Source organism: Actinoallomurus iriomotensis, assembly GCF_030269445.1.
Taxonomy (GTDB): Bacteria; Actinomycetota; Actinomycetes; order Streptosporangiales; family Streptosporangiaceae; genus Actinoallomurus; species Actinoallomurus iriomotensis.
In genome coordinates, this window is the sequence record NZ_BSTJ01000012.1 from 227,324 (window position 1) to 339,763 (window position 112,440).

General features: G+C 71.4%; 110 protein-coding genes, 7 tRNA genes and 3 pseudogenes (2 of these 120 only partly in view). 84 read left to right on the plus strand and 36 right to left on the minus strand.

What is annotated here, in order from left to right; translation table 11 throughout:
* Positions 1–299 carry the 3' end of a DMT family transporter gene (locus QSK37_RS39900; RefSeq protein ID WP_285631710.1) on the plus strand. It extends 634 nt beyond the left edge of the window, so the window shows 299 of its 933 coding nt (coding positions 635–933); its start codon lies beyond the left edge, outside the window; its stop codon occupies positions 297–299.
* Here QSK37_RS39900 and pdxR read toward each other — a convergent pair.
* Positions 294–1,715 (minus strand): MocR-like pyridoxine biosynthesis transcription factor PdxR, encoded by a 1,422-nt coding sequence (gene pdxR, locus QSK37_RS39905; protein WP_285631713.1) that lies wholly within the window; start codon positions 1,713–1,715, stop codon positions 294–296. The genes QSK37_RS39900 and pdxR overlap by 6 nt on opposite strands.
* Before the next feature lie 47 nt (positions 1,716–1,762).
* Between pdxR and QSK37_RS39910 the strand changes: the two genes are divergently transcribed.
* Positions 1,763–2,992, plus strand: coding sequence for an MFS transporter (locus QSK37_RS39910; RefSeq protein ID WP_285631715.1), 1,230 nt, complete (start codon positions 1,763–1,765; stop codon positions 2,990–2,992).
* Positions 2,993–3,089: 97 nt separating this feature from the next.
* Positions 3,090–4,112 carry a hypothetical protein gene (locus tag QSK37_RS39915; RefSeq protein ID WP_285631718.1) on the plus strand — a complete coding sequence of 341 codons (1,023 nt, stop codon included), beginning with the start codon at positions 3,090–3,092 and terminating at the stop codon, positions 4,110–4,112.
* A 46-nt stretch (positions 4,113–4,158) separates the two neighbouring features.
* Here the strand turns inward: QSK37_RS39915 and QSK37_RS39920 are convergent, their stop codons facing one another.
* Positions 4,159–4,836 carry a hypothetical protein gene (locus QSK37_RS39920; RefSeq protein WP_285631721.1) on the minus strand — a complete coding sequence of 226 codons (678 nt, stop codon included), beginning with the start codon at positions 4,834–4,836 and terminating at the stop codon, positions 4,159–4,161.
* 147 nt (positions 4,837–4,983) lie between these two features.
* On the opposite strand from QSK37_RS39920, the gene QSK37_RS39925 reads away from it, so the two are divergent.
* Together QSK37_RS39925 and QSK37_RS39930 are read left to right on the plus strand one after the other, a co-directional pair.
* Positions 4,984–5,610: a TetR/AcrR family transcriptional regulator gene (locus QSK37_RS39925; RefSeq protein ID WP_285631724.1), complete on the plus strand. Its 627-nt coding sequence runs from the start codon at positions 4,984–4,986 to the stop codon at positions 5,608–5,610.
* A gap of 240 nt (positions 5,611–5,850) precedes the next feature.
* Positions 5,851–6,630: a DUF6585 family protein gene (locus tag QSK37_RS39930; RefSeq protein WP_285631727.1), complete on the plus strand. Its 780-nt coding sequence runs from the start codon at positions 5,851–5,853 to the stop codon at positions 6,628–6,630.
* On the opposite strand, the gene QSK37_RS39935 is transcribed toward QSK37_RS39930, so the two are convergent.
* Positions 6,631–7,035 (minus strand): spore-associated protein A, encoded by a 405-nt coding sequence (locus tag QSK37_RS39935; protein WP_285631730.1) that lies wholly within the window; start codon positions 7,033–7,035, stop codon positions 6,631–6,633.
* 322 nt (positions 7,036–7,357) lie between these two features.
* Here QSK37_RS39935 and QSK37_RS39940 point away from each other — a divergent pair, with 322 nt between their 5' ends.
* Positions 7,358–8,056 (plus strand): suppressor of fused domain protein, encoded by a 699-nt coding sequence (locus tag QSK37_RS39940; protein ID WP_285631733.1) that lies wholly within the window; start codon positions 7,358–7,360, stop codon positions 8,054–8,056.
* Positions 8,057–8,066: 10 nt separating this feature from the next.
* On the opposite strand, the gene QSK37_RS39945 is transcribed toward QSK37_RS39940, so the two are convergent.
* Positions 8,067–8,945 (minus strand): alpha/beta fold hydrolase, encoded by an 879-nt coding sequence (locus QSK37_RS39945; RefSeq protein ID WP_285631736.1) that lies wholly within the window; start codon positions 8,943–8,945, stop codon positions 8,067–8,069.
* Positions 8,946–9,043: 98 nt separating this feature from the next.
* Here QSK37_RS39945 and QSK37_RS39950 point away from each other — a divergent pair.
* The 10 genes and pseudogenes from QSK37_RS39950 (at position 9,044) to QSK37_RS39995 (ending at position 13,294) form a co-directional block, all read left to right on the plus strand.
* Positions 9,044–10,968, plus strand: a pseudogene (locus QSK37_RS39950) (AfsR/SARP family transcriptional regulator).
* 320 nt (positions 10,969–11,288) lie between these two features.
* A tRNA-Ala gene (locus QSK37_RS39955) sits at positions 11,289–11,360 on the plus strand.
* 31 nt (positions 11,361–11,391) lie between these two features.
* Positions 11,392–11,465 (plus strand) — tRNA-Pro (locus QSK37_RS39960).
* Between the two features lie 14 nt (positions 11,466–11,479).
* Positions 11,480–11,551, plus strand: a tRNA-Gly gene (locus tag QSK37_RS39965).
* 4 nt (positions 11,552–11,555) lie between these two features.
* Positions 11,556–11,627: transfer RNA gene (locus tag QSK37_RS39970), tRNA-Lys, on the plus strand.
* 4 nt (positions 11,628–11,631) lie between these two features.
* Positions 11,632–11,720, plus strand: a tRNA-Ser gene (locus QSK37_RS39975).
* A 7-nt stretch (positions 11,721–11,727) separates the two neighbouring features.
* Positions 11,728–11,802, plus strand: a tRNA-Glu gene (locus tag QSK37_RS39980).
* A gap of 5 nt (positions 11,803–11,807) precedes the next feature.
* Positions 11,808–11,882 (plus strand) — tRNA-Glu (locus QSK37_RS39985).
* Positions 11,883–11,895: 13 nt separating this feature from the next.
* Positions 11,896–11,973 (plus strand): annotated as a pseudogene (locus tag QSK37_RS39990).
* 94 nt (positions 11,974–12,067) lie between these two features.
* Positions 12,068–13,294, plus strand: a complete 1,227-nt coding sequence (locus tag QSK37_RS39995; protein ID WP_285631739.1) for a cytochrome P450 family protein — start codon at positions 12,068–12,070, stop codon at positions 13,292–13,294.
* On the opposite strand, the gene QSK37_RS40000 is transcribed toward QSK37_RS39995, so the two are convergent.
* The 3 genes from QSK37_RS40000 to QSK37_RS40010 all read right to left on the minus strand — a co-directional run bounded on the left by QSK37_RS40000 (position 13,240) and on the right by QSK37_RS40010 (position 14,942).
* Complete coding sequence (locus QSK37_RS40000) at positions 13,240–14,043, minus strand: cytochrome c oxidase assembly protein (RefSeq protein WP_285631743.1); 804 nt, start codon at positions 14,041–14,043, stop codon at positions 13,240–13,242. The genes QSK37_RS39995 and QSK37_RS40000 overlap by 55 nt on opposite strands.
* Positions 14,040–14,492 carry a DUF2243 domain-containing protein gene (locus QSK37_RS40005; RefSeq protein ID WP_285578252.1) on the minus strand — a complete coding sequence of 151 codons (453 nt, stop codon included), beginning with the start codon at positions 14,490–14,492 and terminating at the stop codon, positions 14,040–14,042. The genes QSK37_RS40000 and QSK37_RS40005 overlap by 4 nt, the downstream gene beginning before the upstream one ends.
* Before the next feature lie 84 nt (positions 14,493–14,576).
* Positions 14,577–14,942, minus strand: a complete 366-nt coding sequence (locus QSK37_RS40010; RefSeq protein WP_349498027.1) for a winged helix-turn-helix transcriptional regulator — start codon at positions 14,940–14,942, stop codon at positions 14,577–14,579.
* An 84-nt stretch (positions 14,943–15,026) separates the two neighbouring features.
* On the opposite strand from QSK37_RS40010, the gene QSK37_RS40015 reads away from it, so the two are divergent.
* Positions 15,027–15,632: an NAD(P)-dependent oxidoreductase gene (locus QSK37_RS40015; RefSeq protein WP_285631746.1), complete on the plus strand. Its 606-nt coding sequence runs from the start codon at positions 15,027–15,029 to the stop codon at positions 15,630–15,632.
* Positions 15,633–15,682: 50 nt separating this feature from the next.
* Here the strand turns inward: QSK37_RS40015 and QSK37_RS40020 are convergent, their stop codons facing one another.
* Positions 15,683–17,065 (minus strand): serine hydrolase, encoded by a 1,383-nt coding sequence (locus tag QSK37_RS40020; RefSeq protein WP_285631749.1) that lies wholly within the window; start codon positions 17,063–17,065, stop codon positions 15,683–15,685.
* Between the two features lie 180 nt (positions 17,066–17,245).
* On the opposite strand from QSK37_RS40020, the gene QSK37_RS40025 reads away from it, so the two are divergent.
* Positions 17,246–18,166: a hypothetical protein gene (locus tag QSK37_RS40025; RefSeq protein ID WP_285631752.1), complete on the plus strand. Its 921-nt coding sequence runs from the start codon at positions 17,246–17,248 to the stop codon at positions 18,164–18,166.
* A 10-nt stretch (positions 18,167–18,176) separates the two neighbouring features.
* On the opposite strand, the gene QSK37_RS40030 is transcribed toward QSK37_RS40025, so the two are convergent.
* Together QSK37_RS40030 and QSK37_RS40035 are read right to left on the minus strand one after the other, a co-directional pair.
* The gene (locus QSK37_RS40030; RefSeq protein WP_285631755.1) at positions 18,177–18,620 is read right to left on the minus strand and encodes a MarR family winged helix-turn-helix transcriptional regulator; all 444 of its coding nucleotides are present in this window, start codon (positions 18,618–18,620) and stop codon (positions 18,177–18,179) included.
* Positions 18,621–18,915: 295 nt separating this feature from the next.
* Positions 18,916–19,689: an aminotransferase class IV family protein gene (locus QSK37_RS40035; protein WP_285631758.1), complete on the minus strand. Its 774-nt coding sequence runs from the start codon at positions 19,687–19,689 to the stop codon at positions 18,916–18,918.
* 179 nt (positions 19,690–19,868) lie between these two features.
* Here QSK37_RS40035 and QSK37_RS40040 point away from each other — a divergent pair, with 179 nt between their 5' ends.
* The 6 genes from QSK37_RS40040 to QSK37_RS40065 all read left to right on the plus strand — a co-directional run bounded on the left by QSK37_RS40040 (position 19,869) and on the right by QSK37_RS40065 (position 26,944).
* Positions 19,869–20,936, plus strand: a complete 1,068-nt coding sequence (locus QSK37_RS40040) for a quinone-dependent dihydroorotate dehydrogenase (RefSeq protein WP_285631761.1) — start codon at positions 19,869–19,871, stop codon at positions 20,934–20,936.
* A 157-nt stretch (positions 20,937–21,093) separates the two neighbouring features.
* The gene (locus QSK37_RS40045) at positions 21,094–21,852 is read left to right on the plus strand and encodes a nuclease-related domain-containing protein (RefSeq protein WP_285631765.1); all 759 of its coding nucleotides are present in this window, start codon (positions 21,094–21,096) and stop codon (positions 21,850–21,852) included.
* Between the two features lie 110 nt (positions 21,853–21,962).
* On the plus strand, positions 21,963–23,018 hold the full coding sequence (locus tag QSK37_RS40050; RefSeq protein ID WP_285631768.1) for a saccharopine dehydrogenase family protein: 1,056 nt from the start codon (positions 21,963–21,965) through the stop codon (positions 23,016–23,018).
* A gap of 213 nt (positions 23,019–23,231) precedes the next feature.
* A complete protein-coding gene (locus tag QSK37_RS40055; protein ID WP_285631771.1) occupies positions 23,232–24,953 on the plus strand; it encodes a sigma-70 family RNA polymerase sigma factor in 1,722 nt (573 codons plus the stop codon).
* Positions 24,953–25,621: a hypothetical protein gene (locus QSK37_RS40060; protein ID WP_285631774.1), complete on the plus strand. Its 669-nt coding sequence runs from the start codon at positions 24,953–24,955 to the stop codon at positions 25,619–25,621. The genes QSK37_RS40055 and QSK37_RS40060 overlap by 1 nt, the downstream gene beginning before the upstream one ends.
* A gap of 90 nt (positions 25,622–25,711) precedes the next feature.
* Positions 25,712–26,944: a C40 family peptidase gene (locus tag QSK37_RS40065; RefSeq protein WP_285631777.1), complete on the plus strand. Its 1,233-nt coding sequence runs from the start codon at positions 25,712–25,714 to the stop codon at positions 26,942–26,944.
* A 3-nt stretch (positions 26,945–26,947) separates the two neighbouring features.
* On the opposite strand, the gene QSK37_RS40070 is transcribed toward QSK37_RS40065, so the two are convergent.
* Positions 26,948–27,436: an inorganic diphosphatase gene (locus QSK37_RS40070; protein WP_285578266.1), complete on the minus strand. Its 489-nt coding sequence runs from the start codon at positions 27,434–27,436 to the stop codon at positions 26,948–26,950.
* A gap of 105 nt (positions 27,437–27,541) precedes the next feature.
* Between QSK37_RS40070 and dacB the strand changes: the two genes are divergently transcribed.
* Both dacB and QSK37_RS40080 read left to right on the plus strand, forming a co-directional pair.
* Positions 27,542–28,930 (plus strand): D-alanyl-D-alanine carboxypeptidase/D-alanyl-D-alanine endopeptidase, encoded by a 1,389-nt coding sequence (gene dacB, locus QSK37_RS40075; RefSeq protein ID WP_285631780.1) that lies wholly within the window; start codon positions 27,542–27,544, stop codon positions 28,928–28,930.
* A gap of 117 nt (positions 28,931–29,047) precedes the next feature.
* Positions 29,048–30,154, plus strand: a complete 1,107-nt coding sequence (locus QSK37_RS40080; RefSeq protein ID WP_285631783.1) for a zinc-dependent metalloprotease — start codon at positions 29,048–29,050, stop codon at positions 30,152–30,154.
* A 4-nt stretch (positions 30,155–30,158) separates the two neighbouring features.
* On the opposite strand, the gene QSK37_RS40085 is transcribed toward QSK37_RS40080, so the two are convergent.
* A complete protein-coding gene (locus tag QSK37_RS40085; RefSeq protein WP_285631786.1) occupies positions 30,159–30,854 on the minus strand; it encodes an ArsR/SmtB family transcription factor in 696 nt (231 codons plus the stop codon).
* Between the two features lie 323 nt (positions 30,855–31,177).
* Here QSK37_RS40085 and tilS point away from each other — a divergent pair, with 323 nt between their 5' ends.
* From tilS to QSK37_RS40145, 12 genes are all read left to right on the plus strand, one after another.
* A complete protein-coding gene (gene tilS, locus QSK37_RS40090; RefSeq protein ID WP_285631789.1) occupies positions 31,178–32,173 on the plus strand; it encodes a tRNA lysidine(34) synthetase TilS in 996 nt (331 codons plus the stop codon).
* 29 nt (positions 32,174–32,202) lie between these two features.
* Entirely contained in the window at positions 32,203–32,775 is a 573-nt protein-coding gene (hpt, locus tag QSK37_RS40095; protein ID WP_285578270.1) for a hypoxanthine phosphoribosyltransferase, read from the plus strand.
* A 191-nt stretch (positions 32,776–32,966) separates the two neighbouring features.
* Positions 32,967–34,976 carry an ATP-dependent zinc metalloprotease FtsH gene (gene ftsH / locus QSK37_RS40100; protein ID WP_285578271.1) on the plus strand — a complete coding sequence of 670 codons (2,010 nt, stop codon included), beginning with the start codon at positions 32,967–32,969 and terminating at the stop codon, positions 34,974–34,976.
* Complete coding sequence (gene folE, locus QSK37_RS40105) at positions 34,973–35,569, plus strand: GTP cyclohydrolase I FolE (RefSeq protein ID WP_285578272.1); 597 nt, start codon at positions 34,973–34,975, stop codon at positions 35,567–35,569. Before ftsH ends, folE begins: the two co-directional genes overlap by 4 nt.
* 169 nt (positions 35,570–35,738) lie before the next feature.
* Positions 35,739–37,496: a phosphatidylglycerol lysyltransferase domain-containing protein gene (locus QSK37_RS40110; protein WP_285631795.1), complete on the plus strand. Its 1,758-nt coding sequence runs from the start codon at positions 35,739–35,741 to the stop codon at positions 37,494–37,496.
* Positions 37,497–37,527: 31 nt separating this feature from the next.
* Positions 37,528–38,379, plus strand: coding sequence for a dihydropteroate synthase (gene folP, locus QSK37_RS40115; RefSeq protein ID WP_490246508.1), 852 nt, complete (start codon positions 37,528–37,530; stop codon positions 38,377–38,379).
* A 13-nt stretch (positions 38,380–38,392) separates the two neighbouring features.
* Entirely contained in the window at positions 38,393–38,836 is a 444-nt protein-coding gene (locus QSK37_RS40120) for a nuclear transport factor 2 family protein (RefSeq protein WP_285578273.1), read from the plus strand.
* The gene (folB, locus tag QSK37_RS40125) at positions 38,826–39,191 is read left to right on the plus strand and encodes a dihydroneopterin aldolase (RefSeq protein ID WP_285578274.1); all 366 of its coding nucleotides are present in this window, start codon (positions 38,826–38,828) and stop codon (positions 39,189–39,191) included. The genes QSK37_RS40120 and folB overlap by 11 nt, the downstream gene beginning before the upstream one ends.
* Positions 39,188–39,709 (plus strand): 2-amino-4-hydroxy-6-hydroxymethyldihydropteridine diphosphokinase, encoded by a 522-nt coding sequence (gene folK / locus QSK37_RS40130; RefSeq protein ID WP_285631798.1) that lies wholly within the window; start codon positions 39,188–39,190, stop codon positions 39,707–39,709. The genes folB and folK overlap by 4 nt, the downstream gene beginning before the upstream one ends.
* The gene (locus QSK37_RS40135; protein ID WP_285631801.1) at positions 39,706–40,179 is read left to right on the plus strand and encodes a DUF3180 domain-containing protein; all 474 of its coding nucleotides are present in this window, start codon (positions 39,706–39,708) and stop codon (positions 40,177–40,179) included. The genes folK and QSK37_RS40135 overlap by 4 nt, the downstream gene beginning before the upstream one ends.
* Positions 40,179–40,517 carry an MmcQ/YjbR family DNA-binding protein gene (locus QSK37_RS40140; RefSeq protein ID WP_285578277.1) on the plus strand — a complete coding sequence of 113 codons (339 nt, stop codon included), beginning with the start codon at positions 40,179–40,181 and terminating at the stop codon, positions 40,515–40,517. The genes QSK37_RS40135 and QSK37_RS40140 overlap by 1 nt, the downstream gene beginning before the upstream one ends.
* Before the next feature lie 79 nt (positions 40,518–40,596).
* Positions 40,597–40,998, plus strand: a complete 402-nt coding sequence (locus QSK37_RS40145) for an NUDIX hydrolase (protein ID WP_285631804.1) — start codon at positions 40,597–40,599, stop codon at positions 40,996–40,998.
* A gap of 17 nt (positions 40,999–41,015) precedes the next feature.
* Here QSK37_RS40145 and QSK37_RS40150 read toward each other — a convergent pair whose 3' ends face one another.
* Positions 41,016–42,227 (minus strand): serine hydrolase domain-containing protein, encoded by a 1,212-nt coding sequence (locus tag QSK37_RS40150; RefSeq protein ID WP_285631807.1) that lies wholly within the window; start codon positions 42,225–42,227, stop codon positions 41,016–41,018.
* 144 nt (positions 42,228–42,371) lie between these two features.
* Here QSK37_RS40150 and QSK37_RS40155 point away from each other — a divergent pair, with 144 nt between their 5' ends.
* Both QSK37_RS40155 and QSK37_RS40160 read left to right on the plus strand, forming a co-directional pair.
* Complete coding sequence (locus tag QSK37_RS40155) at positions 42,372–43,526, plus strand: sensor histidine kinase (protein ID WP_285631810.1); 1,155 nt, start codon at positions 42,372–42,374, stop codon at positions 43,524–43,526.
* The gene (locus tag QSK37_RS40160) at positions 43,523–44,182 is read left to right on the plus strand and encodes a response regulator (RefSeq protein ID WP_285631813.1); all 660 of its coding nucleotides are present in this window, start codon (positions 43,523–43,525) and stop codon (positions 44,180–44,182) included. The genes QSK37_RS40155 and QSK37_RS40160 overlap by 4 nt, the downstream gene beginning before the upstream one ends.
* On the opposite strand, the gene QSK37_RS40165 is transcribed toward QSK37_RS40160, so the two are convergent.
* A complete protein-coding gene (locus tag QSK37_RS40165; RefSeq protein WP_285631816.1) occupies positions 44,183–44,851 on the minus strand; it encodes an NAD(P)-dependent oxidoreductase in 669 nt (222 codons plus the stop codon).
* Positions 44,852–44,966: 115 nt separating this feature from the next.
* Here QSK37_RS40165 and QSK37_RS40170 point away from each other — a divergent pair, with 115 nt between their 5' ends.
* Entirely contained in the window at positions 44,967–45,329 is a 363-nt protein-coding gene (locus QSK37_RS40170) for a winged helix-turn-helix transcriptional regulator (protein WP_285631819.1), read from the plus strand.
* 5 nt (positions 45,330–45,334) lie between these two features.
* Here the strand turns inward: QSK37_RS40170 and QSK37_RS40175 are convergent, their stop codons facing one another.
* Complete coding sequence (locus QSK37_RS40175) at positions 45,335–46,489, minus strand: NADH-quinone oxidoreductase subunit D (protein WP_285578285.1); 1,155 nt, start codon at positions 46,487–46,489, stop codon at positions 45,335–45,337.
* A gap of 65 nt (positions 46,490–46,554) precedes the next feature.
* Here QSK37_RS40175 and QSK37_RS40180 point away from each other — a divergent pair, with 65 nt between their 5' ends.
* The 3 genes from QSK37_RS40180 (at position 46,555) to QSK37_RS40190 (ending at position 49,836) form a co-directional block, all read left to right on the plus strand.
* Positions 46,555–47,217, plus strand: a complete 663-nt coding sequence (locus QSK37_RS40180; protein ID WP_285631822.1) for a PH domain-containing protein — start codon at positions 46,555–46,557, stop codon at positions 47,215–47,217.
* Between the two features lie 155 nt (positions 47,218–47,372).
* On the plus strand, positions 47,373–48,656 hold the full coding sequence (locus QSK37_RS40185; protein ID WP_285578287.1) for a PH domain-containing protein: 1,284 nt from the start codon (positions 47,373–47,375) through the stop codon (positions 48,654–48,656).
* 1 nt (position 48,657) lies between these two features.
* Positions 48,658–49,836: a cytochrome P450 gene (locus QSK37_RS40190; protein WP_285631825.1), complete on the plus strand. Its 1,179-nt coding sequence runs from the start codon at positions 48,658–48,660 to the stop codon at positions 49,834–49,836.
* On the opposite strand, the gene QSK37_RS40195 is transcribed toward QSK37_RS40190, so the two are convergent.
* A complete protein-coding gene (locus QSK37_RS40195) occupies positions 49,796–50,824 on the minus strand; it encodes an SAM-dependent methyltransferase (RefSeq protein WP_349498028.1) in 1,029 nt (342 codons plus the stop codon). The two genes, QSK37_RS40190 and QSK37_RS40195, sit on opposite strands and share 41 nt — an antisense overlap.
* A gap of 90 nt (positions 50,825–50,914) precedes the next feature.
* On the opposite strand from QSK37_RS40195, the gene QSK37_RS40200 reads away from it, so the two are divergent.
* The 13 genes and pseudogenes from QSK37_RS40200 to QSK37_RS40260 all read left to right on the plus strand — a co-directional run bounded on the left by QSK37_RS40200 (position 50,915) and on the right by QSK37_RS40260 (position 65,343).
* Positions 50,915–52,153, plus strand: coding sequence for a sensor histidine kinase (locus QSK37_RS40200; protein WP_285631828.1), 1,239 nt, complete (start codon positions 50,915–50,917; stop codon positions 52,151–52,153).
* A gap of 39 nt (positions 52,154–52,192) precedes the next feature.
* Positions 52,193–52,855: a response regulator gene (locus tag QSK37_RS40205; protein WP_285631831.1), complete on the plus strand. Its 663-nt coding sequence runs from the start codon at positions 52,193–52,195 to the stop codon at positions 52,853–52,855.
* Positions 52,856–52,985: 130 nt separating this feature from the next.
* Positions 52,986–53,252, plus strand: a complete 267-nt coding sequence (locus tag QSK37_RS40210; RefSeq protein ID WP_285631834.1) for a chaplin family protein — start codon at positions 52,986–52,988, stop codon at positions 53,250–53,252.
* Positions 53,253–53,430: 178 nt separating this feature from the next.
* Positions 53,431–54,177, plus strand: a complete 747-nt coding sequence (locus QSK37_RS40215; protein ID WP_285631836.1) for an ABC transporter ATP-binding protein — start codon at positions 53,431–53,433, stop codon at positions 54,175–54,177.
* A gap of 1 nt (position 54,178) precedes the next feature.
* Positions 54,179–56,683, plus strand: coding sequence for an ABC transporter permease (locus QSK37_RS40220; RefSeq protein ID WP_285631839.1), 2,505 nt, complete (start codon positions 54,179–54,181; stop codon positions 56,681–56,683).
* Positions 56,684–56,829: 146 nt separating this feature from the next.
* Positions 56,830–57,738, plus strand: coding sequence for a Rossmann-like and DUF2520 domain-containing protein (locus QSK37_RS40225; RefSeq protein WP_285631841.1), 909 nt, complete (start codon positions 56,830–56,832; stop codon positions 57,736–57,738).
* The gene (gene panC / locus QSK37_RS40230; protein WP_285631844.1) at positions 57,735–58,613 is read left to right on the plus strand and encodes a pantoate--beta-alanine ligase; all 879 of its coding nucleotides are present in this window, start codon (positions 57,735–57,737) and stop codon (positions 58,611–58,613) included. Before QSK37_RS40225 ends, panC begins: the two co-directional genes overlap by 4 nt.
* A complete protein-coding gene (gene panD / locus QSK37_RS40235) occupies positions 58,613–59,035 on the plus strand; it encodes an aspartate 1-decarboxylase (RefSeq protein ID WP_285631847.1) in 423 nt (140 codons plus the stop codon). Before panC ends, panD begins: the two co-directional genes overlap by 1 nt.
* Before the next feature lie 29 nt (positions 59,036–59,064).
* A complete protein-coding gene (locus tag QSK37_RS40240) occupies positions 59,065–59,268 on the plus strand; it encodes a hypothetical protein (RefSeq protein ID WP_285631850.1) in 204 nt (67 codons plus the stop codon).
* Positions 59,269–59,523: 255 nt separating this feature from the next.
* Positions 59,524–62,003, plus strand: a pseudogene (locus QSK37_RS40245) (L-aspartate oxidase).
* Positions 62,004–62,089: 86 nt separating this feature from the next.
* Positions 62,090–62,890 (plus strand): type III pantothenate kinase, encoded by an 801-nt coding sequence (locus QSK37_RS40250; RefSeq protein ID WP_285578300.1) that lies wholly within the window; start codon positions 62,090–62,092, stop codon positions 62,888–62,890.
* A 50-nt stretch (positions 62,891–62,940) separates the two neighbouring features.
* The gene (gene lysX, locus QSK37_RS40255; protein ID WP_285578301.1) at positions 62,941–64,428 is read left to right on the plus strand and encodes a bifunctional lysylphosphatidylglycerol synthetase/lysine--tRNA ligase LysX; all 1,488 of its coding nucleotides are present in this window, start codon (positions 62,941–62,943) and stop codon (positions 64,426–64,428) included.
* Between the two features lie 105 nt (positions 64,429–64,533).
* The gene (locus QSK37_RS40260; RefSeq protein ID WP_285631853.1) at positions 64,534–65,343 is read left to right on the plus strand and encodes an ANTAR domain-containing protein; all 810 of its coding nucleotides are present in this window, start codon (positions 64,534–64,536) and stop codon (positions 65,341–65,343) included.
* A gap of 246 nt (positions 65,344–65,589) precedes the next feature.
* Here the strand turns inward: QSK37_RS40260 and QSK37_RS40265 are convergent, their stop codons facing one another.
* Positions 65,590–66,480: an intradiol ring-cleavage dioxygenase gene (locus QSK37_RS40265; RefSeq protein WP_285631856.1), complete on the minus strand. Its 891-nt coding sequence runs from the start codon at positions 66,478–66,480 to the stop codon at positions 65,590–65,592.
* Between the two features lie 250 nt (positions 66,481–66,730).
* On the opposite strand from QSK37_RS40265, the gene QSK37_RS40270 reads away from it, so the two are divergent.
* The gene (locus QSK37_RS40270) at positions 66,731–66,895 is read left to right on the plus strand and encodes a hypothetical protein (protein ID WP_285631858.1); all 165 of its coding nucleotides are present in this window, start codon (positions 66,731–66,733) and stop codon (positions 66,893–66,895) included.
* 580 nt (positions 66,896–67,475) lie between these two features.
* Here the strand turns inward: QSK37_RS40270 and QSK37_RS40275 are convergent.
* Together QSK37_RS40275 and QSK37_RS40285 are read right to left on the minus strand one after the other, a co-directional pair.
* Entirely contained in the window at positions 67,476–68,045 is a 570-nt protein-coding gene (locus QSK37_RS40275; protein ID WP_285631861.1) for a hypothetical protein, read from the minus strand.
* 811 nt (positions 68,046–68,856) lie between these two features.
* The gene (locus QSK37_RS40285) at positions 68,857–69,603 is read right to left on the minus strand and encodes an SDR family NAD(P)-dependent oxidoreductase (protein ID WP_285631864.1); all 747 of its coding nucleotides are present in this window, start codon (positions 69,601–69,603) and stop codon (positions 68,857–68,859) included.
* 67 nt (positions 69,604–69,670) lie between these two features.
* Here QSK37_RS40285 and QSK37_RS40290 point away from each other — a divergent pair, with 67 nt between their 5' ends.
* Positions 69,671–70,306, plus strand: coding sequence for a TetR/AcrR family transcriptional regulator (locus QSK37_RS40290; RefSeq protein ID WP_285631867.1), 636 nt, complete (start codon positions 69,671–69,673; stop codon positions 70,304–70,306).
* Positions 70,307–70,482: 176 nt separating this feature from the next.
* A complete protein-coding gene (locus QSK37_RS40295; RefSeq protein WP_285631870.1) occupies positions 70,483–70,986 on the plus strand; it encodes a transposase family protein in 504 nt (167 codons plus the stop codon).
* A gap of 300 nt (positions 70,987–71,286) precedes the next feature.
* Here QSK37_RS40295 and QSK37_RS40300 read toward each other — a convergent pair whose 3' ends face one another.
* The 3 genes from QSK37_RS40300 to QSK37_RS40310 form a co-directional block, all read right to left on the minus strand.
* Positions 71,287–71,724, minus strand: coding sequence for a DUF222 domain-containing protein (locus tag QSK37_RS40300; protein WP_349498032.1), 438 nt, complete (start codon positions 71,722–71,724; stop codon positions 71,287–71,289).
* Between the two features lie 671 nt (positions 71,725–72,395).
* Positions 72,396–73,562: a cytochrome P450 gene (locus tag QSK37_RS40305; RefSeq protein WP_285631872.1), complete on the minus strand. Its 1,167-nt coding sequence runs from the start codon at positions 73,560–73,562 to the stop codon at positions 72,396–72,398.
* Positions 73,563–73,576: 14 nt separating this feature from the next.
* Complete coding sequence (locus tag QSK37_RS40310; RefSeq protein ID WP_285631875.1) at positions 73,577–74,341, minus strand: IclR family transcriptional regulator; 765 nt, start codon at positions 74,339–74,341, stop codon at positions 73,577–73,579.
* A 172-nt stretch (positions 74,342–74,513) separates the two neighbouring features.
* Between QSK37_RS40310 and QSK37_RS40315 the strand changes: the two genes are divergently transcribed.
* Entirely contained in the window at positions 74,514–75,740 is a 1,227-nt protein-coding gene (locus QSK37_RS40315; RefSeq protein WP_285578310.1) for an ABC transporter ATP-binding protein, read from the plus strand.
* A gap of 58 nt (positions 75,741–75,798) precedes the next feature.
* Here the strand turns inward: QSK37_RS40315 and QSK37_RS40320 are convergent, their stop codons facing one another.
* Complete coding sequence (locus tag QSK37_RS40320) at positions 75,799–76,794, minus strand: LacI family DNA-binding transcriptional regulator (RefSeq protein ID WP_349498029.1); 996 nt, start codon at positions 76,792–76,794, stop codon at positions 75,799–75,801.
* Positions 76,795–77,259: 465 nt separating this feature from the next.
* On the opposite strand from QSK37_RS40320, the gene QSK37_RS40325 reads away from it, so the two are divergent.
* The 4 genes from QSK37_RS40325 to QSK37_RS40340 all read left to right on the plus strand — a co-directional run bounded on the left by QSK37_RS40325 (position 77,260) and on the right by QSK37_RS40340 (position 79,187).
* Positions 77,260–77,490, plus strand: a complete 231-nt coding sequence (locus QSK37_RS40325) for a LuxR C-terminal-related transcriptional regulator (protein WP_285578311.1) — start codon at positions 77,260–77,262, stop codon at positions 77,488–77,490.
* A 96-nt stretch (positions 77,491–77,586) separates the two neighbouring features.
* Positions 77,587–78,108, plus strand: coding sequence for an amino-acid N-acetyltransferase (locus tag QSK37_RS40330; RefSeq protein WP_285578420.1), 522 nt, complete (start codon positions 77,587–77,589; stop codon positions 78,106–78,108).
* The gene (locus tag QSK37_RS40335) at positions 78,105–78,662 is read left to right on the plus strand and encodes an RDD family protein (protein ID WP_285631881.1); all 558 of its coding nucleotides are present in this window, start codon (positions 78,105–78,107) and stop codon (positions 78,660–78,662) included. The genes QSK37_RS40330 and QSK37_RS40335 overlap by 4 nt, the downstream gene beginning before the upstream one ends.
* 6 nt (positions 78,663–78,668) lie before the next feature.
* Positions 78,669–79,187 carry an RDD family protein gene (locus QSK37_RS40340; protein ID WP_285578313.1) on the plus strand — a complete coding sequence of 173 codons (519 nt, stop codon included), beginning with the start codon at positions 78,669–78,671 and terminating at the stop codon, positions 79,185–79,187.
* Here the strand turns inward: QSK37_RS40340 and QSK37_RS40345 are convergent.
* A complete protein-coding gene (locus QSK37_RS40345; protein WP_285631884.1) occupies positions 79,180–82,311 on the minus strand; it encodes a UvrD-helicase domain-containing protein in 3,132 nt (1,043 codons plus the stop codon). The two genes, QSK37_RS40340 and QSK37_RS40345, sit on opposite strands and share 8 nt — an antisense overlap.
* Before the next feature lie 835 nt (positions 82,312–83,146).
* Here QSK37_RS40345 and QSK37_RS40350 point away from each other — a divergent pair.
* From QSK37_RS40350 to QSK37_RS40360, 3 genes are all read left to right on the plus strand, one after another.
* Positions 83,147–83,479, plus strand: coding sequence for a histone-like nucleoid-structuring protein Lsr2 (locus QSK37_RS40350; protein ID WP_285578315.1), 333 nt, complete (start codon positions 83,147–83,149; stop codon positions 83,477–83,479).
* A 242-nt stretch (positions 83,480–83,721) separates the two neighbouring features.
* The gene (locus QSK37_RS40355) at positions 83,722–86,229 is read left to right on the plus strand and encodes an ATP-dependent Clp protease ATP-binding subunit (RefSeq protein ID WP_285578316.1); all 2,508 of its coding nucleotides are present in this window, start codon (positions 83,722–83,724) and stop codon (positions 86,227–86,229) included.
* A 168-nt stretch (positions 86,230–86,397) separates the two neighbouring features.
* The gene (locus QSK37_RS40360) at positions 86,398–87,114 is read left to right on the plus strand and encodes a DUF2306 domain-containing protein (RefSeq protein ID WP_285631887.1); all 717 of its coding nucleotides are present in this window, start codon (positions 86,398–86,400) and stop codon (positions 87,112–87,114) included.
* Here the strand turns inward: QSK37_RS40360 and QSK37_RS40365 are convergent.
* Positions 87,107–87,982, minus strand: a complete 876-nt coding sequence (locus QSK37_RS40365; protein ID WP_285631890.1) for an HhH-GPD family protein — start codon at positions 87,980–87,982, stop codon at positions 87,107–87,109. The genes QSK37_RS40360 and QSK37_RS40365 overlap by 8 nt on opposite strands.
* Before the next feature lie 66 nt (positions 87,983–88,048).
* On the opposite strand from QSK37_RS40365, the gene QSK37_RS40370 reads away from it, so the two are divergent.
* The gene (locus QSK37_RS40370; protein WP_285631893.1) at positions 88,049–88,720 is read left to right on the plus strand and encodes a hypothetical protein; all 672 of its coding nucleotides are present in this window, start codon (positions 88,049–88,051) and stop codon (positions 88,718–88,720) included.
* A gap of 31 nt (positions 88,721–88,751) precedes the next feature.
* Here QSK37_RS40370 and QSK37_RS40375 read toward each other — a convergent pair whose 3' ends face one another.
* The 3 genes from QSK37_RS40375 to radA form a co-directional block, all read right to left on the minus strand.
* The gene (locus QSK37_RS40375) at positions 88,752–89,333 is read right to left on the minus strand and encodes a hemerythrin domain-containing protein (RefSeq protein WP_285631896.1); all 582 of its coding nucleotides are present in this window, start codon (positions 89,331–89,333) and stop codon (positions 88,752–88,754) included.
* A 185-nt stretch (positions 89,334–89,518) separates the two neighbouring features.
* Positions 89,519–90,601 carry a DNA integrity scanning diadenylate cyclase DisA gene (disA, locus tag QSK37_RS40380; protein WP_285631898.1) on the minus strand — a complete coding sequence of 361 codons (1,083 nt, stop codon included), beginning with the start codon at positions 90,599–90,601 and terminating at the stop codon, positions 89,519–89,521.
* 91 nt (positions 90,602–90,692) lie between these two features.
* Entirely contained in the window at positions 90,693–92,090 is a 1,398-nt protein-coding gene (gene radA / locus QSK37_RS40385; RefSeq protein ID WP_285631899.1) for a DNA repair protein RadA, read from the minus strand.
* Between the two features lie 107 nt (positions 92,091–92,197).
* Here radA and QSK37_RS40390 point away from each other — a divergent pair, with 107 nt between their 5' ends.
* Positions 92,198–93,091, plus strand: coding sequence for an SGNH/GDSL hydrolase family protein (locus tag QSK37_RS40390; RefSeq protein ID WP_285631900.1), 894 nt, complete (start codon positions 92,198–92,200; stop codon positions 93,089–93,091).
* Here QSK37_RS40390 and QSK37_RS40395 read toward each other — a convergent pair whose 3' ends face one another.
* Positions 93,092–93,571 carry a YbhB/YbcL family Raf kinase inhibitor-like protein gene (locus QSK37_RS40395; RefSeq protein ID WP_285631902.1) on the minus strand — a complete coding sequence of 160 codons (480 nt, stop codon included), beginning with the start codon at positions 93,569–93,571 and terminating at the stop codon, positions 93,092–93,094. It lies immediately after the preceding gene.
* Between the two features lie 72 nt (positions 93,572–93,643).
* Between QSK37_RS40395 and QSK37_RS40400 the strand changes: the two genes are divergently transcribed.
* The gene (locus QSK37_RS40400; protein ID WP_285631904.1) at positions 93,644–94,051 is read left to right on the plus strand and encodes a MarR family winged helix-turn-helix transcriptional regulator; all 408 of its coding nucleotides are present in this window, start codon (positions 93,644–93,646) and stop codon (positions 94,049–94,051) included.
* Between the two features lie 12 nt (positions 94,052–94,063).
* On the opposite strand, the gene QSK37_RS40405 is transcribed toward QSK37_RS40400, so the two are convergent.
* Positions 94,064–94,651, minus strand: a complete 588-nt coding sequence (locus tag QSK37_RS40405) for a class I SAM-dependent methyltransferase (RefSeq protein ID WP_432705647.1) — start codon at positions 94,649–94,651, stop codon at positions 94,064–94,066.
* Between the two features lie 173 nt (positions 94,652–94,824).
* Here QSK37_RS40405 and QSK37_RS40410 point away from each other — a divergent pair, with 173 nt between their 5' ends.
* Both QSK37_RS40410 and QSK37_RS40415 read left to right on the plus strand, forming a co-directional pair.
* A complete protein-coding gene (locus tag QSK37_RS40410; protein ID WP_285631909.1) occupies positions 94,825–95,682 on the plus strand; it encodes a sugar phosphate isomerase/epimerase family protein in 858 nt (285 codons plus the stop codon).
* Between the two features lie 77 nt (positions 95,683–95,759).
* Positions 95,760–96,686 carry a proline dehydrogenase family protein gene (locus QSK37_RS40415; RefSeq protein WP_285578329.1) on the plus strand — a complete coding sequence of 309 codons (927 nt, stop codon included), beginning with the start codon at positions 95,760–95,762 and terminating at the stop codon, positions 96,684–96,686.
* Positions 96,687–96,733: 47 nt separating this feature from the next.
* Here the strand turns inward: QSK37_RS40415 and QSK37_RS40420 are convergent, their stop codons facing one another.
* Positions 96,734–100,000 carry a S8 family peptidase gene (locus tag QSK37_RS40420; RefSeq protein WP_285631912.1) on the minus strand — a complete coding sequence of 1,089 codons (3,267 nt, stop codon included), beginning with the start codon at positions 99,998–100,000 and terminating at the stop codon, positions 96,734–96,736.
* Positions 100,001–100,164: 164 nt separating this feature from the next.
* On the opposite strand from QSK37_RS40420, the gene proC reads away from it, so the two are divergent.
* Together proC and QSK37_RS40430 are read left to right on the plus strand one after the other, a co-directional pair.
* The gene (proC, locus tag QSK37_RS40425) at positions 100,165–100,959 is read left to right on the plus strand and encodes a pyrroline-5-carboxylate reductase (protein ID WP_285631915.1); all 795 of its coding nucleotides are present in this window, start codon (positions 100,165–100,167) and stop codon (positions 100,957–100,959) included.
* Positions 100,960–101,028: 69 nt separating this feature from the next.
* The gene (locus QSK37_RS40430) at positions 101,029–101,451 is read left to right on the plus strand and encodes a hypothetical protein (RefSeq protein ID WP_285578332.1); all 423 of its coding nucleotides are present in this window, start codon (positions 101,029–101,031) and stop codon (positions 101,449–101,451) included.
* Between the two features lie 18 nt (positions 101,452–101,469).
* Here QSK37_RS40430 and trpS read toward each other — a convergent pair whose 3' ends face one another.
* A complete protein-coding gene (trpS, locus tag QSK37_RS40435; RefSeq protein ID WP_285631918.1) occupies positions 101,470–102,462 on the minus strand; it encodes a tryptophan--tRNA ligase in 993 nt (330 codons plus the stop codon).
* A gap of 156 nt (positions 102,463–102,618) precedes the next feature.
* Positions 102,619–103,608, minus strand: coding sequence for an alpha/beta hydrolase (locus QSK37_RS40440; protein WP_285578334.1), 990 nt, complete (start codon positions 103,606–103,608; stop codon positions 102,619–102,621).
* A gap of 152 nt (positions 103,609–103,760) precedes the next feature.
* On the opposite strand from QSK37_RS40440, the gene QSK37_RS40445 reads away from it, so the two are divergent.
* From QSK37_RS40445 to QSK37_RS40455, 3 genes are read left to right on the plus strand one after another with little or no spacing between them, the layout of a single operon-like run.
* Positions 103,761–104,438 carry a FadR/GntR family transcriptional regulator gene (locus tag QSK37_RS40445; RefSeq protein WP_285631922.1) on the plus strand — a complete coding sequence of 226 codons (678 nt, stop codon included), beginning with the start codon at positions 103,761–103,763 and terminating at the stop codon, positions 104,436–104,438.
* A 20-nt stretch (positions 104,439–104,458) separates the two neighbouring features.
* A complete protein-coding gene (locus QSK37_RS40450) occupies positions 104,459–105,628 on the plus strand; it encodes a CynX/NimT family MFS transporter (protein ID WP_285631925.1) in 1,170 nt (389 codons plus the stop codon).
* A gap of 40 nt (positions 105,629–105,668) precedes the next feature.
* Positions 105,669–106,190, plus strand: a complete 522-nt coding sequence (locus tag QSK37_RS40455; RefSeq protein WP_285631928.1) for a GNAT family N-acetyltransferase — start codon at positions 105,669–105,671, stop codon at positions 106,188–106,190.
* A gap of 51 nt (positions 106,191–106,241) precedes the next feature.
* On the opposite strand, the gene QSK37_RS40460 is transcribed toward QSK37_RS40455, so the two are convergent.
* The 3 genes from QSK37_RS40460 to QSK37_RS40470 form a co-directional block, all read right to left on the minus strand.
* A complete protein-coding gene (locus QSK37_RS40460; RefSeq protein ID WP_285631931.1) occupies positions 106,242–107,276 on the minus strand; it encodes a CU044_5270 family protein in 1,035 nt (344 codons plus the stop codon).
* Complete coding sequence (locus QSK37_RS40465; RefSeq protein ID WP_285578339.1) at positions 107,269–107,871, minus strand: RNA polymerase sigma factor; 603 nt, start codon at positions 107,869–107,871, stop codon at positions 107,269–107,271. Before QSK37_RS40465 ends, QSK37_RS40460 begins: the two co-directional genes overlap by 8 nt.
* Before the next feature lie 93 nt (positions 107,872–107,964).
* On the minus strand, positions 107,965–108,138 hold the full coding sequence (locus tag QSK37_RS40470) for a DUF1272 domain-containing protein (protein ID WP_285631934.1): 174 nt from the start codon (positions 108,136–108,138) through the stop codon (positions 107,965–107,967).
* A 31-nt stretch (positions 108,139–108,169) separates the two neighbouring features.
* Between QSK37_RS40470 and QSK37_RS40475 the strand changes: the two genes are divergently transcribed.
* The 6 genes from QSK37_RS40475 to QSK37_RS40500 all read left to right on the plus strand — a co-directional run.
* Positions 108,170–109,351 (plus strand): acetoin utilization protein AcuC, encoded by a 1,182-nt coding sequence (locus QSK37_RS40475; protein WP_432705645.1) that lies wholly within the window; start codon positions 108,170–108,172, stop codon positions 109,349–109,351.
* Positions 109,348–110,166 (plus strand): phosphatase, encoded by an 819-nt coding sequence (locus QSK37_RS40480; RefSeq protein ID WP_285631937.1) that lies wholly within the window; start codon positions 109,348–109,350, stop codon positions 110,164–110,166. Before QSK37_RS40475 ends, QSK37_RS40480 begins: the two co-directional genes overlap by 4 nt.
* 108 nt (positions 110,167–110,274) lie before the next feature.
* Positions 110,275–110,478 carry a helix-turn-helix domain-containing protein gene (locus tag QSK37_RS40485; protein WP_187233448.1) on the plus strand — a complete coding sequence of 68 codons (204 nt, stop codon included), beginning with the start codon at positions 110,275–110,277 and terminating at the stop codon, positions 110,476–110,478.
* Positions 110,479–110,609: 131 nt separating this feature from the next.
* Positions 110,610–110,708, plus strand: coding sequence for a 30S ribosomal protein bS22 (locus tag QSK37_RS40490; RefSeq protein WP_012854759.1), 99 nt, complete (start codon positions 110,610–110,612; stop codon positions 110,706–110,708).
* Positions 110,709–110,754: 46 nt separating this feature from the next.
* Positions 110,755–111,798, plus strand: coding sequence for an NAD-dependent epimerase/dehydratase family protein (locus QSK37_RS40495; RefSeq protein ID WP_285631940.1), 1,044 nt, complete (start codon positions 110,755–110,757; stop codon positions 111,796–111,798).
* A gap of 32 nt (positions 111,799–111,830) precedes the next feature.
* On the plus strand, positions 111,831–112,440 hold the 5' portion of the coding sequence (locus QSK37_RS40500) for a lysophospholipid acyltransferase family protein (RefSeq protein ID WP_285631943.1). The gene runs 302 nt beyond the window's last position; the window shows 610 of its 912 coding nt (coding positions 1–610); the start codon lies at positions 111,831–111,833; its stop codon lies off the right edge, out of view.

Sequence of the window (112,440 nt, forward strand, 5' to 3'; positions counted from 1 at the left end):
TCGCCTCGCTCGTCGGCGGGGCGTTCTGGCAGGGCGTGGACCTGGCGCCGGGCTGGGCGGCGTTCGGGTGGCTCCTGGTGGCCTCGCTGACCAGCCAGATCGTCGGCTGGTTGCTGGTGGCCCTGTGCTCGCCCCGGCTGCCGAGCCACGTCGGCGCGAGCATCCTGCTGCTCACCCCGGCGGGGGCCGTGGCGATGGCCGCCATCTTCCTGAACGAACGGCCATCGCCGCTCCAGCTCCTGGGATGCGTCCTCATCCTCATCGGGGCCTATGTGGTGAGCGCGCGTCGCCGCTCATGAGTCAGGCCCCAGCAGGTCGGCGACGGCGGCGATGCCCGCCTCGATGGCGCGCTTCCCGGTGTCGCCGAAGCCGAGGACGAGCTGCGGTGGGGCCGTACCACCGGAGTGCCGGAGCGCCGCCATGCCGTACAGCCCCACGCCGCGGCGGCGAGCCTCGTCGATCAGGGCGTTCTCGTCGGTGCCGGCGGGCAGGTGGAGCACGGCGTGGAAGCCGGCCGCGAGTCCGGTGACGCGCAGGCCGGGGGCGTGGCGGGAGAGGGCGTCGATGAGGGTCACGCGCCGCGTCGCGTACTCGGCGCGCATGCGTCGCAGGTGCCGGTCGTAGCGGCCCGACTCGATGAGGGTCGCCAGCGCCAGCTGGTCCAGGCCCGGGCTGCCGCGGTCGGCGAGGCGCTTGCCCTCGGCCAGTGCGCCGAGGAGCCTCGGAGGTGCGACGATCCAGCCCAGGCGCAGCGCCGGCGCGAGCGACTTGCTCACGGTTCCGAGGGAGATGACGCAGTCGGGCGCGAGCCCTTGGAGCGAGCCGACCGGGTCGCGGTCATAGCGGAACTCCGCGTCGTAGTCGTCCTCGATGATGACTCCGTCGCACCGGCGGGCCCATGCGATCATCTCCTGCCGGCGGTGCCCGGCGAGGACGACGCCGGTCGGCCACTGGTGGGCCGGCGTCACGAGTACCGCGCGTGCCCCGCTGCGTTCGAGCGCCGCGACGTCGATGCCGTCCTCGTCGACCGCGACCGGTACGGCGGTCATGCCGGCGGCGGCCGCCAGCCGTGGCGTCGACGTGCCGGGTCCGGGGTCCTCGAAGGCGACCGTGCCGATGCCGTCGGCGGCGAGAGCCTGGAGCACCAGCCCGAGCGCCTGCGCCATGCCCGCGCAGATGACGAGCCGATCGCCGGTGGCCGCGACGGCTCGTACCCGCCGCAGGTAGGCGGCGAGCACGTCCCGCAGGCTTTGTTCGCCGAGCGGGTCGCCGTAGTCGAAGGCGGAGTTCGGGCTCGTCCTGCAGACCTCGCGGATCGCCCACGCCCAGTCCTCCCGTGGCATCAGGCCGAGGTCGGGCACGCCGGACCGGAAGTCGGCGATCGCGTGCCGTGGCCGCGTCACCGGGGGAGACGGCGCGGGCGGGGCGTCCGTACGAGGCGCGGTGGCGGCGGCCACCCGTGTCGCCGAGCCGGCGCGGCTGGTGAGGTACCCCTCGGCCTGCAGCTGCGCGTAACAGTCCTGGACGAGCCCACGGGACAGCCGCAGGGTGCGGGCGAGCTCGCGGGAGGAGGGCAGCCGTTCGTCGCTCGCCAGCCGCCCGCCGCGGATGGCGTCGCGCAGCTGGTTCTCCAGCTGGGTGCGCAACCCGACGGCGCTGTCCCGGTCGATGGTGATCAGCAGTTCCGGGCCCGAACCGGCCCACTCCACGGCCATGGAACTGGACCTTACTAGTGACCCGGTTGCCCCGTAGCGTCCTGGGCATGGCAATCGACACCCTCCCCGCGGCGACCGCCCCGACCACGACCGTGGCTCCGCCGAAACTCGTCTCCCGCGCTCTTCTGCTCCGGTTCGTGTCCGTCATCGGCTCGTCGATCGGGTTCTATCTGCCGCTGTCGGTGATGCCGATGTTTGCCGACCAGTCCGGCTCCGGCGGTGGCGCCGGGCTGGCGACGGTCACCCTGTTGCTCGCCACCGTGGCCTGTGAACTGGTGACGCCACGTCTCGTCGGCCGCATCGGCTACCGCTGGGCGCTGGCCCTCGGCCTGATACTGCTCGGCGCGCCCACCGCCGTCCTGACGTTCTCCGCCGATCCGGGAGTGATCCTCGCCGTCAGCGCGGTACGCGGTGCGGGCTTCGCGATCAGCGTGGTGGCCGGCGGAGCCATCACGGCCGCGCTGATTCCGGCCGACCGGCGCGGTGAGGGGCTGGCCCTCGTCGGCATCGTCTCCGGGACACCCGGGCTGCTCGCGTTGCCGGCCGGCGTGTGGGCGGCGACCCGTTTCGGCTACACGCCGGTGTTCGTCGTCACGACCGTGGCGCCCCTGCTCGCGCTGTTGTCCGTACCGGGACTGCCCCGCCGTACGGCTTCGGCTCCCCGCCGCGCGGCCTCCGCGCCTCGCCGGGGTGTCCTCGGCGGCCTGCGCAACCCGGCGCTCGCGCTTCCGGCGACGATGTTCGCGGCCTCGACCGCCGCGGTCGGGGTGCTCGTCACCTTCCTCCCGCTCGCCACCCGCGGCCAGGCGACCTGGGTGGCCACGGCCGCGCTGTTCATCCAGCCCGCGTCATCCACCGTGAGCCGCTGGATCGCCGGCCGGATCGGCGACCGGCGCGGCCAGGCATGCCTTCTGGCGCCGGGCCTGATCCTGTCCGCCGCGGGCATGGCCGCCTTCGTCTGCACGAGCATCCCCGCGGCGGTCCTCGCCGGAGCGCTCGTGTTCGGCACCGGCTTCGGCGTGCTGCAGAACGCGACACTGACGCTGATGTACACGCGCGTCGCCGCCGGGGAAGAGGGCGCGGTGAGCGCGATCTGGAACGCCGCGTACGACCTCGGCATGGCCGCCGGCGCGTTCTGCGCGGGCCTGACCGTCACCCGGCTCGGCTACCCGGCCACCTTCGTCCTGACCGCGGCCGCGCTGCTCCCGGCGCTCGTCCTGGTACGACGCGACCGGAACGCCGCCGACCCGGCCACCGCGGCTCGACGGTTGGCCTGAACAGGCCACGGCCTCACATTTCGGGCGCCTGTGTCGTCTCACGTCATGGAACGGGGCCCGCCGGGCGGCCCTCGGAGAGGACACGATGTTGCGTCGAATGATGGTTGCACTGGCGATGGCCCTACCGGTGGCGGGATTCGCCTCCCCCGCCCACGCGGACGGCGTGACCTCGCTGCCGCTGGCGGGTTTCTCCTCCCTCGCCGTGGACGGCGGTCACCAGCACGTGTTCGCCTCCGGTGGCACGGCCGATGACGCGGTGGCGGTGCTGAGCCTGGAAGGACAGGTCTCGACGGTCCTGCACGACCTGCCCGGCGCGGCGGACATGGTGCTGAGCGGCGACGGTTCGACGCTGTACGTCGCCCTGTCCGAGGCGGACGCGGTGGCCGCGATCGACACCACCTCGCTGCGGGAGACCGCTCGCTACGCCACCGGAACGACGACCTGCCCCACTCACCTGGCCCGGGTCGGAGACGTCCTGTGGTTCGGCTACGGATGCCGGACCGGCGAGGGAGAACTCGGCAGCCTCACGGTGACGAACGGGGAGCCGGTCGTCGCACTCGGCCAGGAGGGGCCGTACGAGCTGGAGCAACCCCCGGTCCTGGCGGCTCGCCCGGACGCCCCCGACGGGCCGCTGATCACCGGCGAACCCGGGCTGAGCCCCGGCATCGTCCGCGAGTATCGGCTGGACGGGAACACGGCCGCGCTGGAGCATGTCACCGGTGCCGCCGGCTCGACCCTCGCCGACGTCGCGGTGACACCCGACGGGTCGCGCGCACTGGTCGCCGCCGGCTATCCGTACCACGTCACCGCGCTGTCCACCACGGATCTGTCCCAGGTGGCGACGTACGAGACGGGCGCCTTTCCGAACGCGGTCGAGATCTCTCCCGACGGCGCCTACGTCGCGACCGGGATCGACGACTCGAGCCACGCGAACGACGTCGCCGTCTTCCCCTCCGCCGGAACGACGCCGACGCACGGCTGGGACTTCGGGGTCGACCCGTCCTCGCCGCTCAAGCTCGTCCCGCAGGCGCTGGCGTGGGGCCCCGGCGGCCGCCTGTACGCGGTGTCGGAGAACGTCTACGGCGAATCCCCGGCCCTCCACGTGCTGAGCACGCGGTAGGCCGGGGCATGCCGGCCTCGCACGATGCGCGAGGCCGGATGGCCGGTCAGCGGGTGAAGACCTCGCGTGCGTGCGCGGGGGCGGTGGTGGTGGTGTCGGTTTTGGCGCGGAGGGTGGCGATGGCCGTGGCGAGGAGCCACAGCATGAACAGTCCGCCCATGGTGGCGGTGGTGCCCCAGCCGTTGGCGGCGTAGAAGTTGGCCGGGTCGTTGCCGAAGTAGATCGAGGGCACGAACGCCAGGTTGATCGCGGCGAGCAGCAGACCCGACCACGCCGTCCACCGGGGCAGGCTCCGGGCCCGGAGCACGGTGGCCGCGAACGCGATGAGGAACAGCGCCTCGATCAGGCGGGTGATGGTGCCGTAGAGCAGGTACGTTCCGCTGACGGCGATGGTCGGGTCGATCGGTTCGGCCGACTGGATGACAGCGCCGGTCTCCAGCCCGTTGGAGACGAACTCGACCGTCACCCACATGAGCCCCGCGGCCGCCGCCAGCGTGGCCATCGGCTCGACGCGGGGATCGCGGCGGGTGAGCATCGGGCGCAGGTAGACCATGAACACGGCGAGGAAGGTCAGCCCGACCAGCCCGAACAGGCTGCGGGTCAGGACGTTGGCGTCGGGCGGGGGTCCGTCGTAGACGAAGTAGAGCGGCACCTCGACCAGGGTCAGTAGGGCGGCGACAAGGCCGGCGCCGCCGGCGATGCGTCGTACGGTGCTGTCGTTCATCGCTGATCGCTTCCGTTTCGGGATGGGTGGGTGGACGAACCGGCGGCGCGGACCGCTGGCATGCGTCCGGACGGAATTAATGAAACGCTTGGAGCGTTAGCGGTCATGCTAGACGCATGTCGCCCACTAATGCAACGGGAGTTTTATTTGTCTGCGGAACGTCCAGCCCCCGGCACCCTCCGCCCGCGTGGCCGCACCGAACGGGTCCGGCAGGCGGTGATCGCGGCGACGCGCGCGGTGTTGGTCGAGGTCGGGTACGAGGGCCTGAGCATCGAACGGGTGGCCGACAAGGCCGGTGTCGCGAAGAGCACGGTGTACCGGCGATGGCGTGACACGGCCGGGCTGCTGATGGAACTGCTCAACGAGTTCGTCGCCGCCGAGATCCCCCTCGCCGACACCGGTACGGTCGACGAGGACCTCCGTCGGCTCGCCGTGCAGATCTCGCGGTTCTTCACCGACCACGTCGCGGGGTCGCTGGTGCTGGCGCTGATCGCCGAGTCGGTGCACAACGCGCCGGCCGCGGAAGGGCTGCGCGAGTTCTGGACCCGCCGCAACACGCAGGCCGCCGAGATCGTTCACCGCGCCATCGCTCGCGGCGAACTGCCCGAGGCAACCGATCCGGTCGAGGTCATCCGGATGATCGGAGCGCCGCTGTACTACCGGCTGCTGGTGACCCACGAGCCGTTCGACGAGATCGTCGCCGAACGCGCCGCGGCCGCGGCCCTGGCCGCCGCCCGTGCCGGCGCACTCGACCAGCCGTCGCGTACGGCGTGAAAAGGGGTTGGGTGGGGTGGCGGGCGGTTGGTGGCGTGCGCGAAGCCGTGAAAGCGCACCTCGGCCGGGCCGCCACATCATCCGCCTGACCTGAACCGGTGTCGGCGACCGGCCCCCCGCCGGTCGCCGACACCGAGCCGGAGTACGGCGGGTGTTCACCCGTGGCTTGCCCGGCTCAGGCATACAGACAATATTGTCTCGATGAACGGAACCGTGCGGTTTACCGAGTGAGAGCAGGCCATGGAAGCAGAAGACGTCTCCGCGAGGATCAGTGAGGCTGCTCATCGGGCGCGACTCGGTGGCCACCGGGCGACCTATCCGGCGACGCTGATGCCCAAGGGCCGGTTGACGGTGGGCGGCGTGGTGGCGGGTGTCGCACTGGTGCTGGCACTGATCGGCCTGGCCACGGGAGTCGTCTTCCTCACGATCCTGGGCCTGATCTTCGCGGTCGTCTTCGGCTTCCAGTTCGGGCGTATCGCACTGCTGAACCAGAAGAAGGAAGGCCAGCGACTCCTGCTCTTCGAGCATGGCCTGGTCTGCGTCGGCGTCGGAGGGCGGATCCACGTACGGCGGTGGGACTCGACCACCGTCTACCAGAACACGGTCCGGCACTACCGCAACGGCGGCTACGTCCGCACCACCTACTCGTACCGGCTCATCGACCCCGCCGGCGAAACTCTGGGGCTCGCCGGCGGGTTCCACCGGCCCGAAGAATGGGGCAAGGCCATCCAGCAGGCCGTGACCGACGCTCAGCTCCCGCGCGCGGTCGCCACGATCCAGTCCGGAGGCACACTGTCGTTCGGCGACATCTCCCTCAACCGGGAGACGGTGTCGGCCTCGGGGAAGTCCGTCCCGTGGCGGCGGATCCAGGAGATCAAGGTCAAGGACGGCCAGGTGTCCCTGCGCGTCGAGGGCAAGTGGCTGTCGCTGACCCGCACCATGGTGCGGTCGATCCCCAACTTCTTCGTCTTCTACGCCCTGGCCGAGCGCTTGCGCCTGTCCGCCGCCCGTACGAACTGATCAGCCGCAGTGCGACCAGCCCGAACCCCACTCGTAGGAGTTCCCGTAGCCTCCCATCCACCAGACGCACGTTCCGGCAGCGTTGAGCTTCACCGGACCGGCGTAGGTCGAGTAGTGACCTACGTCCTGGACCTCTTTTCCGTCGCTTTGCCGCTGGATGCTGGCGTACACGCTGGTGGTGTTCGGGCTGTCCTTCCAGGTGACCACGCAGTTGGTGGTGCCGTTGTAGAGCAGGTAAATGACGGCCGGGCCCAGATCATGCTTGTCGATGACGTGGTACGAGCCGCCACCGCATGCCGCGATCGGTGACGAGGCCGCCATTGCCGGATTGTTCACCGAGAGCGGTACGGCGAGCGCGACCGCTGCACTGACCGACAGCGCCACCTTCTTGACGACTTTATGCATTATTTCCTTTCTTGGTGCCCGGGGCCGCTGATGCCGGTGTTGTTGATCAGCACGTCGAGGTCCTCGGAGCTTTGTCTCCGACACCAAAGACGAGACAGCCCGGCCATCTGTGACATGTGGGCAGAGAAACGGCCAGAAAAGATCGTTTGGCCGCGTCATCTGGGACGAACCCCTCCCAGGCCAGGCCGGTGCAGACGGAGCCGCGCCACTCGGCGCTCGACGAGGCACGGTTCGCGGCTGTTCGGATAGGACAGGATCTCCATCGTCCCCCTCACGGCCCTGATCCTGCCACCGTCGGAGGGTTCCTCTAGGCTCGCCCGCCATGGAACCCTCCGAGGCGCCGACCGGCAGCGGGCTGTTCCGGTACGCGGCGCGGGAGCGTGAGTGGGAACCCGCCGCGCCCACCGACCCGGACACCGCGGAGGCCGTCAAGCGGCACATCCAGCGGCACTTCGGGGAGATCGCGTTCGTGTGGCACGAGTTCATCTCCGACCTCGTCCACATCGACGTGCACGTGGTGGAACCGAGCCCCGAGCGGCCGTACTACACCCTCGTCACCTCCGGGATGAGCGATCTGCCCATGACGGTCCCGGAGGGCGTCGGCCCGTACGCCGAGCTTCTCATCTGCCTGCCCCCGGACTGGCCGCTGAGCGCGGACGCCCTGAACGACGAGAAGGCGTACTGGCCCGTCCGGCTCCTGAAGACGGTCGCGCGCCTGCCGCACGAGTACGACACCTGGATCGGGGTCTGGCACTCGGTGCCCAACGGCGATCCGGCCGAACCGTACGCCGAGGGCACCCCGTTCGCCGGTGTCCTCGTCGCGCCGATGGTCGACCACCCCGAGGAGGCGCACACCGTCATCACCGCCGAGGGAAAGCAGATCTCGCTGCTCGCCCTCGTACCGCTGCATCCCGCCGAGATCGACCTGAAGGTGACCGAGGGCACCGGGGCGCTGCTCGACGCGTTCGACCGGATCACGGTGAACGAGGTGTTCGACCCGGCCCGGCCGAGCAGCGCGTGAGCACGGGCGTCTAAGCGGCGACCAGCGCGCGCAAGGCCCCGGCGACCTCGGCGGGGGCCTCCTCGGCCATGAAGTGGCCGTACTTCACCGACGAATGCCGCAGGTCGGTGGCCCAGGTGCGCCAGAGGACGGCCGCGTCGAAGCCCAGGGCCGCGCCCCAGTCCTGCTGGAGGACGGTGACCGGCATCTCCAGCCGCCGCCCGGCCTCGCGGTCGGCCGTGTCGTGCCGTACGTCGATGCCGGCGGAGGCGCGGTAGTCGGCGACGATCGAGACCACGGACTCACGGCAGGCGTCCAGGTACGCGGCGCGGACGTCGGCGGGGATCGCCGTACGGTCGAGGGCCCAGATGTCGAGGAAGTGGCCGAAGAACGCGTCCGCGCTCGCGGCGATCATCTGCTCCGGCAGGCCCGGCGGCTGGGCCATCAGGTACAGGTGGAAGCCCACCGCGGCCGTCGTGCCGTGCATGACCTCCCACATGTCCAGGGTCGGCAGGACGTCCAGGCAGGCCAGGTGGGAGACCGCGTCGGGGTGGTCCAGGCCGGCGCGGAACGCGACCAGGGCGCCCCGGTCGTGCCCGGCGAGCGCGAAGCGTTCGTGTCCGAGGGCCCGGGCCAGGGCGACGACGTCGGCGGCCATCGTGCGCTTCGCGTACGTGGTCTCGTCGTCTTCGGCCGGCTTGTCGCTCGCCCCGTACCCGCGCAGGTCGGGGCAGATCACCGTGTGGTCCGCGGCGAGGTCGGCGGCGACGTGCCGCCACATCAGGTGGGTCTGCGGAAAGCCGTGCAGCAGCACGATCGGGCTGCCGGTGCCGCCGACGGCCGTGTTCAGGGACACGCCGTCGGCGACGGGGACGCGCCGGTAGTCGAAGCCGGGGATGACAGGCGGCATGGTGCCGTCCTTTCCGTACGGTGGAGGAACGAGACACCAGGCAGCCTGCCGGGCGCGAATGAGCATCCGGTCAGCGCGACGGAAGAGGGGACGGGCGGGTGCGGTTCGGGGTGCTGGGGCCGGTGGCGGCGTGGGACGCCGACGGGACCGCGTCGACCTGAAGGGGCCGCGGCACCGCGCGGTACTGGCCCGGCTGATCATCGCTCGCCGCCGCGTCGTCCCGGTGTCCGGCCTGGTCGACGACCTGTGGATCGACCCGCCCGACGGTGCGGTGAGCGCCGTACGGACCTTCGTCGGGGCGCTGCGTCGCGCGCTGGAGCCGGGACGGCCGCCTCGGGCGCCGGCCCGGCTGCTCGTCACCGAGGGGCCCGGGTACGCGCTGCGGACCGACGACGTGGACGCCTGGCGCTTCGAGCGGGCCGTCGCCGCGAAGGGTCCGCCCGAGGAGGCGCTCGCCCGGCTGACCGAGGCCCTGACGTGGTGGCGCGGGCCCGCGTACGCCGAGTTCACCGACCAGGACTGGGCCCGGGCGGAGCGGACCCGGCTCACGGAACTGCGGCTGCACGCGGTCGAGCGTCAGGCGGAGGCGCGGCTCGCCCTCGGCGCAGCCGGCGAGGCGGTACCCGACCTGGACGCGCACGTGGCCGGGCATCCGTGGCGCGAGGAGGGCTGGCGGCTGCTCGCCCTCGCCCTGTACCGGACCGGCCGCCAGGCGGACGCGCTCGCGGTGCTGCGCCGGGCGCGCGCGACCCTGGCCGGCGGGCTCGGGCTGGACCCGGGCCCCGGCCTGCGTCGGCTCGAGGCCGAGATCCTCGCCCAGGATCCGCGCCTGGACGCGCCGGTGACCACGGCGGCCCGGCTGTGGACGGACGCGACCGCCGCCTACGACCGTACGGTCGGCGCGGGCGCCCGCGCCCGGATCGAGTCCACGGTCGGCCTGCTGCGGAACCTCGCGGTGACCGGAGGCGGCGGCCTGGAGGCGGCGCGGACGCACCGCATGACGGCGATCGCCGCGGCGGAGGAGTTCGGTGATCCGGAGCTGACCGCGCGGGTGATCGGCGCGTACGACGTCCCGGCGATCTGGACGCGCAGCGACGACCCGCGGCAGGCCGCGGAGATCGTCGCGGCGGCCGAACGTACGCTCGCCGCCCTGCCGGCGGACGCGCCGGCGGCGCGTGCCCGCCTGCTGGCCACAGTCGCGCTGGAGATGCGCGGCACCCGCTCCCCGCGTGGACCGGCGGCCGCGCGCGAGGCGGAGGACCTCGCCCGCCGCCTGGACGATCCGGCGCTGCTGGCGTTCGCGCTCAACGGCAGGTTCATGCAGTCCTGTACGCGGGCGGGGCTCGCCCGGAGGCGGGACGCGATCGGCGTCGAGCTGGTGGAACTGGCCGCGCGGCGCGGGCTGGTGACGTACGAGGTGCTCGGGCACCTGATCCGCATCCAGGCGCGCGCCGCGCTGGCCGACTTCGCGACGGCCGATGAGCACGCGTCCGCCGTGGACCGCCTGGCCGCGCGGCACGAGCTCCCGCTCGTCGGCGTGTTCACGCAGTGGTACGCGGCGCTGCGGCTGGCCGCCGAGGGCCGGCCGTCGGCCGAGGACGCCTACCGCGCCGCCGCCGTACGGCTGGACGGTGCGGGGATGCCCGGCGTCGAGCGGGGGCTGCTGCCGATGGCGCTGCTGTGCCTGCGGCTCGGTCCGGAGGCCGAGGTCGACCCCGACGCGGACTGGGGGCCGTACCGGCCGTGGGTCGAGCCCCTCGTCCTGCTGCGGTCGGGCCGCCGAGCCGAGGCCGGTACGGCGCTGCGCGCGCTCGCCGAACCTCCCGCGGACCTGACGTACGAGGCGCTGTGCTGCGTGGAGGCGGAGGCCGCGCTCGAACTCGGCGACCGGGTGGTGCTGGAGCGGGTTGAGGCGCGTCTCCGGCCGGCCGCCGGCGAACTCGCGGGCGCGGGCACGGGCCTGTTCACCGCCGGTCCCGTCGACCGCCGGCTCGACGCGATCTCGGCCGCGCTGCGCGACTGAGGGAAAACGTCGGGAAAATAAGGTTGCCTTTCCCGGGCGAGTCCTTACGATAGAGACCAGAAAGCGCGAACGAGAAAGGAGCACACGATGACGTACGAACCCGGCGCCGAGGCGGCCAAGTGTCCGTGTGCTTCTCCTAGTGGCTCCAGTGAGCCCGAACGAACCTCTGGATAGCGACGTTCAGTCCCTGATCCAGAGGCCGCCGGAGGAGACATCCCCAGCGGCCTTTTCTTATCGCTTCATGCCCTCATGCGGGTCCGGAAATTGACAACTCCACAGTGGAGAACATCGGCTCGTGAGACATCCGCTCACGAGCACTTGGGCCGATGGTGAAACGGAATCATGCCTCGCTTGCACCGAGGAGTTCCTGGGTTCGAATCCCGGTTGGTCCACGAGTCGCCGTCATCGCGCGGCGACACACCACGGGACGTGGCCCAGCTTGGCAGGGCGCCGCTTTCGGGTAGCGGAGATCGCAGGTTCGAATCCTGCCGTTCCGACGTGTCGATGACATGCCGTACAAGCCGAACGGGTGAGGCACCTGCCTTCCAAGCAGGGGAATCGGGTTCGAGTCCCGAGTACGGTTCTGGACGCCGTAAGCATAACGGGTGATGCACCGGGTTCTTACCCCGGGGAACAGAGTTCAATTCTCTGACGGCGTACTTCGGAGAGGTGCCAGAGCCAGGTTTATCGGGCACTCCTGCTAAGGGTGTGAGGACACCGTGCCTCCGTGGGTTCGAATCCCACCCTCTCCGCTTTCCTGCCCCGTTGGTCGACGCAGGTGAAGACGCCGGACTCTCAATCCGGAGATCGCGGGTTCGATTCCCGCACGGGGTACGCCTGGCGCAGTAGGCAAATCGGGTACAGCCGCCGGACCTTCATTCCGGTGCTTGCGGGTTCGAGTCCCGTCTGCGCTGCGCTGGACACCAGGGCGCGGTTCTCGCCGGCTGCGGGCGGCGGCTTGCAACACCGACCGATCTCCGGGTTCGACTCCCGGCCGCGTCTCCAGAGAAGGGCCGATGTTCTCCGCTGTGGAGCGGTCCCCACGAGTAGCCTCGACGGCAGCGGGGTCCACGGACCCGGTCGTGCCGAGGAGGGCATGGTGAACACCTCTTCCGTCCCGCCGTACCGGCTGAACCCGGCCGGCGGCAGTCCGCACGCCGACAACGCGCGGCTGCTCGCGCGCGGGGCCGTCGCACCGGTCGTGCTTCCCGGAGACGTCGAGGGCGTGGCGGTGCTCGGGCACGAGGCGCTGAAGGAGTTCCTCTCCCGCGCCGACGTCGCCAAGGACGCCCGGCACTTCGCGGCGCTGCGCGACGGGCGGATCCCGGCCGGCTGGCCCCTGCTGACCTTCGCCACGGTGCCGGGCATGACGACGGCCGACGGCGCCGACCACCGCCGGCTGCGCTCCCTGGTCAGCAAGGCGTTCACCGCCCGGCGGGTCGAGCTCCTGCGTCCACGGGTCGAGGAGATGACCGCCGGCCTGCTCGACGGGCTTGAGCGCGCCGCCGACGGCGGAGTCGTCGACCTGATCCGGCACTTCGCGCTGCCGCTGCCGATCGGGGTCATCGGCGAACTGCTCGGGATCGACGACGCCTACCGCGACACCCTGCACCGGCTGTCCGACCGGGTGGTGGCCACGAACGCCGGCCCGGAGGAGGTCTCAGCCGCCAACCGGGAGATGGTGGCCCTCCTGGGCACGGTCGCCGCGGCCCGCGCGGAGCGGCCCGGCGACGACCTCACCAGCGCGCTGATCGCCACCCGCGACGAGGACGGCGACCGGCTCAGCCAGGAGGAGCTCATCGGCACCCTGCTCCTGATGGTCGTCGCCGGGCACGAGACCACGCTGTCCCTGATCGCCAACGCGGTCCGCGCCCTGTGCGCCCACCGCGACCAGCTCGACCTGGTCCTGAACGGCGAGGTCGGCTGGGCGGACGCGGTCGAGGAGACCCTGCGCTGGGACGCGCCGGTCAGCTTCTTCCCCTTCCGCTATCCCGTCCGCGACCTGACGGTCGACGGCACGGTGATCCCGCAGGGCACCCCCGTACTGGCGGGCTACTCGGCCGCGGGACGCGACCCGGCGGCGCACGGGCCGGACGCCGACCGCTTCGACGTGACCCGGCCCCGCCGGTCCGACGCCGCGCGGCATCTCTCACTGGGACACGGCGCGCACTTCTGCCTCGGCGCGCCGCTGGCCCGCATGGAGGCCACCATCGCGCTGGAGCGGCTGTTCACCCGCTTCCCCGGCCTGGAGGTGGCCGCGACGGAGCTCTCCTACCGCTCCAGCTTCGTGGGCAACGGCGTGCGTGCCCTGCCCGTACGGCTGTGAGGCCTCCCGCCGGACGACCGGGCGGGGCGGCGCAGGGCCCGGCCGCCGGCCGCGTACCAGCGCAGGGCGAGCACCACGGCCAGCGCGATCTCGGCGACGTCGCCGCCGTAGTACATCACCTCCGCGCCGGTGTGCGGGTCGGGCGCGGAGAACCCCGGGGGCGGCGTCACCCAGAGGGACTTGGCCAGTACGGCGTGCGCGGCGCCCGCGAGCACGAGCGTCGCGCCGCGCAGCGCGATCGAGTACCGGTGCCGCAGCGGCTCGACCTGGCAGACGGCGACGGTGAAGAGCACTCCGGCGAGCAGGACGTGCAGGTGGACCAGGGCATGCGCCCACGGACGCTCGTGGGTGGCCGCGAACAGGGGCGTCCGGTACAGGATCCACAGGCCGCCCACGTCCAGCGCCGCCGCGACCGGCGGGAAGACCAGGAACGCGGCGGCCCGCGACCGCGCCGTCCCGAGCAGGCCACGGCGTACGCGGCCGGGTGGCAGGGCGCGCAGCGCGAGCGTGATCGGCCGGCCCAGCACCAGGAGCAGCGGCGCGTACATCCCCAGGATGAGGTGCTGCACCATGTGGGCGGTGAACGCCCCGCCCGGCAGCGGCGCGGCCACCGCGACGGCGGCTCCGCACGCGCCGACGCCGAAGGACAGGGCACGCCACGGCGACCAGGCGTCACCGCGACGCCGCAGGCGTAGCGCGCCGGCGATGTAGAGGGCGACGGCCGCGAGCGCCGCCGCGTACGCGGTCACCGGCGTCGCCCCTCCCGGCGGAGCACCCACGCGCCGACGAGCAGCAGGATCACCGCGATGACGTTCCAGGACCAGTCGTACGGCGCGATCTCGACGTGGTAGCGGATCTGGTGCAACCGCAGGATCTTGTGCTGGATCGTGCCGTCGTAGAGCTGGAAGGCGCCGGCGCCCAGCAGGACGCCTCCGGCGAGCGCCCGTCCCGACAGTCCCGAACGGCGCACGAGATCGGCCACCATGATCAGGCCGATCACCGTGGCGAACCAGCCGAACGCGTGGAAGAGCCCGTCGGAGACCAGCCCGACGGCAGGAGTGGACCGGTCGTAGAAGTGGTGCCAGTGCAGCAGCTGGTGGAAGACCGTCTCATCGAGGAACGCCGCGACTCCGACCCCGATCAGTACGCCCGCCCAGATCGAGCGGCCGGGCGAGAGGGCGGACTCCTCGGACGCCATCGACCTCACCTGCCTGTTCGCGTGGAAGGTGCGTCCCTGCGCGGCCCTACCCGTGTTCCACCGTGGCCATGCGCCGACGGATGATCAGGCCCGGAGAGACTCCTCGCGGGCGGCCATGACCTTGCCGACGTTCGCCTCGGCCCAGTCGGTGATGGCCTGGATGGGGGTCTGCAGGGACATGCCGAGCGCGGTCAGGGTGTACTCCACGCGCGGCGGGACCTCCGCGAACACCTCGCGGGTGACCAGGCCGTCGCGTTCCATCGCGCGCAGGGTCTGGGTGAGGACCTTCGGGGTCACGCCGTTGACCTTGCGGCGCAGCTCGGTGAACCGCCGCGGCCCGTCGCGCAGTGTCAGCAGGATCAGCACGGTCCACCGGTCGCCGATGCGGTCGAGCACCAGCCGCGTGGGGCAGTCGGGGTCGAAGGCGTCTCCCTGCTCAATGGTTTCCACTAGATATCAATAGCACGTTGAAGTAACCGATATCCAATGGATACCGTCACGTCCCTGACGAAGAACGTCCAGGGAGGCGACACCATGAGGATTCTGCTGATCGGCGCCACCGGCATGATCGGGAGCCGGATCGCGACCGAGGCGCGCGGACGGGGGCACACGGTCACGGGCGTCACGCGCAGCGGCGCCGACGGCACCACGGCCGGAGACGCCAGTGACGCTTCGGCGGTGGCCGCGCTCGCCGCGGGCCACGACGCGGTCGTGCTCGCGATCACGCCGGGCGAGGACGGGATGATCGGCACCGGACGCGCGGTGTTCGAGGCGCTGCGCACCGCGGGCGTTCGCCGGCTGGTCGTCGTCGGGGGAGCGGGCAGTCTGGAGGTCGCGCCGGGCGCACGGCTCGTGGACGCCCCCAACTTCCCGCCCGCCTGGAAGGAGGGGGCGCTGGCCCAGGCCGCGCTGCTGGACCTGCTGCGCGAGGAGGCCGGCGACCTCGACTGGACCTATGTCTCTCCGGCGGCCGAGATCGCGCCCGGCGAGCGTACGGGGAACCACCGCCGGGGCGGCGACGAGCTGCTCACCGACGCCGAGGGCCGGAGCCGGATCAGCGCCGAGGACTACGCGGACGGTCTCGTGACCGAGCTGGAGAAGGGCGAGGCGATCAGGCGCCGCATCACCTTCGCTTACTGAGGAGACGTACGGCGGTCCGGCGGCTCCGAGGTCGCCGGACCGCCGCTGTCTCAGTGACGCGTTGCTTCGAACTGATCGATGATCTTGCCGAGCTGGGCGAACTTCTCCGTGTAGGCGACCGGGTGCGCGCCCGGGGCCGTCGGCGGACGGTTCGGGTCCTGGTACTGGTCGCCGAGGTTGGAGAACATCGCGATGATGTAGGTCCGACCCCCCTTGCCCGGCAGGGCCTTCACGATGCCCGCGTCCGAGGCCGAGTTGCCCACCAGGCCGGTCTTGTGCGAGTACGTCACCTGGGCGGCCAGGTCGCACGGCCGCACGTCATGGGCGTACGCGTCGCCGCCGACCGTGGTCGTGCCGTCGGCCGCGATCCAGCGCGACGCGGTGAGCTGGGGGATGCCCGGCGCCGGGTAGTCCGCGCCGCACCAGCTCGTGGTGGACAGCACGTCGTTGTAGCCCTGCTGGAACAGCTCGCTCTTGAAGAACCGCCGCGAGGACGGGCTCAGGGCGGCGGCGGTGACCGGCGTGCCGTTCGGCGTGGTCCACAGCCGGCCCGGCGAGCCATTGATGATCATGAGGAGCTTGGCGGTGTCCAGCGAGGTCATGGTGACCGGGTTGGACCAGTGCCCGCCGTTCGCCGGGTTGGTCTCCTTCAGCTGCATCGTCTCCAGGCCCAGGTCCTGGAACGTCTGGTTGAGCCCGTCGACCGCGTTGTGGTCCCAGAGCAGCTTGACCAGTGCGCACGACGCGGCGTTGGAGGACCAGGTGATCGAGGCGTCGATGTAGTCGCGGATCGTGTCGCTCGTGGCGTCACCGCAGAGCGAGCTGAGCGACGTCGGCTGGTAGGCGTAGGTTTCGTCGAGCTTGACCGTGCCCTGGTCGACGAGCCGGAGGACGCCGAAGACGACCATCAGCTTCAGCACCGACGCGGGATAGGGCTCCATGAAGTCGAGCGGGGCGTTCTCCCGGCCGGGGACGATGTCGATGATGCCCTGGGCGTGGTTGGTGTACCACCCGGCGTCGTCCCATTGGCGCCAGCGAACGGCGTCGGAGTGGTAATTCCCGTCCACCGGAACGACGATTCCGTGCGGATACTGCGGGCTCATCAGCACGGTGCCGGAGGAAACGGGCCGGCCGTGCGCGTCCAGTTCGATGACGGTCGTGTCGATCTGCGGCTGCTGGACGATCGGCCGCGGATCCGACGCGAGTGCGGCGAAACGCTTCGCGCGCTGCTGGGGCGTTGTCGCGTCCTTGTCCACCGACTGTGCCGTCATGGCGCGGGCCTGCGCCGACGCGGTCGGCGGCGCCAGGTCGAGGACCTGCTCGAAGTGCAGCCGGTCCATGGTCTGCCGCAGTTTCTGGGCGATGCCGCCGCCGGAGTGGTCCGGTCGTTCGGCGGCCTGCGCCGGCTCGATGAGGGTACCCAGCAATGCCATCGCCGCCGCCATGCCGACGAAAGCGCGGGTACCGATTCCCCTGATTTTCACAGCGTGGATTCTCCATGGTCATCGCCGTCGCCGCCGAGCCGGAGTGATCCCGGCGGGCGGTCGCGGACGTGATACCGGTGCGGGCCCGTCTCTCTGGACGGCGTCCGCGACGGCACGGAAGGAGACGGCATGACGGATGAGCGGGTGGCGGAGCCGCCGGACGAAGCGGGAACGACGGCGGGCGGAGGAAGGCCCCTGCGGGTCTCGCCGATCATCGTGCTCGACGGGCCGCCGGACGCCGTCGACGAGGTCGCCGGGCCCTCGCCCGCCCGCCGGCGGCGTACGGGGACGGCGCTGCTCACGGCGACGGGCATCGCCGTCCTCGCGGCGGCGCCGTTCGCGGTGGTCTCGCCCACGGAGCGGGTGCTCGGCGACTCCGTGGCCTCGTCGGCGAAGGCGCGGCCGCACGGCCCGGTGACCGAGCGGACCGCGGCGAGGCCGGCCGTGCCGGCGCCCGCGCCGACCTGGCAGCCGCGGTCCTCCTCGCCGCCGCCGTCCCTTCCTCCGGTGCCGAAGGCGAAGATCCCCTCGCCGAGCCCGTCGGAGCGATCGGCGCCACCGCGCACGTCGCCGAGGACGAGACCGCGGACGGACTCCCGTACGACGCCCGGCCCGGGGTCCTCCGCGAACGCCGCCGTGCGCCGCGCCCTCGCGCCGAAGCCGAAGGACACGGCCGCGCCCCGGCGGTCGGCGAGCACGGAACGGGCGGCCGCCGAGGGGCAGACGCGGGTCGTGCACGGGACGTACGTGCTGTATCCCGGCGACGAGATCCGTACGAACCGGCTCCGCCTGTCCCTGACCTCGGGCGGCGACCTGGTCCTGCGCGACCGGAACGACGAGCGGGTCTGGTCGAGCGGCACACACGCGTCCGGCACCCATGCCGTCTTCCAGGCGGACGGCAACTTCGTGCTGTACGGCGGCGACCAGCGGACGCTGTGGAGTTCGCGCACCGACGGACACGACGGCGCGGTGCTCGTCCTTCAGGCCGACGGCGACCTGACGATCGTCCAGGACGGCAGAGTCCTCTGGGCGACCGGCACCGGAACCTGAGCGACGCCCGTCATCCGGCCGGCTCGGCCTCACCGGCGAGGCGGCCGGCGATCCGTACGAGCATGGCCCGCTCGGCCTCCCCGAGCCGGTCGATCAGGTGCTCGCGCACGGCGGCGGCGTGCACGGGCCGCGCCCGCGCCAGCAGCTCACGGCCGTCCGCGGTGAGCACGACGATCACGCCGGCCGGCCCCTTCTCACGCCGGACGATCCCTCGCGCCGCCATCCGCGTCAGCTGGTGGGACATGCGGCTCTTCGCCCAGCCCATCGCGTCGGCCAGCGCCTGCTGCCCGAGCCGGCCGCCGCCCAGCTCCTCCAGCCGGGACAGGAGACCGTACTCCGAGCCCGACAGCCCGGTGACGGCCGTCAACTCCGCGCCGACGCGGCGGGTGACCTCGTGTCCCAGGGTCTTACACGCCTGCCACACCTGAAGTTCGCCGGTGCTGAGCGGGTCCATGTGACCCAGGCTAGATGTCATGACAACCTTCTGCCCGCGCGCCGCCCTGGACACAGGTCATCTGACGGCGCCGCGGAAAACCCGGCCGTGGACGGGAACAAACGCATCCGCCCCTCTTGTTACACTCGACGTGGCCGGTGCGTTCGGTGTCCCCCGGGCCTAACCATCGCCTTCACGGAATACCGTTCGGCTGGAGCCGTGTTGTGCATTTCGCCGTGAGGCGACCCGCGCACCGGTGCCAACGTGGGAGACCCCGCCAGATTCCTGGCGGGGTCTTCGCGTCGGTGGGGTCACCTCAGATGACGTCCCACGGCACGGACTCGTACGTCCGCCGCACCGTCTTCATGAACCCCTCGTCGACCGGCAGCCGCAGGTCGTCCACGCGATCGACCGCCGCCACCCCGCGGGAGTTGGTGACGAACACCGAGGCGTACGACGGCAGGTCGTCCACCCGCACCGGGCCGCGTCGCGACGGCACGCCCTCGCCGGGCAGGTCGCGTTCGAGCAGCAGCATGGTGACGCCGTCCAGGGCCGGCGCGTCGGGCCACACCACCGACGTGCCGTCATAGCAGCCCAGATTGGTGATCGCGCCCTCGGAGACGACGCCGCCCGGCCCGACGAGCAGCGCTTCGTCGAAGCCCGTACGCCGCGCGACGCGGCCGTAGTAGCTCTGCCCGAACCCGCCGAGGTGCTTCACGTGCGCGACGGGCCGCTGGTACGGCGCGGTCCGCAGACTCTGCGGCGAGCGCGGAGTGTCGGCCGGCGGGCGCACGGAGACCAGGAGGGACGGCTCGGCGGCACCCTCCGGCCAGAACCCGGTGACCCGTACGGACGCGTCGCGGGTCTCGCCGAGCGCGTGACGGATGCGCGAGCGCACCAGCGCCGGATCCAGCCCGTCGCCGAACAGCTCCCGCTGCGCCGCGTCGAGCCGGGCCAGGTGGAGGTCCAGCCCGCGCGTCCGGCCCTCGCGGACCTGCATCGCGGTGAAGTGCCCGTAGTTCCCGAGCGCGAAGTGCCCCAGCTCGGCCGCTGTCGCGGGATGACCGTCGATCTCGATCCGCGGACTCACGGCCTCCACGCTAGCGCGGTGAGTCGCCGGGTGGCGCGGACATGGCCCGCCTCGGCGCGCGATCTCGTGTGCGTGACCAGCCGAACGAGAGTGGGCCGCCGACGTCGCGGTCCCGGTGGGTGCGCTCCGGGCACGGCCGCCGTCACCCCGGATCGGCGTCACTGGGAGAATCAGGGCCGATGTACCGACTGATCTTCGCCCTCATCCTGCGCCGCCTGCCCGCCGAGACCGTGCACCGGCTGAGCTTCCGCGGCCTGCGCCTCCTCGCCGTCGTACCCGGCGTACTCGCGCTGGTCCGCCGCCGGTACGGGCCGCGCGACCCCGTCCTGCGCGTCCGCGCGCTCGGTCTGGACTTCCCCAGCCCGCTCGGCCTGGCCGCCGGGTTCGACAAGGACGCCGAGGCGTACGAGGCGCTGGGCGCGTTCGGGTTCGGGTTCGTGGAGATCGGCACGGTCACGGCGCGGGCACAGCCCGGCAACCCCCGCCCGCGGCTGTTCCGCCTGCCGAAGGACCGGGCGCTGATTAACCGGATGGGCTTCAACAACGACGGCGCGCGGGCCGCCGCGGACCGGCTCAAGGGCCGGCGCCGGTCCGTCGTCGGGGTCAACATCGGCAAGACCAAGGTCGTCCCGGAGGCCGAGGCCGCCGCCGACTACGTCGAGAGCACCGAACGGCTGGCCGCGCTCGCCGACTACCTCGTCGTCAACGTCAGCTCGCCCAACACCCCCGGCCTGCGGAACCTCCAGGCCGTCGAGCACCTGCGGCCCCTCCTGGAGCAGGTACGGCAGGCCGCGCGACGCACCACGCCCCGGCACGTGCCGCTGCTGGTGAAGATCGCACCCGACCTCGCGGACGCCGACGTCGACGCCGTCGCCGACCTGGCCCTCGACCTCGGTCTCGACGGCGTCATCGCGACCAACACCACGATCTCCCGTACGGGCCTGACCGACGCGCACGCCGACGAGACGGGCGGGCTGTCGGGCGCGCCGCTCAGGGAGCGCTCGCTGGAGGTGCTGCGGCGCCTGCGCGAGCGCGCCGGCGACCGGCTCGTGCTGATCTCGGTCGGCGGCATCGAGACGGCCGACGACGCCTGGGAACGCCTCCAGGCGGGCGCGACCCTGGTCCAGGCCTACACGGGCCTGATCTACGGCGGACCGTCCTGGCCCCGCCGGATCAACCGCGACCTCGCCGCGCGGCTCCGCGCGGAGGACCGTACGACGATGCCGGAGGGCGGACCTCGGCCGTGACCTCGCCGGAGGGTGGCCGTCGGTCGTGACCCCGTCGGAGGGGGCCTCGGCCATGGCTCCGCCGGAGGGCGGACCTCGGCCATGACTCGGTCGACAGGTGGTCAAGTGTCTTGAGGCCCCGGTCGCGGGACATCACTCTTTCCCTTGAGGAGGAGCGGTGCCTGGACGAGGTGCTTCGGTGGCCGGCGCGTCGGCGCACGCCCGATACCGGCACCTGCGGGCGGAGTACCGGCAGGAGCGGGTCCTCGCGCGGACCGTCCTGGCGGGCGTCGCGGGCGCCATGACCGCAGGCGTCTTCGACTGGCTGACCGGTCTGGCCGCCGCCCTCACGGCCCTCCTCCTGCACTCCTTCTACCTGCGGGTCAAGCCGGACCCCGTCACCCACTGGCGGCGCGGCGCGGCGGCCGAGCGGCGTACCGGCCGGCGCCTGTCGCGGCTGGACCCGGCCTACTTCCACGTGCTGCACGACCGGGCGCTGCCCATACCCGCCCACGCGAACCTCGACCACCTCGTCGTCGGCCTGACCGGCGTGTACGCGATCGTCTCGCGTCGCTGGCCGGTCCTCACCCGGCTGCGCGCGGTGGACGAGCGGCTGTGGGTCGGGCCGCGGCCGATGACGCGGCTGCTCGTGACGGCGAGGGACGCGGCGCGTACGGTCGCCGAACGTCTGTCGGAGGATCTCGGGCACCGGGTCGAGGTGCACGCGGTCGTCGCCGTGCACGGCGCGCGGCTGCCGCGCACGGGGTTCACGTTCGACGGTGTGACCGTGCAGCGGGCCGGGCGGGCCCGCCGGCTCGTCGAGCGGCAGCCTGCGGTGTTGACCACGGCACAGGTCACCGCGATCGCCGCGGCGGCGGAACGGATACTTCCCCCGATGATCGATGTGTGGGGAAAAACCGGCACGCTTCGTGACTGATGAGTACGCTCGGACACGGCCGGGAACCCGCGCCCGTCGCGAGTGGCGCATCGGGTCCCCGGCGGTCTCTCGGCGCAACAGACCGACTCGCGTAGCTGGGGAGAAGGGGCATGGCGGGCCGCATCGTCGTCTTCGGTGCCACCGGCTACACCGGCGTCCTGACCGCGAGAGCGCTCGTCGCCCAGGGTGCGCGCCCGGTCCTCGCCGGCCGGAACCGTACGGCCCTGACCGCGCTCGCGGACGGGCTCGGCGGCCTGGAGATCGCCTACGCCGACGTCGAGGAGCCGCGGTCCGTACGGGCGCTGGTCGAGAGCGGCGACGTCCTGGTCACGACGGTCGGCCCGTTCCAGCGGTACGGGCACGCCGCCCTGGAGGCCGCGGTCGACGCGGGCGCGCACTACCTCGACTCCACCGGCGAGCCGCCGTTCATCCGTGAGGTCTTCGAGTCCTACGGGCCCCGCGCGACGCGGTCGGCGCTGATCCCCGCGTTCGGCTACGACTACGTTCCGGGCAACCTCGCCGCGGGCCTCGCCCTCGACCGGGTCGGCGACGACGGTTTCCGCGTTGACATCGGCTACTTCGTCGGTGGCGGCGACCTGTGGCGGGGGCTGACCGCCGGCAGCCTGCAGTCGGTCGCCGGCGTGGCCACCGCCCGGATGTACTCCTTCCGCGGGCGCATCCACGAGGAGCGCCGACCACGGGTCCGTGAGTTCCAGGTGGCGGGCCGGTCGCGGCCCGGCCTGTCGATCGGCTCCTCGGAGCACTTCGCGCTGCCCGAGTCCTACCCGGCGCTGTACGAGGTCAACGTCTATCTGGGCTGGTTCGGCCGGGCCACGAGGCCGGCGGCGCGCGGGCGGGTCGGCGCGTACGGCGCGCGGGCCGCGCTGGGCACGATGGCGCGCCTGGCCCGCCGCCGAAGCGGCAAGAGCACGCTGACGTCGCGCATCGTCGCGGTCGCCTACGACTCCGAGGGATCGCTGCTCACGGATGTGCACCTTTCCGGCGGTGATCCCTATGAGTTCACGGCAGGCGCCCTTTCTTGGGCCGCTTGTCAGGCATCAAGGGGAATGGTGGAGACGGGAGCTTTGGGGCCGATCAACGCTTTCGGCCTTGCCGAGCTCGAGGCGGGCTGCGCGATGGCGGGAATCGCGCGGGTCACCGGCTGATCACCGTCTCCGCGCTGGTCGTTGGCATGTTCCCCTCTTGTTGGCACGGACCGCCCCCAGGCGGGGCAAAGCCGTCATAGGACGATAAACGACCGCTTACGGCGATATAAAAAGGCATTTCACCGGCACTTTACCGTGGCGATCCGAATAAACTTCTATGGCTCTTCGGGAAAGTGTTGAAGATGGGGCGTAAAAGGTTTTAACTTCAGCGCCATGGAAGACCGGCTATTGGTCGAGGCGCTGCGATCACGTGACCCGATCGCCATGGGTGAGATCTACGACGCGTACGCCGAACGCCTCTACGGCTACTGCTGGTTCCAGCTGCGCAACGGCGACGCCGCACAGGTGGCGTTCCGCGACACCCTCATGTGCGCCGAGGCCCACGTCGGCCGGCTGCGCAGTCCCGCGCGGTTCGGCCCGTGGCTCTACGCGCTCGCGCGGATCGAGTGCCGCCGCCGGCGGCCGGCTGGCCCGGTCCAGCCCGACGTGCCGGTGGCCCGGCACGACCAGGACGACGTCGACCTGCGGCTGATGGCGTGGCGCGCCGTCACCGGGCTGCCGCCGCTGAGCCGCGAACTGCTCGACCTGCGGCACCGGCACGGCCTGACCGACTCCGACATCGCGCTCGTCGTCGGGCTGCGGGCCAAGGAGATCGGCGAGCTGCTGGGACAGGCCGCGGTGCTGCTGGAGGCCGCGCTCATCGCGGAGATCCTCGCGCATGACGGCCTGGACGGCTGCTCGCAGCGCGCGGCGCTCCTGCGTCCCCGCAAGGACGAGATCGACGACGATCTGCGTGAGACGCTCGTCCGCCACTCGCTCGAATGCCCGCGGTGCGCCCGGCACCTGCCGGACAACATCGCGCCGCGCAAGGTGTACGCCCTGCTGCCCGACGCGCCGTTGCCGCCGGCGCTGCGCGGCCGGCTCATGAACTGCTTCACCGACCCCGAACTGGCCGGCTACCGGCTGTTCGCGGCGGCGCGCGTGTCGCGCTTCGGGGCCCAGGGCTTCCCCCAGCAGCCCGGCACGGGCCCGGCCGCGGCCCTGCGGCGCGCCTCGGAGGACGCCTCGCGCGGCTGGCCGCGGGCGCTCGCCGCCGCGGCCGGGGCGCTGCTCGCCGCGGTCACGGCGATCGCCGTGTGCGGCTACCTCGGCGACGACACCCTTCACGGCCGGGACGGCGTCATCGCCGGACCGCCCGGCAAGCGGTCGCCGCGGCCGAGCCCCGCGCCGCCGAGCCGGCCCAGCGGCGCGCGACCGGTGTCGGCGACGCTGCCCCTGGCCCTGCCCGCCCCGGCCGGCCCCGCCGTGCTGGGCGCGGTGCCGCCCAAGGACTACCTGTGGGCCCCCGTCGCCCAGGACCTCGACGTACGGCCCGGCCGGCTGACGCTGCCGGCGGGCGGCGCGGGCCTGATCGTGCTGAGCTGCCCGGCCGGCACCCTCGACTGGCAGGCCTCCGGCGGCCGGCCGACACGCCTCAGCCCCGCGGCGGGCACCCTGCGGTGCGGCGTCGCGCAGCTCGTCACCGTACGCGCCCCGGCCGGCGGGTCCGGCTCGGCGGTCGTCACGTTCTGGCCGGGCGGCCACCAGGTCCAGATCGTGTGGGGCGACCGTCCGCCGTACCCGCCGCCGTCGACGCCCGAACCGGTGCCGACCCCCACGCCGACCCCGACGGAGCCGCCTTCCGGCGAGCCGTCGCCGAGCGGGCCTCCGTCCGGTCAGTCCCCGCCGGGCGAGCCCGCGCCCGGCCCGTCCGCGCCGAGCCGGCCCGAGAGCCCGCAGCCTCCGCCGAGCCGTCCCGCGCCGACCGCCCCGACCCAGGCGCCGCCGCCCGAGTCACCGCCCGCGAAGCCCGCGCCGACCGACCCCGCTCCGGCGCCGGCCGACCCCCCGCACTCCGATCCGCCCGCGGATCCATCGTCCGGTTCGGCCGGCTGATGGAGGCCTACACGGTGCGGGCCGACGCTCCGCGCGGTGCGCTGGTCACGCCGCGGTTCGTCGAGCCGGAGATGGCCGACCTCGTCGGGCGCATCCAGCGGGTGCCCTGGCCGCAGTCGAACGAGCCGGGCGACCGGATGTGCCAGGAGGTGATCGAGCTGTGCCGCCTGCAGGCCGCCCGCGGACTCACCGTGCTGGCCTGGCTCGCGGACGGCGGCGCGCCCGGCGACGGACGAGAGGAGGTCGGCTGGCTGCTCACCACCACCCGGCTCACCGGCCACCGCCAGCAGCGGATGTACGGCGCCGCCGAACGCCTCGCGCCGCCCGTACGCGACCTGGTGATCGCCAACTTCACCTGGGCGCTGTCCTCCACGCGCGGCGGCCGGGTGACCGCGCCGTTCTTCGCCAGCCGCGCCTATCCCGACGACGGATACGCCGCCGCGCACACCACCATGACGCTGACGCAGCTGTGGGAGCGCGTCCCCGACGTGCGGCAGGCGCTCGCGGCGGCGTGGGCCGCCACCCGTACGCCCGCCGACTGGTGCCGGGCGGCCGACCTCCAGGCCCGCTACGGCGGAGAAGTCCCGGTCGTCACCTATCCACGCGGCCCGTTCCCGCCCAAATCAGCCACCCGTCCCTGGATCATCCGGCTGCTGGGAACGGAGTGATCGGTGGGGTTGATGTTTCCAGTGGGTCATCAGTGGTAACTCTTCGTGAGGCCCGCTCCGCGGCGCGGGCGGACATCGGGGGGATCCACCTTGGCAGGCTCCACGCGACGACGAAGACGGCGGCGGCGACGGCTCGGCGCCCTGTCCCTGACCACGCTCGCCGTCTCGGCGCTGCTCACCGACCCTTCGGCCGCCATCCCGTCACCGGGCGCGCGTGACCTCGCCCGCAGCCGGCGGCAGGTGCACGACCGGGCCGCCGACGTCGGCCGCATCAACGCCGAGCTGGCCAGGGCCAACGCCGAACTCGACGACATGAACGACCAGGCCGAGCTCGCCGTCGAGCGCTTCAACGGCGCGCGCGCCCGGCTCGACCAGGCCGGCCGCGACTACCAGGCCGCGCTGGCCCGTACGGCCCGCGCCCGCGACCGGCTGGACCAGTCACGCCGCGACCTGGCGGTGTTCGCCTCGAAGGCCTACCGGACCGACGACAGCATCCCCTCGGCCGCGGCCGTGCTCGGTGGGCGCGGCGGGCCGCAGGGGTTCCTCGAACGCGCCTCCTTCATGCAGTTCCTGGCCAACCGGCAGCACTTCGCCGTCGAGCAGGAGCAGGCCACGCACACCATCGCCGACCTGTTCGAGAAGCAGTCGCGCCGGGCGCTCGGCGCCCAGCGCGACGCCACCCGGGCCACGGCCGCCGCACGCCAGGTCGCGACGGCCGCCGTGACCCGGCAGCGGTCGAGCGTGCAGCGCATCCAGCGGCAGAAGGAAGGCCTGGTCGCCGCGCTGAAGCGGGCACAGGCCCGCACCGCCGAACTCCAGCGCGCCCACGTCGCGAAAGCCGTCGGCAAGAGCGCGGCCCAGGCCGTACCGCGGAACGCCCGCGAGGCCGCCCGTGCCGTGCGCGGGGCGTCGCTCGGCGCCGTGGCCGCCCGAGCGGCGCTGCGCTGGATCGGCACGCCCTACTCCTGGGGCGGCGGGAACGCGTCCGGGCCCACGATCGGGATCGCCCAGGGCGCGCACACCGTCGGCTTCGACTGCTCCGGGCTGGTGACCTACGCCTGGGCCCGCGCCGGGGTGCCGCTCACGCACTACGCGACGTCCCAGTACAACGCGGGCCCGCATCCGACGCGCGATCAGTTGCGCCCCGGCGACCTGGTGTTCTTCGCCCACAACCCGGCGGATCCGAGCACGATTCACCATGTCGGCATCTACATCGGGGGAGGCCAGATGGTCGAGGCGCCCTTCACGGGGGCACGCGTGAGGATCTCGAACGCGTTCCGCCCCGACTACGCGGGCGCCACCCGTCCGGCGGGCCCGCGGTAGGGGTCAGTGACTCAGCTGAGCGGCGCGCTTGAAGGACCGTTCGATCTCCGCCTCGGCGTCGGTGCGGTGGGCCCAGCTGGCGCCCTCGACCGACTTTCCGGGCTCCAGGTCCTTGTAGACCTCGAAGAAGTGCTGGATCTCCAACCGGTCGAACTCCGGAACGTGATGAATATCACGCAGGTGTTCCATGCGCGGGTCGGTGGCCGGGACGCACAGGACCTTGTCGTCCCCGCCGGCCTCGTCCGTCATGCGGAACATCCCGATCGTCCGGCAGCGGATCAGGCACCCCGGAAACGTGGGTTCCTGCAGGAGAACGAGGGCGTCGAGCGGGTCGCCGTCCTCGCCCAGAGTGTTGTCGATGAACCCATAGTCGGCCGGGTACTGCGTGGAGGTGAAAAGCATCCGGTCTAGGCGGATTCGTCCGGTTTCGTGGTCCATCTCGTACTTGTTGCGTTGACCCTTAGGGATCTCGATAGTGACGTCGAATTGCACAATGTCCTCCGCTCCCCGGGGCGGGCCGAGGCGGTTCTGGTTGGATGTTGGCCTGTCTAAGGATGTCGCACGTCACTAGTGCCACTGTTGGAGAGGGGCATTAAGGTGCGGAGGCCCGAGCGCGCCGTGGCCATGATCACACTGGCGCTGCTGAACGTCTTCCTCGTCACCGCCGCTCTCGCAGTGGTGAAGCTCACACCAGATCGTTCCCTCGCGCTCCGGCCGCCAACCGTCGCGGACCGGACGATCGTGCCCGCGGGCGCGCCCGCGCTGGTGCCCGCCGAGGCGACCGCGCCGCTGCCCTCGCCGGGGACTCTCGCCTCGCACCTGGCCGGCCCGATGCGGGGCGCCGGCCTCGGCGAGAACCTGACGGGTGTCGTCATCGACGCCATGACCGGCCGTTCCCTGTACAGCAGCAACGCCGAACAGCCGGCGGTGCCCGCCTCGACGACCAAGGTCATCACCGCGGCGGCCGTGCTCGCCTCCGTCGGCCCGAACCACCGCCTCACCACCAGTGCGGTGCGGAGCAGCCGGGGCGTCATCCTGGTCGGCGGGGGCGATCCCACGCTGACGGCCGCCAGCCCGAAGAACGCCTACCCGAAGTACGCGTCGCTCGCCGACCTGGCGAAGCAGACCGCCGCGGCGCTGAAGGCCGCCGGCGCGACGCAGGTGACGGTCGACTACGACACCTCGGCGTACCAGGGCAGCACGATGGCCCCGGGCTGGAAGCAGCTCTACTTCTCCCCGGAGGGCGACGTGGCCCCGGTGAGCGCGCTCGAACTCGACGCGGGCCGGATAGTGCCGGGAGCCCAGTACACCCCGCGCGTCCAGGATCCGCCGTCGGCCGCCGCGCAGAGATTCGCGCAGATGCTCACCAGCCGTGGCGTGACGGCGCACGTCGGGTCGCGTACGACGGCGCCCAAGGGGGCCACCCGGCTCGGCGCCGTGCAGTCGCCGCCGGTCTCCGTGCTGGTCGAGCAGTTGCTCACCCACAGCGACGACGACATCGCCGAAGCCATGGCCCGGCTGCTGGCGACGAACCTCCACCGGCCGCCGACGTTCGCGGGCGGTGCCGCCGCCACGCGCGACGTGCTCACCAGGCTCGGCGTCGGCGGGGGCGTCCAGATCTTCGACGGGAGCGGGCTGTCGCACGACAACCGGATCACACCCTCCGCGTTGGCCAAAGTGCTCGCCCTGGCCGCCTCACCCGCCCATCCCGAACTGCACACCGTGCTGTCCGGCATGCCCGTCGCGGGCTTCTCCGGCACGCTCGGCGACCGGTTCGACGCGGGCACGGCCTCCGCCGGACGGGGCGTCGTACGGGCCAAGACGGGCACCCTCGACGGGGTCAACACCCTCGCCGGAGTCGTCGAGGACGCGGACGGGCGGCTGCTGGCGTTCGCGTTCATGGCCAACCGGGTGCAGTCCCCGGCGGCGGCCATATCCGCTCTCGACACGCTCGCCGGCACTCTGGCCGGCTGCGGATGCCGCTGATCACACCCGCTCGGTGGGAGTTCATCGGGTGTCTCCGGGCGTTGGACCCTGTGAGGCATGCTCCCCGGGCGAACGGGGACGTACCGTAGGTGGAGAGCCCGGCCGGAGAGGGTTGTAATGCCAGCATCCATGATCGACTGGAACGTCGCCGTTCAGACGGGGACCCGGCTTGTCCGCCCCGGGCCGCAGGTGAGCCCACGGGAGGCCCGCCAGGTCGTCACCGAGTTGCGTGAGCTTTCCGCGGTGGCGCAGGGCCACGTGCGGGACTTCACCGGCATGGACGGCGGGATCGACGCCTCGCCGGCGAAAGTCGTGGACCGGCCCGGCTGGATCCGCGCCAACGTCGACGGCTTCCGCGTCGTCCTCGAACCCCTGATGGAGCAGCTCCAGGCCCGGCGCGGCAGCAGCGTGCTCGGCGGAGGCGTCGGCGGCGTGGTCATCCAGGCCGTGGGCTCGCGGGTCACGGGCATGCAGGTCGGCGCCATCCTCGCGTACATGGCCAGCCGCGTGCTCGGCCAGTACGAACTGTTCCTGCCGCCGGACCCGGCCGGCCGCGCGCCGACGGGGCGGCTGACCCTCGTCGCGCCCAACATCGTCCACGCCGAGCAGGAACTGAACGTCGACCCGCACGACTTCCGGCTCTGGGTGTGCCTGCACGAGGAGACCCACCGCGCCCAGTTCGCGTCGGTGTCGTGGCTGCGGGCCTACGTCCAGGACCAGATGACCGCGTTCCTGCTGGCCTCCGACCTCGACCCGGGGGCACTGCTGGAGCGGCTGCGCGGAGTGGGCGAGGCGGTCGCCGACGCCGTACGCGGCGGCGAGGGCAACCTGATCGACGCGATCCAGACGCCCGAGCAGCGGGAGATCCTCGACCGGCTGACCGCGGTGATGACCCTGGCCGAGGGCCACGGCGACTACGTGATGGACGCGGTGGGCCCGGAGGTCGTGCCGACCGTGGCCGACATCCGCGCCAAGTTCCAGCACCGCCGTGAGGGCGCCTCCCAGTTCGACCGTACGATCCGGCGCCTCCTGGGGCTGGAGATGAAGATGAAGCAGTACGCCGAGGGCTCACGCTTCGTCAAGGAGGTCATCGACCGGGTCGGCATGGACGGCTTCAACCGCGTCTGGACCTCGCCCAACACCCTGCCGACCCACACGGAGATCAAGACCCCGTCCCTGTGGATCGGCCGCGTCATCGGCAAGCCCGAACTCCCCTCCGACTGACTCCTCAGATCTCGGAGACGGACATCCCGAACACCGACGCGACGCCTTCGCGGCCGCTGTCGGTGAGATGGACGACGCGACGGGCCTTGCCACGGCGGAGCCAGCCGAGGGCGAACATGCGGTCGGTGACGGCCGCGCCCAGCGCCCCGGCCAGGTGGTGGCGCTGCTCGCCCCAGTCGACGCAGTAGCGGACGGTGGAGCGGCGGCGGGGGAGCCGTTCCACCTCGACGCCGAACGCGGCCAGCCGCCCGTGACCGTCGCCGCTGAGACGGTACGTCTCGGGACTGCCGTCGGCGGCCAGCACACCCTGGTCGAGGAGGGCGTCCATCAGCGCGACACCCAGGCGGCCCGCGAGGTGGTCGTAGCAGAGGCGGGCGCGCAGCAGGGCCTTGGCGCGGGCGTCGTCGCGCAGCGACCGTACGGGGAGGGGACGGGCGATCAGAGCCAGTTGTTCGAGGGCCCGGGCGACGTCGGTGGTGGCGAGACGGTAGTAGCGGTGCCGGCCGTCCAGTTCGACGGTCAGCAGCTTGGCGTCGAGGAGCTTGGCCAGATGACCGCTGATCGTGGAGTTGCTCACCCCCGCCTCGGCGGCCAGCGCACTCGCGGACAGAACACTGCCCCCGGCCAGGGCCAGCAGCACTTTCGCGCGAGAGGGGTCTCCGATCGCCGCGGCCACGCCTGCGATGTCGATCTCGGACATGTCCCGACGCTATGTCGAGAAGCTTTCGCCAACGACCGAACCGTCCCGGGCGCGCGTTGGTGGCACGGAGGTTATCCACATGGGTTCCGCGCGCCTTCCGGCGGCCACCACCAGCACTGGACAATAAAAGTGGGGTGAGCCCCCGGGCGGGTGGGGTGTCGTGTGCGGGCGGGGTGCCGTGCGTGCGCGGGTGGGGTGCCGTGTGCCGGCGGGGTGCCGTGTGCCGGCGGGGTGCCGTGTGCGGGTGGGGGCGTCCGCAGTCGGCGGGAGGCGGCTCGCGTGAGGGGCCTCACGTGAGGGGCTGCGCGTACGACAATGGGGGCGTGGGACCTGATCCGGCGGTTGCGGCGGTGCGGCTGGCGGTTCGCCGTGCCCTCGCCACGGTGGAGGCCGGCGATCTCGTGCTCGTCGCCTGCAGTGGTGGGGCCGACTCCCTCGCGCTCGCCGGGGCGTTGGCGTTCGAGGCGGCCAGATCCGGTCACCAGGCGGGCGGGGTCACCGTCGATCACGGGCTGCAGGACGGGTCGGCCGAGCGTGCCGCCGCCGTCGTCGGGACCCTGACCGGGCTGGGGCTGGAGCCCGCCGAGGTCCGTACGGTCACGGTCGGGTCCGAGGGCGGGGTGGAGGCCGCCGCACGCACCGCACGCTACGAGGCGCTCGACGCCGCCGCGGCCGGTCACCGGGCCGCCGCCGTGCTGCTCGGGCACACGCTCGACGACCAGGCCGAGACCGTGCTGCTCGGGCTGGCGCGCGGGTCCGGCGCTCGTTCGCTGGCCGGCATGCCCGCCGTCTCGGGGATCTACCGTCGCCCGCTGCTGGAGCTCGGCCGGGACCTCACGCGCCGCGCCTGTCTCGCCATGGGCCTGACGCCCTGGGACGACCCCCACAACCAGGATCACGCGTTCGCGCGGGCGCGGGTCCGCGGTGACGTCCTGCCCGCCCTGGAGAAGGGCCTGGGCCCCGGCATCACCGCCGCCCTGGCCCGTACCGCCCGCATGCTCCGCGACGACGCCGACGCCCTCGACGCGTGGGCCGCCGAGACGCAGGCCGCGGAGGACGAGCCCGGCGCGGTACGGGCGCTCGGCGTGCGGGCCCTGGCCGGGCTGCCCCGTGCGGTACGCACGCGTGTCCTGCACCGCACCGCGATCGAGGCGGGCAGCCCCCCGGGTACGCTCGCCGCTGTGCACGTCGACGCGGTGGACGCCCTGGTCACCGCGTGGCGCGGCCAGGCGTACGTCGACCTGCCCGGGCGCGTACGTGTGTGGCGCAGGTATGAAAAGCTGCTCTTCGGGCCATCCGAAACCCCACGGAAAGACTGAATCCTCCTTCGACTTGGAAGGGCTTGTTGGTGGACGAAGCGGACATGCGGGCTGACCTCGAAAAGGTGCTCATCCCGGAGGAGGAGCTGCAGGCCAAGATCCGGGAGCTCGCCGCCGAGATCGACCGCGACTACGAGGGCCGCGACCTCCTGCTCGTCGGAGTCCTCAAGGGCGCGGTCATGGTCATGGCCGACCTCGCCCGCGCGCTGCACACACCGGTCTCGATGGACTGGATGGCGGTCTCGTCGTACGGCTCGGGGACCAAGTCCTCCGGCGTCGTGCGCATCCTGAAGGACCTGGACGCCGACATCATGGGCCGCGACGTGCTGATCGTCGAGGACATCGTCGACTCCGGCCTCACACTTTCCTGGCTTCGCAGCAACCTCGAATCTCGCGGCCCGGCCTCCCTGGAGGTCTGCACGCTGCTCCGCAAACCGGACGCCGCCAAGATCGAGGTCGGCGTCAGGTACATCGGCTTCGACATCCCGAACGAGTTCGTGATCGGTTACGGCCTCGATTACTCCGAGCGCTACCGCAACCTGCCCTTCGTCGGAACACTTGCGCCGCACGTCTACGGTGGAAGTGGGGAACAAGAGGCTTAGCCTCGTACGTTCCTAGTTGCGAAGTGGGGCGCTGGACGTCGTGCTGCGGTCTTCCGCGACACCGGTGTACCTTCGTTATCTCGGGCTCCTTGCGGGCCGTACTCAGGAAGACCGCCTCGGCGGGCGTTCGCGCGACGAGGTCTGATGACGCTGGTCAGGAGGGACGGGCCCCACCACGGGGTTCCGCATAAATGGATCTGAAGCGCTACTTTCGCGGGCCGTTGCTCTGGATCTTGGCCTTCGGGGCGCTCGTACTCCTCGTCATGTACGGGATCAATCCCGGAGGCTCGTACGAGAAGGCCGACACCTCGAGGGTCGTGCAGGCCATCCAGCACAACGAGGTGACCTCCGCCCAGATCATTGACAAGGATCAGCGGATCGAGGTCAAGCTCAAGAGCGGCAAGCAGCTCCAGGCGTCGTGGGTCGACGGCCAGGGTGCCCAGCTCGCCAACCTGCTGCAGCAGAAGACCGACGCCGGGCAGCTCAAGAGCTACACGGTCTCGGTGCCCAAACAGAACGTCTTCTTGAGCCTGTTGTTCAGCTTCCTGCCGATCGTCGTCGTCGTGCTGATCTTCCTGTTCATCATGAACCAGATGCAGGGCGGCGGCTCGCGAGTGATGAACTTCGGCAAGTCGCGAGCCAAGCTGGTGACCAAGGACACGCCGAAGACCACGTTCGCCGACGTGGCCGGGGCCGACGAGGCCATCGAGGAGCTGCAGGAGATCAAGGAGTTCCTGCAGAACCCGGCCAAGTTCCAGGCCATCGGCGCCAAGATCCCCAAGGGTGTGCTGCTGTACGGCTCACCCGGCACCGGTAAGACGCTGCTGGCCCGCGCCGTCGCCGGTGAGGCGGGCGTGCCGTTCTACTCGATCTCCGGTTCGGACTTCGTCGAGATGTTCGTCGGTGTCGGCGCGTCCCGGGTCCGTGACCTGTTCGAGCAGGCCAAGGCCAACGCCCCCTCGATCATCTTCGTGGATGAGATCGACGCGGTCGGCCGTCACCGCGGCGCCGGCCTCGGCGGTGGTCACGACGAGCGCGAGCAGACGCTCAACCAGCTGCTGGTCGAGATGGACGGCTTCGACGTCAAGGGCGGCGTGATCCTGATCGCGGCGACCAACCGGCCCGACATCCTCGACCCGGCGCTGCTGCGTCCGGGCCGCTTCGACCGGCAGATCGTCATCGACCGGCCCGACCTCGAGGGCCGCAAGGGCATCCTGCGGGTCCACGGCCGCGGCAAGCCGTTCGCGCCCGACGTCGAGCTCGACACGATCGCGCGGCGCACCCCCGGCTTCACCGGTGCCGACCTGGCCAACGTCATCAACGAGGCGGCTCTGCTCACGGCCCGCATGGACCGCAAGCAGATCGACATGAACACCCTCGAAGAGGCGATCGACCGGGTCATGGCGGGTCCGGAGCGCAAGAGCCGGGTCATGTCCGACCAGGAGAAGAAGACCATCGCCTACCACGAGGGCGGTCACGCCCTGGTGGCGCACGCCCTGCCGAACGCCGACCCGGTGCACAAGATCACGATCTTGTCCCGCGGCCAGGCGCTGGGCTACACGATGACGCTTCCGATGGAGGACAAGTTCCTGGCGAGCCGCTCGGAGATGCTCGACCAGCTCGCCATGCTGCTCGGCGGCCGTACGGCCGAGGAGCTCGTCTTCCACGAGCCCACGACCGGTGCCGCGAACGACATCGAGAAGGCGACCTCGATCGCCCGCAAGATGATCACCGAGTACGGCATGAGCGAGCGTCTCGGCGCCCGCAAGTTCGGCGAGGGCAACGGCGAGCCGTTCCTGGGCCGGGAGATGTCGCACAGCCGTGACTACTCCGAGGAGATCGCCTCCGCGATCGACGACGAGGTCCGGCGTCTGATCGAGTCCGCCCACGACATCGCGTGGGAGATCCTCGTTCAGTACCGCGACGTCCTCGACGACCTCGTGCTCCAGCTCATGGACAAGGAGACCCTGTCCAAGAACCAGGTGCTGGAGATCTTCGCTCCGGTGGAGAAGCGGCCGGCCGCCCCGTCCTACAGCGGCTACGGCAAGCGGCTGCCGTCGGACCGTCCGCCCGTGCTGACGCCCAAGGAGCTCGCGCTCATGGGCCCGAAGGACGTCAAGGACCTGACGCAGGGCAACGGCAGCGGCACGGCGCACTCGGTCGACCGCGAAGAGCAGGACGACCGCGAAGGCCCGGCGTGACCTCAGCTCCAGAGCCGCACGGGCCGCCGGTCGACCAGGCCCGGATCGAGAAGGCGGTCCGCGAGATCCTCATCGCGGTCGGGGAGGACCCCGACCGCGATGGTCTCGTGGACACGCCCGCTCGTGTCGCCCGTGCCTACGCGGAGCAGTTCGCGGGCATGCGCCAGCGGCCCGAGGACGTCCTCAACACGGTGTTCGACGCCGATCACGACGAGATGGTGATCGTCAAGGACATCGAGGTCTACAGCGTGTGCGAGCACCACCTGGTGCCGTTCCACGGCGTCGCGCACGTCGGTTACACCCCCAACGACAAGGGCCAGATCACCGGCCTGTCGAAGCTGGCCCGGCTCGTCGACGTCTACGCCCGCCGCCCGCAGGTGCAGGAGCGGATGACCTCCCAGATCGCCGACGCCCTCATGGACGTCCTCCAGCCCCGGGGGGTGATCGTCGTCGTGGAGGCCGAGCATCTGTGCATGACCATGCGCGGCGTACGCAAACCCGGCGCCAAGACGCTGACCTCGGCCGTGCGCGGTGACTTCCGCGACGAGCCGAGCACCCGCGCCGAGGCGATGAGCCTCATCCTCGGCCGCTGACCCACGCGGCGGCCGAACCAACGTCGCCGACTCGGCGTCGTACCAAGAGTCCGCGGTGTTACCGTGACACGGGGACGAGCCGCCGTGGGATATGCGGTACAACCCGAAATCGGGAATACGGATTCACACGCGGCGAGTGCCCGGCTGACTACGCTGTGGGGCCGTGATGGTGGAGTCGAAGCGTGAGACGTCAGGGCGTCCGGAGAACGACGTCCAGGAGCGTCGCCGTCAGCGCCGATGGGTTCCGGCGCTGGCCGGCTGGCTGACCTTTCTCGTCGGACTGCACGACGTCCTCGGGGCCCTCATGCCGGAGTGGCACCGCCGGATGGTCCGCGTCGACGAGTTCGTTCCCGGGTCGGTCAACAACGCCGCCCGCACCGCGACGCTCATCGCCGGCCTGCTGTTCCTGCTGCTGTCCCACGGCCTGCGCCGCCGCAAGCGCCGGGCCTGGCGCGCGGTGGTCGTCCTGCTCGCCTTCACGGTGTTCTCCCACATCGTCAAGGACTTCGCGATCTCCGCGCTCGTCGCCGCGGCCGTGCTCGCGGCCCTGATCTACTTCCGCGGCGAGTTCTACGCGACCGGCGATCCCCGCACCCGCTGGCGCGCGCTGTGGGTCGGGCTGTTCCTCGCCGCGTTCAGCGTCGCGCTCGGGCTCCTGTTCATCACCTTGAACTCCCGCGGCCTGGATCATCACTACTCATTCGGCGAGCGGCTGGAACACGTGGCCGCGGGCCTGGTGGGCGCCACCGGGCCGGTGACGTTCGTCTCCGACCGCAAGAACGACCTGTTCAGCCTGATCCTCGGCTCGCTCGGCCTGTTCACCGGCCTGGTCACGGCCTTCCTGTTCCTGCGCCCGGCCGAGCCGGCGCCGTCGCTGTCGGCCGACGACGAGGAACGCATCCGCGGGCTGCTCGGCCGCCACGGGGCCCGTGACTCGCTGGGATACTTCTCGCTCCGCCGCGACAAGAGCGTGATCTGGTCGCCGACCGGCAAGGCCTGCGTGACCTACCGGGTGGTCTCGGGCGTGATGCTGGCGGGCGGCGACCCGATCGGCGACCCGGAGGCATGGCCCGGGGCGATCCAGGCGTTCCTGGAGGAGGCCGCGGCGCACGCCTGGGCGCCCGCGGTCATGGGGTGCAGCGAGCTCGGCGCGGAGATCTGGTGCCGTGAGTCGGGCCTGTCGGCGCTGGAGCTCGGCGACGAGGCGATCGTGGACGCGGCCGAGTTCTCCCTCGACGGCCGTACGATGCGCAACGTCCGGCAGATGGTCAACCGGGTGGGCCGCCAGGGGTACGTCGCGGAGATCCGCCGGGAGAAGGACTACGCGCCCGAGGAGCTGCGGGCCCTGTGGGAGCGGGCCGGCGCCTGGCGCGGCACCGACAACGAGCGGGGCTTCTCGATGGCGCTCGGCCGGGTCGGCGAGCCTGGCGACGAGGAGTGCGTGTTCGCCACGGCCACCAAGGACGGCGAACTCCACGCCATCCTGCACTTCGTCCCCTGGGGCACCGACGGCCTCTCCCTCGACCTGATGCGCCGCGACCGTTCCGCGCAGCCGGGCCTGAACGACTTCCTCATCGTCGAGGCGCTCAAGGCGGCGCCCGATCTGGGGGTCAAGCGCGTGTCCCTCAACTTCGCGGTCTTCCGCGCCGCCCTGGCCCGCGGCGAGCGCATCGGCGCCGGCCCGGTGCTGAAGGCCTGGCGCGGGCTGCTGGTGTTCCTGTCCCGCTGGTTCCAGATCGAGTCGCTGTACAAGTTCAACGCCAAGTTCCAGCCGGTCTGGCAGCCCCGGTTCTTCGTCTACCCGAGCCTGAACGACGCCCCGAGGATCGCCCTGGCGGCCCTGGAGGCCGAGGCGTTCATCGCCTGGCCCCGGCTGCGCCTCCCCGGCCTGAAGCGCCCTCCGCGTCGCGCCCTGCCCGCGCCCTGACGGGGACCACATCCGCACTAGGCTGACCGGTATGACCACGAGCATCGCCGGCCTTCCCGCCCCTGGGCGCTGTCTCGTCATGGGCGTGGTCAACGTCACCCCCGACTCCTTCTCCGACGGCGGTGCCTGGTTCGACCACGACGCGGCGATCCGGCATGGCCTGGACCTGGTCCGGGAGGGCGCCGACATCGTCGACGTCGGCGGCGAGTCCACCCGGCCCGGCGCGCAGCGCGTGTCCCTGCAGGAGGAGCTGCGCCGTATCATCCCGGTGATCGAGGCCCTCGCCGCCGAGGACGTGCCGGTCAGCGTCGACACCATGCGGGCCGAGGTGGCCGAGGTGGCGGTCGCGTCCGGGGCGCGGCTCGTCAACGACGTCAGCGGCGGTCTCGCCGATCCCGCCATGCCGCGGGTGGTGGCCAAGGCCGGCGTGCCGTACGTCGTGATGCACTGGCGCGGGCACAGTCACGACATGGACACCCGCGCCGTCTACAAGGACGTGGTCCGCGAGGTGACCGACGAGCTGCGCGCCCGCATCACCGCGATCGTCCATGAGGGCGTCGATCCCGCCCAGCTGATCGTCGACCCCGGTCTCGGCTTCGCCAAGCGCCCCGAGGACAACCACAACTGGTCGCTCCTGGCGCACCTCGACGCGCTCCTGGAACTCGGGCATCCGGTGCTGGTGGCCGCGTCGCGCAAGCGGTTCCTCGGCCGGCTGCTCGCCGCGCCGGACGGCACGTACCGGCCGTTCGCCGAGTCCGACGACGCGACCGTGGCGATCACCGCGCTGGCCGCCGCGGCCGGTGCCTGGTGCGTCCGCGTGCACAACGTACGGGCCAACGCCGACGCCGTACGCGCCGCGGCCGCGTGGGAGGCCGCCCGGTGACCGAGGAGGGATGGTGACGGAGATCGACGTGAGCGCCGTGGAGGCGGTCAACGCCGAGTTCTACGCCGCCTTCGAGTCCGCCGACCTGGACCGCATGGGTCTGGTGTGGGCGGATGGGCCGCACGCCGAAGACGTGGTCTGCGTGCACCCGGGCTGGCCGCCGCTGCGCGGCCGGGGCACGGTGTTGCGCTCCTGGGCCTTGATCATGGCGAACACCCCGTACATCCAGTTCGTGCTCACCGACATGCAGGTGCGGATCTCCGGCGACCAGGCGGTGGTGACCTGCTCGGAGAACATCATCACGGCGGTCGAGGAGTCGGCGGACTCGCTGACGACCGGGGGAAGCATGGTGACCACCAATGTGTTCATCCGTACGGATGAGGGATGGCGGATGTGGCTCCACCACGGCTCGCCCGTGCTGAACCGGGAAGAGGAAGACGACGAGGATGGGCACTGACCGGATCGTCCTGAGCGGGCTGCGCGCTCGTGGCCGCCACGGCGTCCTGCCGGCCGAACGCGAGCTCGGCCAGGAGTTCGTGATCGACGTGACGCTGGGGCTCGACGTGCGACCCGCGGCGGCGGAAGATGATCTCCTGCGTACCGTCGACTACGGCGCGCTGGCCGACCGGTTGGTGGCCGTGGTCGAGGGTGAGCCGGTCAACCTGATCGAGACGCTCGCCGAACGCCTGGCGGCAGTGTGCCTCGGCTCGCCGCAGGTCGAGGAAGTGGAGGTCACCGTGCACAAGCCGAGTGCCCCCATGCCGCACCCCTTCACCGACGTTGCCGTGACGATTCATCGGAGCCGCCCATGACGACATCCACGGAGAAGCGCCATACCGTACTCTCCCTGGGCAGCAACCTCGGCGACCGGCTCGACAATCTCCAGGAGGCGATCGACGCGCTGTTCGACGCGCCCGGTCTGGACTTCATCGGGTTGTCGCCGGTCTATGAGACCAAGCCCGTCGGCGGCCCCGAACAGGGCGACTTCCTCAATGTCGTGATCGTGGCGAACAGCGGGGTCTCGCCGAAGTCGCTGCTCGAACGCGTGCTGGCGATCGAGGAGTCGATGGCCCGTACGCGCGAGGTTCGCTGGGGGCCGCGCACGCTCGACATCGACATCGTCATGATGGGGGACGTGACCTCCGACGATCCGGACCTGCTGCTGCCACATCCGAGGGCGCGCGAGCGCGCGTTCGTGCTGCGGCCGTGGTGCGACCTCGAACCCGACGCGACGCTGCCCGGCCAGGGGCGCGTGACCGACCTGCTGCCGGCCGTGGCCGACCAGGAGCTCCGGCGCCGCGACGACCTCTCCCTCCAGCCGCCCGCGTGAAGCCGACCCGAATCCCCGTCCTCGCCCTCACGCTGGTCGTGGTGGCGGCCGTGACCTGGGTGATCGTACGTTTCCTGTACCTCTCGCTGCCGCTGCTGCCCTGGACGATGGTGCCGTCGCTGCTGCTCCTCGCCCTCGGCGAGCTCTACACCGCCCTGGTCACCCGGGCCCGCATCCAGCGGAAACCGGGCACCAAGCCGATCGAGCCGCTGGTCGCCGCGCGGCTGGCGGCCCTGGGCAAGGCGAGCGCGTACGCCGCGGCCGTGTTGGCCGGGGTGTTCGGCGGCATGGCGATCTACCTGGCGTCCTCGCTGGAGAAGCCGTCGCCGCGGCGTGACTTCTACGTCAGCGGCGGCACGGCGCTGGCGGCGATCGCCCTGATCGTGGTCGCCCTCATCCTCGAACACGCCTGCCGGGTGCCCAAGGGTCCCGAGGACGAGGACCAGCGCCGGTCCGCCTCGCGCCTCTGATGGCCTCCGGTGAGGCACTGCGAGCGATCGCGCTCGCCCTGCCGGAGGCGCACGAACGCGAGACGTGGGGGAACGCGACCTTCCGCGTACGGGAGAAGATCTTCGTCATCATGGCGGCCGACGGCACGAGCGCGAGTGTCAAGGCGACGAAGGACGAGCAGACGGCGCTGCTGGCCGAGGATCCGGAGACGTTCACTCACCCCGCGTACGTGGGCCGGCACGGCTGGGTCGGCGTGGACGTGGCCCGCGTCGGCGAGGAGCACCTGCGCGAACTCGTGACCGAGGCCTGGCGGCTGACCGCCCCGAAACGCGTGGTGCGAGCGTTCGACGGCGAGTAGCGGCCCCGGGCCCGGCCGTTCTCGCGGCCGGGCCGGTCATCGATGGGCCGTGCGGGCGAGACACGACAGGAGACGACGGTTGACCAAGATCATCGACAAGATCGCCTGGATCCACCTGGACGACGGGAGGATCCTCGGCACGCGGTCCCGCGGCAAGGACGTCCACTACCTGCCCGGCGGGAAACGCGAGCCCGGCGAGAGCGACCTGGAAACCCTCATCCGGGAGATCGATGAGGAACTCGCCGTCACCATCGTGCCCGCCACCGTCCGGCACCTGGGCACCTTCGAGGCCCAGGCGCACGGCCACACCGACGGCGTCACCGTCCGGATGACCTGCTACACCGCCGACCACCAGGGCACCCCCGTTCCCAGCAGCGAGATCGAGGAACTCATCTGGCTCACCTACGGCGACCGCGACCGCGTGTCGCCGGTCGACCAGATCATCTTCGACCACCTGCACCGGAGCGGCCGGCTCCGCTGAGCCGGCCGCCCGGTCGGTCAGTTTCCGGTGGCGAGGTCCGGATCGAGGACGGCGGCGGCGATCTTCTGGATGTAGGGGCTCTCCGAGCCGTCCTTGTCGCCCGTCGGGTTGAGCGAGTAGACGAGCACGCGGCCCAGGTCGCGGGTGGCGAACAGGCCGCTCGTGTAGCCCGGCCGGGATCCCGTTTTGCCCCAGGCGGTCAGGCCGTTCGGCATCGTCGTCCTCATCAGGCCGGCGCTGTAGCAGGCACGGCCCGCGTCCGGGCCGATCACGCAGTTGTCCGTGCCCAGGTACGGCACGTCCGGGACGGTGAACATCTCGTTAAGCTCCGAGGCGGGCACCAGGCGGCCCTGGAAGATCGCCGTGATGAACGTCCGCAGGTCGGTGCTGTCGCTGATCAGGCCGCCTTCCGCCCACGGGTACGGGCTCTGCTCCGAGACGTCGCGCAGCGTCGTCGTGCCGTCCTTGGTGACGGCGACGTACCCGTGAGCGTGCGGGCCGGGCAGACGCGGGTCGTGACGGTCCAGGACGTAGGTGTCGCGCAGGTTCAGCGGCTCGATGACGCGCCGTCGCACCTCGTGGGCGTACGTACGACCGGTCAGGCGTTCGACGAGCAGGCCGGCGACGAAGTAGTTCGTGCCGTTGTAGTCCTGCTTCGTGCCGGGTGCGAACTTCATCGGATGGCTCACCGCGTTCGCGACGATCTGCCGGGGCGTCCAGCTCTGGAAGCGGTGGTCGGCGAACCACTCGGCGTCGCCCTCACCCAGGTCGCCGTCGGGCAGGCCGCTGGTGTGGTTCAGCAGCTGCCGCACGGTGATCGCCGGGAACGACGCGGGGAGAAGGCCGGGCAGGTAGTGCTGTACGGACTGGTCGAGGTCCAGCTCGTCCTCGGCGGCGAGCTGCAGAAGCACCACCGCGGTGAACACCTTCGAGATGCTGCCGATGCGGAAGTTCCCGTCGCCCTGGACGGTTCGGTTCGTGACGACGTCCCGTACGCCCGAGGTGCCGCTCCACTGGCCGGCGGGGCCGGTCACGTTGATGAGCGCGCCGGTCACGGTGGCGTTCGGCAGACCGGAGATCGCCGCTCGCAGAAGAGCCGGGTCGAGCGGCGGCAGCGCGGTCGCGGACCGGTGAACGGGGGCGGAGACCGAGGCCGAGGCCGGAGCCGAGGCGACGGCGGGGGCCGTGAGGGCGAGAAAGGCGCCGATGGCGGCCAGATGTCTTCTCATTCGGCTCATCGTCGGGCCCGGCGCGGCCCCGGTGGATCGCCGAGCACACCGATCTTTCGGCCTCCCCCGTACGACGGATGAGCCGGCCGCGGATCCGTCACACGGGCGACGCGTCCCCCGCTCACCTTGGCGGATACTGAGGCCGTGCGCCTCCCCCCGATCCGGCCGCGTGTCGCCGCGCCCTACCTCGCCGACACCGTGGTCGCGCTGATGGTGCTCGCGGTGCTCTACGCGCCGTTCGTGCTCCCGCGGGTCAACCAGCCCGGTCCGTTCTCGGTCTGGGCGTGGGTCTTCACCGCCGGTACGGCGCTGCCGCTGATCTGGCGCCGCCGGTTCCCCCTGGCCTGCCTGTTGGTGATCTTCGTCGCGCTGTTCTGCTACAACCAGGTCCGGCACGCGGCCAGCGAGCCGATCGCCTGGGGCATGCTGGTGGCCGCCTACTCCATCGCCTGGGGCGGCCGCCGGGTCCGGGAGACGGTCGTGCTGCTCGTGATCGGCGCCGTCGCGATCGCGTTCGCCCACAGCCTGACGACCAGTGTCATCGGCGTGCTCACCACGACCGGCGCGTACGTGCTGGGGCTGCTGGCGCGGCACCGGGAGATCCGCCTGCAGGCGCTCGCGCACCGGGCGGGGGAGATGGAGCGCGAACGCGAGCTCGACCTGGCGCGCGCGGCGACCGCCGAACGGGCCCGGATCGCCCGCGACATGCACGACATCCTCGCCCACGCCGTCAGCATCATGGTCGTGCAGGCCGAGGCGGGGCCGGTCGTCGTGCGGGCGAACCCCGACCGCGCCGAACAGGCCTTCGACGCGATCGCCGAGGCGGGCCGCGACGCGATGGTGCAGCTTCGCCGCATGCTCGGGGTGCTGAAGGAGGAGCACGACACGGGCAGCCGGGCGCCACAGCCCACCGTGGCCGGTGTGCCCGTCCTGGTCGAGCAGGTCGACGGCACCCCCGGCCTCCGGGTCGGTCTGCGGGTGGCGGGCGAGGTACGGCCGCTCCCCGCCGACGCCGAGGTCGCGGCGTACCGGATCGTCCAGGAGGCTCTCACCAACACGGTCAAGCACGCGGGTGCGAGCCGGGTGACCGTGAGCCTGGACTGGAGCGACACCGGCCTGGAGGTCACCGTCTCGGACAACGGCGACGGCGGCGGCAAGACCGCCGGCGCGGGCCACGGCCTGATCGGCATCCGCGAGCGTGCCGCCGCCTGCGGCGGCACGGCCGAGGCCGGCCCGGTGCGCGGCGGCTACCGGGTGACCGCGACACTGCCGTACGCGCGAGTGGGAGCGCCGGTATGAGCATTCGTGTCGTCATCGCCGACGATCAGGAACTGGTGCGCAGCGGGTTCGCGATGATCCTCGACGCGCAGCCCGACATCGAGGTGGTCGCCGAGGCGGGCGACGGCGCCGGGGCGCTCGCCGCCGTTCGTGCGCACCGCCCCGACGTCGCCCTGCTCGACATCCGGATGCCGGGCATGGACGGCATCGAGGCGGCCCGTGCGGTGTGCGCGCGGACCGACTGCCGGGTGCTGATGCTGACAACGTTCGACCAGGACGACTACGTGTACGACGCGCTGTACGGCGGGGCGAGCGGCTTCCTGCTGAAGGACGTGCGCCGCGACGACCTCGTGCACGCGGTCCGCGTCGTCGCGGCGGGCGAGTCCCTGCTGGCGCCCACGGTCACCCGCCGGCTGATCTCCGACCTGACCGCCCGCCGGCCCCGGCCGTACACCGGCTCGGTGGGCCTGGACGCCCTCACCGCGCGCGAGCGGGAGACGCTGAAGCTGCTGGGCCGCGGCCTGTCCAACGCCGAGATCGCGGTCGCCATGGTGGTCAGCGAGCACACGGTGAAGACCCACGTCAGCAACGTGCTCGCCAAGCTCGGCCTGCGCGACCGGGTCCAAGCCGTGATCGCGGCGTACGAGTCCGGCCTGATCAGTCCCGGCGCCTCCTGATCATCGGCCGGCGACCGAGACGCGGGTGCGGTGATGCCGGGGCGTCTCGATCTCGTCGACGATCGCCACGGCCAGGTCCGCGTAGGACAGGCGTGCCTCCGGCGGCGGTGTCGTCTCCCCGCCGACCGCGTACCGCCCGGTCCGTTCCGCCTCCTCCAGGCGGGCGGGAGGCGTGAGCATGAGCCAGTCGACCGCCGTCCCGGCCCGCTCCCGCAGGCGGTTCAGGCCCGCGGTGTGCGCGGCGGCGAACGGCCGGATCTCGGGCGGGAAGGCGGCCGGGTCGTCCATCACCGGGCGGCCCGAGGCGTCGATCAGGTTCGCGAACAGCCCGACCGCCACGAGGCGGTGCACGCCCGCCGCGGCCATGCCGTCCAGGAGGGCGTCGGCGGCCGTGACGAAGAACTCCGGGTCCAGATCGGCGAAGCCCTGCTCCGGGCCGCTGAAGGGGCTCACCGCGTGCACCACGGCGTCGTGCCCGCCGACGATCGCGGGGACCGTGCTCCGGTCCGTGACGTCGCCACGGACGACGCGCACCCCGTCCGCCTCCAGATCGCCGTACCGGGCCGGGTCGCGGACCACCGCGGTGACCCGATGCCCGCGTGCCCGTGCCTCCGCCGTGACGGCCCGCCCGGCCCGTCCGCCAGCCCCATAGACCACGATGCCGGTCATCTCGCTCCCTCCCGGCGCACGTCTCTCGCGCGCCGGACAGGGACGGTATTCATCGGAAACCGGTTACTTCAACGGAACCGGCGCCGTGCCGCTCCGTGCGGTTAACCTCGTGCGCATGGCCGAGTCCGTGGCGCCGCCGGAGTTCGATCCCCGATGCCCGTCCAGCGACATGCCGGTCCAGATCGGTGGCAAGTGGACGGGCATGGTGGTGCGCTGCCTCCAGAGCGGCCCACGGCGGTTCACCGAGCTGAGGGAGCCCCTGCGCGGCGTCACGCCGAAGGTGCTCACCGAGACCCTGCGGGCGATGGAGCGCGACGGCCTGGTCACCCGCACCGTCCACGACGAGAACCCGCCACGGGTGGAGTACGCCCTGACCCCGCTGGGACGCAGCCTGGTGCCGCTCATCGACGCCGCGCGGGCCTGGAGCGAGGAACACCTGCCCGACCTGCTGCGCGCCCGCGAGACGTACGAGCCGTAGCCGGGCTACTTGTCGATGTCGCCGACCACGAAGAACATCGAGCCCAGGATGGCGATCATGTCGGCCACCAGGTTGCCGGGCAGCATCTCGGTCAGCACCTGGATGTTGTTGAACGAGGCCGAGCGGAGCTTGAGCCGCCACGGCGTCTTCTCACCGTGGGAGACCAGGTAGTAGCCGTTGATGCCGAGGGGGTTCTCGGTCCAGGCGTAGGTGTGACCCTCCGGGACCTTCAGCACCTTCGGCAGGCGCTGGTTGATCGGGCCCGGCGGCAGCGCCGCCAGGCGTTCGACGCAGGCGTCGGCCAGGTCCAGCGAGACGTGCACCTGGTCGAGCAGGCACTCGAACCGGGCCAGGCAGTCGCCCTCGCTCCGCACCGGGACGCGCAGCACGTCGGCCAGCTCCCCGTACGCGAGGTACGGCTCGTCGCGCCGCAGGTCGAAGTCGACGCCCGCCGCCCGCGCGATCGGCCCGGACACGCCGAACTGCTCGACCTGCTCGCGGGTCAGCACGCCCACGCCGCGCGTGCGGGCGCGGAAGATCTCGTTGTCCATGATGAGCCGGTCGATCTGGCCGACCCCGCGGCGTACGGCGGCGACGGCCTCGCTCACCCGGCCCAGCCAGCCCGCCGGCAGGTCCTCCTTCAGCCCGCCGACGCGGTTGAACATGTAGTGCATGCGGCCGCCGGAGATCTCCTCCATGACGTGCTGCAGCTGCTCCCGCTCGGTGAAGGCGTAGAACATCGGCGTGATCGCGCCGATCTCCAGCGGATAGGAGCCGAGGAACATCAGGTGGTTCAGCACGCGGTTGAGCTCGGCCAGCAGAGTGCGGGCCCAGACCGCGCGGACCGGCACCTCCATGCCGAGCATCCGCTCGACCGCGATGACGACGCCCAGCTCGCTCGCGAACGCCGACAGCCAGTCGTGCCGGTTGGCCAGCACGATGATCTGGCGGTAGTCGCGGACCTCGAACAGCTTCTCCGCGCCGCGGTGCATGTACCCGATGATCGGCTCCGCCGCGCCGATGCGCTCGCCGTCGAGCGTGATGCGCAGGCGGAGAACGCCATGGGTCGACGGATGCTGCGGACCGATGTTGAGCGTCATGTCCTCGGTCGCGAGGTCCTTGACCCCCGACCCGACGCCCACAATGCGCTCGGTGCTCACAACGCCCATCGTGCCATGCCCAGGGTGTCGCGGAACGCGGGCCGGTTGAGGTTGACTTGGCTTCGATGAACGAGAGCCAGCCGCCCGCACGCGAGCCGCGGGACATGCCGCCCGGCAGTCCGCAGATTCTGCCGCACGTGGGCGTGCCCGCGCCGCCGTTCGTGTCACCCCCGTCGCCCCCGTCCCCGGCGCCGCCCGGGCCGCCGGGTCCGTCGCCGGTGCCGATCGGCGGCCGGGCCGAGCAGGCCTTCGACCCGCCGGCCGGCATGGTGTGGGCCCGTGTGTCGCCCCGGCTGACCTGGCACCGGCGCATCGCCGTGCTGCTGTGGGCGCTGCCCGTCACGATCGTCGGCGCGTTCGTCCTCGCCCGCACGACCGGCCTCTTCGGCGGCCTGATCTGGCTCGCGGTGATCGTGGTCGCGTGCGGGATGGGCTGGATCGTGGCCGAGCTGGTCTACCGCTCCTGGGGGTTCGCCGAGCGGGCCGACGACCTGCTCGTCACGCACGGCTTCTTCGTCAAGCACCTCGTCGTCGTGCCGTACGGCCGGATGCAGTACGTGGACGTGACGGCCGGGCTGCTGGAGCAGTGGCTGGGCGTGGCGACCGTGCGGCTGCACACCGCCGCGGCGGCCACCGACGCCCGGATCCCCGGCCTGCCCGCCCGTGACGCCGCCGTGCTGCGCGACCGGCTCGCCCAGAAGGGTGAATCGAGGTCGATCGGGCTTTGAACGCCGGACCCCCGGGCTACGGGCCGTACGGCCCACCCTTCTTCAGACCGCCACCGGGCCCGCCGTACGGGCCGGTCCCGTATGGCCCGGTTCCGTACGGGCCGCCGCCGCCTCCGCCGCCGGTGCACTTCTCGCGCGGCGTGCACCGCCTCCACGTGTCCACCGCGGTGATCAGCGCGCTGTCCGTCCTGGTGATCGTGTTCGTGCTCGGGGGCTACACGCTGCTGCTCGGCCAGACCGCCGACGGCGTCGAGGTGATCCTCACGCCGCGGTCGATCGCGCGGTTCCTGCTCATCATGATGCCGGTGGCGGCGGTCGCGGCGATCATCGGCTTCTGGACCTGGTGGTCGCTGAAGTTCCACATCTCCGGCGACGACCTGGTGGTCGAGACCGGCATCGTCCGCCGCCGCAACCGCCGGGTTCCGCTGTCGCGCATCCAGGCGGTCGACGTCGTGCGCCCGCTCGTCACGCGCGTGTTCGGGCTCGCCGAGGTCCGCGTGGAGCTGGCCGGCGGCGACCAGGCCGAGACGCGGTTCCGCTACCTCGGCCGGTCGATGGCCGAGCAGCTGCGCGCCGAGCTGCTGGCGCGCGCCGCCGGGCTGCCCGGCCACACGCCCGAGGCGCCCGAGCAGCCGTACTGGCGGGTGTTCTTCGGCCCGCTGCTCGGCTCCCAGCTGCTCAAGCTCCCGGTCATCGGCGGCCTGGCGCTGCTGGTGGCGCTGCTGGCGTTCGGCGTGGTCTTCCGCGAGCTGGGCGTGCTCGCCGCGGCGCTGCCGGTGCTGCTCGGCCTGGCACGCGGCGTGGTCGCGCCGCTGGTCATGCACACGGGGTTCAAGGCCGCGCTGTCACCGGACGGGCTGCGCCTGCGGTACGGGCTGATGGAGACGCGGATGCAGACCGTGCCGCCGGGCCGGGTGCAGGCGGTGCGCGTGGTCGAGCCGTTGCTGTGGCGCGGTTTCGGCTGGGCGCGGCTCGACGTCACCGTCGCCGGGTACGTCGGCGACCGCCAGGTGCTGTCCTCGGTGCTGCTGCCCGTCGCGCCGCGCCGGGTCGCCTTCCACCTCGTCGGCCTGGTCTTCCCCGGCACCAACGCGGAGGCCGTGCGGCTGCTGCCCGCGCCGCGGTCGTGGCTGCGCTCGCCGTTCGGCCGGAGCGCGGCCGGCACCGACGACGCCGTCTTCGTCACCCAGCGAGGCCGGCTGTGCCGGCGGCTCGACGTCATCCCCCACGCGCGGGCGCAGAGCGTACGCATGACGTCGGGGCCGCTCCAGCGGCTGCTGGGCCTGGGCACCGTCCACGTCGACGCGCCGCCCGGCCCGGTCCAGGTGGCCGCCGAGAATCGCGAGCTGGGCGAGGCCCGGGCGATCGTGGAGTCCGCCGCCGGACGGGCGCACCGAGCGCGCGCCACCGACCAGCGCACCGACCGATGGGCGACCTGACATGAGGTACGACCCGTGGTCTCCCGAGTTCGTGGCCGACCCGTACCCGGTCTATGAGGTGCTGCGGCGCGAGCGGCCGGTCTTCTTCGACGAGCCGACCGGCCAGTGGGTGGTCTCCCGCCACGCGGACGTGAGCGCGCTGCTGCGCGACCGCCGCCTCGGCCGGTCGTACCTGCACGTCGCGACCCACGAGGAGTTCGGGCGGCCACCGGAGCCGGAGTTCCTCGCGCCGTTCTGGAACCTCATCCGCGCGGGGATGCTCGACGTCGAGCCGCCCGACCACACCCGGCTGCGGCGTCTCGTGTCCAAGGCGTTCACTCCCCGGATGGTCGAGGGGCTGCGCCCGCGCGTCCGCGAGCTCGCCGAGGGCCTGGTCCGCGGGCTCGTCGACCGCGGCGGAGGCGACCTGCTCGCCGACGTGGCCGAGCCGCTGCCGGTGACGGTGATCGCCGAGATGCTCGGCATCCCCGAGAGCGACCGGCACCTGCTCCGTCCCTGGTCGGCCGACATCTGCGGCATGTACGAGCTGAACCCCGCCGAGGAGACGCAGCACACGGCGGTACGCGCGGCGGTGGAGTTCTCCGACTACCTGCGCGGCCTCGCCCGGCGTCCGCGCGGCGACGACCTGATCGGCGCGCTGGCCGCCGTCGACGGGCTGACCGAGGACGAGCTGGTCGGCACCTGCGTGCTGCTGCTCAACGCCGGCCACGAGGCGACCGTCAACGCCACGGGCAACGCCTGGTGGGCCCTGTTCCGCGACCCGGGCGAGCTCGCCCGGCTGCGCGCCGACCACGACCTGATCCCGACCGCGGTCGAAGAGCTGCTGCGCTACGACACACCGGCGCCGATGTTCGAGCGGTGGGCGCTGGAGGACGTCGAGGTGGCCGGGGTGCACGTGCCACGCGGCGCGGAGGTGGCGCTGCAGTTCGCCTCCGCCAACCGCGACCCGGACGTCTTCGCGAACCCCGACTCGCTGGACCTGTCGCGCGCCCCGAACCCGCACATCGGCTTCGGCGCGGGCATCCACTTCTGCCTGGGCGCACCACTGGCCCGCATCGAGCTGGCCGAGTCGATGGCCGCCCTCCTACGCGCGGCCCCGGACCTGCGTCCGACAGCCGAACCCACGTGGAAGCCGGGCTTCATCCTGCGCGGCCTGGAGTCGCTTCCCGTCGTCGTGTAGCGGCCAGCGCGCGGGGCACCTCGACGCCGACCGCCTGGACCAGCCAGCCGAACCCGCCCAGGCCCTCGCGGTCGATCAGTTCGGCGTCCTCGCCCGCCGCGCGCAGGGCATGGAGGTAGCCGCGCGGGTCGGTGTGGGCCAGGTCCAGCGGCGGCCGGACGCCGTGCAGGCCCAGGGCGCGCAGCGCGGCGCGCTGGGTGGTGAGCAGCGTCGCCGTGGCGCCGGCGTGCTCGCCCGCGTCGGCGCACGCGTCGAGCGCGACGTGCGCGGTGATGTCGCATGACCCGTCGGGCACGGGGGAGACGCATCGGCCGTCGCGGTAGCCCGTGAGCGTGCCGTACGTCGGGCGCCGGCCGCGCTCGTGGGCGTAGTCGATGGCCAGGGCCACCCCGGCCCGCAGGCGTTCGATCACCGCCGCCCACGCGGCGCAGCGGTGCCGGCCGATCTCCGCGCGGTCGCCGGGCTCGCGCAGCGGCCACCAGCGCTCCAGCCAGGCGGCGTCCTCGGGCGAGGGCGCCGGGCCCGGAACCTCGGCGCCCGTGCCGGGGTCGACCACGACGAGCCGTGGCCCGTCGCCGGTGAGTTCGACGACGTCGAGCGGTACGTTGTCGAGCCACTCGTTGGCGATGACGAGGCCGGTGACGGTGTCCGGCAGCCGGTCGCGCCACTCGATCGCCGGGCTCAGCCCGGCGGGGCGCGGGGCGACCTCCACGGCGATCGGCCGTAGCCGCCCGTCCAGTGCGGCCGCCGCGTGGATCTCGGCGAGCAGCTCGCCGGAGCCGGCGCCCACGTCGACGAGGTCGAACCGCGCGGGCCGGCCCAGCGCGTCGTCGATGTCGGTGACCAGCCGGGCGATCGCGTGCGCGAAGCGCCGTGAGGCGTGCACCGAGGTGCGGAAGTGGGCCGCGGGCCGTTCGCCGCGGGTGTAGAAGCCGTCCGCCCCGTACAGGGCGCGCTCCATCGCCGTCCGCCATCCGACCTGACTCACATCTTGACCGTATCGCGTGCTCCCCAGGTCGTACGCCGCTCCGACCTGGGACTGACGCGCGTCGAACCGGAGGCTAAATACGCTTGGGCGATGGTCCCCCGACTGTTCGCCTGGCTGAGGCAGCACCAGCGGTTCGTCGACACCCTGTTGATGTTGCCGTTCCTGGCGCTCGCGGTGCTCGTGCGGAGCCGGTGGATCGCGACGACACCGGACGGCATCACCCGATCGATCCCGTTCCTCGGCAACCTCGCGCTCGCCGTCGCGATGTGCCTGCCGCTGGTCTGGCGCCGCCGGTGGCCACGGGCGGTGTTCGCGGTGATCGCCGCGGTGGCGTTCGTCCAGTGGCTGGTCGGCGTCAACATCTCCACGTGCGACTTCCCGCTACTCGTCGCGATGTACACCGTCGCGGCGCAGTGCGCCTTCCGGTGGGCGCTCGCCACGTTGCTGGTCAACTTCCTGGGCTTCGTCCTGGCGATCGGGAAGCTGGTCGGCCAGCCCATTCCCCAGGATTCGTGGCGGGCGTTGATCCCCGATTCCGTCGGCCTGTCGGCGATCTGGCTGTGCGGCCTGTACATCAGCACGCGGCGCAAGTACACCCTCAGCCTCGAGGAGCGCGCCCGCCGGCTCGAACGCGAACGCGACGCGCAGGCCGAGGTGGCCGCCGCGGCCGAGCGCGCGCGGATCGCCCGCGAGATGCACGACGTCATCGCGCACAGCATCAGCGTGATGGTGATCCAGGCGGACGGCGCCTCGTACGCGATCGACACCGACACGGCGCGCGCCAAGCGGGCGATGCGGGCGGTGGGCGACACGGGACGGTCGGCGCTCACCGAGATGCGCCGGATGCTGGGCGTCCTGCGCGAGGGCGACGGCCAGGCCGCTCTCGCGCCGCAGCCCGGCGTCGACGAGCTCCCGGACCTGGTGGAGCAGATCCGTTCCACCGGGCTGCCGGTCGAGCTGACGATCGGCGGGGCGAAGGTCCCGCTGCCCGGCGGCATGGAGCTGGCCATCTTCCGGATCGCGCAGGAGGCCCTCACCAACGTCATGAAACACGCGGGTCCTTCGGCCACCGCGAAGGTCGAACTGCACTACGGTGACGGAGCGGTCGAACTACGCATCCGCGACGACGGACGCGGCGTGACGTTCTCGGACGGGCGCGGCCACGGCCTGGTGAGCATGCGTGAGCGGGTCGCGGTCTACGGAGGAGAGGTGACCACCGCACCGGCGCGGGGCGGCGGCTTCGAGGTCGTCGCGCGGATGCCGGTGCGTGAGTCGTCGGCGAGACAGGAGGTCGGTGCCCGTGAGCGAGCGGAGCGAGCGAACCGATGAGCACGCATCTGTGGTCGCTCTCCCGACGAAGGAGGGCTCGTGATTCGAGTGCTGCTGGTCGATGACCAGGAGCTCGTCCGTACCGGGTTCCGTATGGTGCTCGACGCGCAGCCCGAGATCGAGGTCGCCGGCGAGGCGTCCGACGGACGGCAGGCGCTGGAGGTGCTGCGCTCGACGTCGGCGGACGTGGTGCTGATGGACGTGCGCATGCCGCGCATGGACGGCATCGAGGCGACCCGGCAGATCTGCTCGCGCCCCGACTGCCCCAAAGTGATCATCCTGACCACGTTCGACCTGGACGAGTACGCTTTCTCGGCGCTCAAGGCGGGCGCGGCCGGGTTCCTGCTCAAGGACGCCGGGCCCGAGCAGCTCATCGAGGCGATCCGCGCGGTCAGCTCCGGTGACGCCGTGGTCGCGCCGAGCACCACGCGCCGGCTCATCGACCGGTTCGTGGAGCACATCCCCGACAAGGACGGCACCACCGACGCGGCCCTGGAGTCGCTCACGGCGCGTGAGGCCGAGGTCCTCAAGCTCGTCGCGCGCGGCATGTCCAACGGCGAGATCGCCGGGACGCTGTACGTCTCGGAGGCGACCGTGAAGACGCATGTCGGGCGCATTCTCAACAAGCTGGACCTGCGGGACCGGGTGCAGGCCGTGGTCTTCGCATATGAGACGGGCCTCATCAAAAGCGGTCAGAGCTAGTCACGAAGCGTAACGATTACATCACGCGCCCGGCCGTTCCATTGCCATTGGCTGAGAGTCCCTGGATAACTACCGTACGTATCGGCCACGTCACAGGTGGTCGCGAATCTCCATGTACGGGAGGATTCACGTGCTCAAGAAGCTCACCGCGGCCGGAGTGGTCGCGGCCGCCGTGTCCGGCGCCCTCGTGTTCACCTCGCCGGCCAACGCCGGCATCAACAACACCAGTGGAGACGGCAGCATCCTGGGCGGCAACCAGGTCAACGTGCCCATCTCCATCCCGGTGAACGTCTGCGGCAACGCCATCGCGGTCATCGGCGGCGCACGCGCCGGATGCCGCGGCGGCGCCGCGGTCGGGTACGGGGCGCACCACCACGGCTACCACTGGGACTCCTGACGTAGCCGTCGCATCCGCCGAGACCCCCGCGCGAACGATCGCGCGGGGGTCTCGTACGTCTCAGGTCGCATCCCGGATCAACGTGCGGGCCGACATGACGATGGCCGCGAGGGCGATGGCAGCGGGCCCTCCCGTCCCTAGCTTTGATCACGTTCCGCTCATGACTTAGGAGTCACCCGTGATCAGCACCGCTGTCAATGCCCCGCCGGCCGTCGTCGCCACCGATGTGACCAAGGTGTACGGCTCCGGAGACGCCGCCGTCCACGCCCTGCGCGGGATCCGGGTGGCGTTCGCCCGGGGCGCCTTCACCGCGATCATGGGGCCGTCGGGCTCCGGCAAGTCCACCCTCATGCACTGCCTGGCCGGGCTGGACACGGTCGACCAGGGCTCGGTCCGCCTCGGCGACGTGGAGATCACCGGTATGTCGGACCGGCAGCTCACCCGGTTGCGCCGTGAACGCCTCGGCTTCGTGTTCCAGTCCTTCAACCTGCTGCCGTCGCTCACGGCCGAGCAGAACATCCTGCTGCCCCTCGAACTCGCCGGCCGGCAGCCCGACCGCGCCTGGATGGACCACGTCATTTCCGCGGTCGGCCTGCGCGACCGGCTCTCGCACCGGCCGAGCGAGCTGTCCGGCGGCCAGCAGCAGCGCGTCGCCTGCGCCCGCGCCCTGCTGCACCGCCCCGAGGTGATCTTCGCCGACGAGCCGACCGGCAACCTCGACTCCCGCTCCGGCACCGAGGTGCTCGGCTTCCTGCGCACGTCGGTCCGCGAGATGGGCCAGACCATCGTCATGGTCACCCACGACCCGGTCGCGGCCTCGTTCGCCGACCGCGTGGTGTTCCTGCGCGACGGGCTGATCCGGGCCGAGCTCGCCCAGCCGACGCCGGAGACCGTCCTGGACGCGCTGAAGCAGCTGGAGGCCTGAGATGTTGAAGACCACTCTGGCCGGGCTCCGCGCCCACCTGCTGCGGCTGGTGCTCACCGCGCTGGCCATCACGCTCGGCGTCGGGTTCGTCTCCGGCACGTTCGTGCTCACCGACACGATGCGAACCGGTTTCGACCAGCAGTTCACCGCCTCCGCCGACAAGGTCTCGGTCGCCGTCCTGGCCAAGCAGGGCTCGGACGACAGCGGCCTGCCGCCCGCGCTGCTGTCCCGCCTGCGGAGCGTGCCCGGTGTCCAGGACGCCCAGGGCCTCGTCCGCGGCACGGCCCCGCTCGTCGGCAAGGACGGCAAGGTCTACGGGGACAACGGCACGGCGGGCGTGTCCCTGTCCACGGGCGCCCTCCAGCGCTACACCCTGAAGGCCGGCCGGGCGCCGTCCGGGCCGGACACGGCCGTACTGGACACCAGCACCGCCCGGCGCACCGGCTACAAGGTGGGCGACACCGTCTCGGTGCTCGACAAGCAGGGGCACCCGCACTCGTTCACCGTCTCGGGGCTGGCCGACTTCGGGATCGACCAGGAGATCGGCTACCGCGGCGCGGTCGGCTTCACCGCCGCGACCGCCACCGCGATGACCGGCGAGCGCGGCTACACCGAGATCGACCTGAAGGCCGCGCCGGGCACCACGGACGCCCGGTTGCGCGACGCGGTGGCGCGGACCGCCGGCGGCGACTACGACGTGCTGACCAGCGCCCGGCTCGCCGACCGGATGGCCAAGTCCTCCGGCGTCTCGACCGGGAACCTGACGGTGTTCTTCCTGGCGTTCGCCATCGTCGCGCTGTTCGTCGCGGCGCTGGTCATCTACAACACGTTCAACATCCTGATCGCCCAGCGGACCCGCGAGATGGCGCTGCTGCGCTGCGTCGGCGCGACGCGGGGCCAGGTGTTCCGCGGGGTCCTCATCGAGGCGGCGATCGTCGGCCTGGTCGCCTCCGCGTTCGGCGTGCTCGTGGGCATCGGCCTGGGCGCCGGGGGTGCCACGCTGTTCGCCTCCGCCGACAACACCTCGTCCGGCTCATTGACCGTCTCGGTCACGCCGGTCGTCGTCGGGCTCGTCATCGGCCTGGTCGTCACGCTCGTCTCCGCGCTGCTGCCGGCCCGCGCCGCCACCCGCGTGCCGCCTGTGGCCGCGCTGCGCAGCCAGGTGGACGGCCCGGTCAAGGGCCGCGCGGGCGTCCTGCGCATGGTGTTCGGCGGGCTGCCGGCCGTCGCGGGCCTCGGGCTCATCGCCCTGGCGCTGCTGTCCAAGGCGGGCCAGGGGCCGTTCCTGATGGTGCTCGCCGGCGCGCTGCTCGTCTTCCTCGGCGTGATCGGGCTCAGCCCGTTCATCGTCCGCCGCCTCAGCCGCCTGGTCGGCTGGCTGCCCGCGCGGCTGCTGGGCGTGCCCGGCCGGCTCGCGCGGGACAACGCCGGCCGCAACCCCAAGCGCGCGGCGATCACCACCATCGCGCTCACCGTCGGCGTCACGCTGATGACGACGTTCTCGGTCGCACTGGCCTCGACGCAGGCGACCGCGACCGCCCAGCTCGCCGAGCAGTTCCCGGTCGACTACCAGCTCACCACGGCCGGCGGGCAGCTCATTCCCCGGCAGGCCGCCGCGACCCTGCGTACGAAGCCGCAGCTGGCCGACGTCATCGAGGTGCGCGAGTCGACGGACGCGCAGGTCGACGGGCGCGACGCGAGCGTCGGCACGGTCACGGGTCACGCGCTCGGCCGCTCGGTCAAGCCCAAGCTCGTCGCCGGCTCGATCACCGACCTGCGTCCGGGCACGGCCGCGCTGCACGAGGACACGGCCAAGCGCTTCGGCGTCGGCGTGGGCCGGCAGATCACCGTCACCGATGGCGGCCACCGGCTTCTCGTACGGGTGGCCGCGGTCTTCTCCGGCGAGGCCCAGATCCCGAACATCACGGTCAACGAGGCGGACTTCGACCGCACCTTCGGCGCCAAGGACGACTCCGAGATCTACGTCATGGCCAAGGACGGCGTGTCCGCCGACGCGTCCCGCCAGGTGATCAACGACGCCACCAAGGCGTACCCGATGGTCAAGGTGGGCAGCCTGGCGGACGTCAAGGCCCAGTTCACCAAGGCGTTCAACCAGCTGTTCCTGCTGGTGGGGGCCCTGCTCGGACTGGCGATCATCATCTCGCTGATCGGCATCGCCAACACCCTGACCCTCTCGGTGGTCGAGCGCACGCGTGAGTCGGCGCTCCTGCGGGCACTCGGCCTGACCCGGAGCGGGCTGCGGTGGATGCTGTCGCTGGAGGCCGTGATCATGGCGGTGATCGGGGCGCTGCTCGGCGTCGTCCTGGGCACCGGCTTCGGCTGGGCGGCGATCAGTGCGGTGGCCTCCGGGGCCGTCCTCGGCTTCCCGGCGGTGCGGGTCCTCGCGTTCGTCCTCGTCGCCGGGGTCGCGGGGCTGCTCGCCGCGGTCATACCGAGCCGCCGGGCGGCGCGGGCGTCCATCGTCGCCTCACTCGCCGCAGACTGAGGGGCCTGGTCCGCCCGGCGGCGTACGGAGACAATCTCCGTACGCCGCCGGTGCGCTCGGGGGAGCCTGCGCAGAAGGGGCATCACGCCGGCGTGGGTAGGCTGTGGCCGGACCGTCCGGTACCCGTGAAGGACTGGAACGCACGAATGACCACTTCTGACCAGCGCCCGGGGCGCCTCGCCGTGGGCGTTGTCGGCGCCGGCCGCGTCGGGTCGGCGCTGGGCCGGGCGCTCGACCTGGCCGGCCACACCGTGGTGGCGGCGTCCGGGGTCTCCGACGCCTCGCGCGAACGCGTCCGCGAGCGGCTGCCCGGCGTTCCGCTGCTGCCGGTGCCCGAGGTGGTGGCCGCCGCCGACCTGGTCCTGTTCACCGTGCCCGACGACGCGCTGCCCGCCCTGGTCGAGGGTCTCGTCGGCACCGACGTGACCGTACGCGGCAAGCTGCTCGTCCACACCAGCGGCCGGTACGGCACGGGCGTGCTGGAGGCCGCGACCCGCGTCGGCGGGCTGCCGCTGGCGCTGCACCCGGTGATGACGTTCACCGGGCGGCCCGACGACGTCGACCGGCTCGCCGGGATCTCCTTCGGCGTGACCGCGCCCGAGCCGCTGCGGCCGGTCGCCGAGGCGCTCGTGGTGGAGATGGGCGGCGAGCCGGTGTGGATCCCCGAGGACCGGCGCACGCTCTACCACGCGGCGCTGGCCGGCGGCGCCAACCACCTGGTCACGCTGGTCGTCGAGTCGATGGATCTGCTCGGCCGCGCCGGCGTGGAGAACCCGAGCCGCATGCTCGGCCCGCTGCTCGGCGCCGCCCTCGACAACGCCCTGCGGCTCGGCGTCCGCGGCCTGACCGGACCGGTCGCCCGCGGTGACGCCGGCACGGTCGCGGGCCACGTCGAGGAGCTGGGCCGCGTCTCACCCGAGGCGCGCGGCGCGTACGTCGCGCTGGCCCGCCTCACCGCCGACCGCGCGCTCGCGGCCGGTCTCCTGAAGCCCGACGACGCATCACGTCTCCTCGACGCTCTGGCCGAACGCGGTTCCGAAGGGAAGCAGCCATGACGCTCGTGATCGCCCGTACGCGCGAGGAACTCGCGGCGGCACGGTCCTCTTTCGGGACGATCGCGCTCGTGCCCACCATGGGCGCGCTGCACGAGGGCCACCGGTCCCTGATGCGCCGGGCCCGGGGCTTGGCCGGCACGGTGGCCGTGAGCATCTTCGTCAATCCGCTGCAGTTCGGGCCGAACGAGGACCTCGACCGCTATCCCCGTACGCTCACGGACGACCTGGCCGTCTGCGCCGACGAGGGCGTCGGGCTGGTCTTCGCGCCCACGGTGGAGACCATGTACCCCGAGGGCCGGAGCACCGGCGTCACGGTCAGCGCGGGCGAGATGGGGACGATCGTCGAGGGCGCGTCCCGGCCGGGTCACTTCGACGGCGTGCTGACCGTCGTGCTCAAGCTGTTCAACCTGGTCCGCCCGGAGATCGCCGTCTTCGGCGAGAAGGACGCCCAGCAGCTCGCGATGATCCGCCGCATGGTCGCCGACCTGAACGTCCCGGTGTGGATCGACGCCTGCCCGACCGTACGGGAGAACGACGGGCTGGCGCTGTCGAGCCGCAACCGGTACCTGTCGCCGCCGGAGCGGGTCACGGCGCTGTCGCTGTCGCTGGCCCTGCGCCGGGGGGCGGCGGCCGCGCCGGACGGGCCGGCCAAGGTCCTCAAGGCGGCCCGCGCCGTACTCGACGAGGCGGCCGACACCGAGCCGCCGCTGGAGCTGGACTACGTGAAGCTGGTCGACCCGACGACGTTCCACGAGGTCGACGAGGAGTACGTCGGCCCGGCCGTCCTCGCCATCGCGGGCACGGTGGGCTCCACTCATCTGATCGACAACACCCCGCTGTACCTGACGCCCGAGCCGCCCACGGAGACGCGCTGATGTTCCGCACCATGTTCAAGTCGAAGATCCACCGGGCCACGGTCACCCAGGCCGACCTGCACTATGTGGGTTCGATCACGATCGACGAGGACCTGATGGAGGCGGCGGACCTGCTCGCGGGCGAACAGGTGCAGGTGGTCGACATCGACAACGGCGCCCGCCTGGAGACGTACGTGATCGCCGGGCCGCGCGGCAGCGGCGTGATCGGCCTGAACGGCGCGGCGGCACGGCTGGTGCACCCGGGCGACCTGGTCATCATCATGAGCTACGCGGCCATGACGGATGAGGAGTCCCGCGCCTTCGAGCCGAAGGTCGTCCACGTCGACCGCGACAACCGGATCATCGCCCTGGGCTCCGACCCGGCGGAGCCGGTGCCCGGCACCGCGACGGTCCGCGGCGACACGGTCGCCGAGCTCGCCTGAAGTCATCCACGGCCGCCGCCAACGCGGCCATGGAGATCGACCGTCATGGGAACACCTGTACGGTGCGGGTGAAGGACGCCTATGCCGATCCCGGACGCTTCGCGGAGGTGTTCCACCGGGCCGGACTCGACGTGAAACCGCGAGTCGTGCCCGTATCACCGTCATTGCAACGCTCGATAGTCCGTGAGGGCTTCTCCGGGCAGCCCGGACACACCGGGATCGGCGCGTGGTGAGGGCACTGGAACGAGCACATCAGCCAGGGCGAGGCCGGTATCGGCCGTTTCGGGGGCGGTTCTGCTGGTTCGCGGTCGGCCGTGGCATGGCTTGGCGTCGCCGGTCAGCGGCCTTGCGTACGCCTTCGACGGGTCCGGCTGCAGCGTGCTGACCGGCGGGTTCACCCCTTGTTAACACCCGCCCGGAGGGATCAGGCGTTCCGGGCGCGAGTTATAGTCAAATTGACGAGAACTCGCCTCCCCCCAGGAGGGCTCATGCTCCCTCAGCGACTCACCGCCCCGCCGCCCGGTTGGACGACCGACGCCGACATCGTCGTGATCGGGTCCGGCATCGCCGGTCTCGTGGCCGCCCTGCGGGCCCGTACGGCGGGCAGGGTTCTTCTCGTCACCAAGGCACTCCTCGACGACGGGTCCACGCGCTGGGCGCAGGGCGGGATCGCCGCGGCGCTCCACCCGGGCGACTCGCCGGAGGAGCATCTCGCCGACACCCTCACCGCGGGGGTCGGCATCTGCGACCCCGAGGCCGTACGCGTGCTGGTCACCGAGGGGCCCGACGCGGTACGCGGGCTGATCGCGCTCGGCGCCGAATTCGACCGCGACGGGGAGGGGCAGATCGCGCTCACCCGTGAAGGCGGCCACCTGCGGCGCCGCATCGCGCACGCCGGCGGCGACGCGACCGGCGCCGAGATCAGCCGGGCACTGCTCGCGGCCACCAAGGACGCCGGGATCGAGGTCATCGAGCACGCACTGGCGCTCGACCTGCTAATCGAGGACGGGCGGACGGCCGGTGTCACGCTCCACGTCATGGGGGAGGGGCAGCGCGACGGCGTCGGCGCCGTACGGGCCCGCGCGGTGATCCTCGCGACCGGCGGGCTCGGGCAGGTCTTCGAGGCGACCACGAACCCGGAGGTCTCTACCGGCGACGGGGTGGCCCTCGCGCTGCGGGCGGGCGCGCGGGTCGCCGACGTGGAGTTCGTGCAGTTCCACCCGACGGTGATGTGGCTGGGGCCGGACGCGCGTGGGCGTCAGCCGCTCATCTCCGAGGCCGTGCGCGGCGAGGGCGCGTTCCTGATCGACGGTTCCGGCGAGCGGTTCATGACCGGCCGGCATCCGCTCGCCGACCTTGCCCCCCGCGACGTGGTGGCCAAGGAGATCATGAAGCGGATGCGCGAGACCGGCGAGCCGTGCATGTACCTCGACGGACGCAACCTCGGCCCGCGCATCTGGGCGCAGCGGTTCCCCACGATCACGGCGGCCTGCGAGCGGCACGGCATCGACCCGGTCAACGAGCCGATCCCGGTGCTGCCGGCCGCGCACTACGCCAGCGGCGGCGTCCGTACGGACCTGTGGGGGCGCACGAGCGTTCCCGGGCTGTACGCCTGCGGCGAGGTCGCCTGCACCGGCGTCCACGGCGCCAACCGCCTCGCCTCCAACTCGCTGCTCGAAGGGCTGGTGTTCGCCCAGCGGATCGCGTCCGTGCTGCCCGGCGACCTGGAACGGGACAATCCGGCGTCGTCGGGGGCGGCGGGGACGTCCGCCCTTCTCGACCCCGATATCCGGGCCGAGATCCAGCGGATCATGACGGCCGGCTCCGGTGTGCTGCGTGACGGTCCCGGTCTGGAGCGTGCCGCGGCCGAACTGGCGGCGCTGGCCGGCCGTACGACCGACCGGCCGCGCACCGAGGCCTGGGAGGTCACGAACCTGCACACCGTCGCCTCACTGATCGTCGCGTCGGCGCGGCGCCGCGAGGAGACGCGCGGCAGCCACTGGCGTTCGGACTTCCCCGACGCCTCCGACGAGTGGCGCGGGCACCTCGTGTCGGCACTCGACGGCGACACCCTCACCACGACCTACGAACCCGCGGAGACCCGATGAGAGCCGCCACGCACGCCTGGCTGACCGAGGCGGGGCTGGACCCGCAGGCCGTGGAGAGCGTCGTACGCGTCGCGCTGGCCGAAGACGGCGAGCGCGACGTCACGAGCGAACCGATCTTCGACGCCGGCGCCACGGCCGGCGCCGACGTGGTGACGCGCCGCCCCGGCGTGGTCGCGGGCCTGCCGGTGGCCGCGCTGGTGTTCGAGACGCTCGGTCTCACCGTCAAGGCGCTCGCGGGCGACGGTGACCGGGTCGCCGCGGGCGACGTCCTGCTCTCGGTCGAGGGACCGCTGCTCGGGCTGCTGCGCGCGGAGCGCACCGCGCTGAACCTCCTCACCCACCTGTCCGGCGTCGCCACCGTCACCCGGCAGTGGGCGGACGCCGTCGAGGGCACCCGGGCGCGAGTCCGCGACACGCGCAAGACGCTGCCCGGCCTGCGGGCCCTGCAGAAGTACGCGGTGCGCTGCGGGGGCGGCGTCAACCACCGCATGTCGCTGGCGGACGCCGCGCTGATCAAGGACAACCACGTCGCGGCGGCCGGTTCGGTCACTGCCGCGTTCGAGGCCGTACGCGCCCCCGGCCTGCACGTTCAGGTCGAGTGCGACACGCTCGACCAGGTACGCGAGGCGCTGGCGGCCGGCGCGACCTCCATCCTGCTGGACAACATGGACATCCCGACGATGACCGAGGCCGTGACCCTGGTGGGCGGGCGCGCCGAACTGGAGGCGAGCGGCGGCCTCTCGTTGGACGGGGCCCGAGATGTGGCCGCGACCGGTGTCGACTACCTTGCCGTTGGGGCACTGACCCATTCGGTGCCCGCGCTCGACATCGGCCTTGACCTTAACGGAGCGGCGAGCTGACGAGCGAGCGAAGTGGGCGGTGAGGGACGAGCCGTCCGCGGAGCGAGCGAGGAGGCGAGCGCGACCATTGACACAGCGGGGACCTGATGCTGCTCACCATCGACGTCGGTAACACCCACACCGTGCTCGGCCTGTTCGAGGGCGATGAGGTCATCGAGCACTGGCGTATCAACACCGACGCGCGGCGTACCGCGGACGAGATCGCGGTGGTCCTCCAGGGGCTCGTGCAGCAGAGCCCGTTGCTGGCCGAGACCGACATCAGCGGCATCGCGCTCTGCTCGACGGTGCCGTCGGTACTGCACGAGATGCGGGAGATGTGCCGCCGCTACTACGGCGACGTCTCCGCGGTGATCGTCGAGCCGGGCGTCAAGACCGGCGTGCCGGTGCGGATGGACAACCCCAAGGAAGTCGGTTCCGACCGCATCATCAACGCTTTGGCCGCGAACCACATCTACGGCGGCCCGGCGATCGTGGTCGACTTCGGCACGGCCACCACGTTCGACGCCGTGTCGCCCAAGGGCGAGTACGTCGGCGGCGCGATCGCCCCGGGCATCGAGATCGCGGTGGACGCGCTGTCGGCCCGGGGTGCACAACTGCACAAGGTGGAGCTCGTCCGGCCCCGCAACGTCATCGGCAAGAGCACGGTCGAGGCGCTGCAGTCGGGCATCATCTTCGGTTTCGCCGGTCAGGTGGACGGCGTGGTCGACCGGATGTCGGAGGAACTGGCCGACAACCCCGAGGACGTCACGGTGGTCGCCACCGGCGGTCTCGCGCCCCTCGTCCTGGACGAGGCCCGCACCATCGACGCGTACGAGCCGTGGCTCACGCTGATCGGCCTGCGTCTGGTCTACGAACGCAACGTCAGCGTGTCCACGGCGGGCCAGTAACCAGGGCAATCGGTTCGCGGGCTCCCCGGCCGGGTCGGTAGCCTTCGACCGTGAACGAGTCGCAGCAAGATCTTCCGGAGCAGATGCGGATCCGCCGGGACAAGGCGGAGCGCCTGCGGGAGAGCGGGGTCGACCCGTACCCCCTCGGATTCCCGCGTACGACCACGATCGCGAAGGTCCGCGCGGACCATCCCGATCTGGAACCGGGCACCTCCACCGGGGAGAAGGTCGGGGTCACCGGCCGCGTCATGCTGGCTCGTAACACCGGCAAGCTCTGCTTCGCCACCATCCGCGACGGCAGCGGCGACATCCAGATCATGCTGTCCCTCGCCAACGTCGGCGAGGAGGCCCTGGAGGCGTGGAAGCGCGACATCGACCTCGGCGACCAGGTCGGCGTCGAGGGGGAGGTCATCACCTCCAAGCGCGGCGAGCTGTCGATCATGGCGGACCGCTACGTGCTCACCTCCAAGTGCCTGCGCCCGCTGCCGGAGAAGCACGCCGGCCTGACCGACCCCGAGCAGCGCGTACGCCTCCGCTACGTCGACCTGATCGTCAACGACGAGGCGCGGCGCATGGCCCGGCTGCGCAGCGACACCGTGCGGGCGATCCGTGAGTACATGAACGACCGCGAGTTCCTCGAGGTCGAGACCCCGATGCTCCAGCCGATCCACGGCGGGGCGTCCGCGCGGCCGTTCGTCACGCACATCAACGCGTACGACATGGACCTCTACCTGCGGATCGCGATCGAGCTGTACCTCAAGCGGCTCGTCGTCGGCGGCATCGAGAAGGTCTATGAGATCAGCCGCAACTTCCGCAACGAGGGCGCCGACTCCTCGCACAACCCCGAGTTCACCATGCTCGAGGCCTACGAGGCGTACGGCGACTACGACACGATCGCCACGCTGACCCGCGAGATCTACCAGGCCGCGGTGGTGGCCGCGCTCGGCACGACGGTCGTGGTGCACGACGGGCAGGAGATCGACCTCGGCGGCGACGAATGGCCCAAGGTCACCCTGTACGACGCGGTGTCCGGCGCGGTGGGCGAGGAGCTCACCACCGAGACGCCGATCGAGCAGGTGCGCAAGCTGTTCGACCTGCGCGGCCTGGAGTACGACCCGGCATGGGGGCAGGGGCGGCTCGTGCAGGAGCTGTTCGAGGAGCTGGTCGAGCGCACGCTGGTCCAGCCGACGTTCGTCCGCGACTACCCGCTGGAGACCTCGCCGCTCGCCCGTACGCACCGCTCGAACCCGCTGCTGACCGAAAAGTGGGACCTCATCGGCTTCGGCACCGAGCTGGGCACGGGCTACTCGGAGCTGATCGATCCGATCGAGCAGCGGCGCCGGCTCACCGAGCAGTCTCTCCTGGCGGCCGGCGGCGACCCGGAGGCCATGCAGCTCGACGAGGACTTCCTGCGCGCGCTGGAGTACGCCATGCCCCCGACCGGTGGCGTCGGCATCGGCATCGACCGAATGATCATGGCGTTCACCGGCAAGAACATCCGCGAGACGATCTTGTTCCCGCTGGTCAAGCCCGAATAGGGCCGAGATCGCACCCTCGCCGGGCATGGTCTGCTTCGATCAGGTGATACTAGGGGCGATCGATGGGGAGGACGCCGGACTCCGGCGCCAGGGGAAGAGGGCATCGTGGACGACGACAGATCCGATACCTGTTCTCCGCCGGAACCGGCGGCCGACGCCGCTCAAGAGGGCCCGCCGGTCTCGCTGACGCATGAGCTGGGCGAACTGACCCGGGCCCTGCTCAGCGCCACCACGGTCGACGGTGTCCTGGAGCGCATCATCCTCGCCGCCCGCTACCTCATCCCCGCGGCCGACGTGGTGAGCATCACCCTGCGGGAGCGAGATGGGAGCTTCTGGACGCCCGCGGAGACCGACGTGGAGGCCGCCGAACTCGATCGCCGTCAGTACGAGGCGGGCGAGGGCCCCTGCATGGACGCCGCCGACCCCGCCGGGCCCGCGTACGCCCACAGCGGTGACCTCGCCACCGAGTCCGCCTGGCCGGTGTTCGCCCGCGAGGCGAGCGCGCACGGGTTCGCCTCGATCCTCTCCACAGCCTTGATCACCGTGCCGGAGCCGCCGCCGTTCACCGCCGCGATGAACATCTACTCCCGCGAGCGCGACGCCCTGGGCGACTCAGCCCGCGACACGGCGTTCATCCTCGCGACGTACGCGTCGCTCGCGCTCGCCGCCCTCTATCGCGACGCCGACACCGAACGCGCCCTGAACCGGTCCGAGGCGGACGTGGGCAACCTCCGCAAGGCGCTGGACACCCGGACGATCATCGGTCAGGCGACCGGGATCTTGATGGCCCGCCGGGGACTGTCCGCCGACGAGGCGTTCGAGGTGCTCGTACGCGCCTCGCAGAACCACAACGTCAAGCTGGCCCGCCTCGCCGAACTCCTCGCCCGGCACCCCGACGCGGCCGACCGGCTCTGAGCCTCTACACGACCGCGAACGGGCTGCACCCGCTGTAGTCGACGACCTGCGTCGGGGTTTCGCGTACGTGGAATATGCGACGGCGGTACGGGCTGATAAGCGCATGGGGACCTCCTGGGGACGAGGGGTCTCCACTCTGTCCGTACGGCCACGGCGTGCCCCAGCGATCGGCCGGCCTCGGCCGGGGCGGGTCGCCGGGGGCCTCCGCGGAGGCGTCCGGGAAACGCGTCCGCGGAGGCGGTCCGGTTACGGCGTGGCGTCGGGGTCGACGCCGACCACGATCGTGGCGAGCAGGCCGTGTTGCGGGGCGCCGGTGTGGCAGAGCGTGACCAGGCCCGCGGAGCCGCCGCCCTGGTAGATGCCGTCCTCGTCGAGGGTCGTCCGGTGCACCGTGTTGATCGCGTACGGCTGGCGCTCGGCGATCTGCGCGGAGACCTTCTCCTCGAAGAAGAACTGGCCGGTGTGGACGACGTGGCCGCCGGCGTACTTGCCGCCCTTCGCCTTGCCGCCGAGGTGCACCTTGGCGTGGATGTGGATGGCCCGGCCGACGTACCAGCCGGGGAAGAGCGTACGGATCTCCACCACGCCGTGCCGGTCGCTGGTCTGGACGCCGCGCAGGAAGGTCAGCTGGTCGGTCGGTTCGACGTGACCTCCGCCGGGAGGCGGCCCGGACGGGTCGGACGGCGGCGGGGAGTCCGGCGGAGGCGTACCGCCGCCCGGCCCACCGGGTCCGCCGCCGTTCGCGCCGCCGATGCCGAGCGCCGTGTAGCCGGAGTACTCCCCGAGCGCGTCACAGTGCCAGACGTCCAACGCGGCGTTCGGGATGGGCGCGCAGGTCGTGGCGTTGACGATCGTGGCGCGCAGGAGGAGCGGCACGCCGTCCTTGTGCTCGGTGATGTCACGGCGGAACAGCTCGTAGTCCAGGTAGTACGGCCCTTCCGTCAGCTCGGGCGCGAGCACGCAGGCCGGCCGCGCGCCCTCCGGTGTCCTGGCCGCCGAGCCGCCGGTCGCCCCGGCCGCCGCGCGGCTCGCCGCGACCACCCCGGCAGCCCCCAGCCCCGCACCGCCGATGGCGGTCAGCGCGCGACGGCGGTTCATGCGGTCGCGGCCCTCGTCGTGCTCTTGTTGCTCGGCCATACGTCAGCCACCCTTCGTCCTGACACGTGGGTTGACGGTCGGTCGACCGTCGGCGCGGCGACGCTATGCGCGACGCATGAGAGCCCGATGAGAGCAATCTGAGATTCGTTGCCTCCGGCACGCCCGGATCCGGCCACGAGCCCACAGACCCGTGCCGGCCCTCGCCGGGCCACCAGAACGCGCGTTGACGGCACCGGGACGCCAACGGAACGATCAATGCGGCTGTGCGCGACTTCGAGGGGAGACAACGATGGACTCCAGCTCCAGCGGCGCCGCCGGTTCGGTCGGTGACCCGGACGACGAGCACCCGAACCCGGTCGGGGACGCCGTGGTGAAGGGTGTCCGCAAGGTGCTGAACAAGTTCGGTCCCGCGGGCGAGAAGGCCGCCGAGCACCTGCCTGAGGAACAGAAGTAACCGCCGGCCGAGCTCCGACCGTCCACGGTCGCGCAGAGGACCTGCTGCAGTGCCGACGCCGCGTCGCCCTGGCTGGAGAAGTACCTCCGCGTGTAGGCGAACGCCGCGCCGGAACAGGTGGTCGCGCCCAGGCACGCCAGGTCACCCGCCTCGGCAACGCCCACCGGGGCAGGGGGCGTGTGTGACTGGGGTAGGTGCGTTGGTGGTCATTCGCGGTCGGCGGGTGCCGTGATGCGCCGGCGGCCGGTCGGGGTGGTCCACAGGATGACGCCTGGCCAGAGTTGTTCGATGTGCCAGCCTTTGGTCGCCTTCAGTCGGTGGTGGCGGCGGAGCATGGCCAGGTCGCAGGGGCAGGTGGGACCGCCTCGGTGGTACGCGGTGGTGTGATCGGCATCGCGGTAGCGGACGGGCCGTCGGCAGCAGGGAAAGACGCATCGGCGATCGCGATGTCGGACCAGGCGGCGTACTGAGTCGGGTGGTCGGTAGCGAGCGATCCCGTGCGTGGGTGGGGAAGCGGATACGCACCAGCGTTTTCGCAGGTCGGCCATTGCGTGGTTGATGCGTGTACCGGCGTGGGCGATCAGCGTCCCGATGTCGCGGTGTGCCGGGAGGGGAGTGCGTCATCGGCGGTGGTCAGGAGTTCGCTGGTCAGGGCTTCGGCCTGCACGATGAGTATTCGCGGGTCGCGGTCGGCTTCAGCGGGTGTGGTGGTGGTCAGGAAGCGGTTGACGCGGGCGCCGGTGATGAGCGCGCCGATATGGTGGTGCCGTTCGGTGAGCTCGTCATTGGCGAAGGTCAGGGGCCTCGCGTCGGAGGCTTCGGCGTTCGCGATGAGTGTTCCCGGGTCGCGGGCGTCGGTGGCGGTCAAGGACCGGCTGATCGGTGAGCGGTTGACGCGGGCTCCGGCTTCGGCGACGGGGTCTGCGGGGTTCGCCGCGGTGTGGTGGGCCTTGCGGTGGGATTGTGCGTCGAGTGCGCGGGTCAGGGCGGTCAGTTCCGTACGGGCGACATCGGCGATGATGTCGGCGATCGCGTCGTCCAATGCGGTCCAGCCCGGGTTGCCCGTTGCGGGTCCGAGGGTGGGGCGGTCGGTGGTGTCGGCGGGTGGCTCGCCGGTGACGAACGTGCCTCGCAGCAGTCCCAGGAACACGTCCGCGCGTAGCTGATCGATCGCGCGGTCGTCGCCGTCGCGTTTGAGGCCGGTCGCGATCGCGCTGACGCGGCCATAAGCGGCGCTGGCGGCTTCGGCGGGCAGGTCGACGCCGGTCAGATGCGAGGTGCCGTCCTGCGTCTCGACTAATTCCAGGCCGCGGCGTTTCTCCGCTTCTTCGCGGCGTCGGTTCGCCGCTTCGGGGATCCAGGTGTTTGAGGTGATCTCAGTGAGCCTTTGCCAACCTGATCATGCGCTGGCGATCATGAGGGTCTGGACTGCGGCGATGAGCTTGTCGGCGTTGTCGGGGCTGGAGCGGATCTTGCGCAGGATCTTCCAGTTCTTCAGCTCGACGTTGACCCGCTCGCCGGGTCCGCGCCGGCGGGCGTGGGGCTTCGTTCACGTCTGTTGTGCGAGGAGGAGCGGGCGCAGCTCTGCGCGGATCGGCCCGCCTGGCCACCCGGCTCCCGGACCCCTGCTGTGCGGTGAGTCGCCCTCGGCGACCGGTTCTGCGTAGGCGTCGGCCACGGTGTTACGGGCTATGCCTAGATCAGCGGCAAGGGATCGGGCCGAGGGCGGCCGGATACCCGACACGAGCCGCCCGGTGCGCACGGCCTCCCGCAACGCGTCCATGAGCCCGGCGCGCGATCCGGTTCCGCTCAGTTCCAGATGCAGGGCGGCGCCGGCCACGGACGGCTGCGTGACAGAAGTGGCCCGGGAATCTGTCATGGAGGGGGACCGTACTCCTGCGCCACCGCCGTCCGTGGCCGCCCGCTATCCGTGGCTGCCCGCCGCCGGCTGCGCGGTCGGGCTATGCGCCGTATCCGCCGTCGATCCTCAGTACTGCGCCGGTGACGTAGGAGGCCTGCGGGCTGGCGAGGAAGACGACGCCTGCGGCGATCTCCTCCGGCCTGCCGTACCGCCCCATCGCCGTTGTCGGAAGGAACATAGGTGCGGCCGGGCCGTCGGCGGGGTTCATCTCGGTGTCGACGAACCCGGACTGGATGACGTTGACCGTGATGCCCCGGTGGGCCAGATCGCGGGCTGCGCCCCGGCTGTAGCCCTCGAGGGCCGACTTGGCGCCGGCGTAGTCGGTCATCCCGGGGAAGCCCACCCGTGTTCCCACACCCGAGCTGATACTGATGATCCGCCCGCCATCGGGCAGCAGCGGGAACGCCGCCCGGATCGCGGCCACCACACTCGTGTAGTTGATGGCGAGCTGGCGGTCGAAGGCAGACTCGTCGGCGAGCTCGCTGTCGATCGGGCCAGCGACGGTGACGCCCGCGTTGTTGACCAGAATGTCCAGCTTTCCCAACTGCTGGACCACGCTGTGGATCAGGCCCGCCGCCTGCGCCGCGTCCGACTGGTCTGCCTGGAAGGCCGCCGCGCGCACCCCCTTTGCCTCCAGGTCGGCGACCACGGCCTTGGCCTGATCCGCCGAGGACGAGTAGCTGATCGCGACGTCGGCTCCCTCGTCAGCCAGCGCCAGCGCCGACGCCGCCCCGATCCCCCGCGACCCGCCGGTCACGATCGCCACCTTGTTGTCCAGCTTTCCCATGTGCTTCCCACTTCCCCAGGTGCAACGTGCCACGGAGTTCTTGACCGCGCGGTCCACCATAAGCATGGTGGACCGCGCGGTCAAGAATCCGTATTCTGTTCGCATGGCACGTCCGCGATCGTTCGACGAGAAGCAGGTGCTGAACGCCATCCGTGATCAGTTCTGGGACGCCGGTTACGCCGCGACCTCGCTGGAAGACCTGATGCGGGTCAGCGGCCTGGGCAAAGGCAGCCTGTATGCGGCGTTCGGCGACAAGCGTCAGCTCTTCCTCCGGGCGCTGCACAGCTACACCGACGACAGCCATGGCTATCTTCGGGAAGCCCTCGCCGAGGCTCCACGGGCCCTGGACGCACTACGCATGCTCCTCGAGGCACCGATCGACGACCCGACCGGCGCCGGCACGCGGCGTGGCTGCCTGATGGCCAACAGCACCTGCGAACTCGGTAACGTCGATCCGGAAGTCCTCGACCACGCCCACCGCACCTACGAGACGTCCACCGCGCTGATCGGTGACTGCGTCGCCCGCGCCCAACGCGAGGGCGACCTGCCGGCCGGAGCGGATCCGATCGCACTAGCGCGGGCCCTCCTGGCCGCGCAACAAGGGCTCGTGTTCATGAGCCGGACCGGGCTGGACACGGCCACACTCACTGCCACGGCACGATCACTCGCGGCTCAACTCCTGCCGGACCACTCCGGCGACTGAACCGACAGGCGCGAACGGACCGTTCGCACTAAGCCTCGCCGACCTGGGTGAACCTGCTGGTCAGGGCCGTGCGGCGTGTCGTGCCCTCGAATGGGTGAAGCTCCTCGTAGACGGGCGATTGACTAGATCAACACGTCCCATCAGGAGCTTCAAGATGCTGCCCTACCCGTCCGGGGATGACCATGTCCAGCCGCGCGCTCAACCTGCTCGCGGCGAAGGCGCCCACCCTGGAACAGGCGATCGAGGTCGCTCGCCGCAAGGCGTTCGTGATCCTCGACGGGACCCTGCTGCGCATCGACCGGGTCGGCATGGCCTCCGGCTACGACCGGGCGTTCTACTCTGGCAAGCACAAGGCCCACGGGCTGAACGTGCAGGTCATCGCCAACCCGATCGGGCGGCTGGTGTGGATCTCACCGCCGCTGCCCGGCGCACGCCACGACATGGGCGCCGCCCGCGAGCACGGCATCATCGACGCGTTCACCGCTCACAAGATCCCCGCGGCCGCCGACACCGCCTACCTGGGCGCCGGACCGACCGTGGCCGTCCCGCAGCGGCGCCGACGCAAGGACCCCGACACCGGCCGCTATCGGCCCCTGTCCCGGAACCAGAAAGACGTGAACGAAGCCCACGCCCGCCGCCGCGGACCCGGCGAGCGGGTCAACGTCGAGCTGAAGAACTGAAAGATCCTGCGCAAGATCCGCTCCAGCCCCGACAACGCCGACAAGCTCATCGCCGCAGTCCAGACCCTCATGATCGCCAGCGCGTGATCAGGTTGGCAAAGGCCCAGTGAGTTTCAAGTGGGCGAGTTCGCGGGGCACGTCGAGCATGGCACGATGGGCGATCAAGGGGAGCCTCTCGTAGGACTTGATCTTCAGCAAATCCAGTCCTACGAGGGGCTCCCCGCCTACGTTCACCGGCCCTGTCGCCAGGCCGCGCACTCGATCGGGTCGCCTACTCGACCGTTCTCCCGGAACGGGTTATCAACATGATCTTGGTGAGATCACCTCTTTGATCAGTCGCCGGATTTTCGCGCGAATTTGCCCGGTTGTTTGTTCCGGGGCTTTGGGTGGGACTTTGGCTTCTACGGTGGATGTTAACTTTTCGTCGACCTGGTCGGTGGCATGCCATATCGTCCGCGTCTTGGCGTAGTCGATGTCGCCGGCGGCCAGCGCCGCGTAAGTGGCGGGCAGCCGCCGGGTCAGCTCGGTGGCGAACCGGATCAGACCATCGGCCGCGGTGGGAGTGAGCGTCAGCGCCCCCGCGACCTCGTCGTACAAAGAGTCGACCGGGTAGAGCACCTCCACGACGGCGTCCCGGCCCGCCGCCTCGGCGAACCGGCGTCGGGCCGGCGCCGCCAGCTCCACCGCCTGTATCTGTGCGGCCAGCCGACGCGCCTCGACCAGCTCCTGATCGGACAGCTCGCCGGCATCGAATTAAAGCGGCCCTTGCGGCGATATCGGCGAAAGGGGTGGAGCCTGCGTGGCAACGCTCATCTGCCTCCCCTTTCGCAGTATTCGACTCTCAACTCGAACATGCTAGCGAGTTCTTTGCCTTTTCTCTAGAGACATTCCGGGCAATTCCTAGACGATTTTCGAGGTGGTAGGTCAGGAATGCGATGATTAGGTGCGGTCCCCATGCTGGAGTGCGATGCGCAGGCGCCGGGTTCTCCGATGAGGCACCTCCAACGGTCCAGAGCCTGCGGCAGGGATGGCCGTCGAGCATGGCGAGAGGCCGCTCGGCGGCGCGGGACGGCGGTAGCCGTGCCGCTGTTTGGCGGTTGGTCCTGTGCGGTGCGAATGCTGGGGTCACGGTGAGCGCCTCTGGCGATCCGGAGGGCGGTGGGGGTTGCCGTCGAAGCGCCGGCGGGGCTGTCCGGTGGCAGGGGGCGGCGGGCGGTCGTGTCGTCCGGGGATTGGGCCCTCCGTACAGGCCAGGTGTCCCTGCGATCACGGCGTGCTTGCCGGTCGCCCTCGTCACGGTGGCACGGGACAGATCCCTCGGCCGGCGGTGGCCATCCTCGTCGCCCCTGCGGGCGGCGAGGATCCACCAGCGTCGTCCCGTAAACCGGGGAACGTTGGTGGACGCCGCACTAGGAGATCCGTACCGGCAGTTCCGCGAGGCCGCGCAGGATGAGGTTGTCCTTGTAGCGCAGCGGGCCGGGCATGAGGGTGACCTCGCGTCGCATCAGGGCGGTCAGGGCGGTCTGGCCCTCGATGCGGGCGAGGGGCGCGCCCAGGCAGAAGTGAATGCCCTGCCCGAACGCCAGGTGGCGCGGTGCCTCCGTCAGCCACCGTGTCAGGTTGAGGTGGTCCGGGTCGGTGAAGACCTCCGGGTCGCGGTTGGCCGCGCCCAGCAGCAGCATGATCGGCTCGCCTCGGCCGATCCGCTGGCCGGCGATCTCGGCGTCCTCCAGGGCGACGCGGGCGCTGAGCTGGACCGGCGGGTCGTACCTCAGCAGTTCCTCCACCGCCGCGGCGGCCTCGTCCGGATGGTCGCGGAACCAGGCGAGCTGGTCCGGGGACCGTAGGAGCGCCAGCGTGCCGTTGGCGATGAGGTTGACCGTCGTCTCGTGGCCGGCGACGAGCAGCAGCACGCAGGTGGCGATCAGGTCGTCCTCGGTGAGTTCCTCGATGGCGACCAGCCCGCTCAGCAGGTCGTCTCCCGGAGCGGCGCGGCGCCGGGCGGCCAGTTCGCGGAAGTACTCGGCGAACTCCTCGCGCGCCTGGTCGCGGTGGGTGAGCTCGTCCGGCGGCACCACGAAGTCCGGGTCGAGGCCGCGGGCGAGCGCGTCCGACCAGTCCTTGAAGCGTTCCTCGTCCTCCGGCGGCACGCCGAGCATCTCGCTGATCACGATGACCGGCAGCGGGTGGGCCAGGCCTGCGATCAGGTCGACCTCGCCGTCGAGGCCGGCCAGCAGCTCGTCCACGATGGCCGACACGCGAGGGCGCAGGCGTTCGACGAGGCGTGCGGTGAAGGCGCGGCTGACCAGGCGGCGGAGTCGTGTGTGCTCGGGCGGGTCCAGGGTGAGGAACGACCGGCGCCGGGGCGGCCGGCCGGCGGGTCCCGTGTCGCCGTGGCCGAACCTCGGGTCGCGCAGCACCTGCGTGCACACCGCGAAGGAGGTCGAGAGCCACAGGCCGCCGGCCGTGTGTACCAGGGGCCCCGCCGCCCGCAGCGAGCGGTAGTGGGCGTACGGATCGGCGCTGAACTCCGGGGCGAACGGGTCGAAACCGAGAACGGCACTGACGTCGGTCATGGGACCTCCCGCACTCAGTGAAGCAGATGGTGCGCGGAGTACTCGATGCGCTCGCGGGCCCGCATGAGCAGCGCGGGGATCTCGCGTTCGGCCGCCTTGGTCAGGCGGGTCGCCGGGACGGAGACGCTGATGGCGTCCCGGGCGGGGCGCTGCAGGCGCAGGACGACGGCGAAGCAGCAGATGCCGGTGCTGTTCTCCTCGCGGTCGGCGGCGTAGCCGCGTTCGCGTACGCGGCGCAGCTCCTCGGCCAGCGCCCGCCGGTCGGTGATGGTGTTCTCGGTCTGGCGTTCGAGCTCGTCGGGGAGGCGCGGCGTGGGGCGGTCGGCGAGCAGGGCCTTGCCGAGGGCGGTGCTGTGCACGGGCACGCGGCGGCCGACGCGTACGACGGGCCGCAGGTCGTGGCGGGAGGGCCGGGAGGACAGGTCGACGACCTCGACGTCGTCGAGCCGGCCGAAGTGCACGGTCTCGCCGGTCACCTCGGCGAGCCACTCGAGGGTCTCGTGCGCCATGCCGACCACGGGATCGCCGTCGATGTAGGACGCGCCGACGAGCAGGGCCCGCATGCCGATGCGGTACAGCGTGCCGGTCGGGTCGGTCTCCACCCAGCCGAGTTGCACGAGCGTGCGCAGGAGGGCGTACAGGCTGCTCTTGGGGTAACCCAGCTCCTGCTGGATGGCCGACAGGCTGTACATCCCGCCCTGGCGGGCGAAGAAATCGAGCAGCGCGACGGTGCGCGTCGCGGACTTGACGCCCGGCCCGGTGGTGTCGGATGAGTCCATGCCCAGCCCCTCTAGAGCACCCGGCGTACGCCGGGTGCCACCCGAGATCCGGCCATCACGCCGGAGCCGGGTCACAGCCTAGTGCGCTCCATCCTGCTTCAGATCTGTTCAGATATGCGAACAGTGGCTATGGTTATGGACACTTTGCGGCGACACCCTCGGAGGAACCCCCATGGCCAAGATCGTTCTTGACCAGGTCGACAAGGCCTACACCAGCGACATCAAGGCGGTGAACAACCTCAGCCTGGAGATCGCGGATGGGGAGTTCATGGTGCTGGTCGGCCCGTCCGGCTGCGGAAAGTCCACCGCCCTGCGCATGATCGCGGGCCTGGAGGACATCACCGGCGGCGAGATCTCCATCGGCGACCGGGTCGTGAACGACCTCGCGCCGAAGGACCGCGACATCGCCATGGTGTTCCAGAACTACGCGCTCTACCCGCACATGACGGTCGAGCAGAACCTCGCCTTCGGCCTCCAGCTCCGCGGCACCTCCAAGGCGGAGATCAAGAAGCGCGTCGGCGAGGCCGCCAAGATGCTGGGCCTGGAGCAGTTCCTCAAGCGCAAGCCCGCCAACCTCTCCGGCGGTCAGCGGCAGCGCGTCGCGATGGGCCGGGCGATCGTCCGCGAGCCGCAGGCGTTCCTGATGGACGAGCCGCTGTCCAACCTCGACGCCAAGCTCCGCGTCTCGATGCGCGCCTCGCTCAACCAGCTCCACGAGCGCCTGGGCGTCACGACGGTCTACGTCACGCACGACCAGATCGAGGCCATGACCCTCGGCGACCGCGTCTGCGTCCTCCGCGAGGGCGTCCTGCAGCAGGTCGACACGCCGCAGAACCTGTTCGACAGCCCGGTGAACCTCTTCGTCGCCGGCTTCATCGGCTCCCCGGCGATGAACTTCGTGAACGCCGAGCTGGTCCGTGAGGGCGGCGGGGCCCGGGTCTCCTTCGCCGGGTACGAGCTGCAGGTGCCGGCCGAGACGTTCACGAGCAAGCCCGGTCTGGACGAGTACGCCGGTCAGTCGATCATCCTCGGCATCCGGCCGTCCGACTTCGAGGACGCCGCCCACGGCGGTCAGGACTGGCCGACCATCCAGGTCACGGCCGACGTCACCGAGGAGCTCGGCAGCGAGATCAACGTCATCTTCGCCATCGACGCGCCGCCGGTGGAGCACAAGGACACCGCCGACCTCGCCAAGGACGAAGAGGACGAGGACAGCGCGATCCCGCTGACCGACAACAAGGCCCTGTGGACCGCCCGCGTCAACGCCCGCTCGCACGTGCGCCCGGGCCAGACGCTGGACCTGGCCGTCGACACGAGCCGCCTGCACTTCTTCGACGCCGAGAGCGGCCTGGCCATCGGCCACCCCGAGGCCGCCAAGGTCGAGGCCGTCAGCGCCTGATCGGCCGATCAGCGGAGACTGTCCGGAACCAGGAGGAAGAGTTCCGGGCAGTCTCTCTTCACGCGGACTCGCGGACGACCAGCGACGGTGACAGCGCCAGGCCGCGGTGCTCGTGCCCCTCGGCGGTGCCGGCCTCGGCGACGGCCAGCTCGGCGGCGGTCCAGCCGAGCTCGTGCCGCGGCTGCCGTACGGTCGTCAGCGGCACCACGGAGGTGCCGGCCAGCTCGATGTCGTCGTAGCCGACCACGCTGATCTCCTCGGGCACCTTGACGCCCGTCCGCAGCAGCGCGTTGACCAGGCCGATCGCCAGCAGGTCGTTGGCGCAGAACACCCCGGTCGGCAGCGGGTCGAGCTCCAGCAGCCGCCGGGCCGCCTCCATGCCCGACGTCGGCGTCAGGTCGCCCTGGACGAGTGTGGTCAGGTGCTCCTCGGCCACGCCCGCGCGGCGGGCGGCGGCCACCGCGCCCTCGTACCGGTCGGTGATCGGCTCGGCGACCAGCGGCCCGGTGACGATCGCGAGGCGGCGGTGCCGGGAGGTCAGGTGATCGACGGCGATCTCCCCGCCGGCGACGTGGTCGACGCGGATCGAGCAGACCCCGTCGTACGCGCGGCGGTCGAGCACCACGACGGACAGGCCGCGGTCGCGCAGCTCGGCGATGCGCCCGGCGTCGAGGCCGACCGGCGTGATGATCACGCCGCTGACGCGCTGTTCTTCGAGGAAGTCCAGACAGCGGCGCTCCTTGGCGGCAGAGCCGTCGCTCGTGCACCAGAGAGCGTCGAAGCCGTCGGTGTTCATGGCCGCCTCGGCACCCCGGGCGAGATCGGTGAAGTAAGGGTTGCCGAGGCTCTCCACGACGACGCCGAGTGTGCGGCTGCGCCCCTGACGGAGCTGCCGGGCGCTCTCATTGCGTACGAAACCGAGCTCGCCGATGGCCGCGCGCACGCGTTCGCGGGTGGCTTCGGCCACCAGGTTTGGCCGGTTTAGGACATTCGAAACTGTCCCTACGGAGACACCTGCACGCATCGCCACATCCCGGATGCTGACGGGCGGCACGCTGTCTTCCTCTCCAGTTACGAGGTTTTCGCAGGTTAATGGCTGCGAAGAACTGTTTCCGAGGTGTTATGTAGCGAGCCGCTTTCATTCGGCTACGCAACGTAATATTTGAACGCTTGACGGTCCGGATCCGGCCGCCTAGCGTTCCGGTTCGAAGCCTAGCTTGAAACGATTCACGATCTTTGCCGGGATCGTTGTCGAAGGGATGGGGGCGAGAAGCGCACCGATGACCCCTCCCGAACTCGTGGATCCCGGTCCCGGTCGCACCACCGGGACGTTTCTCCGCGCACCCGGGGTTACGTCCCTCCTCGCAGTCTCAACGTATGAATCGTTACTGGAGTTCCCGCGCCGCGCAGCCGAATCGGCTCCGACGGCCACCTCCGGTCAAGCGCGTCAGGCCTACCCGTGCCCATGCGGCGCCCCGCCGCATCCCCGTAGTCATCACCAGGGACGAGGGAGGACGGAGTGGAACAGGCCACACTGACACGCCGTGGCACCGACGATCCGCGTCTGAGCGAGGACGAACTCCGGTTGCTCGCGCAGATCGCCACAGGTGTCACCGCAGATGTGGCAGCGCGGAAACTCGAACTCAGCGCGCGGACGCTACGGAGGCGACTGCGAACGATATGTGACCGGCTCAATGTGAACACCCCCATCGAAGCCGTTGTGTGGGCGGCACGACGGCAACTCATCTGACTTCCAGCACCTGAACGTCCCGCGCGAGCGGTCCGGCCGAGGGGGGTATGCGGCCGCCCGCGGGTCACCGGGCGGGCGGCCGGCGGCTAGGGTCACCTGTTTGTGGAGACAGCTATCCGCCGGGCCCGCGCGACGGACGTCCGGGCGATCCGGCGGCTGGTGGACCTGTACGCCGGCCCGGGCCGGCTACTGGCCAAGCCGACCGTGACGCTCTATGAGGACGTTCAGGAGTTCTGGGTCGCGGAAGATTCGCGGACCGGCACCGTCGTGGGTTGCGGCGCGTTGCACGTGATGTGGGAGGACCTCGCCGAGGTCCGTACGGTCGCGGTGGATCCCGTCTGCCGCGGCCACGGAGTGGGGCACCGTATTGTCACGCGCCTCCTGGAGACCGCGCGCGAACTCGGCGTCCAGCGCGTGTTCTGCCTTACCTTCGAGGTGACGTTCTTCTCCCGGCATGGGTTCCGCCGGCTGCAGGGCAGCCCGTTGGCGCCCGAGGTGTACGAAGAGCTCCTGCGCTCCTACGACGACGGCGTGGCGGAGTTCCTCGACCTCGACCGGGTGAAGCCGAACACTTTGGGCAACACCCGGATGTTGCTCCACCTGGAAGGCGAGCGATGAGTCACTACGAGCCGGTCGAGGAACTGACGCTGGCGCCGGTGATCCGCCGCGCCGGCGCCCGGGTCATCGACGCCGGATTACTCGGCATCGTGGGCTTCGCCCTGATCCTGCCGTTCATGGTGGCCGCGGTGGGTCTGGACGAGCCGGGCAGCCGCGGAAAGGACTCCTCCGTCTGGTCGGGCCCGGCCCTGTTCGGGTGGGTCCTCGTCGTGGGGATCCTGCCGTTCGCGTACGAGGCGGTGCAGCTGGCCCTGTGGGGCCAGACGCTCGGCAAGCGGATCATGAGCCTGCGGGTGCTGGCCGAGAGCGGCGAACCGGTGCGGCCCGCGCAGGCCGTCGGCCGCGCGGCCGCCAACAACGTGCTCTACCTGTTCGGCTGCGGCGTGGGCACGCTCATGGCTTATCTGTGGGCGATCTGGGACGAACCACTGCACCAGGCCCTCCACGACCGGCTGGCCGGCACGGTGGTGGTCGACGATCGGGAGTACGCACCCGGCGTCGACCCGCTGACCGGCACGATGGTGATCGACCGTGAGCGACGACCGGGAGTATGAGACCGAATGACGTACGAGGCCGTGCTCGCGGAACCGTCACAGCGGCTGGTCGCGCGCCTGGTGGACACGCTCATCGTCGGTGTCCCGCTGGCCACCGCCGCCACCGGGATCTTCCCGCGTGAGACCGCGCAGACCGTCGTCGCGCCGATCGCGTTCGCCGCGGTCTTCCTGGTGTACGAGGTCGTGCAGCTCGCGATCTGGGGCCGTACGGTCGGCAAGCGGCTGACCGGCATCCGGGTGATCTCGGCCGACGGCGGGCGGCTGCGCGTGAGCCAGGCGCTGGTCCGCTCGGCGATCTACGCCCTGCCGCCCGCGGCCCGGCCGGTGCCGGTGCTCAACGTGCTCGCGGGCATCTTCTGGCTCGCCGAGATCGGCCTGCTGTTCGAGGGGAACCACCGGCAGGCCCTGCACGACCGCGCGGCCGGCACGCTCGTCGTCGACGTACGGGCCCGCGCGGCCGAGCCGCCCGTGGATGAGGAGCCCGTGGCCGAGGAGCAGGCGCCCGAGGAGCCTCCCGTCAGATGAGGCGGAGTTGTTGATCGCGCGCCCGGCGGCGGGCGGCCTGCTCGGGCCGGGTGACGTACTTTCCGGGGATTCCGCGCAGGAACGGTGACGGGTCGCGGCGCCGGGAGCCGGACAGGTACAGCGACGACTGCGCCCGCGTCATGCCGACGAAGAACAGGCGGCGTTCCTCGTCCTCGTCGGTGTCCGGCAGGCGCATCGGCAGCAGGCCGTCCTCGCAGCCGACGATGAACACCACCGGGAACTCCAGGCCCTTCGAGGCGTGCAACGTCAGCAGCGCGATCCGGTCGGCTCGCGGGTCGAACGCGTCCACCTCGGCGCCCAGCGCCAACTCGCCGAGGAACGTCTCCAGGTCGTCGCCGCAGCGGACGGCGAGCGGTGTGAGCAGTTCGGCCGCCGTGCGCAGCACCGTCTCGTCGTGGAGCTCGGTGAGCGTCTCCACCGCCGCGCGGATCCGTCCGGTCAGCTCGCCGCCGTGGTGCCGCACCTCGTGCGCGATCTCCCGTACGCCCGGCCGCCTCACGAGACGGTCGTGTGAGCGCTTCTGGTACGGCATGCCCGCGCGGGTCAGCGCCTCCATGACCGGCTCGGCCTGGGCGGAGGAGCGGTAGAGCACGGCGATGTCGGAGAAGTCGAGGTGCTCGTCGTGGTGCCCGCCGGCCCGCCCCGAGTCCAGTGAGTGGAACGACGTGCCGCCCAGCAGCCGGTCGATGGTCGAGGTGACGAACGCGGCCTCGGCCTGCGCGTCGGCGCTCTCCTGCACGACGATCAGCCGCTCGCCGGACCGCTGCGGGTCCAGGACGCGGTCCGGGACGAGACTGGTGGCCCGGATCGCGCCCACCGCCCCGTGCACGATCGCCGGGGCGGAGCGGTAGTTGCGGGTCAGCAGCACCTTCGTCGCCGCTGCGAAGTCGTCCTCGAACCGGAGGAAGAAACCGACGTCCGCGCCGCGGAAGGCGTAGATCGCCTGGTCGGGGTCGCCGATCGCGGTGAGGTTGCCCTCCGCGCCGGACAGCAGGCGCAGCAGGGAGTACTGCGTCTCGTCGACGTCCTGGTACTCGTCCACGCTGATCCACGGCCAGCGCTCGCGGTAGCGCGCCGTCAGGTCCGGGTCGTAGCCGAGCAGCGTCACCGGCAGGCGCAGCAGGTCGGCGAAGTCGGCCAGGCCGCGTTCGCGCAGGCGCTTCTCGAACGAGCCGCGCGCCTCGGGGTCGGCCGGGCCGCCCGCGCCGTCGAAGCCGGCGAGGAGCCGCCGTGCCTCCTTGTCGGACCCGGTCATCTCCCGGGCGATCTCCAGCCGCTCGGTCTCGTCGGCGATGCGGAAGTCCGCCGGCAGGCCGGCGCGCTCGTGCTGCTCCCGCAGGATCAGGGCGCCCAGGCCGTGGAAGGTGGTGACGGTGAGGCGGGCGGCGCGGCCCGGCAGCAGGCCCTCCAGGCGTTCGCGCATCTCCTCGGCGGCACGGCGGGTGAATGTGATCGCCAGGCACCGCTCCGGCTCCACGCCGCGCTCGGCGACGAGGTGGGCGATCCGGTGGGTCAGGGTGCGGGTCTTGCCGGTGCCGGGGCCCGCGATGATCAGCAGCGGGCCGCCCGGATGCGCGGCGGCGACACGCTGGTCGGGGTCGAGGCCGTCGAGGATCGAGGCGTTCTCATCGGCCTCGGCGGCCTCCGCGGCCTCAAGGATGTCCTGCTGGCCCTCCATCGGCGGCTCGGGAGGCGTCGAGCCGTCGCCGGGCGTCTCCTCCCGCGAGGCGTCCTCCGGCTCCGGCGCATCGGGCCGTACGGGCTCGGCGGGCCGTACGGGCTCGGCGGGAAGGTCGAAGAGCCCGGTGTCGTCCGGGGCGCCGAGCAGCCCGACGGCGCGTTTGCCCTCACGGCGCAGCTCGCCGGGCCCGAACAGGCGGATCACGCCGTACTCGCCGTCGAAGCCGGCGTCCCGGATCACGTCGCCGCGCCGGAGCCGGCCGATCGCCTCGGCCAGCAGCTCGCCCCCTGCGGCACGTACGTCGTCCAGGGGGACGTCGTCGAGGATCGACAGCTCCGGGCCGAGGGTGGAGACCAGCTCGGCGATGTGGCCGAGCACGGACTTCGAGCGCGGGCCGACGCCGCGGATCTCGCTGACGATCTCGGGCAGCGGGATCAGGTTGCGGAAGTCGGCGGCGCCCTCCGGCCGGCGGCCCTCCGGGTGGGCGGCGAGCTCGTCGACGCGGTAGAGGACGCCGACGGTGAGCGGACGGCCGCAGGAGGGGCACCGGCCGCCGTGGGCCTTCGTCTCCTCCGGCTCCAGCCGCACTCCGCACTTGCGATGGCCGTCGAGGTGGTACTTGCCCTCCTCGGGGAAGAACTCGACGCTGCCGCCGTACCCCCGCCCGGTCTCCAGGGCGGCGCGCACGGCGTAGTAGTCCATCTCCGTGGTGAACATCGACGCCTCGCGCGCAAGTGCCGGCGGTGAGTGCGCGTCGGAGTTGCTGACGAGGCGGTAGCGGTCGAGAGAGGGCACCCGCCAGTTCATCAGCGGATCGGAGGACAGGCCGGTCTCCACGGCGAATATGTGGTCCGCCAGGTCGTCATAGCAGTCGGCCACGGCGTCGAAGCCGGACTTGGAGCCGAGGACGGAGAACCACGGCGTCCACACGTGCGCGGGAACCAGGTACGAGCCGGGGTCGCTCTGCAGGGTGATCTCGAGCAGGTGACGCGAGTCCAGACCGAGTATCGGGCGGCCGTCCGACGCGAGATTGCCGATCTTGGCAAGCGCGGCGGTGATGCGTTCGGCCGCCTCGAAGGACGGAGAATAAAGGAGATGGTGTACCTTCCGCGTGCGTTCACCCTTTTTGTAGATGGTCGAGATCTCGACGGAGAGCAGAAAACGAACCGGTTGGCGGCAGGCGGGCGGTAGTGTTCGGATCACTCGGCGTTCGAGGTCGGGTCGCAGCCGGAACAGCCCCGGTTCTGCGGGCACGAGGTTCTCACGGAGCTCGTCCATCCACGCGGGGTGGGTGAAATCGCCGGTGCCCACGAGCGACACGCCTTTGCGGCCCGCCCACCACGCCAGGTGTTCAAGGTCACAGTCCTTGCTGCAGGCGCGGGAGTACTTCGAATGGATATGAAGGTCCGCGTAGAACGTCACGTCGTCGCCCGTCGTCTCTCGGATCGCGCTGGTGCCGCATTGGATCCTGTCATGCTCCGGGCCTTAAGATCGCCGGATCGCGCCGACCGATGGATTCCATGGGGCATGTTCGCTGCTCATGATCCCCGACTCGGTGGGCGAGCCTGCCGGGTTGCGCATTCCGTGGCGGTCGCTGCCTGTTAAGTGGCGGTACGTGAGGGTTATTCGAGCGATACGTGGGCCAAGGTGTTGACGAGGCCCGTCTCTGGTTTTCGGACAGGGTGGTCACCCGCCGTACCGGCACGCCCCGCTCCGCGGTCCGGTTACCGGAACGACTCACCGCAGCGTATCGACGCCCCGCTCGACGGCCGCCGGATGAGCTCCCGCCGGGCCCGTCGGACCGGATGCCGTGCAGCGGCCGGGCCGAAAGCCGGGGCGGTGTGTGTGCCGCATGCGACTGCGGGACAATTCAAGGGCAGGGGCCGTGCGCGCCCAGTCCGCTTGGACGACAGCTTGGGCGACCTCTTGCGTGACAGGTCCGATAACGCGAGAACGGAAGGCATGGGCCGATGTGGAACGACCTTGCGGCGCTCGTCCCCCCTCTCACGGTGGCAGCAGTGTTCTTCGCAGGCGTGTTCTGGGTGGTGCGGAGAGAGATGGGCGGTAAGCGGAGGCGGGAAGACGCGCCGGAGAAGCGCAACGGGGGGCGGTAAGCTCCCCGCCGCCGGATGGATTGCCGGTGATTACGCACCGTAACGTGCGTGCTAAACTTCCAGCGTTGGAATTGTCATCGGGAGCCACGGAGGTATATCTTTGGCAACCGAATGCAGTTTGCTCCGGTGAAAGGTCAGTCTCCATGGCAGAGCAGATCATTAAGCGCCTCATCGACGACATCGATGGGGGGGAGGCAGAGGAGACGGTCCAGTTCTCTCTCGACGGCGTCCCATATGAGATCGATCTGAGCGCCGCCAACGCCAAGAAGGTGCGGGATTCCCTGGCGCCGTTCGTGGAGCACGCCCGCAAGGCCGGTGGGGCCGCCGCCGGTGGCCGCCGGCGTCGCAGCCGCGCCGCGTCGAGCCGCGAGCGCAGCGCGGACATCCGTGCGTGGGCGAAGGCGCGTGGCATCAAGGTGAACGAGCGTGGACGCATCCCGGCGACCGTCGTCGAGGAGTACGAGCGCGCGCACTGATCGAATACAGCTCCGGTGAGTGGCCCGTCGCCCGGCCCCAGGGGGCGACGGGCCGTTCGCTTGCGGCGTACGGGGAACATCACGGCCCCGCGCGGTAGTTGGATGAGGATGAACGGGCTTGCCCAGGGGAACGTCTTCCGTTGGGACTACCGAGTGGCGGCGTCTGCCGGGCGGGCTAGCATGCGGAAGGACAGAGTCGGACATTCCGGCTACTGCCCAACCGCTCTGTGAGGAGCGACGAGATGTTCGAGAGGTTTACGGACCGCGCGCGGCGGGTTGTCGTCCTGGCTCAGGAAGAGGCCAGGATGCTCAACCACAACTACATCGGCACCGAGCACATCCTCTTGGGCCTCATCCACGAGGGCGAGGGTGTTGCCGCCAAGGCTCTGGAGAGCCTGGGCATCAGCCTCGAAGCCGTGCGCCAGCAGGTCGAGGAGATCATCGGCCAGGGGCAGCAGGCACCTTCGGGACACATCCCGTTCACTCCGCGGGCGAAGAAGGTCCTTGAGCTCTCGCTGCGTGAGGCGCTTCAGCTCGGCCACAACTACATCGGGACCGAGCACATCCTGCTCGGCCTGATCCGTGAGGGCGAGGGTGTGGCCGCCCAGGTTCTGGTGAAGCTGGGTGCCGATCTGAACCGCGTGCGGCAGCAGGTGATCCAGTTGCTGCACGGATACCAGGGCAAGGAACCCGCCTCCTCGGGCGGGCCCTCAGAGGCGGCTCCGTCGACCTCTCTTGTGCTGGACCAGTTCGGCCGCAACCTGACGCAGGCCGCGCGTGAAGGCAAGCTCGACCCGGTCATCGGGCGCGAGAAAGAGATCGAGCGGGTCATGCAGGTGCTGTCCCGCCGTACCAAGAACAACCCGGTCCTGATCGGTGAGCCCGGCGTCGGTAAGACGGCGGTCGTCGAGGGGCTGTCCCAGAAGATCGTCAAGGGGGAGGTCCCCGAGACGCTGAAGGACAAGCAGCTCTACACCCTCGACCTGGGCGCGCTGGTGGCCGGTTCCCGCTACCGCGGTGACTTCGAGGAGCGCCTGAAGAAGGTGCTCAAGGAGATCCGCACCCGCGGCGACATCATCCTGTTCATCGACGAGCTGCACACGCTGGTCGGTGCGGGTGCCGCCGAAGGCGCGATCGACGCCGCCAGCATCCTCAAGCCGATGCTGGCCCGCGGTGAGCTGCAGACCATCGGCGCGACGACGCTCGACGAATACCGCAAGTACCTGGAGAAGGACGCCGCGCTCGAGCGCCGCTTCCAGCCGATCCAGGTCGCCGAGCCGTCGCTCAGCCACACGATCGAGATCCTCAAGGGCCTGCGCGACCGCTACGAGGCCCACCACCGCGTCTCGATCACCGACGGTGCGCTGGTGGCCGCGGCCCAGCTGGCCGACCGCTACATCAGCGACCGGTTCCTGCCGGACAAGGCGATCGACCTCATCGACGAGGCCGGCTCGCGCATGCGCATCCGCCGCATGACCGCGCCGCCGGACCTGCGCGAGTACGACGAGAAGATCGCCGACGTGCGACGCGACAAGGAGTCCGCGATCGACGCGCAGGACTTCGAGAAGGCCGCCGCGCTGCGCGACCGGGAGAAGCAGCTTCTCCAGGCCAAGGCGCAGCGGGAGAAGGAATGGAAGGCCGGCGACATGGACGTCGTCGCCGAGGTCACCGAGGAGCTGATCGCGGAGGTTCTCGCGACGGCGACCGGCATTCCGGTCTTCAAGCTCACCGAGGAGGAGAGCGCTCGCCTGCTCCGCATGGAGGACGAGCTCCACAGGCGGGTCATCGGCCAGAACGACGCCATCAAGGCGCTGTCCCAGTCGATCCGCCGCACGCGCGCGGGTCTGAAGGACCCCAAGCGCCCGGGTGGTTCGTTCATCTTCGCGGGCCCGTCGGGTGTCGGTAAGACCGAGCTGTCCAAGACGCTCGCCGAGTTCCTGTTCGGCGACGAGGACGCGCTGATCCAGCTGGACATGTCCGAGTTCATGGAGAAGCACACGGTCTCGCGGCTGTTCGGCTCTCCGCCCGGATACGTCGGCTACGAAGAGGGCGGCCAGCTGACCGAGAAGGTCCGCCGCAAGCCGTTCTCCGTCGTCCTGTTCGACGAGATCGAGAAGGCCCACCCCGACATCTTCAACTCGCTGTTGCAGATCCTGGAGGACGGGCGCCTCACCGACGCCCAGGGCCGCGTGGTCGACTTCAAGAACACGGTCGTGATCATGACGACCAACCTCGGCACGCGCGACATCTCCAAGGGCCTGTCGGTCGGCTTCGCACGGGAGAACGACGAGCAGGGCTCGTACGACCGGATGAAGGCGAAGGTCAACGAGGAGCTCAAGCAGCACTTCCGGCCGGAGTTCCTCAACCGCGTCGACGACACGGTCGTCTTCCACCAGCTCACGCCGAAGGAGATCATCCAGATCGTCGATCTGATGATCGCCAAGGTCGACGAGCGGCTCAAGGACCGCGACATGGGCATCGAGCTGCGCCAGGAGGCCAAGGACCTGCTGGCCGAGCGCGGCTACGACCCGGTCCTGGGCGCTCGGCCGCTGCGCCGCACCATCCAGCGGGAGATCGAGGACAACCTGTCCGAGAAGATCCTGTACGGCGAGCTGCGCGCGGGCGAGATCGTCATGGTGGGTGTCGAGGGCACCGGCGAGACGGCGAAGTTCACCTTCACCGGCGAGCCCAAGCCCGAGCCCGCCGTCCCGGCCTCCGCCGGCGCCGCCGAGCCGGTCAACCACCCGTAACCGCACGATCTGACCAAGACCCGCGTCCCGCTGAGGGGCGCGGGTCTTGTGCGTCATGGGGAGAGGTGTCGCCAGTACCACCCCCGATCCGGGGTCCAGGCCCAGGGACTCTCGCACGCATCCTTGCGAGGGTTTTGACGGAGCCCAGACCATCGGAGAGGAGATCCCATGACGACGACGGTGGTTCCGCCGGCGAAGGCGACGCGAGGGCCGGAGCGGCGCCGGCGCGGCCGTACATGGCCGTTGGTCCTGCTCGCCGTGCTGTGCGTGGCGCCTCTGGTGTACCTGCTGACCGCCTACGTCCCGCCGGAGATGAGCCGCAGCCGGGTGCCGGAGACCGACACCTTCGCCTACGTCCTGCTCGTCGCGCACATCTTCACCGCGTCGGTGGCCCTCATCGCGGGCCCGCTGCAGTTCTGGCCGTGGCTGCGGCGGCGCGGTAAAGCGCACCGCTGGATCGGGCGCGCCTACCTGTTCGCCGGCGTGTTCCCCAGCGCGGTGCTCAGCATTCCCGTCTCGGTACAGACCTCCACGTTCGGGGTGAGCAGCCAGCTGGCGACCGGGGTCTTCTCGGTCGTGTGGTTCGGCACTGCCTACGCGGCCTATCGCGCCGCCCGCCGGCGCCGGTACGCCGACCACCGGCAGTGGATGATCCGTAACTTCGCGCTGACCTTCGGCAAGGTCACCAACACGCTGCTCCAGGTGCCGGTCTACCTCCTCGTCGCGGCGCAGGACGGCGCGTTCGGACGCGGTGACGACACGACTCTGATCACGCACGACATCGCCGGCACGACCTCGTGGCTCGCGTTCGTGCTCAACCTGCTGATCGCGGAGTGGTACCTCCAGCGCCGCTACGGTTCCCTGCGCGCCTCGCGCGTCAGCTAGGCAGGGCGTAGCGGCCGTCGTCGAGTGGGTCGACCAGGCCGTCCTCGATGAGGGCGGCCAGGGAGCGTTCGCGCTGGAGCGCGTCGGCCCACACGTCGTCCAGGGCGGCCTTCTCCACCGGGCCGTCGGCGTGGCGCAGGACGTCGAGGAGGCGGCCCCGGCACTGGCGGTCGGTGCCCGCGTACGTCTGGCCCCTGCGCGGCGGGCCGTCGTACGGGGGCTTGCCGGCCAGGCGCCATTCACACTCCGCCACCAGCGGGCAAGCGGCGCAGCGCGGCGACCGGGCCGTGCACACCAGGGCACCGAGCTCCATGATCGCCACGGACCACCGGGCGGCCACCGGCGGGTCCTCCGGCAGCAGGGACTCCGCGACGCGCACCTCGGCGGTCGTCTGGGTCTTCGGCGGGTACTCCACCCCGGTGACCACGCGGGCCAGCACGCGCCGGACGTTGGTGTCCAGCACGGCGTGCCTCCTGCGGTACGCGAAGCTGGCGACGGCCGCGGCCGTGTACGCGCCGACGCCCGGCAGGGCGCGCAGCTCGTCGTAGTCGGCCGGGACCACGCCGTCGTGCCGCTCGGTGATGGCGCGGGCGCTCGCGTGCAGGTTGAGCGCGCGGCGCGGGTAGCCGAGGCGGCCCCAGGCCCGTACGGCCTCGCCGGGCGGCTCCTTGGCGAGGTCGGCCGGGGTGGGCCAGCGGGCGAGCCACGCCTCGTACGCGGGCAGCACGCGGACGACCGGGGTCTGCTGGAGCATGATCTCGCTGACGAGTACGGCCCACGGCGAGGCGTCGGGACGGCGCCACGGCAGATCCCGGGCATGCTCGGCGTACCAGGTCAGAACGGGTTCGGCGTATCTGGGTTCATGCATGACGCAATCGATCCTGGCACGGCGGGTCGCGACAACTCGCCATGATCGAAAAAGCATACTGAGCGTATGGAGTCAGACACGGACCGTACGCGATATCTGGACCCGGATGTCGAGGACGACCCGGACGACACGGAGGCGTACTGGCGCCGGCGCGTGTACGTCCTGGCGGGCGGGATCACTCTGATCGCCCTGGTGGCGTGGGCCTGCTCCGGCTCGGCGCACAAACGGTCGACGGCGCAGGTGCGCAACGCCGCCGCCACCGAGAGCCCGACGCCGACCCCGTCCGCCGCGGCCCCGAAGCCGACCGCCACCGTGACCGTCACCGCGTCCCCGACCGCGCTGCCGTCGGCGCCCAGACGCGCCGGTGACACCTGTGCCCCGCGTGACGTCGTGGTGGGCGTGACTCCGGCGGGCACGGTGTTCAAGGGCCGGCAACACCCGAGGTTCGGCCTGAGCGTGGTCAACACGGGCCGCCGCGCGTGCACGTTCGACGTCGGCCCGAAGGCCCTGCTGATCCGCATCTCGTCCGGCTCGGACCGGGTGTGGTCCTCGGACCGGTGCGTGTCCGGCGCGGGCGCGAACATCCAGATGCTCCGGCGCGGCGTCCCGTACCTGGCGACCCTCGACTGGGACCGCCGCCGTTGCAACAGCGACGCACACGCCGCTCCGGGCACGTACGTCATCGCCGTGGGGGCGCCCGGTATCAAGACCCGCCGGGAGGTCTTCCGTCTCGGCTGAGGCGGTCTCCGCGCCGCGCAGGCCGTCGTGCTCACGCCGGTAGCGACAGGTGCGGCGTGACGTCTCGCGGTGATACGTGCGGCGCGGCGCAAATAGGGAGACCGGGCTCCCAGCGGTGCAGGACCAGGCCGTGGAACCGGATGACACGCCCGGCATCGCAGGTCCTCTCGACCACCGCGGCGTCGCTGAACGCCCGGAACATGGTCCCGAGGTCGGTCAGCAGCCGCCTGTCGGCGTGCCGGGCCAGCCGGGGGAACACCTCCAGCTCCTCATGAAGGATCGCCTGACGCGTCACCACGACGAGCCGGGTGATCAGTGCGTCGAACGCGGGGCTGTCCGGTCTGGTCACGCTGAGGTCGGCCAGCAGCCGTTCCATCCGGGCGTCGATGTCGGCGTGCTCGGCCGAGCCGACCACCCATTCGGGCACGACCTCGCGGACCAGCGGATACAGGTACAGCTCCTCGGCGACCACATGCCGCATCACCTCGGCGGTCATCTCGTCGACGAGCCCGTCGCGCGCCGGGCCACGGGCCGTCAGCCGCACGAGCAGATCCCCGAGACGACGGTGATCACGCGTGATCACACTGATCAACGAGCTGTCATCACCGTCCATCGGACACCTCTGACACCTTGCCCTCCGCGTGACCTCTGTGGGCACGCCCGAGCCGGTACGGACCCCCTCCCAGAATCGCGCGGCGGCGGACGCCGGACCATCGCGTTAGGTCACTTCCGGGATGGACCTGCGGCGGTTTCGACGGGGACCGAAGGTCCCGGCCGCGCGCCGGGGCGGCGGAGCGGTCAGACGTAGCGTTCGAGGATGGAGGACTCGGCCAGGCGGGACAGTCCCTCGCGGACGCTGCGGGCGCGGGCCTCGTCCACGCCGCCGACCGACTGCAGGTCGTCGATGCCCGCGGCCAGGAGCTTCTGCAGGCCGCCGAAGTGCTCCACCAGGCGCTCGACGACCAGGCTCGGCATGCGGGGGACCTTGGCCAGGAGGCGGTAGCCCTTGGGGCTCACCGGGATGTCCAGCGGGTCGTTGCCGGAGAACGCCAGAACGTCCGCGACCGTCGTCAGGTCGAGGAGCTCGCTGGCCGACAGGCGGTTGAGGGACTCCAGGACGTCGGCGACCCGGCGGGGACCGCGGCCCTGGGGCTGGTAGTCGCGGACGATGAGCTCGCGGTCGGCGTCGACGCCGGAGACCAGCTCGTCGAGCTGGAGCGACAGCAGGCGGCCGTCGGTGCCCAGCTCGACCACGTAGCCGTTGATCTCGTCGGCGATGCGGCGGACCATCTCCAGGCGCTGCACGACGGCGCTCACGTCGCGGACGGTGACGAGGTCCTCGATCTCCAGGGCGGACAGCGTGCCGGCGACCTCGTCGAGGCGCAGCTTGTAGCGTTCGAGCGTCGCGAGCGCCTGGTTGGCCCGCGACAGGATGGCCGCCGAGTCCTCCAGGACATAGCGCTGGCCGTCGAGATAAAGCGCGATTATGCGCATGGACTGGCTGACCGACAGCACCGGGAAGCCGGTCTGCTTCGCCACCCGCTCGGCGGTGCGGTGGCGGGTGCCCGACTCCTCGGTCGGGATGGTCGGGTCGGGCATCAGGTGGACGCCGGCGCGGACGATGCGCGTGCAGGTGCTGTCGATGACGATCGCACCGTCCATCTTCGCCAACTCGCGCAGACGCGTCGAGGAGAACTCCACGTCGAGCTGGAAACCGCCCGTGCAGAGGCCGGCGACGATCTTGTCGTACCCGAGAACGATCAGACCGCCGGTGTGGCCGCGCAGGATGCGTTCGAGCCCGTCGCGGAGTTGGGTCCCCGGCGCGACGGCGGCAAGGGTTGCGCGCCGACGCTCGTCTTTACCCTTGTCATGTGCTGGCACGTGACCCCCGGAGGTCGCTGGACGGCGGTCAGTTTATCGGTGAACGCGCCCGGCAGGCTCCTCCGCTCGGCCCAAAATGGGGGGCCGATGGTCATGCTTGCGGACCACCCGCGGCGAACGCGATGTCCAACGCGGACCAGACGGCGTCCGTTTCCACCACTTGCATACCCTCATCGGTGACGATCGTGCCACTCGACCGTGTGGTGGGGTCCAGCGAGCCCGCGGGCACGACGGCGCGCCGGTAGCCGAGCCGCGCGGCCTCCGACAGCCGGCGCTTGGCCGCCTGCACCCCGCGCACCTCGCCGGCCAGCCCGACCTCGCCGAACGCCACCAGATCGGCGGGCAGCGTCAGGTCGTTGGCGGCGCCCGTGACGGCCAGCGCCACCGCGAGGTCGACCGACGGCTCGCCCAGGCGCACGCCGCCGACCGTCGCGGCGTACACGTCGCGGTCGTGCAACTTGACGCCGCACCGTCGCTGGAGCACCGCCAGCATCATCGCCACCCGTGAGGAGTCGAGGCCGGAGGTCATCCGCCGGGGGTTGGCCAGCGGCGAGGGCGCGACCAGCGACTGGACCTCGGCGACGAGCGGCCGCCGGCCCTCGAGCGTGACGGTGACGCAGGTGCCGGGCGCCGGCTTCTCCTGCCGGGTGAGGAACAGGCCGCTCGGGTCGGGCAGCCCCACGATGCCCATCTCCGACAGGTCGAAGCAGCCCAGCTCGTCGGTCGGGCCGTAGCGGTTCTTCACCGCGCGGATCATGCGCAGGCGGCTGTGCCGGTCGCCCTCGAAGTAAAGGACCACGTCGACCAGGTGCTCGAGGACCCGAGGGCCGGCGATCGAGCCGTCCTTGGTCACGTGGCCGACGACGACCGTGGTGATGCCGCGTTCCTTCGCGACGCGGATGAGGTTCGCCGCGACCTCGCGCACCTGGCTCACCCCACCCGGCGCGCCGTCGATCTCGGCCGAGCCGATCGTCTGGATCGAGTCGACGACGAGCAGCTCGGGCGCCACGGAGTCGACCTGCCCGAGCACGGCCGACAGGTCGGTCTCGGCGGCGATGTAGAGCTTGGCGGCGATGGCCCCGACCCGGTCGGCGCGCAGGCGCACCTGCTCGGCGGACTCCTCGCCGGTGACGTAGAGGACCGGACCGCGTGCGGCGTGCAGGGCCGCGACCTCCAGGAGCAGCGTCGACTTGCCGATGCCCGGCTCGCCGGCGAGCAGCATCACCGCGCCGGGCACCAGGCCGCCACCCAGGACCCGGTCGAGCTCGTCCAGCCCGGTCGCGGTCGTCTGCGCGGCCTGGACGTCGACCTCGCCGATCGGCCGTGCGGGGGAGCTCACCGGCCCGGCCGTGACGACCCGCGCGGGCTTGGCCGCGCCCGCGACGTCGACGGTGCCCCATGCCTGGCATTCGCCGCAGCGGCCGACCCACTTGGAGGTCTGCCAGCCGCACTCGGCACAGCGGTACGCCTGTTTCACGGTCTTCGCCATGGGGCCGACTGTACGCAGGGGCGCCGACAGTTCCGCGTGACGGTCGTTACGGAGGGTAAGAATGTGACGACGGAGGATCGCGACGATCGGGGTACTGGGAGGCACGGATGCGCAGGTGGTCCGCGCTCGCGGCGGTTCTCGCGCCGCTGGTCACGATGACGGCGGTCCCCGCCGCCCACGCCGCCCGGCGTCCCACCGCGGCGGCGCTGGTCACCGGCGGGCGGTACGTCGCGATGGGCGACTCGTTCACGGCCGGGCCGATGATCCCGCGACAGCACGGAAAGCCGTTCGCCTGCCTGCGCTCGGACCACAACTATCCCTCGCTGCTCGCCCGCGCGCTCAAAGCCGGGGAGTTCGCCGACGTCAGCTGCACCGCCGCCACCATCACCGATCTGTTCCAGCCGCAGCACGTCCTGTTCGGCGAGAACCCCGCGCAGCTCTCCGCGGTCACCCCCGACACCGCACTGGTCACGGTCGGCATCGGCGGAAACGACATCGGGTTCAGCCGGACCTTCTACACGTGCGCCGGGCTGAGCATCACCGCGCCCAAGGGCGCGCCCTGCATGAAGCACTTCGGCACCACGCTCACCGACCGCGTGGCCGCCGCCGCGCCGAGGATCGCCACGGTGATCAGCACCATCCACGCGCGTGCGCCGCACGCGGTCGTGGTCGTGGTCGGCTACCTGCGCATCCTGCCCTCCGACACCGGGTGCTGGCCGTCGGTGCCGGCGGCCGCCGGTGACGTGCCCTACCTCGACCGGGTCGAACGCTCGCTCAACCACATGCTGGCTGAGGAGGCGCGGCGGGGCGGCGCGCTGTTCGTCGACGACTATCGCGGCGGCACAGGCCACGACATGTGCGCCCGCGCGCGTCGCTGGGTCGAGCCGATCCTGATCAGCCACGCGGCCGCGCCGATCCACCCGAACGCCATCGGCATGCGCGTGGTGGCCGACCGCGTCCTGGCCACCCTCGCCGCCGCCAGAGCCGCCGCCGACCGTTAGCTAGGGCCGGCTGGTGCCGACGATGAGGGCGCGGCCCAGAGTGTGCGGGATCATCGCGATGTTCAGCATCGCCAGGCTCGCGTCCGGCGGGAGGTCGAGCGTCTCGACGCCGAGCGCGGTCGCGCAGACGAACATCCGGTGCGTCCCGGTGCCCGGCGGCGGCTTCGCGCCGGTGTAGGCCCGCACGCCCAGGTCGTTGGCCAGTGTCACGCCCAGGTCGGCGGCGCCGTGGGGGAGACCACCGGCGGTCGCCGGGATGTCCTTCACCGCCCAGTGCCACAGGCCGCCGGGGATCGGGGCGTCGGCGTCGAACGCCGTGACGACCAGGCTCTTCGTGGCCTCCGGCAGCGGTCCCCAGGACAGTGCGGGCGATTCGTTCGCCGGCTGGTAGGCCGACGGCGGCAGCGGCCCACCGTCGTCGAAGTCCTCGCTGGCGATCGGGAAGGACGGGGCCGGGAACGCGAGCGCGTAGGGGTTCAAGATCTTCTCCTCTCAAGAAATACAGCGACGCTGTACATTCAAAGAGTACAGCGATGCTGTATATCTCTGTCCATGGACGAGGATCTGGCCGAAGAGCTGCGCGCGGCCATCGGTGACTTCGTGCGTCGCGTACGCCTGCACGACCGCATGCCCCGCGGTCAGGCGGCGGTGCTGGGCCACCTGGACCGTACGGGGCCACTGTCGATCGCGGACCTGGCCCGCCGGGAGCACGTCAAGCACCAGACCATGACGCGGACGGTCCATCTGCTGCACGATCGGGCGCTCGTCATGCTGAGCCCGGACGAGCAGGACCGGCGACGGCAGGTGGTGACGATCACGGAGTCCGGCCGGCGGGCCCTGGACGACGAACGCCGCCACCGGGCGTCCGGCATCGCGCGGGCGATCCGTGACGACCTGGACGACGACGAGCGAGAGGTCGTCCGCCGCATCCCGGAGATCCTCGCCAAGCTGCGGCCGTGAACTCCCGAACCCTCAGTACCGCCGCCACCACAGGTTGACGGCGTAGTCCACCTCGCACCCCGGAACCTCGGCGAGGAACGCCGCCGCCAGGTCCGCCGGGAACTCGATCCGCAGCACCGCCTCCAGCGCGGCGCGGTCGGCGAACCGCCAGCTCATGTCGATCGGCGTACGGGAGAAGCCGTGCCGGCTCCAGAACCGCTCCACGGCGACCGGGTCGTACGACGGCAGCCACCGCCGGAACCACGAGCCGAACGTCGATCGCGTGGCGTCGTTGTCGATCACGAACGCCGCGCCGCCCCGGCGCATGACCCGGTCCAGCTCGGCCAGCCCCGGCTCGCAGCCCGGGCCGAAGAAGTACGCCCAGCGGGCGTGGGCGACGTCCACGGAGGCGGGCGGCACCGGCAGCGCCTGCGCGGCCCCGACGCGTACGGCCACTCCCGGAGTGTCCGCGACACGCCGTCGCGCCGCCGCCGCGAGGGCCTCGTGCGGCTCGACGCCCAGCACCTTCGCGGCCGTACGGGCGAAGCGCGGCAGGTGGAAACCTGTGCCGCAGCCGATGTCCAGCACGGTGGCGCCGTCCCAGGTGCGGACGGCGCGCATGGCCTCTTCGATCTGGCCGTCCGGGTCGGCCGCGAGATTCTCCAGCTCGTACACCCGCGGGGCGTTCCAGATGTTCGGACTGGCTATGGCTCCGGCAGCGATCACTATTCCACGGTAAACGCGTGGGGGATCCCACAACGTTTCGGGCCGAGGAACGCATAGGCTTGCCGATTGTGGATGAAGTCCTCCAGGTTCCCGACGCGCCGATCGTGCTGTCGACGGCCTCCGTCTACCCGGAGAAGACGCCCGCCGCGTTCGAGATCGCCGCGCAACTCGGATACGACGGGCTCGAGGTCATGGTGACAACCGACCCGGCGAGCCAGGACATCGACGTTCTCCGCAGGTTGTCGGACTACCACCAGATCCCCATCCTCTCGGTGCACGCGCCCTGCCTGCTGCTCACCCAGCGGGTCTGGGGCCGCGAGCCGTGGGGCAAGCTGATGCGCTCCAAGGACGCCGCCGAGAAGCTCGGCGCGCGGGTGGTCGTGGTGCATCCGCCGTTCCGCTGGCAGCGGGAGTACGCACGGGAGTTCGAGCAGGGGCTGGCGCGCATGCAGGAGGAGACCGACGTGGTCTTCTCGGTGGAGAACATGTTCCCCGTACGCGCGCGGACGACCGAGGTCGGCATGTACGCCCCTCACTGGAACCCGGTCGACCAGCCCTACCCCAACGTCACCATCGACCTGTCGCACACCGCCGTGTCCGGCTCGGACCCGCTGGAGATGGCCGAGGCGCTCGGCGACCGGCTCGCCCACCTGCACCTGGCGGACGGCATCGGCGTCGTCAACCGCGACGAGCACCTCGTGCCCGGCCGCGGCAACCAGCCGGCCGCCGAGATGCTCGAACGCCTCGCCGCGCAGCGCTACACCGGCCAGGTGGTCGTCGAGATCAACACCCGGCGCGCGGCCGGCCGCGATCAGCGGATCGACGATCTGGCCGAGTCCCTCGCCTTCACCCGTCTGCACCTGGCCGCGGCCCGCCCGGCCGGCGCCTGGCAGGTCAACTCCGAGGGTGAGGTATCACCCTCCTGAGCGGGTCCTCTCCGCTGAAGGGTGGCTTAACCTTGGGAACGATCGGGACAGCGTAGTCCCGTGCGAGAGGGGGAAGGTTGCTCCGCCAGGTCCTCTTGGCCGCCTCGCGCAGCGGCGGCGTACGCCGGCTCGTCGAGACCGCGCCGTACACCAGAAGTGTTGTGAAGAGGTTCGTCGCGGGTGAGTCCGCGGCCGATGCCCTCGCCGTCACCGACCGGCTCATCTCCGACGGGCTGCTCATCACCTTCGACCATCTCGGCGAGGACACGGTGGAGACCGCCCAGGCCGAGACCATCACCGCCCGGTACGAGGAACTGCTCGGCCGGCTCGCCGCGAACGGCACCGGCACGCGAGCCGAGGTCTCGGTGAAGCTCACCGCGCTCGGCCAGCTCCTCGACGACGGGGAGAAGATCGCGCTGGAGAACGCCCGGCGGATCTGCGCCGCCGCACGCGACGCCGGGACGACGGTCACGCTCGACATGGAGGACCACACGACGGTCGACTCCACACTGCGCGTGCTGGCCGAGTTGCGCGAGGAGTACCCCACCACCGGCGCGGTGATCCAGGCCTATCTGCGCCGGGCCGAGGAGTACTGCGCGACGCTCGCCGACGAGGGTTCGCGGGTGCGGCTGTGCAAGGGCGCCTACAACGCGCCCGACTCGGTCGCCTTCACCGCCCGCGACGAGATCGACAAGTCCTACGTGCGCTGCATGAAGGTGCTGATGGGCGGGCGCGGGTACCCGATGCTCGCCACGCACGACCCGCGCCTGATCGAGATCGGCGGCTCGCTGGCCGGGCTGCACGGCCGCGAGCCCGGCAGCTTCGAGTACCAGATGCTGTACGGCATCCGGCCGAACGAGCAGCTGCGGCTCGCGCGCGAGGGCGCCCAGGTGCGGGTCTACGTCCCGTACGGCGAGGAGTGGTACGGCTACCTGATGCGCCGCCTGGCCGAGCGCCCCGCCAACCTGGGCTTCTTCCTGAGGTCGCTCGCCTCCAAGTCCTGACCGCGGACGTGCCGCCCCCGACCGGGGGCGGCACGCTCACGTGAAGGTCAGGCGCCGAAGTAGGCGCGGAGGATGGTCTGGTCGATGGCGCCGCCGCCCGCGTCGGTGGCCCGGACGCGCAGCGAGACGGCCTGGCCCTTGCCCGCGTGCGGGAGGGTGGCGGAGTACTTCCCGCCGGTTCCCGTCACGGGGGCGGGCTGCCAGGTGGCGCCGTCGTCGAGAGACGTCCACAGCTTCAGGCCGGTGGCCTTGGCCGAGGCCGCTCCGGCGACGCGGGAGACGGTGAACGTCGCGGTGTCACCGTTCGGCCGGTTGAACAGGTCCAGCGGCAGCCGGTAGTCCACCAGCAGCAGCGGGAGCCGCTCCTCGACCGGCTTGGAGTGGAACGTCCACGTCGTCGAGGTCTTCGTCGAGACCGGCAGGGCCGCGGAGGCGTCGACGTCGTAGACCAGCCGGTACGTCCCGGCGGTGGCCGGCACGCTGAAGTTTCCGTACGACCGGTCGGTGGTGCCTTCGAGCGTGCCGCCCGCGTAGAGCTTCATGGTGCGCGAGCTGACGGAGTCCCACTCCGGCATGTCGGTCAGGCAGTCGAAGCCGTCGGTGAGGTCCTGCAGGTCCACCAGCTCGACGTGGATGTTCCCGCGGCTGCGGGTGCTCGCGCCCGGTGTGCAGCCGCTGGGTGACGTGCCCGTCGCGGAGTAGGGGCCCGGCCGGAACGGCTGGCGCACCCACTCGTTGGTCTGGGTGCTGCCCGGCGTGTACTTCCGTACCGGCAGCTCGGTGACCCAGAGTCCCTGGCCGAGGTTCGGCGGGGCCGCCTCCTCGGCCCACAGAAGGCCGGGTTCGGCGGACACGTAGTCCGTGCGCGTGGAACCGCCCGGCACCTGGCCGTCGCCCTCGGACACCAGGAAGCCGGCGGGATCGATGCCGTATCGAATCTCGCCGATCGGGTCCTTGGTGTCCCCGTTGATGGTGCCGAACCGCTGGTCGACCCGGGCGAGCGTCTTCGGGTCGACCTGGAAGTCCACCTTCGCCGGCACGCTGGGGCCGAGGTCGTGCAGGACGTCGTCGACGGTCTTGCCGCCGTCGGTCAGCCGGGTGAACGCGTACGCCCGGAGGGCACCGGTCCGCGCGGCGGCGATGGGGACGGTGTAGACGGCCGGAGAGCCGGCGAAGCTGAACACGGAGGTGGCCCAGGTGTCCTCGCCGAGGGTCCGCTCCACCTGCAGGCCCTGCGCCGAGTCCGGGTCGGGCGTCATGCCCGGCGCCGACACGCGGAGCGGCTCCGCGTGCGAGGCGTCGAGCGGGAGCGTCACGTCGCCGTCCACCGCCAGCTCGGCGTTCCCGGCGAGGACCGCGCGCTCCTTGCCCGCGGTCGTGTCGTCGATCTCACCGAGGACCACGTACCGCCCGGCGGGCACTGTGATCTTCGCGGTCCCGTCGGCGTCCAGCAGGACGCCGTCCGTGAACAGCGTGTAGTCGTCCAGGTCGGAGACGCTGACCCAGCCGGAGAAAGCACCGTCCGGGGTGTCCGGGAGTGCGGTCGCCCGCACCGTCAGCGTGTGGGTCTCCGGCTCGGCGAACGCGCCGACCGGCGTGCGCAGCGAGACGCCGTCCGCCTTCGCGGTCACCACGCCGCTGTAGGCGCCGGCGGTCGTGAGCCGCTTCGGGCCGAGGGACAGCGTGACGCCGGCCGACCCGCCGGCCGGCACGCTCACCGTGGCGGGCACGGAGAGGGCGGTGGCGGCCTGCCCGTGCGTGTCGGCGAGTGTCGCGGACAGCCGCAGCGTCACCGCGGTCTTTCCGGTGTTCGTCCAGGTGAGCTGCTTCGTGAGGGGCGTGGTCGAGCCGTGCGGGACCGACCCGAACGCCGCGGTCGCCTGGTCGCCGGTGACCGTCGAGGTGGCCGCCGCGCCGACGTCGAGACGCCCGCCGCCGACCTGGTAGACGGTGCCGCTCGTGGCGTCCGCGGTGGAGACGAGCGCGGCCTTCAGCCGGGCGGCGTCCCAGGACGGGTGCTTCTGCAGCAGCGCGGCGGCGGCGCCGGCGACGTGCGGGGTGGCCATCGAGGTGCCGTCGGCGGAGGTGTAGTTCGCGTCGATGATGTGGCCCATGGACGTGCCCGCGGCGCGGGCGGCGACGATGCCGACGCCGGGCGCCGCGATCTCCGGCTTCAGGACCTTGCCGCCCCGGCTGGAGAAGGAGGCGACCTGGTCCTGGCCGTCGACCGCGCCGACGGTGAGCGCCGATCCGGCGATGCCGGGCGTCTCGATGCTGTCCGGGGCCCCGTCGTTGCCGGCGGCCACGACGAACAGGGCGCCGTTCTTGGCGGTCAGGTCGTCCACGGCCTTGGCCATCGGGTCGTTGGCCGGATCGTCGGAGTAGCCGCCGAGGCTCATGCTGACGATCGGCGCGTTGGCCGCCGCCCACTCCATGCCGGCGATGATGCCGGACTCCTCGCCGAAGCCCTGGTCGTCCAGGACCTTGCCGATCAGCAGGTCGGCGTCGGGCGACACGCCGCGGCGCTCGCCGTCCGCGGCGGCCCCCGTGCCCGCGATCGTCGCCGCCACGTGGGTGCCGTGGCCGAAGTGGTCGACCGTGTCCGCGGCGTCGCTGAAGTTCTTCTGCTCGGCGATCCGGCCCTTCAGGTCGGGGTGGGTCGCGTCGACGCCGGTGTCGAGGACGGCGACCTTGACGCCCTTCCCGGTCGCGCCCGCCGCCCAGGCCGTGGGCGCGCCGATCTGGTCGAGGTTGTGGTCCAGCGCCTTGACACGGACCGTACGGTCCAGCCAGATGTGGCGTACGCCGGCCTGGATCGTCGCCTTCGGGGCGAGGGCCTGCTTCTTCGGCTGCCGTACCGCGACGGCGCCGATGCTCGACAGCGTCCGGCCCGCGGCCAGGGCCCGTATGCCGGAGCCGTTCTGCACGATCAGCGGCAGGTACGAGCGGTGCGCGTCGTCGTCACCGTCCTTGATCAGCGCGGTGACGTCGAACAGGGCCGGGTCGTACACCTTGCCGATCTTCGACGCGACGTCGAGCGGGACGACCCGCACGGTCCCGTCGGGCCGGATGTCCTTGCGGAAGAGCACCGAACGCCGTCCGGGCCCCGGATCCACGGACACGAGCGGCGGCCCGCCCGCCCGGGTGCGCAGGTGCACGACGTCCCCGGTCAGCAGGGTCACCGTGTACGAACGGCCGGTGGATGAGGACGCGGGCGGTGAGGCGGGGTGATCGTCGGCCTGCGCGGCGGCCGGTGCCCCGGCGAGTACCAGGCCCGTGAGAGCGAGGGCGAGACCTGCTCTGGGTCTTCTCATGCGTTGTCCATCTCATCGACGACAGCGGTCAAGGAGTATTGGCCGCGAAGCGGGTTTTCTTTCCCCTTGAATTCGGCCCTTTTCGTCCGCGCAGGTGAGGGCCGGTGGGCTCGGGCGAGCTCCCGGCTCGATACGCTTCGTCACGTGACACGAGGGGGACGGAAATGATCGCGATTCTCGGGGCCGGGAAGATGGGCGAGGCGCTCCTGTCGGGCGTGCTGCGCGCCGGCCGGCGCCCGTCGGACCTGGTCGTCACGGCGCGGCGGGAGGAGCGGGGCGCGCTGCTGCGCGAGCGGTACGGCGTCGAGGTGGTCACCAACGCCGAGGCCGCGCGCACCGCGGACACGCTGGTCCTGGCGGTCAAGCCGCAGGACATGGGGTCGCTGCTGGAGGAGCTGGAGGGCCACGTCACGGCCGGGCGGCTGGTGATCTCGATGGCGGCCGGCATCCCGACCGGCTTCATCGAGGAGCGGCTGCCGTCCGACGTACCGGTCGTCCGGGTCATGTCCAACACGCCCGTGCACGTGGACGAGGCGATGAGCGTGATCTCGGCCGGCACGCACGCGGCGGAGGAGCACCTGAAGGTCACCGAGGAGCTGCTGTCCCCGGTCGGCAAGGTGCTGCGCATCCCCGAGTCGCTCCAGGACGCCGCGACCGCGCTGTCCGGCAGCGGGCCGGCGTACTTCTACTACCTGGTCGAGGCGATGGTCGACGCGGGCATCCTGCTGGGCATGCCGCGGGCCGCCGCCCTGGAGATGGTGATCCAGTCGGCCGTGGGCGCGGCCGTCATGCTGCGCGACTCCGGCGACCACCCGGTGATGCTGCGCGAGGCGGTCACCTCGCCGGCCGGCACGACCATCTCGGCCATCCGCGAGCTGGAGCGGCACGGCGTACGCGCGGCGGTCATCGAGGCGATCGAGGCCGCGCGCGACCGCGGCCGGGAGCTCGGCGGCGGCTGAGACAGGCACCGCCGGGCGGTTTTTCGCCCGGTCGCTGAACCGAACCGTCCCGCCGTTCGTGACCGGAGTATGGCGCTACTACTTCGACTCGCCGTCTTCGTCGGCCTCGCCGTCGACGCGTACGTGCACTTCCACCTGGCCGGAGACACGGGCCAGACCGGGACCATCAGCGAGGGCACGCTGTTCTGGGTGCAGGGCGCGGTCGCCGCGGTGGTGGCGATCCTCGTGCTCGTCCGTCCCCGGCCCGTGCCGTACCTCATCGCGTTCCTGGTCGCCGCCAGTGCCTTCGGCGCCGTGGTGCTCTACCGCTACGTCGACGTCGGCGCGATCGGCCCGCTCCCGGACATGTACGAGCCCATCTGGTACACGGAGAAGGTCGTGACCACCGTCGCGGAGGGCGTCGCCACCGTCGCCGCCGCGATCGGTCTCGCCGTCTCGGCCCGGAGTCGCCGGTCGGCGACGGCCCCCCACGAGCAGCCGGTCAACGTCTGAGTCTCCGGCCGGACCTCTTCATGCCGCGAGCAGGCCCATCGCCTTCTTCGCCGCGGTGACGGTGCCGGCCGCCCGCTCGCCGGCCCGCTCCGCGCCCGTACGGAGGATGCCCTCCAGTGCCGCGGGGTCGGCGGACAGGTCGGCGTAGCGGCGCTGGAGGGGTTCGAGCAGGGCGATGACGGCGTCGGCGGTCTCCTTCTTCAGCGCGCCGTACGAGCCGGCGGTGAGGTCCGTGACCGGGGTGCCGGTGCAGGCGGACAGGATGGCCAGCAGGTTGGACACGCCCGGCTTGGCGTCGGCGTCGTACGTGACGTCGGTGCCCGAGTCGGTCACCGCCCGCATGATCTTGCGCCGGACGACGTCGATGGGGTCGAGCAGGAAGATCGTGCCGGGGGAGTCGACCGACTTGCTCATCTTCGCGGTCGGGTCGGCCAGGTCCATGACCCGCGCCGCGGCCGGCGGGTGGACCGCGCGGGGCATCGTGAACACCGGGCCGTACCGCCGGTTGAACCGCGTCGCCAGGTCACGGGTCAGCTCCACGTGCTGGGCCTGGTCGGCGCCGACCGGCACGTCGGTGGCCTGGTAGAGCAGGATGTCGGCGGCCATCAGCGCCGGATAGGTCAGCAGCGACAGGCGCACGACGGACTGGCGTGCCGACTTCTCCTTGAACTGGATCATCCGCTGCATCTCGCCGTAGTGCGCGGTGCTCTCCAGCAGGTAGGCCAGCTCGGCGTGGGCCGGAACGTTGCTCTGCAGGAACAGCACGCAGCGCGCCGGGTCGATCCCGGCCGCGATCGCCAGTCCGGCCAGCTCCAGCGATCGCTCGCGCAGCCGCGCCGGGTCGTGGTCGCTGGTGAGGGCGTGCAGGTCCGAGACGCCGTAGACGCAGTCGGCCGTCTCCAGCAGGCGGACCGAGGGGAGCAGCGCGCCGAGCAGGTTGCCGAGCGTGGGACTGCCGGAGGGGGTGAACAGGCTGAGGACACGCGGCGTGCCTTCGCTCCGGTCACTCATGGTGACTCCTTCGTGCGTGGGCCGCCCGGCGGAGCGCACGAAAAACGGCCGCCGGAGCGGCGGCCGTGGGTGGGTACGAGGACTGGGCGACCGCCGTCAGGCGGCACGCCAGCTGTATCGAAAGCTCTGTCGAGGTCCTCGCATGGACGTAGATTATCAGGCGGCTTCGGTGATGGAATCCGTGCCGAGCACTCTCCGGATGAAGCGGCCCGCCTCGCGCATCGCGGCGTCGGCCTCGGGGAGGAGCCGGTTGAAGATCTGGAAGACGTGCATCTGCTCCGGCCAGATCTGAAGGTCGTACGGGCTCCCGGCCTCGTCGAGCACCTCCGCGAGGGCCTCGGCCTCGGCCCGGAGCACCTCGATGCCGCCGACCTGGATGAGAAAGGGGGGAAGCTCCTCGTTCGGGCAGGTCAGCAGCGAGAGGCGGGGATCCTCCCAGTCGCCCTTCCCGACGTAGAGCCGGCCGAACCGGGTGGCGACGGCCGGGACGATGTAGGGGTCGCGGCTGCTCGACACCGAGGCCAGGGCCAGCTCACCGGTGAGGTCGACCCAGGGGGAGAACAGCACGACGCCGGCCGGCGCCGGCAGGCCCGTACGGCAGGCCTCCGCGGTGAGGGCGGTGGCCAGGTGACCGCCGGAGGAGTCGCCCGCGATGATGATGCGGTCGGAGGAGAAACCGCGCGCCAGCAGCAGCCGGTAGGCGTCGAGCACGTCCTCGAAGGCGGCCGGAAAGGGGTGTTCGGGGGCGAGCCGGTAGTCGGGGGCGAGCACCGGAAGGTCCGTGTCCATCGCGAGCCGGGTGGTGATCACGCGATGGGTGCGGGGGGAGCAGATGGCGTAGCCGCCACCGTGGAGGTAGAGGATCGCGCCTCGCTCGGGCGAACAGCCGGGGGAGCGCAGCCACTCGCCGCGTACGGGCCGTTTCACGTCCGGATCCTCGACACAGGGATCGATGATCGGCTCGATGCTCACGCGCGGGTCGGCTCGCAGGCAGCGGGCACCGGCCCCCAGCAGCGAGCGCCACAGCCGGATGGTCGCCGATCGGCCCTTGATCCGGCCCGCGAACGGTCTGACCCCGAAACGCACCGCCGTGGTGAGCACGCGGCTCTGCGAGCTCGGGGTCCGAGCGAACGGGGGGATGTTCACTTCTTCCACAGTTTCCACCGCAACCGCCTCCTGGGCCAGGAGCCACCTACGTAGTTAGATGCCCCCACCTTTCGGCTGTTCACGTCACAACATGGTTGAGACATCAGATGTCAGACGTTTAACATGCCTGACATCTGGCATGATCACAAGACGTGACCACACTTGAACCGGTTCCTCGGGCTTCGGCGGTCGAAGCGGTGATCGACCAGATGCAGGGGCAGCTCACGGCGGGAAACTGGTCGGTCGGCGACCGGATTCCCGGCGAGTACGACCTCGCCGCCCGGCTCGCGGTCAGCCGGCCGGCCGTACGCGAGGCGATCCGGGCGCTGAGTCACATCGGCGTGCTGGAGGTCCGCCGGGGCGACGGCACGTACGTGCGCAGCGCGGTCGACCCGCGCCCGCTGCTGCGCCGCGTCGAGCGGTCCACGCTGCGCGACGTGTTCGAGCTCCAGCAGGCGTACGACGTCCAGGCGGCGCGGCTGGCGGCCCGGCGGCGCACGCAGGACGACCTCCTGCGGCTGCACGCCCTGCTGGAGGACCGGGACGCGGCCCTCGACCCGGCGGAGTTCGGCACTGCCGACGCGGCGTTCCACCTCGGCGTCGCGGAGGCCTCGCACAACGCATTACTGGTCGAGGCCTTCCGGTACTTCCAGAGCCGGCTGCGCGAGTCGCTGAGCGCGGTCCGGCTGGACCGCGAGCTGTCCGACGCCGGACCCGAGGCGCACCGCGCGGTGGTCGACGCGATCGCGGCGCGCGACCCGGACGCGGCCGGGCGCGCCGCGGAAAGCGTCATCGTGCCCACCCTTGACGCTCTGGAGGCACTGCTTTGAGGCGCCACGCCGGCGTCATCATGATCGTTCTGGTCGCGCTGAACCTGCGGCCCGCCGTCGTGGCGGTCGGGCCCCTGCTGCGGCAGATCCAGGACGACCTCGACCTGTCCGGCACCGCGGCGGGCGCGCTGACGACGCTCCCGGTGCTGTTCTTCGGCTCGTACGGGCTGATCGCCCCGTTCACCCGTCGCAGGCCGCGCGGTGAGACGCTGCTGGTCACGAGCATGGCCCTGCTCGTGCTCGGGCTGCTCGTCCGGGTGATCCCGCTCCAGCCGACGCTGTTCGGGGGCGCGCTGCTGGCCGGCATCGCGATCAGCATCGGCAACATCGCCGTGCCGGCGATCATCAAGCGCGACCATCCGCAGGCGATCACGACCGTCACGGCCGTCTACACCGTCGCGATCACCGCCGGCGCCGCGGTGTCCACCGGCGTGGTGGTGCCGCTGCGGCACGCGCTGGGGTCGGGCTGGCGGCCGCCGTTGATGCTGCTGGCCATCCCGGCGGCCCTGGCGGGGATCGCGTGGCTGCCGCGGCTGCGCGGCGTGGCCGCGGCCACGCCGCCGCCGGAGGCCGGCTCGTCCAAGGTGTGGCGGTCGGCCCTCGCCTGGCAGGTCACCTGTTTCATGGGCCTGCAGTCGCTGCTCGCCTACGTCACCAATGGCTGGCTGTCCAGCGTCTTCCTGGACCGTGGGCTGAGCGATGCCACCGCCGGGTACGCACTGGGCCTCACGAACCTGGTCCAGGCCGCCGGGGCCTTGCTGGTGCCGGTGCTCGCACGCCGGCTCCGCGACCAGCGGCCCCTGGTGGCGCTCACCGTCCTGCTCACCGCGGCCGGGTACGCCGGGTCGATCTGGGCGCCGGCCGGCTCCGTCTGGCTGTGGATCGTCATCCTCGGCCTCGGCCAGGGCCTCGGGTTCGCCACCGCCCTGTCGTTCATCGGCCTGCGAACGTCCGACCCGCACATGACCGCACAACTCTCCGGGATGGCGCAGGGCGTGGGGTACGTCATCGCGGCGCTCGGCCCGCTGGCCGTCGGCGCGGTGCACGACGCGACGCACGGCTGGACCGCGCCGGGCGTTCTGGTGCTCGCCGTCTCGGCCGTGATGCTCGTGCCGGGCCTCGGCGCCGGCCGCGACCGCACGGTCGGCGAGGAGGCGGCCCCGGCGGACCGCCACACGGCCGCCGTGTGATTTCCGGTGACATCGAGCCGCCGTCCCGCGTTGCTCAGGCATGGACGAACAATCGCTCGTACTGCGCCCGGTGACCGAGGAGGATTTGACGATCCTGGAGCGGCTGACCGGCGATCCGGACTCCACCGGGGAGTTCGCCTGGTTCGGCTGGCGCGACGCGAGCCGCTACCGCCGCCGGTGGACCGACAACGGCATGCTCGGCGAGGACGGCGGCGTCCTCATGGTGCGGCGAGGAGAGGAACGCCTGGGGTTCGTCGCGTGGAACCGGCGGCAGCCGACTCCGGCGTCGTTCTGCTTCACCATGGGCATCGCCATGCTGCCCGGCGCCCGGGGCAAGGGGTACGGCACGGAGGCGCACCGCCTGCTGGCCCGCTACCTGTTCGCCCACACGACCGTCCACCGGATCGAGGCCGACACCGAGGTGGACAACGTCGCCGAGCAGAAGGCGCTCGAACGGGCCGGCTTCACCCGCGAGGGCGTGATGCGGGGCTGCGGCTGGCGGGACGGCGCGTGGCGCGACGGGGTGACGTACAGCATCCTCCGCACCGACCCGCCGGTGTGAAGAGCCGGTGTGAAGAGCCGGGCCGGAGCACGCCCGGCCCGGCTCTGACTTCTAGTTCTTCTTGATCCGCGGGGCCGTGTCGGAGACCCGCACGCTCAGCTGGGCGGTGGACTCCGTGACGCCGCCCTTCGTGCCCCGGGCCTTCGCCGGATCCACGATCACGGTGCGCGCGCCCAGGTAGAGGTAGGTGTGGCGGTCGAAGATGTACTCCTGGCGCGTGCCCGCCTCGGGGTCGGTCATGGCGACGGCGACGCCCGCCCGCCCGGCGGCGTCCTGCGCCGACGCGACCGCCTCGGCCCCGGGGATCGTCGCGGCCGCGCGGAACAGCGCGGCCCGCTGCGCCGCCGGCAGGTACGCCTCGGTGAGCATGCCGCCCACTCGCTGCCACGCATCACGGTCGCCCTCGGCGCCCCTCTTCGCCCCGACGTAGAGATGCCGTCGCATCCCGGCGGTGTCCGTCGGCAGGCGGCTCAGGTAGGCGTAGTCGTTGCGGAGGTACTCCGCGCGTCCGTCGAAGTCGGCGAGCCGGTCGGGACCGTGCGCGCCCTGTTCGGTCCGCGCCTCGGGCGGGATCGGCCATCCGGGGTAGGCCTTCGGGGCCAGCACCTGCTCCTCGATGACGCCGCCCGTCGCGTCCCCGGCCACCGGCAGCCAGACCGTACGACGCGTGTCGCTGAGGTAGCGGGCGGAGTCGGAGTCCACCTCTTCCAGAGACCGCGACCGGACGACCAGGAACTGGCCCGGCCGCGGGTGCGGCTCCGGCCGGCGCAGCGCCGCCTCCGCGGCGTGGTCCAGGGTCCGGATGACGGCCACGGGTGCCACGGCCGACGGCGGCGGGGCGGGCAGAGCCGGCCGTGGGCCCGAGTCCAGGCTCACCGCGACCGCGGCGGCGACCGCCGCGGCGGCCAGGCCACCGGCGACGCCGACCCGTACGAAGACACGGCGCCGGGACGTACGCCGGGCCGGGCCGGACCCGGTGGGCTCGGCGATGGCGGCCATGAGGCGCTCCTCCTCGGCGCGCAGGCCCGGCAGGTCAGGCTCGGGGACCTCGGCGCGCAGCAGGTTCAACTGGGCCATCTCATCCATGAAGCGCTTCCTCTCCGATCGATGTGGGGTCGGCCCCGCCGAGTTCCTCGCGCAGCTTCGTCCGGGCACGGCTCAGGCGCGAGCGCACCGTTCCGATCGGCACGTCCAGGGCCTGCGCCGCCTCGGCGTAGCCGAAGCCGGCCCAGGCCACCAGCAGCAACGCGTCGCGGTGGCCGGCGGGCAGCTTCGCGAGCGCGTCGGCCAGGCGGCGGCGTACCGCCGTGGCGCTGACCCGTTCGTCGCTGCGGTCGGTGAACGACTCGGTGACCGGGTCGGCGCCCGTACGGGCGAGGGCGCGCAGCAGCCGCACCTCGCCGCGGCGGTGCCGTCCGATCCGGTTGGTGGCGATGCCGTACAGCCACGGACGGGCGTTCGGCTGGGACAGGTCGTAGCGGTCACGCTGCCGGAACGCCAGCAGGAACGTGTCGGCGACGACGTCCTCGGCCGCGTCCGGCCCCAGCCGGCGGGTGACGTACCGCTTGATCTGAGGCGCGTACCGTCGGAAGACCTCGGCGAACACCTCGGGTTCGTGGCGGGACCGCGCGATCAAGGAGGCGTCGTCCGCCTCGGTCGCGGTCGGGCCGCTCTCGCTCATTCTCACTGACCTCTGGCTCTCGGTCGGCTCTCGGTCGGGACACCTGCTGTTGCCCGATGCCGAGTGAGCGGTTCCGCCGCCAGGGCGCGAGGGTCAGACGCGCGTGGGGCGGCGGGCCAGTTCGCCGCCGCAGTCAGGACAGGTGTGCGCCATCGCGCGGGTGCACGCCGCGCAGAACGTGCACTCGTAGCTGCAGATGTAGGCCAGCCCGTTGGCGTAGAGCGGCTCGTCGCAGCGTTCGCAGGTGGCGCGCATCTCCAGGCCCATGGCCGCGGAGCCTACCGGTACCGTGACCAACATGGACGAACGGAGCGGGCCCTCGTACGAGCCGTCCCTGCGGATCTTCTGGGACGAGCGTCTCACCTCGTACGACTTCGGCGCCGAACATCCGATGAATCCGCTACGCGTCGAGCTGACCATGGCCTTGGCCCGTGAGTTCGGCGTCCTGGACGCGCCCGGGGTCACCGTCGAGGGGTTCGAGCCCGCCGACGACGACCTGTTGCGGCTCGTCCACGATCCCGCCTACATCGACGCCGTACGCGCCGAGCGGCCCGACCCCGCCCGTGGCCTCGGGCTCACCGACAACCCGGTCTTCTCCGGCATGCACGACGCGTCCGCGCTGGTCGCCGGGGCGACCGTGGCGGCCGCGCGCGCCGTCTGGGAGGGCACGGCGACGCACGCCGCCAACATCGCCGGCGGCCTGCACCACGCGATGCACGGCGCGGCGTCCGGTTTCTGCGTCTACAACGACCCGGCCATCGCGATCGCCTGGCTGCTGGAGCAGGGCGCCACGAAGGTCGCCTACGTCGACGTCGACGTCCACCACGGCGACGGCGTCCAGGCCGCGTTCTACGACGACCCGCGGGTGCTGACGATCAGCCTGCACGAGTCGCCGCAGACCCTGTTCCCCGGCACCGGCCTGCCGCAGGACACCGGCGCCGAGGGCACCGCGGTCAACGTGGCGCTGCCGGCCGGCACCGACGACCGGCTCTGGCTCCGGGCGTTCGACGGTGTCGTCCCGCCGCTGCTGCGGGAGTTCGGGCCGCAGGTGCTGGTGACCCAGCAGGGATGCGACAGCCACGACCTGGATCCCCTGGCGCACCTGCGGCTGAGCGTCGACGGGCAGCGCGCCGCGTACCGCGCGCTGCACCGGCTGGCCCACGAGACCGCCGGCGGCCGCTGGGTCCTCGTCGGCGGCGGCGGATACGCCCTGGTCCAGGTGGTGCCGCGGGCGTGGACCCACCTGCTCGCCGAGGCGGCCGAACGGCCCATCGACCCGGCGACGATCACCCCGCCGACCTGGCAGAACTACGTGCGCGACCGCACCGGGGCACGGGCTCCGGAACGCATGACCGACGGCGAGGACGTGGAGGTGTGGACGTGGGCGGGCGGCTACGACCCGGCGCATCCGGTGGACCGGGCGGTGATGGCGACGCGGAGGGCGGTGTTCCCGGCGCACGGCCTGGACCCGATGCAATGACGGTCCCGGATCCGGCCGCGGTCCCGACTCGTACGGAGCTGCGCGAGCACCTGGTGCGCACGCTGATCGCCGGCGACGTGGCCACGCCACGGCAGAACAATCTTCTGCACTACCGGCGGATGGCGGCGGGACGGCCGTACTACCAGTTCGGACTGGAGTTCACTCGCGAATGGACGTTCGAGGACGTCTTCGCGCTGATGGTAAAAAACTGCGGGATAGATCCCGATACATCGCACTTTTACGGTGACGACACGATCGACCCGGACCTGACCATCGACGCGCTGGAGGCGATGGGGGAGCGGATCGGCGAGGCGGCCGCTCGCGAGGACACCGTCCTGCTCGCCACCGGGCATCCGTCCGGTCTGCTGCCGGTGTATCTCGCGCTGGCGCGCGAGCTGGCGGCGCGCGGCTGCCAGGTGATCACTCCGGCGGCCGGCTGGTCGTACGAGGCGGACACGTCACGGGGTCCCGAGAGGCGCCACATCCGTTATGTGGACGGGGTCGCGGTGCTCTCGGGCGGCGGGGCGCTGCACCATACACACGACCCACATCCGATGCGAGCGATACTGGAAGAACTAACAGCAAACGCGACACTATGGCCGGATCTGGTCATAGCGGACCACGGCTGGGCGGGCGCGGCCGGGCAGGCGGGCGTACCGACGGTCGGATTCGCGGACTGCAACGATCCGGCGCTGTTCGCGGGGGAGGCAGAGGGCAAGATCGGGGTAGTGGTGCCTCTGGACGACAACGTGCCGCCGCACTACTACACGCCGCTCACGATGTATCTTTTGGCGCGTTCGAGCCTGATTGGTTGAACTCCCCTCTTGCGACTACAGATTCACGATTTACGCTGGAGAAAGTACACGGCCGTGATCAAAGTCACCGCAAAGGTCTGACGCGCGGCGTGTGGAAGAGGGCGTCCGATGAGCTCAGGCGAGCGACCTCTGAGCGAGGTCAGGTTCCTGACTGTGGCCGAGGTGGCTGCGGTGATGCGGGTGTCCAAGATGACCGTATACCGCCTTGTTCACTCAGGAGAACTACCGGCAATTCGCGTGGGACGTTCGTTCCGCGTACCGGAGCAGGCTGTCCACGACTATCTGCGAGACGCTTACATCGAGGCGGGCTGACCCCCGACCGTGTCGGGGGTCGCCGAGCCCGCGGACGACGGGCGTACTGGCGGCGGTACCCTTGGGCTTCGGGCTGTGCCCGCCAAGGGTGCTGATCGCCTGTCTCCTGCCGACCATCGAGTGAGGGTTTCGTGGGCTCTGTCATCAAGAAGCGTCGTAAGCGCATGGCCAAGAAGAAGCACCGCAAGCTGCTGAAGAAGACGCGGGTCCAGCGCCGTAACAAGAAGTGACTTCTCGTTGAGGTAGTCGAAACAGCTGGGGGGCACTGTGTCATCCATGCGTCCCTCGGCGAGCGGATCACGTACCTCGGGTACCACCCGGGTGGTTCTGGTCACCGGCGTGTCCCGCTTTCTCGGCGCACGAGTCGCGGACACGCTCCAGGCCGATCCCAGCATCGAACGGGTCATCGGCGTGGACACCGTCGCGCCCACACTGCCGCTCGGGCGCACGGAGTTCGTCCGCATCGACATCCGCACGCCGAGCATCGCCAAGATCATTAACGCGGCCGAGGTCGACACGGTCGTGCATCTCCACCTGGTGACGATGGCCGCCGCGGGGCGGTTGAAGTCCAAAGAGCAGAACGTCATCGGCACGATGCAGCTCCTGGCGGCCTGCCAGCGGTCTCCGGCGATGCGCAAGGTCGTGGTCCGTTCGTCCGCGGCGGTGTACGGCTCGTCCGGGCACGACCCGGCGGTCTTCTCCGAGACCGACGAGCCGGTGCGGCCGCCCGCGTCCGGCTACGCGAAGGACGCGGTCGAGGTCGAGGGGTACGTCCGGGGGCTCGCCCGGCGCCGCTCCGACCTGACCGTGTCCGTGCTGCGCTTCGCCAACTTCCTCGGGCCGCACGTCGACAACCCGCTGAGCCGCTACTTCCGCATGCCGGTGGTGGCGACGGTGCTCGGGTTCGACCCGCGCCTGCAGTTCGTCCACGAGGACGACGGCGTGGAGGTGCTGCGGCGCATGGCGACCGAGGACCACCCCGGCACGTACAACGTGGCCGGCGACGGCGTCGTCCTGCTCTCGCAGGCGCTGCGCCGCGCCGGCCGGCCGGCCCTGCCGCTCCCGGCGCCCGCGCTGCAGACGCTGGGCGACGTCGGGCGCCGGTTCGGCGGGCTGAAGGGTTTCTCGCCGGAGCTGCTGCGCTGGCTGACGTACGGCCGGGTGCTCGACACCGAACGCCTGGCGGGGGAGCTCGCCTGGCGGCCGAAATACAGTTCGGAAGAAGCCTTTACCGATTTCGCGGATTCGCAAGGTCTCGGTCATGGTCTGCCCGCGGGGCTCCTCGACCGGTTGGCGGGAGCCGTAGGGGGCAAGAGGTGAGTCACGACCCCGTGGAGGAGGCGAGACCCGCGATGCGGCCAGAAGCGCAGGTAATTCCGCTCAACACCGACGCCGCAGAGCACCTCGTCCGCGAACCGAGGGGTTTGGACCACAAGGTCGCTTCGGCTCTGCAGTTCGTACGGCGGCGGCTGACCGGCGAGTACGAGATCGACGAGTTCGGCTTCGACCCCGAACTCAACGAGAACGTGCTGCTGCCGCTCCTGCGCCCCCTGTACGAGCGCTGGTTCCGGGTCGAGATGTTCGGCATGGAACACGTGCCCGACACCGGCCCCGCGCTGGTCGTCGGCAACCACTCCGGCACGCTGCCGATCGACGGCGTCATGCTCCAGGTCGGCCTGCACGACGACCACCCGGCCCACCGCAACCTGCGGCTGCTCGGCGCCGACCTCGTCTACCAGGTCCCGGTGCTCGCCCACCTCGCGCGCAAGAGCGGGCACACGCTCGCGTGCCAGGCCGACGCGTCGCGGCTGCTGGCCCAGGACCAGCTCGTCGGGGTCTTCCCCGAGGGCTTCAAGGGCGTCGGCAAGCCGTTCAGCGAGCGCTACCGGCTCCAGCGGTTCGGCCGGGGCGGGTTCGTGGCCACCGCACTGCGCGCCCAGGTGCCGATCATCCCGTGCGCGA

Coding starts and splice junctions, on each gene's coding strand:
- pdxR (WP_285631713.1), bottom strand. CDS start 1,715: ATGGCCGTGGAGTGGGCCGGTTCGGGCCCGGAACTGCTGATCACCATC.
- QSK37_RS39910 (WP_285631715.1), top strand. CDS start 1,763: ATGGCAATCGACACCCTCCCCGCGGCGACCGCCCCGACCACGACCGTG.
- QSK37_RS39915 (WP_285631718.1), top strand. CDS start 3,090: ATGATGGTTGCACTGGCGATGGCCCTACCGGTGGCGGGATTCGCCTCC.
- QSK37_RS39920 (WP_285631721.1), bottom strand. CDS start 4,836: ATGAACGACAGCACCGTACGACGCATCGCCGGCGGCGCCGGCCTTGTC.
- QSK37_RS39930 (WP_285631727.1), top strand. CDS start 5,851: ATGGAAGCAGAAGACGTCTCCGCGAGGATCAGTGAGGCTGCTCATCGG.
- QSK37_RS39935 (WP_285631730.1), bottom strand. CDS start 7,035: ATGCATAAAGTCGTCAAGAAGGTGGCGCTGTCGGTCAGTGCAGCGGTC.
- QSK37_RS39940 (WP_285631733.1), top strand. CDS start 7,358: ATGGAACCCTCCGAGGCGCCGACCGGCAGCGGGCTGTTCCGGTACGCG.
- QSK37_RS39945 (WP_285631736.1), bottom strand. CDS start 8,945: ATGCCGCCTGTCATCCCCGGCTTCGACTACCGGCGCGTCCCCGTCGCC.
- QSK37_RS40005 (WP_285578252.1), bottom strand. CDS start 14,492: ATGGCGTCCGAGGAGTCCGCCCTCTCGCCCGGCCGCTCGATCTGGGCG.
- QSK37_RS40015 (WP_285631746.1), top strand. CDS start 15,027: ATGAGGATTCTGCTGATCGGCGCCACCGGCATGATCGGGAGCCGGATC.
- QSK37_RS40020 (WP_285631749.1), bottom strand. CDS start 17,065: ATGGCATTGCTGGGTACCCTCATCGAGCCGGCGCAGGCCGCCGAACGA.
- QSK37_RS40025 (WP_285631752.1), top strand. CDS start 17,246: ATGACGGATGAGCGGGTGGCGGAGCCGCCGGACGAAGCGGGAACGACG.
- QSK37_RS40030 (WP_285631755.1), bottom strand. CDS start 18,620: ATGGACCCGCTCAGCACCGGCGAACTTCAGGTGTGGCAGGCGTGTAAG.
- QSK37_RS40040 (WP_285631761.1), top strand. CDS start 19,869: ATGTACCGACTGATCTTCGCCCTCATCCTGCGCCGCCTGCCCGCCGAG.
- QSK37_RS40050 (WP_285631768.1), top strand. CDS start 21,963: ATGGCGGGCCGCATCGTCGTCTTCGGTGCCACCGGCTACACCGGCGTC.
- QSK37_RS40055 (WP_285631771.1), top strand. CDS start 23,232: ATGGAAGACCGGCTATTGGTCGAGGCGCTGCGATCACGTGACCCGATC.
- QSK37_RS40060 (WP_285631774.1), top strand. CDS start 24,953: ATGGAGGCCTACACGGTGCGGGCCGACGCTCCGCGCGGTGCGCTGGTC.
- QSK37_RS40080 (WP_285631783.1), top strand. CDS start 29,048: ATGCCAGCATCCATGATCGACTGGAACGTCGCCGTTCAGACGGGGACC.
- QSK37_RS40085 (WP_285631786.1), bottom strand. CDS start 30,854: ATGTCCGAGATCGACATCGCAGGCGTGGCCGCGGCGATCGGAGACCCC.
- ftsH (WP_285578271.1), top strand. CDS start 32,967: ATGGATCTGAAGCGCTACTTTCGCGGGCCGTTGCTCTGGATCTTGGCC.
- folP (WP_490246508.1), top strand. CDS start 37,528: ATGACCACGAGCATCGCCGGCCTTCCCGCCCCTGGGCGCTGTCTCGTC.
- folB (WP_285578274.1), top strand. CDS start 38,826: ATGGGCACTGACCGGATCGTCCTGAGCGGGCTGCGCGCTCGTGGCCGC.
- folK (WP_285631798.1), top strand. CDS start 39,188: ATGACGACATCCACGGAGAAGCGCCATACCGTACTCTCCCTGGGCAGC.
- QSK37_RS40140 (WP_285578277.1), top strand. CDS start 40,179: ATGGCCTCCGGTGAGGCACTGCGAGCGATCGCGCTCGCCCTGCCGGAG.
- QSK37_RS40150 (WP_285631807.1), bottom strand. CDS start 42,227: ATGAGAAGACATCTGGCCGCCATCGGCGCCTTTCTCGCCCTCACGGCC.
- QSK37_RS40160 (WP_285631813.1), top strand. CDS start 43,523: ATGAGCATTCGTGTCGTCATCGCCGACGATCAGGAACTGGTGCGCAGC.
- QSK37_RS40165 (WP_285631816.1), bottom strand. CDS start 44,851: ATGACCGGCATCGTGGTCTATGGGGCTGGCGGACGGGCCGGGCGGGCC.
- QSK37_RS40170 (WP_285631819.1), top strand. CDS start 44,967: ATGGCCGAGTCCGTGGCGCCGCCGGAGTTCGATCCCCGATGCCCGTCC.
- QSK37_RS40180 (WP_285631822.1), top strand. CDS start 46,555: ATGAACGAGAGCCAGCCGCCCGCACGCGAGCCGCGGGACATGCCGCCC.
- QSK37_RS40190 (WP_285631825.1), top strand. CDS start 48,658: ATGAGGTACGACCCGTGGTCTCCCGAGTTCGTGGCCGACCCGTACCCG.
- QSK37_RS40200 (WP_285631828.1), top strand. CDS start 50,915: ATGGTCCCCCGACTGTTCGCCTGGCTGAGGCAGCACCAGCGGTTCGTC.
- QSK37_RS40220 (WP_285631839.1), top strand. CDS start 54,179: ATGTTGAAGACCACTCTGGCCGGGCTCCGCGCCCACCTGCTGCGGCTG.
- QSK37_RS40225 (WP_285631841.1), top strand. CDS start 56,830: ATGACCACTTCTGACCAGCGCCCGGGGCGCCTCGCCGTGGGCGTTGTC.
- panC (WP_285631844.1), top strand. CDS start 57,735: ATGACGCTCGTGATCGCCCGTACGCGCGAGGAACTCGCGGCGGCACGG.
- panD (WP_285631847.1), top strand. CDS start 58,613: ATGTTCCGCACCATGTTCAAGTCGAAGATCCACCGGGCCACGGTCACC.
- QSK37_RS40240 (WP_285631850.1), top strand. CDS start 59,065: ATGGAGATCGACCGTCATGGGAACACCTGTACGGTGCGGGTGAAGGAC.
- QSK37_RS40250 (WP_285578300.1), top strand. CDS start 62,090: ATGCTGCTCACCATCGACGTCGGTAACACCCACACCGTGCTCGGCCTG.
- QSK37_RS40265 (WP_285631856.1), bottom strand. CDS start 66,480: ATGGCCGAGCAACAAGAGCACGACGAGGGCCGCGACCGCATGAACCGC.
- QSK37_RS40270 (WP_285631858.1), top strand. CDS start 66,731: ATGGACTCCAGCTCCAGCGGCGCCGCCGGTTCGGTCGGTGACCCGGAC.
- QSK37_RS40285 (WP_285631864.1), bottom strand. CDS start 69,603: ATGGGAAAGCTGGACAACAAGGTGGCGATCGTGACCGGCGGGTCGCGG.
- QSK37_RS40295 (WP_285631870.1), top strand. CDS start 70,483: ATGACCATGTCCAGCCGCGCGCTCAACCTGCTCGCGGCGAAGGCGCCC.
- QSK37_RS40305 (WP_285631872.1), bottom strand. CDS start 73,562: ATGACCGACGTCAGTGCCGTTCTCGGTTTCGACCCGTTCGCCCCGGAG.
- QSK37_RS40310 (WP_285631875.1), bottom strand. CDS start 74,341: ATGGACTCATCCGACACCACCGGGCCGGGCGTCAAGTCCGCGACGCGC.
- QSK37_RS40315 (WP_285578310.1), top strand. CDS start 74,514: ATGGCCAAGATCGTTCTTGACCAGGTCGACAAGGCCTACACCAGCGAC.
- QSK37_RS40335 (WP_285631881.1), top strand. CDS start 78,105: ATGAGTCACTACGAGCCGGTCGAGGAACTGACGCTGGCGCCGGTGATC.
- QSK37_RS40340 (WP_285578313.1), top strand. CDS start 78,669: ATGACGTACGAGGCCGTGCTCGCGGAACCGTCACAGCGGCTGGTCGCG.
- QSK37_RS40350 (WP_285578315.1), top strand. CDS start 83,147: ATGGCAGAGCAGATCATTAAGCGCCTCATCGACGACATCGATGGGGGG.
- QSK37_RS40355 (WP_285578316.1), top strand. CDS start 83,722: ATGTTCGAGAGGTTTACGGACCGCGCGCGGCGGGTTGTCGTCCTGGCT.
- QSK37_RS40360 (WP_285631887.1), top strand. CDS start 86,398: ATGACGACGACGGTGGTTCCGCCGGCGAAGGCGACGCGAGGGCCGGAG.
- QSK37_RS40365 (WP_285631890.1), bottom strand. CDS start 87,982: ATGCATGAACCCAGATACGCCGAACCCGTTCTGACCTGGTACGCCGAG.
- QSK37_RS40370 (WP_285631893.1), top strand. CDS start 88,049: ATGGAGTCAGACACGGACCGTACGCGATATCTGGACCCGGATGTCGAG.
- QSK37_RS40375 (WP_285631896.1), bottom strand. CDS start 89,333: ATGGACGGTGATGACAGCTCGTTGATCAGTGTGATCACGCGTGATCAC.
- radA (WP_285631899.1), bottom strand. CDS start 92,090: ATGGCGAAGACCGTGAAACAGGCGTACCGCTGTGCCGAGTGCGGCTGG.
- QSK37_RS40390 (WP_285631900.1), top strand. CDS start 92,198: ATGCGCAGGTGGTCCGCGCTCGCGGCGGTTCTCGCGCCGCTGGTCACG.
- QSK37_RS40400 (WP_285631904.1), top strand. CDS start 93,644: ATGGACGAGGATCTGGCCGAAGAGCTGCGCGCGGCCATCGGTGACTTC.
- QSK37_RS40405 (WP_432705647.1), bottom strand. CDS start 94,651: ATGCGCGCCGTCCGCACCTGGGACGGCGCCACCGTGCTGGACATCGGC.
- QSK37_RS40420 (WP_285631912.1), bottom strand. CDS start 100,000: ATGAGAAGACCCAGAGCAGGTCTCGCCCTCGCTCTCACGGGCCTGGTA.
- proC (WP_285631915.1), top strand. CDS start 100,165: ATGATCGCGATTCTCGGGGCCGGGAAGATGGGCGAGGCGCTCCTGTCG.
- QSK37_RS40430 (WP_285578332.1), top strand. CDS start 101,029: ATGGCGCTACTACTTCGACTCGCCGTCTTCGTCGGCCTCGCCGTCGAC.
- trpS (WP_285631918.1), bottom strand. CDS start 102,462: ATGAGTGACCGGAGCGAAGGCACGCCGCGTGTCCTCAGCCTGTTCACC.
- QSK37_RS40450 (WP_285631925.1), top strand. CDS start 104,459: ATGATCGTTCTGGTCGCGCTGAACCTGCGGCCCGCCGTCGTGGCGGTC.
- QSK37_RS40455 (WP_285631928.1), top strand. CDS start 105,669: ATGGACGAACAATCGCTCGTACTGCGCCCGGTGACCGAGGAGGATTTG.
- QSK37_RS40460 (WP_285631931.1), bottom strand. CDS start 107,276: ATGGATGAGATGGCCCAGTTGAACCTGCTGCGCGCCGAGGTCCCCGAG.
- QSK37_RS40465 (WP_285578339.1), bottom strand. CDS start 107,871: ATGAGCGAGAGCGGCCCGACCGCGACCGAGGCGGACGACGCCTCCTTG.
- QSK37_RS40470 (WP_285631934.1), bottom strand. CDS start 108,138: ATGGGCCTGGAGATGCGCGCCACCTGCGAACGCTGCGACGAGCCGCTC.
- QSK37_RS40475 (WP_432705645.1), top strand. CDS start 108,170: ATGGACGAACGGAGCGGGCCCTCGTACGAGCCGTCCCTGCGGATCTTC.
- QSK37_RS40480 (WP_285631937.1), top strand. CDS start 109,348: ATGACGGTCCCGGATCCGGCCGCGGTCCCGACTCGTACGGAGCTGCGC.
- QSK37_RS40485 (WP_187233448.1), top strand. CDS start 110,275: ATGAGCTCAGGCGAGCGACCTCTGAGCGAGGTCAGGTTCCTGACTGTG.
- QSK37_RS40495 (WP_285631940.1), top strand. CDS start 110,755: ATGCGTCCCTCGGCGAGCGGATCACGTACCTCGGGTACCACCCGGGTG.